Annotated in this window: 106 protein-coding genes, 1 tRNA gene and 2 pseudogenes (1 of these 109 only partly in view); 61 read left to right on the top strand and 48 right to left on the bottom strand. The window is 48.9% G+C overall.

Features of this window, described 5'->3' with window-relative positions; genetic code table 11:
* Positions 1 to 68 precede the first annotated feature (68 nt).
* Together ACJJIE_RS12220 and ACJJIE_RS12215 are read left to right on the top strand one after the other, a co-directional pair.
* Positions 69 to 554 (top strand): hypothetical protein, encoded by a 486-nt coding sequence (locus ACJJIE_RS12220; protein WP_282931503.1) that lies wholly within the window; start codon positions 69 to 71, stop codon positions 552 to 554.
* A 54-nt stretch (positions 555 to 608) separates the two neighbouring features.
* The gene (locus ACJJIE_RS12215; RefSeq protein ID WP_444891867.1) at positions 609 to 1,787 is read left to right on the top strand and encodes a hypothetical protein; all 1,179 of its coding nucleotides are present in this window, start codon (positions 609 to 611) and stop codon (positions 1,785 to 1,787) included.
* 87 nt (positions 1,788 to 1,874) lie between these two features.
* Here ACJJIE_RS12215 and holA read toward each other — a convergent pair whose 3' ends face one another.
* The 3 genes from holA to leuS form a co-directional block, all read right to left on the bottom strand.
* Complete coding sequence (gene holA / locus ACJJIE_RS12210) at positions 1,875 to 2,879, bottom strand: DNA polymerase III subunit delta (protein WP_444891866.1); 1,005 nt, start codon at positions 2,877 to 2,879, stop codon at positions 1,875 to 1,877.
* 13 nt (positions 2,880 to 2,892) lie between these two features.
* The gene (locus tag ACJJIE_RS12205) at positions 2,893 to 3,417 is read right to left on the bottom strand and encodes an LPS-assembly lipoprotein LptE (RefSeq protein ID WP_282931506.1); all 525 of its coding nucleotides are present in this window, start codon (positions 3,415 to 3,417) and stop codon (positions 2,893 to 2,895) included.
* A gap of 85 nt (positions 3,418 to 3,502) precedes the next feature.
* Positions 3,503 to 6,100: a leucine--tRNA ligase gene (gene leuS, locus ACJJIE_RS12200; RefSeq protein ID WP_444891865.1), complete on the bottom strand. Its 2,598-nt coding sequence runs from the start codon at positions 6,098 to 6,100 to the stop codon at positions 3,503 to 3,505.
* A gap of 161 nt (positions 6,101 to 6,261) precedes the next feature.
* Between leuS and ACJJIE_RS12195 the strand changes: the two genes are divergently transcribed.
* From ACJJIE_RS12195 to ACJJIE_RS12185, 3 genes are all read left to right on the top strand, one after another.
* Positions 6,262 to 6,711 (top strand): zinc ribbon-containing protein, encoded by a 450-nt coding sequence (locus ACJJIE_RS12195; protein ID WP_444891864.1) that lies wholly within the window; start codon positions 6,262 to 6,264, stop codon positions 6,709 to 6,711.
* Between the two features lie 197 nt (positions 6,712 to 6,908).
* Positions 6,909 to 7,490, top strand: a complete 582-nt coding sequence (locus ACJJIE_RS12190) for a YdcF family protein (protein WP_444891863.1) — start codon at positions 6,909 to 6,911, stop codon at positions 7,488 to 7,490.
* 172 nt (positions 7,491 to 7,662) lie between these two features.
* Positions 7,663 to 8,076, top strand: a complete 414-nt coding sequence (locus ACJJIE_RS12185; protein WP_413663111.1) for a hypothetical protein — start codon at positions 7,663 to 7,665, stop codon at positions 8,074 to 8,076.
* Between the two features lie 10 nt (positions 8,077 to 8,086).
* Here the strand turns inward: ACJJIE_RS12185 and ACJJIE_RS12180 are convergent, their stop codons facing one another.
* The 6 genes from ACJJIE_RS12180 to miaB all read right to left on the bottom strand — a co-directional run bounded on the left by ACJJIE_RS12180 (position 8,087) and on the right by miaB (position 14,827).
* Positions 8,087 to 9,004 (bottom strand): TIGR01777 family oxidoreductase, encoded by a 918-nt coding sequence (locus tag ACJJIE_RS12180; protein WP_444891862.1) that lies wholly within the window; start codon positions 9,002 to 9,004, stop codon positions 8,087 to 8,089.
* 114 nt (positions 9,005 to 9,118) lie between these two features.
* A complete protein-coding gene (lnt, locus tag ACJJIE_RS12175) occupies positions 9,119 to 10,684 on the bottom strand; it encodes an apolipoprotein N-acyltransferase (protein WP_444891861.1) in 1,566 nt (521 codons plus the stop codon).
* A 70-nt stretch (positions 10,685 to 10,754) separates the two neighbouring features.
* Complete coding sequence (locus ACJJIE_RS12170) at positions 10,755 to 11,639, bottom strand: CorC family transporter (RefSeq protein WP_282934646.1); 885 nt, start codon at positions 11,637 to 11,639, stop codon at positions 10,755 to 10,757.
* A gap of 83 nt (positions 11,640 to 11,722) precedes the next feature.
* The gene (ybeY, locus tag ACJJIE_RS12165; protein ID WP_444891860.1) at positions 11,723 to 12,193 is read right to left on the bottom strand and encodes an rRNA maturation RNase YbeY; all 471 of its coding nucleotides are present in this window, start codon (positions 12,191 to 12,193) and stop codon (positions 11,723 to 11,725) included.
* 16 nt (positions 12,194 to 12,209) lie between these two features.
* Complete coding sequence (locus ACJJIE_RS12160; protein ID WP_413663106.1) at positions 12,210 to 13,265, bottom strand: PhoH family protein; 1,056 nt, start codon at positions 13,263 to 13,265, stop codon at positions 12,210 to 12,212.
* Between the two features lie 194 nt (positions 13,266 to 13,459).
* Complete coding sequence (gene miaB, locus ACJJIE_RS12155; RefSeq protein WP_444891859.1) at positions 13,460 to 14,827, bottom strand: tRNA (N6-isopentenyl adenosine(37)-C2)-methylthiotransferase MiaB; 1,368 nt, start codon at positions 14,825 to 14,827, stop codon at positions 13,460 to 13,462.
* Between the two features lie 180 nt (positions 14,828 to 15,007).
* Here miaB and ACJJIE_RS12150 point away from each other — a divergent pair, with 180 nt between their 5' ends.
* Positions 15,008 to 15,340, top strand: coding sequence for a DUF1820 family protein (locus ACJJIE_RS12150; protein ID WP_444891858.1), 333 nt, complete (start codon positions 15,008 to 15,010; stop codon positions 15,338 to 15,340).
* 29 nt (positions 15,341 to 15,369) lie between these two features.
* On the opposite strand, the gene ACJJIE_RS12145 is transcribed toward ACJJIE_RS12150, so the two are convergent.
* Genes ACJJIE_RS12145 through ACJJIE_RS12135 form a run of 3 tightly spaced genes read right to left on the bottom strand, consistent with a single transcriptional unit; the run spans position 15,370 to position 18,413 of the window.
* Entirely contained in the window at positions 15,370 to 16,725 is a 1,356-nt protein-coding gene (locus ACJJIE_RS12145) for an MmgE/PrpD family protein (protein WP_444891857.1), read from the bottom strand.
* On the bottom strand, positions 16,718 to 17,911 hold the full coding sequence (locus ACJJIE_RS12140; protein ID WP_444891856.1) for a M20 aminoacylase family protein: 1,194 nt from the start codon (positions 17,909 to 17,911) through the stop codon (positions 16,718 to 16,720). Before ACJJIE_RS12140 ends, ACJJIE_RS12145 begins: the two co-directional genes overlap by 8 nt.
* On the bottom strand, positions 17,898 to 18,413 hold the full coding sequence (locus tag ACJJIE_RS12135; protein ID WP_444891855.1) for a recombinase family protein: 516 nt from the start codon (positions 18,411 to 18,413) through the stop codon (positions 17,898 to 17,900). Before ACJJIE_RS12135 ends, ACJJIE_RS12140 begins: the two co-directional genes overlap by 14 nt.
* A gap of 467 nt (positions 18,414 to 18,880) precedes the next feature.
* On the opposite strand from ACJJIE_RS12135, the gene ACJJIE_RS12130 reads away from it, so the two are divergent.
* Positions 18,881 to 19,672, top strand: coding sequence for a UDP-2,3-diacylglucosamine diphosphatase (locus ACJJIE_RS12130; RefSeq protein WP_282931517.1), 792 nt, complete (start codon positions 18,881 to 18,883; stop codon positions 19,670 to 19,672).
* Positions 19,669 to 21,342: a bifunctional ornithine lipid synthase OlsF gene (gene olsF, locus ACJJIE_RS12125; RefSeq protein ID WP_444891854.1), complete on the top strand. Its 1,674-nt coding sequence runs from the start codon at positions 19,669 to 19,671 to the stop codon at positions 21,340 to 21,342. The genes ACJJIE_RS12130 and olsF overlap by 4 nt, the downstream gene beginning before the upstream one ends.
* 83 nt (positions 21,343 to 21,425) lie before the next feature.
* On the opposite strand, the gene ACJJIE_RS12120 is transcribed toward olsF, so the two are convergent.
* A complete protein-coding gene (locus ACJJIE_RS12120; protein ID WP_444891853.1) occupies positions 21,426 to 22,700 on the bottom strand; it encodes an aspartate aminotransferase type Ic in 1,275 nt (424 codons plus the stop codon).
* Between the two features lie 191 nt (positions 22,701 to 22,891).
* Positions 22,892 to 23,758, bottom strand: a complete 867-nt coding sequence (locus tag ACJJIE_RS12115; RefSeq protein WP_444891852.1) for a DUF6279 family lipoprotein — start codon at positions 23,756 to 23,758, stop codon at positions 22,892 to 22,894.
* Between the two features lie 266 nt (positions 23,759 to 24,024).
* Between ACJJIE_RS12115 and nagB-II the strand changes: the two genes are divergently transcribed.
* Together nagB-II and nagA are read left to right on the top strand one after the other, a co-directional pair.
* On the top strand, positions 24,025 to 25,023 hold the full coding sequence (nagB-II, locus tag ACJJIE_RS12110) for a glucosamine-6-phosphate deaminase NagB-II (protein ID WP_444891851.1): 999 nt from the start codon (positions 24,025 to 24,027) through the stop codon (positions 25,021 to 25,023).
* 32 nt (positions 25,024 to 25,055) lie between these two features.
* Positions 25,056 to 26,186 carry an N-acetylglucosamine-6-phosphate deacetylase gene (nagA, locus tag ACJJIE_RS12105; protein ID WP_444891850.1) on the top strand — a complete coding sequence of 377 codons (1,131 nt, stop codon included), beginning with the start codon at positions 25,056 to 25,058 and terminating at the stop codon, positions 26,184 to 26,186.
* A gap of 29 nt (positions 26,187 to 26,215) precedes the next feature.
* Here the strand turns inward: nagA and ACJJIE_RS12100 are convergent, their stop codons facing one another.
* Positions 26,216 to 27,259, bottom strand: a complete 1,044-nt coding sequence (locus ACJJIE_RS12100) for a LacI family DNA-binding transcriptional regulator (RefSeq protein ID WP_444891849.1) — start codon at positions 27,257 to 27,259, stop codon at positions 26,216 to 26,218.
* Positions 27,260 to 28,083: 824 nt separating this feature from the next.
* Here ACJJIE_RS12100 and edd point away from each other — a divergent pair.
* The 9 genes from edd (at position 28,084) to ACJJIE_RS12055 (ending at position 39,053) form a co-directional block, all read left to right on the top strand.
* Positions 28,084 to 29,901: a phosphogluconate dehydratase gene (gene edd, locus ACJJIE_RS12095; RefSeq protein ID WP_444891848.1), complete on the top strand. Its 1,818-nt coding sequence runs from the start codon at positions 28,084 to 28,086 to the stop codon at positions 29,899 to 29,901.
* A gap of 53 nt (positions 29,902 to 29,954) precedes the next feature.
* On the top strand, positions 29,955 to 31,415 hold the full coding sequence (gene zwf / locus ACJJIE_RS12090; RefSeq protein ID WP_444891847.1) for a glucose-6-phosphate dehydrogenase: 1,461 nt from the start codon (positions 29,955 to 29,957) through the stop codon (positions 31,413 to 31,415).
* Between the two features lie 69 nt (positions 31,416 to 31,484).
* Positions 31,485 to 32,195: a 6-phosphogluconolactonase gene (pgl, locus tag ACJJIE_RS12085; protein WP_444891846.1), complete on the top strand. Its 711-nt coding sequence runs from the start codon at positions 31,485 to 31,487 to the stop codon at positions 32,193 to 32,195.
* A 21-nt stretch (positions 32,196 to 32,216) separates the two neighbouring features.
* Positions 32,217 to 32,843, top strand: coding sequence for a bifunctional 4-hydroxy-2-oxoglutarate aldolase/2-dehydro-3-deoxy-phosphogluconate aldolase (gene eda, locus ACJJIE_RS12080; RefSeq protein WP_282931528.1), 627 nt, complete (start codon positions 32,217 to 32,219; stop codon positions 32,841 to 32,843).
* 73 nt (positions 32,844 to 32,916) lie between these two features.
* Positions 32,917 to 33,951 (top strand): type I glyceraldehyde-3-phosphate dehydrogenase, encoded by a 1,035-nt coding sequence (gap, locus tag ACJJIE_RS12075; protein WP_444891845.1) that lies wholly within the window; start codon positions 32,917 to 32,919, stop codon positions 33,949 to 33,951.
* Between the two features lie 117 nt (positions 33,952 to 34,068).
* Positions 34,069 to 35,505 (top strand): pyruvate kinase, encoded by a 1,437-nt coding sequence (pyk, locus tag ACJJIE_RS12070; protein ID WP_282931530.1) that lies wholly within the window; start codon positions 34,069 to 34,071, stop codon positions 35,503 to 35,505.
* Positions 35,506 to 36,382: 877 nt separating this feature from the next.
* Positions 36,383 to 38,500 carry a Hint domain-containing protein gene (locus ACJJIE_RS12065; RefSeq protein WP_444891844.1) on the top strand — a complete coding sequence of 706 codons (2,118 nt, stop codon included), beginning with the start codon at positions 36,383 to 36,385 and terminating at the stop codon, positions 38,498 to 38,500.
* Between the two features lie 9 nt (positions 38,501 to 38,509).
* Entirely contained in the window at positions 38,510 to 38,761 is a 252-nt protein-coding gene (locus tag ACJJIE_RS12060; RefSeq protein ID WP_282931532.1) for a hypothetical protein, read from the top strand.
* Positions 38,751 to 39,053, top strand: coding sequence for a hypothetical protein (locus ACJJIE_RS12055; RefSeq protein WP_444891843.1), 303 nt, complete (start codon positions 38,751 to 38,753; stop codon positions 39,051 to 39,053). The genes ACJJIE_RS12060 and ACJJIE_RS12055 overlap by 11 nt, the downstream gene beginning before the upstream one ends.
* A gap of 414 nt (positions 39,054 to 39,467) precedes the next feature.
* Here ACJJIE_RS12055 and ACJJIE_RS12050 read toward each other — a convergent pair whose 3' ends face one another.
* A complete protein-coding gene (locus ACJJIE_RS12050; RefSeq protein ID WP_282931533.1) occupies positions 39,468 to 39,830 on the bottom strand; it encodes a hypothetical protein in 363 nt (120 codons plus the stop codon).
* 779 nt (positions 39,831 to 40,609) lie between these two features.
* Here ACJJIE_RS12050 and ACJJIE_RS12045 point away from each other — a divergent pair.
* From ACJJIE_RS12045 to ACJJIE_RS12025, 5 genes are all read left to right on the top strand, one after another.
* On the top strand, positions 40,610 to 40,993 hold the full coding sequence (locus ACJJIE_RS12045) for an SMI1/KNR4 family protein (RefSeq protein ID WP_444891842.1): 384 nt from the start codon (positions 40,610 to 40,612) through the stop codon (positions 40,991 to 40,993).
* Positions 40,994 to 41,372: 379 nt separating this feature from the next.
* On the top strand, positions 41,373 to 41,966 hold the full coding sequence (locus tag ACJJIE_RS12040; RefSeq protein ID WP_444891841.1) for a hypothetical protein: 594 nt from the start codon (positions 41,373 to 41,375) through the stop codon (positions 41,964 to 41,966).
* A 250-nt stretch (positions 41,967 to 42,216) separates the two neighbouring features.
* Entirely contained in the window at positions 42,217 to 42,429 is a 213-nt protein-coding gene (locus ACJJIE_RS12035; protein ID WP_282931536.1) for a hypothetical protein, read from the top strand.
* A gap of 973 nt (positions 42,430 to 43,402) precedes the next feature.
* Entirely contained in the window at positions 43,403 to 43,630 is a 228-nt protein-coding gene (locus ACJJIE_RS12030) for a hypothetical protein (RefSeq protein ID WP_282931537.1), read from the top strand.
* 43 nt (positions 43,631 to 43,673) lie between these two features.
* Positions 43,674 to 43,922 (top strand): hypothetical protein, encoded by a 249-nt coding sequence (locus ACJJIE_RS12025; RefSeq protein ID WP_444891840.1) that lies wholly within the window; start codon positions 43,674 to 43,676, stop codon positions 43,920 to 43,922.
* A 729-nt stretch (positions 43,923 to 44,651) separates the two neighbouring features.
* On the opposite strand, the gene ACJJIE_RS12020 is transcribed toward ACJJIE_RS12025, so the two are convergent.
* Together ACJJIE_RS12020 and ACJJIE_RS12015 are read right to left on the bottom strand one after the other, a co-directional pair.
* Positions 44,652 to 45,212, bottom strand: coding sequence for a hypothetical protein (locus ACJJIE_RS12020; RefSeq protein WP_282931539.1), 561 nt, complete (start codon positions 45,210 to 45,212; stop codon positions 44,652 to 44,654).
* A 1,496-nt stretch (positions 45,213 to 46,708) separates the two neighbouring features.
* A complete protein-coding gene (locus tag ACJJIE_RS12015; protein WP_282931540.1) occupies positions 46,709 to 47,035 on the bottom strand; it encodes a hypothetical protein in 327 nt (108 codons plus the stop codon).
* 846 nt (positions 47,036 to 47,881) lie between these two features.
* Here ACJJIE_RS12015 and ACJJIE_RS12010 point away from each other — a divergent pair.
* Positions 47,882 to 48,334, top strand: coding sequence for a hypothetical protein (locus tag ACJJIE_RS12010; RefSeq protein WP_282931541.1), 453 nt, complete (start codon positions 47,882 to 47,884; stop codon positions 48,332 to 48,334).
* A gap of 649 nt (positions 48,335 to 48,983) precedes the next feature.
* Here ACJJIE_RS12010 and ACJJIE_RS12005 read toward each other — a convergent pair.
* The 5 genes from ACJJIE_RS12005 to ACJJIE_RS11985 form a co-directional block, all read right to left on the bottom strand.
* Entirely contained in the window at positions 48,984 to 49,721 is a 738-nt protein-coding gene (locus ACJJIE_RS12005) for a LytR/AlgR family response regulator transcription factor (RefSeq protein ID WP_444891839.1), read from the bottom strand.
* Complete coding sequence (locus tag ACJJIE_RS12000) at positions 49,718 to 50,749, bottom strand: sensor histidine kinase (RefSeq protein WP_444891838.1); 1,032 nt, start codon at positions 50,747 to 50,749, stop codon at positions 49,718 to 49,720. The genes ACJJIE_RS12005 and ACJJIE_RS12000 overlap by 4 nt, the downstream gene beginning before the upstream one ends.
* Positions 50,750 to 50,900: 151 nt before the next feature.
* Positions 50,901 to 52,277, bottom strand: coding sequence for an amidohydrolase family protein (locus tag ACJJIE_RS11995; protein ID WP_444891837.1), 1,377 nt, complete (start codon positions 52,275 to 52,277; stop codon positions 50,901 to 50,903).
* 444 nt (positions 52,278 to 52,721) lie between these two features.
* Positions 52,722 to 53,174 carry a GFA family protein gene (locus ACJJIE_RS11990; protein ID WP_444891836.1) on the bottom strand — a complete coding sequence of 151 codons (453 nt, stop codon included), beginning with the start codon at positions 53,172 to 53,174 and terminating at the stop codon, positions 52,722 to 52,724.
* Positions 53,149 to 53,577, bottom strand: a complete 429-nt coding sequence (locus ACJJIE_RS11985) for a hypothetical protein (protein ID WP_444891835.1) — start codon at positions 53,575 to 53,577, stop codon at positions 53,149 to 53,151. The genes ACJJIE_RS11990 and ACJJIE_RS11985 overlap by 26 nt, the downstream gene beginning before the upstream one ends.
* A 269-nt stretch (positions 53,578 to 53,846) precedes the next feature.
* Between ACJJIE_RS11985 and ACJJIE_RS11980 the strand changes: the two are divergent.
* The 7 genes and pseudogenes from ACJJIE_RS11980 to ACJJIE_RS11950 all read left to right on the top strand — a co-directional run.
* Positions 53,847 to 54,506, top strand: a pseudogene (locus tag ACJJIE_RS11980) (IS5 family transposase); the annotation flags it as partial.
* A 653-nt stretch (positions 54,507 to 55,159) separates the two neighbouring features.
* The gene (locus ACJJIE_RS11975; protein WP_282931548.1) at positions 55,160 to 55,324 is read left to right on the top strand and encodes a hypothetical protein; all 165 of its coding nucleotides are present in this window, start codon (positions 55,160 to 55,162) and stop codon (positions 55,322 to 55,324) included.
* Positions 55,325 to 55,632: 308 nt separating this feature from the next.
* Positions 55,633 to 55,869: a hypothetical protein gene (locus ACJJIE_RS11970; protein WP_282931549.1), complete on the top strand. Its 237-nt coding sequence runs from the start codon at positions 55,633 to 55,635 to the stop codon at positions 55,867 to 55,869.
* The gene (locus ACJJIE_RS11965; RefSeq protein WP_444891834.1) at positions 55,824 to 56,429 is read left to right on the top strand and encodes a hypothetical protein; all 606 of its coding nucleotides are present in this window, start codon (positions 55,824 to 55,826) and stop codon (positions 56,427 to 56,429) included. Before ACJJIE_RS11970 ends, ACJJIE_RS11965 begins: the two co-directional genes overlap by 46 nt.
* On the top strand, positions 56,419 to 56,892 hold the full coding sequence (locus ACJJIE_RS11960; protein WP_444891833.1) for a hypothetical protein: 474 nt from the start codon (positions 56,419 to 56,421) through the stop codon (positions 56,890 to 56,892). Before ACJJIE_RS11965 ends, ACJJIE_RS11960 begins: the two co-directional genes overlap by 11 nt.
* 83 nt (positions 56,893 to 56,975) lie before the next feature.
* Positions 56,976 to 57,656 carry an SPM autocatalytic domain-containing protein gene (locus tag ACJJIE_RS11955; RefSeq protein WP_444891832.1) on the top strand — a complete coding sequence of 227 codons (681 nt, stop codon included), beginning with the start codon at positions 56,976 to 56,978 and terminating at the stop codon, positions 57,654 to 57,656.
* 2,260 nt (positions 57,657 to 59,916) lie between these two features.
* Positions 59,917 to 60,120 carry a hypothetical protein gene (locus tag ACJJIE_RS11950; RefSeq protein WP_444891831.1) on the top strand — a complete coding sequence of 68 codons (204 nt, stop codon included), beginning with the start codon at positions 59,917 to 59,919 and terminating at the stop codon, positions 60,118 to 60,120.
* Positions 60,121 to 60,186: 66 nt separating this feature from the next.
* Here the strand turns inward: ACJJIE_RS11950 and ACJJIE_RS11945 are convergent, their stop codons facing one another.
* From ACJJIE_RS11945 to ACJJIE_RS11890, 12 genes are all read right to left on the bottom strand, one after another.
* Positions 60,187 to 60,831 (bottom strand): hypothetical protein, encoded by a 645-nt coding sequence (locus ACJJIE_RS11945; RefSeq protein ID WP_444891830.1) that lies wholly within the window; start codon positions 60,829 to 60,831, stop codon positions 60,187 to 60,189.
* A 115-nt stretch (positions 60,832 to 60,946) separates the two neighbouring features.
* Positions 60,947 to 61,102 carry a hypothetical protein gene (locus ACJJIE_RS11940; RefSeq protein WP_444891829.1) on the bottom strand — a complete coding sequence of 52 codons (156 nt, stop codon included), beginning with the start codon at positions 61,100 to 61,102 and terminating at the stop codon, positions 60,947 to 60,949.
* A complete protein-coding gene (locus tag ACJJIE_RS11935; RefSeq protein ID WP_444891828.1) occupies positions 61,083 to 61,286 on the bottom strand; it encodes a hypothetical protein in 204 nt (67 codons plus the stop codon). Before ACJJIE_RS11935 ends, ACJJIE_RS11940 begins: the two co-directional genes overlap by 20 nt.
* The gene (locus tag ACJJIE_RS11930) at positions 61,286 to 61,801 is read right to left on the bottom strand and encodes a hypothetical protein (RefSeq protein WP_444891827.1); all 516 of its coding nucleotides are present in this window, start codon (positions 61,799 to 61,801) and stop codon (positions 61,286 to 61,288) included. The genes ACJJIE_RS11935 and ACJJIE_RS11930 overlap by 1 nt, the downstream gene beginning before the upstream one ends.
* Before the next feature lie 162 nt (positions 61,802 to 61,963).
* Positions 61,964 to 62,209, bottom strand: coding sequence for a helix-turn-helix domain-containing protein (locus tag ACJJIE_RS11925; protein ID WP_444891826.1), 246 nt, complete (start codon positions 62,207 to 62,209; stop codon positions 61,964 to 61,966).
* Positions 62,210 to 63,421: 1,212 nt separating this feature from the next.
* On the bottom strand, positions 63,422 to 66,745 hold the full coding sequence (gapS6b, locus tag ACJJIE_RS11920; RefSeq protein ID WP_444891825.1) for a GapS6b family protein: 3,324 nt from the start codon (positions 66,743 to 66,745) through the stop codon (positions 63,422 to 63,424).
* Positions 66,746 to 66,748: 3 nt separating this feature from the next.
* A complete protein-coding gene (gene gapS6a / locus ACJJIE_RS11915) occupies positions 66,749 to 67,066 on the bottom strand; it encodes a GapS6a family protein (RefSeq protein ID WP_444891824.1) in 318 nt (105 codons plus the stop codon).
* 279 nt (positions 67,067 to 67,345) lie between these two features.
* On the bottom strand, positions 67,346 to 68,206 hold the full coding sequence (locus tag ACJJIE_RS11910; protein ID WP_444891823.1) for a S1 family peptidase: 861 nt from the start codon (positions 68,204 to 68,206) through the stop codon (positions 67,346 to 67,348).
* Between the two features lie 157 nt (positions 68,207 to 68,363).
* Positions 68,364 to 68,657: a hypothetical protein gene (locus ACJJIE_RS11905; protein WP_444891822.1), complete on the bottom strand. Its 294-nt coding sequence runs from the start codon at positions 68,655 to 68,657 to the stop codon at positions 68,364 to 68,366.
* A gap of 203 nt (positions 68,658 to 68,860) precedes the next feature.
* A complete protein-coding gene (gene ltrA, locus ACJJIE_RS11900) occupies positions 68,861 to 70,153 on the bottom strand; it encodes a group II intron reverse transcriptase/maturase (RefSeq protein WP_444891821.1) in 1,293 nt (430 codons plus the stop codon).
* Positions 70,154 to 70,738: 585 nt separating this feature from the next.
* A complete protein-coding gene (locus ACJJIE_RS11895; protein WP_444891820.1) occupies positions 70,739 to 71,692 on the bottom strand; it encodes a hypothetical protein in 954 nt (317 codons plus the stop codon).
* Between the two features lie 117 nt (positions 71,693 to 71,809).
* Complete coding sequence (locus ACJJIE_RS11890; protein ID WP_444891819.1) at positions 71,810 to 72,094, bottom strand: hypothetical protein; 285 nt, start codon at positions 72,092 to 72,094, stop codon at positions 71,810 to 71,812.
* Between the two features lie 429 nt (positions 72,095 to 72,523).
* Here ACJJIE_RS11890 and ACJJIE_RS11885 point away from each other — a divergent pair.
* Positions 72,524 to 72,673, top strand: a pseudogene (locus tag ACJJIE_RS11885) (hypothetical protein); the annotation flags it as partial.
* Positions 72,674 to 72,702: 29 nt separating this feature from the next.
* On the top strand, positions 72,703 to 72,984 hold the full coding sequence (locus ACJJIE_RS11880) for a tyrosine-type recombinase/integrase (RefSeq protein WP_444891818.1): 282 nt from the start codon (positions 72,703 to 72,705) through the stop codon (positions 72,982 to 72,984).
* On the opposite strand, the gene ACJJIE_RS11875 is transcribed toward ACJJIE_RS11880, so the two are convergent.
* The 7 genes from ACJJIE_RS11875 to ACJJIE_RS11845 all read right to left on the bottom strand — a co-directional run bounded on the left by ACJJIE_RS11875 (position 72,924) and on the right by ACJJIE_RS11845 (position 80,086).
* A complete protein-coding gene (locus ACJJIE_RS11875) occupies positions 72,924 to 75,752 on the bottom strand; it encodes a DUF927 domain-containing protein (protein WP_444891817.1) in 2,829 nt (942 codons plus the stop codon). The two genes, ACJJIE_RS11880 and ACJJIE_RS11875, sit on opposite strands and share 61 nt — an antisense overlap.
* Before the next feature lie 229 nt (positions 75,753 to 75,981).
* The gene (locus ACJJIE_RS11870) at positions 75,982 to 76,422 is read right to left on the bottom strand and encodes a hypothetical protein (RefSeq protein ID WP_444891816.1); all 441 of its coding nucleotides are present in this window, start codon (positions 76,420 to 76,422) and stop codon (positions 75,982 to 75,984) included.
* On the bottom strand, positions 76,412 to 76,900 hold the full coding sequence (locus ACJJIE_RS11865) for a hypothetical protein (protein ID WP_444891815.1): 489 nt from the start codon (positions 76,898 to 76,900) through the stop codon (positions 76,412 to 76,414). Before ACJJIE_RS11865 ends, ACJJIE_RS11870 begins: the two co-directional genes overlap by 11 nt.
* A complete protein-coding gene (locus ACJJIE_RS11860; protein ID WP_444891814.1) occupies positions 76,900 to 77,148 on the bottom strand; it encodes a helix-turn-helix transcriptional regulator in 249 nt (82 codons plus the stop codon). The genes ACJJIE_RS11865 and ACJJIE_RS11860 overlap by 1 nt, the downstream gene beginning before the upstream one ends.
* Before the next feature lie 152 nt (positions 77,149 to 77,300).
* Positions 77,301 to 78,515, bottom strand: a complete 1,215-nt coding sequence (locus ACJJIE_RS11855) for a hypothetical protein (RefSeq protein ID WP_444891813.1) — start codon at positions 78,513 to 78,515, stop codon at positions 77,301 to 77,303.
* An 82-nt stretch (positions 78,516 to 78,597) separates the two neighbouring features.
* Positions 78,598 to 79,836 (bottom strand): tyrosine-type recombinase/integrase, encoded by a 1,239-nt coding sequence (locus ACJJIE_RS11850; RefSeq protein WP_444891812.1) that lies wholly within the window; start codon positions 79,834 to 79,836, stop codon positions 78,598 to 78,600.
* Positions 79,837 to 79,999: 163 nt separating this feature from the next.
* Positions 80,000 to 80,086, bottom strand: a tRNA-Leu gene (locus tag ACJJIE_RS11845).
* Between the two features lie 444 nt (positions 80,087 to 80,530).
* Here ACJJIE_RS11845 and queA point away from each other — a divergent pair.
* The 4 genes from queA to secF all read left to right on the top strand — a co-directional run bounded on the left by queA (position 80,531) and on the right by secF (position 85,838).
* On the top strand, positions 80,531 to 81,604 hold the full coding sequence (gene queA, locus ACJJIE_RS11840; RefSeq protein ID WP_444891811.1) for a tRNA preQ1(34) S-adenosylmethionine ribosyltransferase-isomerase QueA: 1,074 nt from the start codon (positions 80,531 to 80,533) through the stop codon (positions 81,602 to 81,604).
* Between the two features lie 14 nt (positions 81,605 to 81,618).
* Positions 81,619 to 82,737 carry a tRNA guanosine(34) transglycosylase Tgt gene (tgt, locus tag ACJJIE_RS11835; protein ID WP_444894765.1) on the top strand — a complete coding sequence of 373 codons (1,119 nt, stop codon included), beginning with the start codon at positions 81,619 to 81,621 and terminating at the stop codon, positions 82,735 to 82,737.
* Positions 82,738 to 82,956: 219 nt separating this feature from the next.
* Positions 82,957 to 84,825 carry a protein translocase subunit SecD gene (secD, locus tag ACJJIE_RS11830; RefSeq protein WP_444891810.1) on the top strand — a complete coding sequence of 623 codons (1,869 nt, stop codon included), beginning with the start codon at positions 82,957 to 82,959 and terminating at the stop codon, positions 84,823 to 84,825.
* 11 nt (positions 84,826 to 84,836) lie between these two features.
* Positions 84,837 to 85,838, top strand: a complete 1,002-nt coding sequence (gene secF / locus ACJJIE_RS11825) for a protein translocase subunit SecF (RefSeq protein ID WP_444891809.1) — start codon at positions 84,837 to 84,839, stop codon at positions 85,836 to 85,838.
* A gap of 105 nt (positions 85,839 to 85,943) precedes the next feature.
* On the opposite strand, the gene ACJJIE_RS11820 is transcribed toward secF, so the two are convergent.
* The 3 genes from ACJJIE_RS11820 to pyrC form a co-directional block, all read right to left on the bottom strand.
* The gene (locus tag ACJJIE_RS11820) at positions 85,944 to 86,138 is read right to left on the bottom strand and encodes a PFL_1563 family small protein (protein ID WP_282931563.1); all 195 of its coding nucleotides are present in this window, start codon (positions 86,136 to 86,138) and stop codon (positions 85,944 to 85,946) included.
* A gap of 171 nt (positions 86,139 to 86,309) precedes the next feature.
* On the bottom strand, positions 86,310 to 86,981 hold the full coding sequence (gene rnt / locus ACJJIE_RS11815) for a ribonuclease T (RefSeq protein WP_282931564.1): 672 nt from the start codon (positions 86,979 to 86,981) through the stop codon (positions 86,310 to 86,312).
* 130 nt (positions 86,982 to 87,111) lie between these two features.
* Positions 87,112 to 88,143, bottom strand: coding sequence for a dihydroorotase (pyrC, locus tag ACJJIE_RS11810; protein WP_444891808.1), 1,032 nt, complete (start codon positions 88,141 to 88,143; stop codon positions 87,112 to 87,114).
* 319 nt (positions 88,144 to 88,462) lie between these two features.
* Here pyrC and ACJJIE_RS11805 point away from each other — a divergent pair, with 319 nt between their 5' ends.
* The 10 genes from ACJJIE_RS11805 (at position 88,463) to ACJJIE_RS11760 (ending at position 98,649) form a co-directional block, all read left to right on the top strand.
* A complete protein-coding gene (locus tag ACJJIE_RS11805) occupies positions 88,463 to 89,683 on the top strand; it encodes an argininosuccinate synthase (protein ID WP_444891807.1) in 1,221 nt (406 codons plus the stop codon).
* A gap of 155 nt (positions 89,684 to 89,838) precedes the next feature.
* On the top strand, positions 89,839 to 91,293 hold the full coding sequence (ccoN, locus tag ACJJIE_RS11800; protein WP_413664700.1) for a cytochrome-c oxidase, cbb3-type subunit I: 1,455 nt from the start codon (positions 89,839 to 89,841) through the stop codon (positions 91,291 to 91,293).
* A gap of 11 nt (positions 91,294 to 91,304) precedes the next feature.
* Positions 91,305 to 91,922 carry a cytochrome-c oxidase, cbb3-type subunit II gene (gene ccoO / locus ACJJIE_RS11795; protein WP_282931568.1) on the top strand — a complete coding sequence of 206 codons (618 nt, stop codon included), beginning with the start codon at positions 91,305 to 91,307 and terminating at the stop codon, positions 91,920 to 91,922.
* Positions 91,923 to 91,940: 18 nt separating this feature from the next.
* Positions 91,941 to 92,174: a cbb3-type cytochrome oxidase subunit 3 gene (locus tag ACJJIE_RS11790; protein WP_413664702.1), complete on the top strand. Its 234-nt coding sequence runs from the start codon at positions 91,941 to 91,943 to the stop codon at positions 92,172 to 92,174.
* Positions 92,174 to 93,082, top strand: coding sequence for a cytochrome-c oxidase, cbb3-type subunit III (gene ccoP, locus ACJJIE_RS11785; protein ID WP_444891806.1), 909 nt, complete (start codon positions 92,174 to 92,176; stop codon positions 93,080 to 93,082). Before ACJJIE_RS11790 ends, ccoP begins: the two co-directional genes overlap by 1 nt.
* A 139-nt stretch (positions 93,083 to 93,221) precedes the next feature.
* The gene (gene ccoG / locus ACJJIE_RS11780) at positions 93,222 to 94,640 is read left to right on the top strand and encodes a cytochrome c oxidase accessory protein CcoG (protein WP_444891805.1); all 1,419 of its coding nucleotides are present in this window, start codon (positions 93,222 to 93,224) and stop codon (positions 94,638 to 94,640) included.
* An 85-nt stretch (positions 94,641 to 94,725) separates the two neighbouring features.
* Positions 94,726 to 95,250, top strand: coding sequence for a FixH family protein (locus ACJJIE_RS11775; protein ID WP_444891804.1), 525 nt, complete (start codon positions 94,726 to 94,728; stop codon positions 95,248 to 95,250).
* The gene (locus ACJJIE_RS11770) at positions 95,247 to 97,679 is read left to right on the top strand and encodes a heavy metal translocating P-type ATPase (RefSeq protein WP_444894732.1); all 2,433 of its coding nucleotides are present in this window, start codon (positions 95,247 to 95,249) and stop codon (positions 97,677 to 97,679) included. The genes ACJJIE_RS11775 and ACJJIE_RS11770 overlap by 4 nt, the downstream gene beginning before the upstream one ends.
* Before the next feature lie 34 nt (positions 97,680 to 97,713).
* Positions 97,714 to 97,899 (top strand): cbb3-type cytochrome oxidase assembly protein CcoS, encoded by a 186-nt coding sequence (gene ccoS / locus ACJJIE_RS11765; protein ID WP_444894731.1) that lies wholly within the window; start codon positions 97,714 to 97,716, stop codon positions 97,897 to 97,899.
* Positions 97,900 to 98,649: a sulfite exporter TauE/SafE family protein gene (locus tag ACJJIE_RS11760; protein WP_444894730.1), complete on the top strand. Its 750-nt coding sequence runs from the start codon at positions 97,900 to 97,902 to the stop codon at positions 98,647 to 98,649.
* 27 nt (positions 98,650 to 98,676) lie between these two features.
* On the opposite strand, the gene nadC is transcribed toward ACJJIE_RS11760, so the two are convergent.
* On the bottom strand, positions 98,677 to 99,531 hold the full coding sequence (nadC, locus tag ACJJIE_RS11755; protein ID WP_444894729.1) for a carboxylating nicotinate-nucleotide diphosphorylase: 855 nt from the start codon (positions 99,529 to 99,531) through the stop codon (positions 98,677 to 98,679).
* Positions 99,532 to 99,964: 433 nt separating this feature from the next.
* On the opposite strand from nadC, the gene ACJJIE_RS11750 reads away from it, so the two are divergent.
* The 8 genes from ACJJIE_RS11750 to ACJJIE_RS11715 all read left to right on the top strand — a co-directional run bounded on the left by ACJJIE_RS11750 (position 99,965) and on the right by ACJJIE_RS11715 (position 110,435).
* On the top strand, positions 99,965 to 102,436 hold the full coding sequence (locus ACJJIE_RS11750; RefSeq protein ID WP_444894728.1) for a DUF1631 domain-containing protein: 2,472 nt from the start codon (positions 99,965 to 99,967) through the stop codon (positions 102,434 to 102,436).
* Positions 102,437 to 102,626: 190 nt separating this feature from the next.
* Positions 102,627 to 103,184 carry a 1,6-anhydro-N-acetylmuramyl-L-alanine amidase AmpD gene (ampD, locus tag ACJJIE_RS11745; protein ID WP_282931578.1) on the top strand — a complete coding sequence of 186 codons (558 nt, stop codon included), beginning with the start codon at positions 102,627 to 102,629 and terminating at the stop codon, positions 103,182 to 103,184.
* A 90-nt stretch (positions 103,185 to 103,274) separates the two neighbouring features.
* Positions 103,275 to 104,150, top strand: a complete 876-nt coding sequence (ampE, locus tag ACJJIE_RS11740) for a regulatory signaling modulator protein AmpE (protein ID WP_282931579.1) — start codon at positions 103,275 to 103,277, stop codon at positions 104,148 to 104,150.
* 217 nt (positions 104,151 to 104,367) lie between these two features.
* Positions 104,368 to 105,795, top strand: coding sequence for an aldehyde dehydrogenase family protein (locus ACJJIE_RS11735; protein WP_444894727.1), 1,428 nt, complete (start codon positions 104,368 to 104,370; stop codon positions 105,793 to 105,795).
* Positions 105,796 to 105,859: 64 nt separating this feature from the next.
* Entirely contained in the window at positions 105,860 to 106,894 is a 1,035-nt protein-coding gene (locus ACJJIE_RS11730) for a threonine ammonia-lyase (protein ID WP_444894726.1), read from the top strand.
* Positions 106,895 to 106,909: 15 nt separating this feature from the next.
* A complete protein-coding gene (locus ACJJIE_RS11725) occupies positions 106,910 to 107,482 on the top strand; it encodes a YbhB/YbcL family Raf kinase inhibitor-like protein (RefSeq protein ID WP_444894725.1) in 573 nt (190 codons plus the stop codon).
* Between the two features lie 71 nt (positions 107,483 to 107,553).
* The gene (locus tag ACJJIE_RS11720; protein WP_353057016.1) at positions 107,554 to 108,927 is read left to right on the top strand and encodes an AmpG family muropeptide MFS transporter; all 1,374 of its coding nucleotides are present in this window, start codon (positions 107,554 to 107,556) and stop codon (positions 108,925 to 108,927) included.
* Between the two features lie 236 nt (positions 108,928 to 109,163).
* On the top strand, positions 109,164 to 110,435 hold the full coding sequence (locus ACJJIE_RS11715) for an AmpG family muropeptide MFS transporter (RefSeq protein WP_282931583.1): 1,272 nt from the start codon (positions 109,164 to 109,166) through the stop codon (positions 110,433 to 110,435).
* 17 nt (positions 110,436 to 110,452) lie between these two features.
* On the opposite strand, the gene ACJJIE_RS11710 is transcribed toward ACJJIE_RS11715, so the two are convergent.
* Positions 110,453 to 110,758 carry an MGMT family protein gene (locus ACJJIE_RS11710; RefSeq protein WP_282931584.1) on the bottom strand — a complete coding sequence of 102 codons (306 nt, stop codon included), beginning with the start codon at positions 110,756 to 110,758 and terminating at the stop codon, positions 110,453 to 110,455.
* Positions 110,759 to 110,998: 240 nt separating this feature from the next.
* Here ACJJIE_RS11710 and ACJJIE_RS11705 point away from each other — a divergent pair, with 240 nt between their 5' ends.
* Together ACJJIE_RS11705 and ACJJIE_RS11700 are read left to right on the top strand one after the other, a co-directional pair.
* On the top strand, positions 110,999 to 112,030 hold the full coding sequence (locus ACJJIE_RS11705; RefSeq protein WP_282931585.1) for a DUF481 domain-containing protein: 1,032 nt from the start codon (positions 110,999 to 111,001) through the stop codon (positions 112,028 to 112,030).
* 84 nt (positions 112,031 to 112,114) lie between these two features.
* Entirely contained in the window at positions 112,115 to 112,876 is a 762-nt protein-coding gene (locus tag ACJJIE_RS11700) for an SDR family oxidoreductase (RefSeq protein WP_282931586.1), read from the top strand.
* An 83-nt stretch (positions 112,877 to 112,959) separates the two neighbouring features.
* Here ACJJIE_RS11700 and cfa read toward each other — a convergent pair whose 3' ends face one another.
* Entirely contained in the window at positions 112,960 to 114,108 is a 1,149-nt protein-coding gene (gene cfa / locus ACJJIE_RS11695) for a cyclopropane fatty acyl phospholipid synthase (RefSeq protein ID WP_282931587.1), read from the bottom strand.
* A gap of 144 nt (positions 114,109 to 114,252) precedes the next feature.
* Here cfa and ACJJIE_RS11690 point away from each other — a divergent pair, with 144 nt between their 5' ends.
* The 3 genes from ACJJIE_RS11690 to groL form a co-directional block, all read left to right on the top strand.
* Positions 114,253 to 114,738: an FxsA family protein gene (locus ACJJIE_RS11690; RefSeq protein ID WP_444894724.1), complete on the top strand. Its 486-nt coding sequence runs from the start codon at positions 114,253 to 114,255 to the stop codon at positions 114,736 to 114,738.
* 215 nt (positions 114,739 to 114,953) lie between these two features.
* The gene (locus ACJJIE_RS11685) at positions 114,954 to 115,247 is read left to right on the top strand and encodes a co-chaperone GroES (RefSeq protein WP_020412315.1); all 294 of its coding nucleotides are present in this window, start codon (positions 114,954 to 114,956) and stop codon (positions 115,245 to 115,247) included.
* A 48-nt stretch (positions 115,248 to 115,295) separates the two neighbouring features.
* Positions 115,296 to 115,343 carry the 5' end (the start) of a chaperonin GroEL gene (groL, locus tag ACJJIE_RS11680; RefSeq protein WP_108732154.1) on the top strand. 1,593 nt of this gene lie beyond the right edge of the window, so the window shows 48 of its 1,641 coding nt (coding positions 1–48); the start codon lies at positions 115,296 to 115,298; its stop codon lies beyond the right edge, outside the window.

Here is a 115,343-nt window from a genome sequence, read left to right as displayed (position 1 = left end):
TTGTTTTTACCTATAGTTGTTTCGTTGTTTCTTATAGTTGTTAATCGATCTTTATAGAGAGGTGGTTGGTGATTGCTACAGCTAAACGAGTAACGGCAATTTTATTTCTGTTTCTGGTTTTACCGCTTTCGGTGTGCTGGGCTTCTGATATAGATGACCACAATGAATTGTCGGCGGGGCAGGGAGCTCTGGATCTTCTTCTACTAAGAAAAGATTCAATTACGGGCAACTTAGCCCAGGTTTCACAAGTGGGTGATTACAACGTTGCTGAGGTTACTCAGTCTGGTTTTTATAACCAGGCTGTCCTGATACAGGAGGGTGACTCCAATACAGCGTTGGTGCAACAAACAGGCGATTCTAATTATGCTGCGATATCTCAGTCTGGAGCCTATAACCAAGCTACAGCCATACAGAGTGGCGTAGATAATGTGGCATTGATTAGCCAAGTTGGCTACGGAAATTCTGCAAACATTATTCAAAACGGTGATGGATTGTTTGGTTATGTCGCGCAGTTCGGTGACGACCATGCGGTGCAACTGGTGCAGTACGATTAAAGCATTGCACTATTTTACTTGTATTTATAATTTTATTCTGAGGGAGATAGATAGATGAAAAAGATTACACTTGCTGCTGCTATTGCTTTTATTGCTAGCGCAGGTCAGGCTGTAGCCGATAATAACTACGGTGATCAGGTTCAGCTTGGTGAAGATAACAATGCAGATATTACCCAGGTATCTGCAGCAACCAATAATGCTGCTTACCAGTGGCAGGAAGGTAATAACAACGTAGCTAATGCATATCAGGCCGGTGCTGATAATAACTACATTGACCAAACCCAGCTTGGTGACCGCAACGCGGCCTGGACCAGCCAAACTAATCAAACTGCCAGTGAGGCCCTGACTTTCCAAAACGGAGAAGGCAACTCTGGAACCATCCACCAGTGGAGTGGCTCCTACAATAGCGCCTACGCTACGCAGGTTGGCAGTGAGAATATGGTCCACTTGGATCAGTACTATGAGTCTGATTTCAACTTTGCAGATATGTATCAGGAAGGTAGCGATAACATGGGCGTTCTGCAACAGGACGGCGATGGAAACTACTTTGCTAGTACCCAGGTGGGCGACGGTAACGGTGTTTGGAACAGCACTTGGTACTCCTCTGCAGATGGCTTTGTTGGGGGCCAGGTAGGTGACTTCAACGTTGGTACTGTTTATCAGTCTGGTGCAGAAAATACTGCTAACTTGATGCAAAGCGGCGATGCTAACCTTCTAGATCTGGGGCAGGCTGGAGTGGAGAACACCGCTACTATTTTGCAAGAAGGTGATGCAAACACTGCTTTTGGTTATCAGTCAGGTGCTAATAACTTAGCCAATATTACCCAGAATGAAACCAATAACTTCGGTGCTGTGGGCCAATTTGGTAACGACAACACTGCAAACTTGGTACAGACAGGCGACTACAACACCACTGACTTTGGTCAATACGGTGATGCCAACCTGGTGAATATTGATCAAACCGGTAATAGTAACTACACCTATGGTTACAGCGCTGGTGTTTCCAACATTGTAGACATTGATCAGTCTGGTGATTTGAACCTGGCAGAAATCCACCAAGATGCTGGTGGTGACAACTTGATCACTGTAGCTCAAACCGGTCTTGAACACTCTGCTCATGTTGGGCAGTCTGGCTATGAAAACATTGCAACTGTTAGCCAGAGCAGTGCTCTGAACATGGCTAGCATTGAGCAGGTTGGTGCCAGCAACGTTGCCACCATCACTCAAAACTGATTCTGAAAAGTTTCAGCTATGAGAAAAAACCGCCCTAAGGGGCGGTTTTTTTTGAGATGCATATGGTCTTAGCTGAATATTTATCGGCTAGACTATTCGTTGACCGCAAAAATTGAGAGTCAGCTCCAATAAGCCGGTCCAAGGGGATTGCTGTCCACGGCCTCCTTTAATCGATATATCAATCGACCGCGCAAGAATTAACAGGCCTTCCAGTTGCTTTTTATTGAGCCTGTGTAGGGCTTTCTGTACCAATGGTTGTCGCTTTTGCAGCCTAACTAGTCTTGACAAAGGTTGGCCCTGCTCCAGCTTTTCCATAACCTCGAGAAGGGTACGAATTTCTCGTGCAATTGCCCAAAGAACAATGGGCGCTTCAACACCTTCAACTCGTAATCCCTCGAGTGTTTTGACCGCTTTGGCTGAGTCACCAGAGAGAGTAGTGTCGATTAGATCAAAGACATTGTATCGAGCGGAGCTGGTAACACTATGCTCCATCATTTCCCTGGTAATCTCTTGTCCGGAACAGGAGAGTTTGAGCTTTTCAATTTCCTGGCTTGCAGCGAGTAAGTTGCCCTCTACTCTTTCTGCGAGAATTTGCACTGCTTCGGGTTCGGCGGAGAGGCCTACTGAAGTAAGGCGCTGGTTGATCCAGCGGGGCATTTCCTGGATGGTCACCGGCCATACTTGGACCAGTACTCCTGATTGCTCCAATACTTTTACCCACTTGCTGTTGAGTTGTGACCTATCAAGCTTAGGTAGCACTAGTAAAAGGAGGAGGTCTTCATTTACCAGTGACGCAAATTCCTGTAAAGCTCTGCTGCCCTTATCTCCGGGTTTTCCTCCTGGTATACGCAGCTCAATTAGTTTTTTCTCGGCAAAGAGGGACATGTTGCCAGCTGAAGCAATCAGGGTGCTCCAGTCAAAATTGTGCTCTGCGTGAATAAGCTCCCGCTCTGTGAAACCATGCTTTTTAGCAGCTGAACGAACTAAATCGCAGCACTCTTGTATTATTAAGGGCTCGTCACCAGTAATAATAAAAATTGGCGATAAGCCCTTTTTTAAATTTTGCGATAATTGCTGGGAGTTAACGCGCATTTATAAACGTAACCTAGTAGCTTTTTTCTTCTAATGAAGCACTTACATCGATGCGTCGCAGGCGGTCAATTATGCGCCCAATAAGTTCTCGCTGCATCTCTGCTCGCAAGGTGTTTTCTTCTTCACTTTTACTGACAATTTCATCGACATCCCACTCTAGAGTGCGGTAAACGTCGGCTTGTGCTTTATTTAGAAGAACCTGCCCCGTACCTGTGCGTACACTATAAATGGCACTCGTAATTAGTTCATATTCTGAAGCTCGCCCTTCAGAGTCGACTGCTACAGTTAGCTTTCTTTCAGTTTCCTGGTGAATAATGAGTGAGTAGTCAGATTCCGCAGGAGACTCTGCTATCGGCACACCGGCATTCCTTAGCAGCCGTGTTAATTGGTCTGCAATATCACTTCGAGGATCTACTGCGGATATATAGAGTGTACTACCGGGAGGAAAATTCTTAGGGGCGCCTCTTAGATGCCAGCCGCAACCGGCAATAGTGATAGCGAGAAGAAAAATAAAGGCTCGATTTGCGATTGTTTTCATAAACTACTTGCCATGGTCTTGTCGGCTACAGCGAGCTGACTTAAGTGAGCCGGGAGTGAAACTCCCGGCATCATATTGCGGGTCTCTACTTGGCGACAATATTAACCAGCTTGCCAGGAACGACGATTACTTTGCGCACCGTAGCTTCACCGATAAATTTCTGAACGTTCTCATCGGCGAGGGCGAGTTTTTCCAGGCTCTCTTTGTCTGCATCAGCAGGCGCATCCAGTTTTGCGCGTACCTTGCCATTGACCTGGACGACCAAAGTAATTGAGGTGCGCACCAGTGCTTTTTTATCTGCCACTGGCCAAGGAGAATCGATTAGGGAACTGGTATTCCCCAGAACCTGCCACAGTTGGTGACAGATATGAGGAGTAACCGGAGCCAACAGCAAGACGGCGGTCTTTAGGGCTTCTCTCTCTACAGCCAGTCCTTGATCACTGTTGCGATCTGCCAGCTTGCCGACTTCATTGAGCAATTCCATTACTGCTGCGATAGCGGTATTAAAGGTTTGGCGGCGGCCATAGTCATCCCCCACTTTTTGGATGGTCTCGTGGGTTTTGCGGCGCAGCTGCTGTTGCTTGTCATTGAGGGACTGTTGGTCGATCTGTGCTTCACTGGAGCCCGCTGCAATATGGGCGTGAACGGTCTTCCAGAGTTTGCGCAGGAAGCGGCTGGCACCTTCCACACCGGCATCGTGCCACTCCAGAGTCTGCTCCGGAGGGGCGGCAAACATGGTGAACAGGCGAACGGTATCGGCACCGTACTCCTCAACCGCAGCGTGAGGGTCTATGCCATTGTTCTTGGACTTGGACATCTTTACCACGCCGCCGGCAATAATCTCTTCGCCGGTGGCTCGCTCAATCGCTTTGGTCGGCTTGCCCTTGTCATCGCGCTCGACGTCCACATCGGCGGGGTTGATCCAGGTCTTGTGGCCGTGTTCTTCCTTGTAGAAGGATTCGGCTAACACCATGCCCTGACACAGCAGCTGCTTGAAGGGTTCATCGCTATTGACCAGGCCCTCATCCCGCATCAGCTTGTGGAAGAAGCGCGCGTAGAGAAGGTGCAAGATGGCATGTTCAATACCGCCGACATACTGGTCCACTGGCAGCCAGTAGTTGGCGCGGTCCGGGTCCAGCATGCCCTCTTCAAAATCGGGACAGGTATAACGGGCGTAGTACCAGCTGGACTCCATAAAGGTGTCGAAGGTATCGGTTTCACGCTCTACGGGAGTGCCGTTGAGTTCGTCTTTACGCCATTCGGGATCGGCTTTAATAGGTGATTGAACGCCGTCGAGCTCGACATCTTCCGGCAACAGGATCGGCAGTTTGTCTGCGGGTACTGGTATTTCTCCGCCGTCGGCCAGGTTGAACATGGGGATGGGCGCCCCCCAGTAGCGCTGGCGGGAGACACCCCAGTCGCGCAGGCGGTAGTTGGTCTTAACCCGCCCCTTACCTGCAGCAATCAGCGCTTCGGAGATCGCAGTAAAGGCGCCATCAAAATCCAGGCCGTCAAAACTGCCGGAATTCACCAGTTTGCCTTTCTCTGTATAGGCCTCTTTCTCCAAATCGATAGACTCGCCGTCGGCAGCCTCGATAACCTGGATAACAGGCAGCTGGTATTTTTGTGCAAATTCCCAATCGCGCTGGTCGTGTGCCGGTACTGCCATCACTGCGCCTGAGCCGTAATCCATCAGAACATAGTTGGCCACCCATACGGAGACTTCTTCCCCACTGATGGGGTGAATCGCCTTGAGCCCGGTATCCATGCCTTTCTTGTCCATCGTGGCCATATCGGCTTCGGATAGGGACTGCTTTTTGCACTCGGCGATAAAAGTTTTGAGTTTGGGGTTGGACTCGGCAAGCTCCAGAGCGATGGGGTGCTCGGCGGCGAGGGAAACATAGGTAACGCCCATCAGTGTATCCGGACGGGTGGTGTACACATCGAAGTGGGCCATGCCCGCAATAGGCTTGGGAAGGGCAAAGCTCAGCTCTACTCCCCGGCTCTTGCCGATCCAGTTGCGCTGCATGGTGCGCACCTGCTCGGGCCACTCGGGCAGTTTGTCCAGGTCTTCGAGCAGCTCTTCGGCATAATCGGTGATCTTGATAAACCACTGGGCCAGCTCGCGGCGCTCAACGGTGGTGCCACAGCGCCAGCAGGCGCCATCTTCGACCTGCTCATTGGCCAGTACGGTCTGGTCGTGGGGGCACCAGTTCACTGCAGAGTTTTTCTTGTAGACCAGGCCTTTTTCGTAGAGGCGGGTGAAGAACCACTGCTCCCAGCGATAGTAGGAGGGTTGGCAGGTGGCCAGTTCGCGGGACCAGTCAAAGCCAAAACCCAGGGCCTTGAGCTGGCCTTTCATGTACTCGATATTGGCATAGGTCCATTTGGCTGGAGCGGTCTTGTTCTGGATGGCCGCATTCTCTGCAGGCAGACCGAAAGCATCCCAGCCCATCGGGTGCAACACGTTCTTGCCCTGCATGCGCTGATAGCGAGTAATTACATCGGTAATGGTGTAATTGCGCACATGCCCCATGTGTAGCTTGCCGCTGGGGTAGGGGAACATGGATAGGCAGTAGAACTTTTCCCTGCCGGCGTCTTCCTTTACTTCAAAGCTCTTCTCGGCCTCCCAGAATTCCTGGGCGGAAGCTTCGACTGCGGAGGGGTTGTACTGCTCTTCCATCGATTCGGGACCTATACTCTGTGATCAAAATTTGCGGGAAACTGTTCAGTGTTTATTGGGGGATGTGAACGCTTGTCAATCGGTAAAGATTGATCGCGATCAAGTTTCGTTCCCAGTGCATCTTTTACGATGCGTAAATGCGGGATTATAGGAGGGATACCGTGACGAAGGAACCAAAGTTGCCGCCGAAGGACGATCTGATTAATGAGTTTCGCGAAGACTTTGAAGATTTGGTCGAAGGTGAGCTGGCTGTTGAGAATCTCACCGCCAATAAGATGGCATTTTTACGCGCTTGGCTGAAAGATGACCTGCATCGGGCTGCTGAGTATATCCGGGGACTAGGTGGGGAATTGAAGACCCTGGAGGAGCGCAGCGGTGATTGGCTGCTGGATGCGGCGGACCCCACAGAAACCGCCTGGCCAAACTTAATGCGATGCATCAAAGAGGGCAAGCCCTGGGCTTTGGCCGGTGAGTTTGTAGGGCCGGATGAGGAGTTGCAGTGTTTGGGCTGTGGATACCGAGCTATGCCGCCGGCAAATACCCAGATCACTCCCTGCCACCGATGTGGTTATGGATGCTTTCGCCAGATTGAGGGTGGTCTCGAGTATTGAATGGGCTCTACACGGCGGCGGCCACGCTTCTGATGCCTCCAGCAGCCCCGTTGTTGGGGCTATTGGTTGCATTCCTTTTGCGATTCTCTTCATCCGGGTCCCTGCTTGAGAGATGCTCTCTACCCTTGGCCGTGATTTCTTTTTGTGTGCTTTGGTTGGGGGCGACCCCGGCATTCTCATCCTGGCTTGGGGATCGATTGGGCAAGGTACCTTATCAACCCCATATAAGGCCTGAGGCCGTTGTGATCCTTGGTGCAGGGCGTTATCGCGATAGGTATTCGAATAGGGAGAGACTCTCTGCGGCAAGTCTCGAAAGAGTTGCCGGTGCTGTCGAGCAAGCACCAGAAGAGTTACCGATTCTAGTATCCGGCGGTCGGGTTCACAGCGGAGAGCGGCTGGCAGAGTCTGATTTAATGGCTGCGTTGTTGGAGGAGGAGTTTTCCACTCCGGTTACCTGGCGTGAAGATTGCAGTCGTACTACTGCAGAGAATGCAGTAAATAGTGCTGATATTTTGCACAGTGCGAATGTGAGGTCGGTTTTTTTGGCCACTCACTGGTGGCATATGCCTCGCGCAGCGGAAATTTTTTCCCGCGCTGGCTTAGAAGTACAGCCCCTGCCGGTTGGGAGTGCCGGAGAGTTGATGCCCCGCGCTCAGGCAGGTGTGGGGCGCTGGTTGCCCAATGCCGTCTCCCTGCTGAGGACCCAGGTCTACTGGCGGGAAATACTGGCACGGATCTGGTATCGGTGGAGTTCGCTACCGTCCATCAGGAAATGTTGAGGTTCCATAAGGAACTTTTTGATAAATGTAATCTCAGAGGCCTACAGGATTTGAGGGATCAGGCGTCGAGCCCAAATGTTTGAGAGCTCTTGATTGCTAGTTGTACCGGGCTTAGGATGACTGGCGCCACAGGACATACCCATTGATTACCTTTTTATATGGAGTAGCGGCTGTGGATAAGAAACATAACAATAATCGAGATAACCTTATGATGAAGGGCATCCCACTTTCTTTCTCTCCGATACAGTTACATAACCGGTTAAACCGGGCTGTTTGGATTGGCTTCAAGCGGGTTGAGCAAGATGGCCGCACACTGGTTTTTCTGTGTGCCGGTGGCGATAGCGGCGCCCAACTCAGTAAAAATTTTGAGACTTTTGCCGGGCAGATAGTCCGGGAGTTCGGTTTTGCTCCCGCCGAAGTGGAGTTTATCGAGCTGCGTTCAAAAGCCGAGGAGTCCCATTGGTATCGCTGGCATGCCCAGTGGGTGGGGTCTGCGCCAATGGAGTGCCATGGCGATTTGGTGACCAGCGAATCTAGCCGGCGCTACTTAGCCCAGGCACTCGAAAGCGATATGGCCGCCGCTTAAATTCATTTGTTCAGGCGCTGGCTTTAGTGGTAGCGCCGTCACCCTTGAGCAGGTCTGAGAGGGCTTGCTCCAGAGTTGGGAATTGGAAGGTATAGCCGGTTTCCAGTGCTGTACAGGGCTCGACCCTATCACTGGCTAGCAGTAATTCATCAGCCATCTCTCCAAAAGCTATCTTTAAAGCCCAGGCCGGTAAGCGTAAAAACGCCGGGCGATGCAACTCTTTGGCCAGGATTCGGGCAAAGCTGTTGTTGGTTACAGGTTCCGGTGCACTTCCGTTAAATGGATGGCAAAGTTGATTGTCGATGGCGTGTAATATCAGTCCGACTTCGTCTTCTTCGTGAATCCAGCTCATCCAGTGCTCGCCCGAGCCCATGGGGCCGCCAAGCCCGAGACGAAATGGTGGCAGCATTTGGGGAAGGGCGCCACCGCGCATGGAGAGAACGATAGCTGTGCGGATAATGCCTACCTTAACGCCAGAGTGCTGCAGCGGGAGCGTGGCGGCCTCCCAGTCCCGACACAGCTGTGCGGCAAAGCCCCCTCCTGGAGCGCTGTCTTCTTTCAGTAACTCCCCTCCGCGATTGCCGTAATAGCCGATTGCGGAGCCGGACAAGAAGTAGGATGGCTTGTCTCTTTGGCCCAGGGTCCAGCGAACCAGCTTCTCCGTTGTGTCCAGGCGTGAACTGCGAATTTCAGTGCGATATTTTTCTGTCCAGCGACGGGAGATGGGGGCCCCGGCAAGGTTCACAATAACATCTACGGGCTGGTTTACCTCTGCGGGATCGCGGCAGGCCTTGGCTGATTCGCCACACAAGTTTCGAACCCTGTCCGGATGTCGGCTTAATACCGTAATAGTATTGCCTTGCTCCAGCCAGCGCCGACAAAAGAGCCTGCCTATAAGCCCGGTGCCACCGCTAATCAAGCAATGCATGGGGAATCACCTTGCCTTATATTCGCTAGAAAATTGAATGGAGCATAGCAGTGATATTCAGTGGCGGTAGCTTACCGATGGCCACCCCGGCTGGGAGTGGCCGCGGGGCTTGTTTTAATCGGGTAGCTCGCCACTGAGAGGGGAGTTGGGTTGGGGTTCCACCCTGCGGCGTAAAAACAGGGCCAGGGCCAGCATTGGGAGCGCCAAGGCAAATACCAATGAGATGCCGGCTAGCATAAACGGGGTGGCGCCACTCATCGCTCTGATATCCCCAGTCATATTCGCGCGTTCGAATTGGGGGAGTTTCTTAATAACCTTACCCTTGGGGTCCACAATTGCCGTCACACCAGTATTTGTCCCTCTCACCAGGTAGCGACCAGTTTCCAAAGCGCGCATCTGCGCCATTTGCATATGTTGTAGGGGGCCAATAGAGGTCCCGAACCATGCATCATTGCTAATGGTCAGCAAAACCTGGGAAGACAGTGCTGAGTTGGCAACCAGCCTGGGATAGACAATTTCATAGCAGATAAGCGGCGCCCAGCTTGCACCAGCAGCATTGAGCGGCGATTGTTCGTCCGGGCCTGAGCGGATAAAGGAAGTGGGGAGATTAAAAAACTCGATAGTGCCCCGAATAAAATCCTCCAGCGGTACATACTCACCAAAGGGGACCAGGTGGCGCTTGTGATACACGCTGGGGCTCTGGCCAAAAACTGCGGCGGAGTTGTGAATACTCCGCCCCTCCTGTGCCGAACCCCGGGTGTCATAGAGAATACCGGTGATCAAATCGATGTTGGTAGTCTCAGCATTGCGTTGCAGCGCCTGCATAAGGTTGGGGGCCTGCCGGTAAAGCATGGGCAGGGCGGCTTCGGGCCAGATAATTACGTCTACATCCTGATCGCTAAGGGCGCGAGTACCCTCTTGGTAGCGACTGATAGTTTCCCCTCGAAATTCTGGCAACCACTTCTTTTCCTGAGGAATATTAGCCTGCACCAGCCCAACGCTGATAAGAGGACCTTTTGCGGAGGTCCACTCCACTTGGGAGAGGGCAGCGCCTGTTGGCCAGGGTGCCAATGCTGCAGATAGCAGTATGATATGGCTGCGTCGCTTGAGGGGGGACAGGCGGCCGCTGACAAACAAGGCTAATACTGCGCTGGTAAAAGCCAGCACCAGGCCTATGCCATAAACACTTAGCACTGGAGCCCAGCCGGCTAGCCAGGTCCCTGTGTGGCCATAGCCGGCGAAGAGCCAGGGAAAGCCGGTAAACAACCAGCTGCGAAGCCATTCGCCGATAAACCACAGGGCGGCAAAAGCCAGAGCAAAGCTGAATTTGTTGTCAGTGAAACGACCGAGTAAATAAAAAGGTGTGGCTAGCGTCACTGCCAGTATGGTGACGAAAGCACTAGTGAGGACCAGCCCTAGCGGCACTGATGAGTTGCCGAAATTTGTGATCGAAACGTAGACCCAGGAAGCCCCGCTGGCGAAGAGGCCCAATCCATAGCAGAGGGCGAGCCAGAAGCTTTTGCGGCCCGGTAGCACCTGCCCTTTGGCTGCGGAGAGCAGAATCCAGGCGAATAGTGTCAGGGACAGCAGGCCGCATACCCAATAGTTAAATGGGGCAAATGAAAGTGTCATCAACCCGCCAGCTACAACGCTGGCGAGAGGAGAAAATAATCTGCGCATAAAGTTGTTGTCAGGATACCCCGTTCGCTCAGGGTATCAGTGTGTTAAGGCTTGCAGTAATGAGCGGTACTCAGCTGTCTTCTTCTGGCGGTTTGCGCATATGGGCAACCCGCAAAAGGTGTATCTGGCGGCTGTCTGCATAGAGTACCCGGAACATAAAGTCACCCAGTCGGGTGACTTCGTCACGGCCCGGCAAATGGCCGAATGATTGCATAATAAGACCGCCGACAGTGTCGAATTCTTCATCACTAAAGGCGCTCTCGAAAAATTCATTGAACTCTTCAATGGGAGTCAGAGCTTTAACGATAAAATCGTTTTCCCCAACTTTACGGATATAACTATCCGCTTCTTCTTCATCGGTCTCGTCTTCGATTTCACCGACAATTTCCTCGAGGATATCTTCGATAGTCACAACACCGGATACACCGCCGTACTCGTCTATCACGACCGCCATATGGTAACGGTTCTCACGGAACTCGCGCAGCAGGATATTGAGGCGCTTGCTCTCGGGAATAATATTGGCTGGGCGGATCAGGTCTTCGAGCTGAAATCCGTCGAAACCTTTCAACAGGAGAGGGAGCAGGTCTTTGGCGAGCAATATCCCGCGTATATCATCGACACTTTCGCCGACGACAGGGAATCGGGAGTGGCCCGAATCAATAATTTTGGGGAGGAACTCTTCCGGCTTATCGTGAAGGCCTACCACAACCATTTGCGAGCGTGGAATCATAATCTCGCGGACTTGCTGGCTGGAAACGTCCAGTGCGCCTTCGATAATAGAGAGCGCTTCAGCATCTACCAGCTGATTTTCAGCGGCGTCCTTAATGATGTCCAATAATTCGTCGCGAGACTTGGGTTCAGCTGAAAAGGCGCTGAAGAGCTTTTCCAGCCAACTTTTTTCACTCGCGCGGGATTTGCTCGCTGAGTGACTACTTGGGGGCTCGTCTGTGGTCATGGAAGTGGCCATGCTCCGGGGTTCTCTCGTTGGTAGATAAAATTCAGTAGCAGTTTGCCATTACTTCGGTGGTACAGCGGCTATCATCCCACTTCATCCAGTGGGGCGTAGGGGTCTGCAATGCCGAGGTTGGCGAGCAACTTCGTTTCCAGGCTTTCCATAACCTGAGCGTCTGCATCTTCGATATGGTCATAACCTAGAAGGTGCAGTGTGCCATGGACCACCATATGTGCCCAGTGCGCCGATAGTGATTTGCTCTGTTGCTCCGCTTCCAGTTCAACTACTGGGGCACAGATCACAAGATCTCCAAGCATCGGGAGATCCAGCTCCGCAGGGAAATCGGTAGGGAAGGATAAAACATTAGTGGGTTTATCCTTGCCTCGGTACTGGTGATTAAGTTCCTGGCTCTCACTTTCGTCCACGATTCGCACCGACAGTTCCGCTTCGTTGCGGTGGCCGGTCAAAGCCTTGGATACCCAGTTGCTGATAGCCTCATCGGAAGGGATGTCGTGGCAGCGGCTGACCCGCTGCACATCGAGTGTTAAATCAGTCATAACTCAGGTGCGGACTCTAAGCGGCATTCTCATCGGCTTTATTGGAGATTCGATCTGCCGAGGCCATTTCCAGCTCGGCTTCATGAATATCGTAGGCCTCCACAATGCGCTGCACGAGGGGGTGGCGAACCACATCCTTGGCTCCAAAGTGGGTAAAGCTGATTCCATTAACTCTCCCCAGTACTCCAACAGCATGACGCAAACCGGAAGCTTGGCCACGGGGCAGGTCGACCTGGCTGGGGTCACCGGTAATTACGGCGGTGGAGCCAAAGCCAATCCGCGTGAGGAACATTTTCATCTGCTCGCGGGTGGTATTTTGGCTCTCATCGAGAATAACAAAGGCGTTATTTAGGGTGCGCCCGCGCATATAGGCAAGGGGAGCTACTTCGATAACGTTGCGCTCGATCAGCTTGCCAACAGTCTCAAAACCGAGCATTTCGTAGAGGGCGTCGTAGAGCGGGCGGAGGTAAGGGTCTACCTTTTGGCTCAAGTCACCGGGCAGGAAGCCCAATTTCTCGCCGGCTTCAACGGCGGGGCGGACCAGGAGGATTCGCTCAACTTCATCCTTGAGCAGAGACTCCACAGCACAGGCTACTGCCAGGTAGGTTTTACCTGTACCGGCGGGTCCGATACCGAAATTGATATCATTGGTCTGCACAGCGCGAACGTATTTACGCTGATTGAGCCCTCTGGGGCGTACCGAGCACTTCTTAGTGCGAATCAGTACTACTTGGTCAGCTTCGCTGGAGTCACCGCTACCATCTTGGCCGGTGAGTTCTTCAACTCCCGCTTGCTGCAGAGCCAGGTGAATCTCATCTGGAGTGAGATAGTCCTTGGTACCGGTTTCCTTGTAGAGCCTACTGAGTAGTTCGCCAGCGGCACGCGCCGATTTGGCATCGCCAAAAAATGAAAACTGGTTGCCGCGATTTCGAATTTCGATATCCAGGCGCTGTTCTATTTGGCGTAGGTGTTGGTCGAACTGACCGCAGAGATTGGCGAGACGGCGTGCGTCGTTGGGCTCGAGAGTGATGCTGTGAGCGAGGGTTTGTGTTTCCAAATTGGTTTCCGGCACCTTTAATCCAGGGGTTATATTGCTAGGGTATACCCATTTTCCCTAAAGGGGAAAGAGGTGATTCCTACAAATAGGTTCTAACTTTACCTAATTTTAATTACGGGGCGTAATTTGGGGGGCAAGTTGAGCCTAATTTGGCGGCAGGATGTGCTTTCGAAGTACATCTTGCCGCTATTTGAGGTAATCACAAAGTCTTAGAACAGGTCTTCTTCCAGCTCAGATGTGACTAAAGTACCGCGCAGGGAGTTTGGCAGGGCCTCTTCAATCACAACATCGGCAAATTTGCCGATCAGGGCGAGATCGTCCGCACGGAAGTTGACTACCCGGTTGTTCTCGGTGCGGCCTTGTAACTGTCCGGGGTCCTTTTTGGAAACACCGGTTACCAGTACACGCTCGGTGTTGCCAACCATGCGGCGTGCAATAGCTGCCGCCTGCTGGTTAATCCGCGCCTGCAGCAGCTGTAGGCGCTGCTTTTTCACTTCTTCCGGCGTGTCATCGGCCAAGTCGGCAGCCGGAGTGCCCGGGCGAGGGGAATATATAAAGCTGAAGGAGATATCGAAGCCCACGTCCTGGATCAGGTTCATGGTCGCTTCAAAGTCCCTGTCAGTTTCGCCGGGGAAGCCGATAATAAAGTCTGAAGACAGGCAGATATCCGGGCGAATTTTCTTCAGGCGGCGGATCTTGGATTTGTACTCCAGGGCGGTGTGGCCGCGTTTCATTGCCATCAGAATGCGGTCGGAGCCACTCTGTACGGGCAGATGAAGGTGACTAACTAGTTCCGGTACCTGTCCGTAGACATCGATCAGCGCATCGGAGAACTCTACCGGGTGAGAGGTGGTATAGCGGATACGGTCGATGCCATCGATCGCTGCCACATAAGTGATCAGCTCGGCGAAATCCACTTCGTGGCCATCTTCTCCCGTAGCGCGGTAGGCGTTTACGTTTTGCCCAAGCAGGTTCACCTCGCGGACACCCTGGTCTGCCAGGTGGGCGATCTCTTCGAGTACATCGGTCACAGGGCGGCTGACTTCTTCGCCACGGGTGTAGGGAACCACGCAGAAAGTACAGTACTTGGAGCAGCCTTCCATAATAGAGACAAATGCGGTGGCGCCGTCGGCCTCTGGCTGGGGCAGGCGATCAAACTTCTCGATCTCCGGGAAGCTCACATCGACGATAACTGCGCCGCTTTTTTGCTCTTTGGTCTCCATCATCTCCGGCAGGCGATGCAGGGTCTGGGGACCAAAGATCAAGTCTACGTGGGGCGCGCGTTTGGCAATCGCCTCGCCTTCCTGACTGGCTACACAGCCGCCAACACCAATCACCAGGTCGGGATTTTTTTCCTTCAGGTGCTTCCAACGGCCCAGCTGGTGGAACAGCTTTTCCTGGGCTTTCTCGCGGATAGAACAGGTGTTGACCAATAGTACATCCGCCTCGTCGGGATCGTCGGTAGGTATCATGTCGTGGGACTCGCCGAGTAGATCGCGCATCCTCGCGGAATCGTACTCATTCATTTGGCAGCCGTGGGTCTTAATATATAGCTTTTTCACCGATGTTTCGGACATATCGCGCCTGGTTAAAAACTGGTCAACAATTAGGGTGGGGCATTATAGCGATACGACCCGGCACTGCATAGATGGCTATATTAGCTGTTGCGAACCTGTGCTATTCTTGCGCGCCTTTTCGGGCTTTGCCCGTTCTTTGATCAATTTGAGCTTCGGGGTCATCCCCATCCTGAGAGACTTATGGCCAACCCGATTTATAAAGTTATTTTCCATAATCAAAACCAAGTGTATGAACTCTACGCTCGGGCTATCTATCAGAGTGATATGTACGGGTTTATTGAGGTGGAGGAATTTGTGTTTGGGGAAAAAGCCCAGCTTGTGGTAGATCCTAGTGAAGAAAAGCTGAAAGCAGAATTTGCTTCAGTAACTCGCTCTTACCTCCCAATGCATAGTATCGTGCGCATTGACGAAGTGGAAAAAGAAGGTACCGGCAAGATTGTGGAAGTAAAGGGTGACAAAGTTGCCAAATTTCCCTTCCCCCCTCCGGTTCGTCACCCTCAGGACACAGAATAAAGCTCCTCCCGCACACTCTACAGCGGGATTCAGTATCTTGCGAACAAATCAGCAAACCGCCCAACGCGTACTAGGTTCCTGAACTGGTCAACCCATTCCTTCTTGTCTCCCATCCCAGCCCAACTCAGGCAGTCGCGGGCCTTTGTGTGCAACTGGCCCGGACTTAGAGGTTTAGCGGGTGACCCCACCAGCGAACTGACTGTCACTTCGACGGTCCGGCCATCGGTAAACTCGGCCTCGACGACGACGGGCGCTGTAACCGGTGCCGGGCTGGTCTGGGAACGTTTTATTTTATGCAGGCTTGCCTGTACCAGCGGTTCTGCAACGGCCTCATCCGTGAAATCGCGAAGCGATACTTTTCCGTTCTGAAGCAACCGCAACGCTGGATAAGACATGCTGAAGCGGGCTTCACTGGCCTTTGTGGGGGCGTCAAAACGCAGATTTTGAAACTGCGGATTTGGCAGGTATGCGGTTAGCGATTTGAGGTTCCTCAGGCGCAGGCCATGATCCCGACGAAGCATTTCAACACCATCAAGGGAAAAATGTGCCGAAGCGCAGCACGGAAATCGCTTGGTGAACAGGCCATCTTCTACAATGGCCCAACGCTCGCCAATGTCATCAAGCATCCGATGTTCCGCGCCGGGAACGGGATTTCCCTGATACAGGTCGCGAAACCCCCATTGCCCGGTTACAAATGCACTTTGGCCGTCAAGTCCAGACTGAGCCATGAATGCTGCCAGCACCGCATTATGAGCGCCGAAACCGGCATGGGTTGGCTTGGCCTTTGTTCCAAATTGCAGCCGCGTTCCCGAAGCAAGGCTAAAGCCAAGGCTCATCGCGTTGTTGATTTGCCGGGCATCAAGCCCCATCAACATCGCACAGGCACCGGCTGTTCCAATTGTACCAACGGTCGAAGTCGCGTGCCAGCCACTGGCATAGTGGTTCGGGTTAACAGCCGCCCCAATGCGTGCATGTAGTTCCAGACCCACAATGTAGGCATTTAGAATATCCTGGCCCGAAACCGGCATAATCTGGCCCAGCGCAAACAGGGCAGGTGCGAGGATTGCCGAAGCGTGTGTCATGCCAGGAAGGAAATTGTCGTCAAATTCAAGCGCATGGGCCGCTGTGCCATTGACCAATGCGGCGCTGGCCGGGGGCAGTTTCATGTCAGTGCCAATGACCTTGCAGCTGCCTGTTCCGTGTGTCTTTTGCGCGCCTTCAAAAACAATACGCACAGTCTCATCGGCGCTACCTGCGATCATGCAGATCAGACCGTCGAACAAGGCGTCGTTTGCCCGGTCCACTGCGACGTCCGATGGGGCAACAGGCCGCGATGCAGCCCATTGGGACAGTTTGAACTCTGCACTGCCCTGCCCGTTAGTCATGGCCAAGTTCTTCCAGCGCAACATTTACCCAATACGCGACACCGTGAGGGATTGCCCGGTCATCAAAATCGTAAAGCGGGGTGTGGAGGAAATGATGGTCGTCGCTGTCGCCATTGCCCATGCAAATGTACGCGCCAGGCACCATTTCAAGAAAGAAAGCAAAATCTTCGGACCCGCTCAGCGGTGTCATCTCGGTGTCCACTGTGGCATCAGAAGACGTTTGTCGCGCAGCTTTTACTGCGACATCCACTTCGCGTTTGTGATTTACCATTGGAGGATAGCGGCGCGTATAAATCAATTCTGCTTCGCAGCGATGTGCCTGTGCGCAAGAGTGTGCCAGTTCACCGATCCGGTTTTCCAACATGTCGCGTGCTTCGGGCGTGTAGCTACGTGCCGTACCGCGGATGACAACCTTGGAAGGAATGATATTTGGCGCGCCCCAGTCGCCTGCTGAAACATGACCGATACTGACAACTGCGGAATCTGTAGGTGCCAGATTGCGGGCCACGATTGTTGATACGGAAGACAGGAATCCGGCCAAAGCCATGGTAGGGTCGGTGCCCTTCTGAGGCATAGCGCCATGGCCACCGGTACCGGACAGAATGACTTCCCAGGTGTCGGCTGCTGCCATCATCGGCCCTTCGCAGATCTCGAAATTGCCGATTTTGATCCCCGGCATGTTGTGCATTCCATAAACCGCATCACAAGGAAAGCGGTCGAACAACCCGTCCTCGATCATCACCTTTGCACCGCCGTGCCCTTCTTCGGCAGGTTGAAAAATGAACTGAACGGTGCCAGAGAAATCGGGGTTTTGAGATAGGTATTCTGCCGCTCCAAGAAGCATTGCCGTATGCCCGTCATGACCGCAAGCGTGCATTTTACCCGGCACGGTCGCTTGATATGGCAACCCGGTTTTTTCTTCGATGAACAACGCATCCATGTCGGCGCGGAGACCGACAGTCCGATTGCCATTTCGCTTGCCTTTCAGAGTGCCGACCACACCCGTTTTGCCAAGCCCGCGATTAACTTCGATCCCCAGTTCGGCAAGCCTGGTCGCTACAACCTCAGAGGTGCGCACTTCTTCGAACGCAATTTCCGGGTGCCGGTGGAGGTCCTGGCGAATGCGGATGGCGGTTTCAACTAGGTTGCCGTAGTTCAGGATGTCAGCGTGATCAACGGTCGCCATTGTTGTTTTCCTCTTGGAGAGATTGCGCACTGGCCTGCGACAGGATCGTCAAGCCCCGCGCGATGCCGTGCAGAAAGACGGCCAAGACAAAGATTGGCACGGAATAGTCACCGGTGGCGCGCATGCGAATGAGATCGGACTCGAATTCAGCAAATGTAGCGAGGATGTTGAAGAACATTTTGCCCATGGGATCGGCGGGATCATATACCGAAATGCCGAGTGCCAGCGGCACGCCTTTGGCTTCGAGTTGATCGGCGATAGCACGAGCATCTAGAACTGATCTGGCCAGACGGTCGAGCTTTGGTACAACAAATGTGTCCCCCTCTCGCATTGCTGCTATCGCTTGATCGAGGCCCGGGCGTACCCGGTTCGTGCCGGTCAGGCCGTGGTCAGCATAAATGCAATCCTCGGTCACACCGAGGTCAACAAGTGTCTGACGCTGCGCTGTCAGGTCCTGTTCGTCGGTGGAGCAGCGGGCATATCCGATGAGCGTGTTTTTCATGGACGCACTGTACGTAAACGGCCCCTTCATAGCAATTATCATCGTACCATCTATATGAGACATTCTTTGTGCCGGTTTTGCAGGGGATACGAACTGGCGGAATTTTGTCCGCTGACCGATCCCCTTACGGACACTCATTCTTTGACATTCCAGAAAGGTTGCTATGCCCCGACTTATGTGGCCGGGTTACAACCCGGTTTTTTGACACCTAACTCATCTTTACACCTTTTTTTCCTCTGCAATATAAGCTTCAATAAAAATCCTCCTGACTGTCATCAAATCGCTGCAAAGTGGTTGCGCTGACGATCAACGCCGTTCTGTATTTAGTTGATCTCAATTTGCTAGCAAGAGAGCAAATACGGATTTATCGATTTTTCTCAAGTTAGCTCAAGCGACGACCTATATTTTTGCCGCGTATCTGCCCTGATTTTTATGGGCTGATAACTGGTACAGACTGGAACTTTGCTATGAGCAATCGCTATCGCGCACTGTGGATTTCCGATGTCCATTTGGGCAGCAGAGACAGTGAGCCCCATCGACTTGCAGATTTTCTGGCTCAGAATCGCGCCGATACGGTCTATCTGGTTGGGGATATTTTTGATATGCAGGCACTCGCTCAAGGACGAGGTACATGGTGTCAGGCCTCTTCTCTGCTACTGGAAATGCTTTCCGAATTAAGTAGCCTGACGCCTGAAGTCATTTATATTCCTGGAAATCACGACGCGCCAATGCGCAGCTGGGCCGGAAAGCGGCTCGGCAATATCCGAATTGAAAAAGACTATATCCACACTGCCTCCAATGGGCGCCGCTTTTGGGTAACTCACGGCGACCAGTTTGAACACCGAATTAAAATAAATCCAATCAGTTACCACATCGGCGATCGCAGTTATTACCTGATGCTGCGCTTTAATCGCTGGATCAATTATTGGCGCAATCGATTTAACAAGCCCTGGTGGTCGCTGGCCAGCCAGATAAAAAATCGTGTGGGTGCCGCTCGACAAATGATGAGTGATTTTGAGGATGTCGCTACTCGTGAAGCGATATCGCGGGGATTTGATGGCGTTATTTGTGGTCATATCCATAGGCCTGCCCTTAGAAATAAAACAGTGTGTGGGGATGCTGTGACCTATGCGAATTGTGGTGATTGGGTCGACTCTATGAGTGCGGTTGTAGAACAACAAGACGGCAGTTTGGACCTTTTACGTTGGTATCGGGCTCCAAAAATTGCCAGCATAATGACAGAGGTGGTTGCGGCATGATTCATCTTGAGAGCCTTTTGCAGAAAAATGCCTGGTATAGTGCAGGTCCGCAAAAACCCACGCGAAAACTGGTTTCAGCCACAGTTAAAAAAATCTGCTGTGAAGAGCAGCTGCAGGAATTTACCAGTAGCTATCCCCACCTTGGGGGGGTGGATTTTATTCGCCAAATTTTTGATGACCTTAATTTTCGCTACGAATTAAATCCGTCGGAATTAGCTCGAGTCCCTACGAACGGGCCGCTGGTAATTGTTTCCAATCACCCATTGGGGAGCTTGGATGGGTTAGCACTTATCGACATGGTGGCGCGAGTACGTCGGGACGTACGCGCTGTGGCGAGCCAATTATTATGGAATATAAAACCTCTGCGTTCCTGCTTGTTACCTGTAGATAATTTTAATGGGCATACCCGCCGAGCGGATATTGAAGGTATATATAACCACTTAGGTGAAGGGGGGGCGATTATTATTTTTCCGGCGGGCGAGGTGTCCAGGCTAACCCCTCAGGGCGTTCGCGATGGTCGTTGGAACCCGGGTTTTGTTCGCTTTGCGGAAAAAACTAACGCGCCGATATTGCCAGTACAGGTGCAGGGTAGAAATTCCTGGTGGTTCTATGGCCTCTCCATGTTGAATAAACCTCTCTCAACTTTATGGTTGATCAGGGAGATGTTTAAACAAGCTAGCCGTAGTATCGATATTCGTATAGGACGGCCACTGGAAACTGAACATTTTCACAGTTGGCCTCTTACTCCTCGTGCTAAAGCCGCCCTGTGGCGTAAACATGTTTATCAATTGCATCGTTCCCCTGCCCCTTTGGGGCCAGAATTAATTGTCGAGGCAGAGCCAGAAGAGGAAGTGGCGCGGGTGGTGGAGTCCTGCGTGTCACTGTCTGAATCGGATAATTTTTCTGTGCGTTTATATCGGCAGAAAGCGGATTGCCCTGTTATGCGAGAATTGGCCAGAGTAAGAGAAATTGCATTTCGCGCAGTGGGAGAGGGGACTGGGCAGAGCCGGGATTGGGATGCATTCGATGCTCATTACGACCACCTGTTGTTGTGGGATACTGAAAATCGTCAGATTGCTGGGGCCTACCGCATAGCGGCAACTGAGACGCTCTCAGCGGATGAAGTTTACAGCAGTACATTATTTAATTATCCGCAGCCCCCTCGTCAGTGCTTGCCAGAGTCCGCTGAGCTGGGGCGTAGTTTTCTGTTGCCGGATTATTGGAGGGGAAGGGGGTTAGATCTACTTTGGAGTGCTATTGGGCAGTGGGTTTTGCGTAATAAAGTACGTTACCTGTTTGGCCCGGTATCAATGCCAGGTACGTTCTCAGTGAGAGCTAAGTCCGCCATTGTGCGCTATTTTTCCCATTATTTTGCTCCTGAAAACTCCTTGGGGGATGCTCGACTGCCATTCCCGGAAGCACAGTCTGAGTTACCTGAACTACTTGGAGATTCGGTGTCAGATATGCGTCAGTTGAAGCAGGTTTTGCGCGAGGAGGGCGTCATGCTGCCTCCCTTATTTAAAAAGTATGCTTCTGTTACCAAACCGGGCGGAACCAGTTTCCACGCATTTAATATTGACCCGGATTTTTGCGATGCTGTGGATGGACTGGTCGTTGTTGATTTATCCAAAGTAGATGAGAAGTTTGCTAGGCGTTATTTAGGTGCCTGATTGTGAAGATATCACTAATTAAAAAGGCAGCTTTAAGCTGCCTTTTTAATGATTCAGGAAATTTTCCTGGGCATTTGGATTTGTTAAATCTTGCCAAGCTTTTTACGCAAGCTCACCAGTTTGACACAGAGAACAAAAATAGACATTGCCGTATCCAGCTCTTCCAGTGGTGGGAAGCTGGGCGCAATTCGAATATTGCTGTCCTTAGGGTCCTTACCATAAGGGAAGGTTGCGCCGGCAGGTGTTAATTTTACCCCAGCATCCGCTGCCATTTCTACCACTGCTTTTGCACAACCTGGAAGAGTATTAAAGGAAACAAAATAGCCCCCCGCGGGCTTTTCCCAGCTGCCCATATTTGCATCGGCTAGGGCATTGTGTAAGTGCTCCAGAACACACTCAAACTTCGGGCGAAGAATATCTGCATGCTTACGCATATGTTCTGTCAAACTGGTATGTTCAGTGAAAAATCGCGAATGTCGCAGTTGATTGACTTTGTCGGGCCCGATAGTCATTGCCTGCATTTGTGCCTTGAGGGAGTCCAGGTTTGCCTGGCTGGCACTAACGAATGCAACCCCTGCACCAGCGTGAGAGACCTTTGAAGTTGAGGCAAACTGTAATACGGAGTCTGCGGTATCATTTTCCAGGGTCGCAGTACGAATATTCGGCAGGTTCACGTAGCTGCCAAAGTCATGCACTGAGTAGGCATTGTCCCAGAATATTCGGAAGCCGGAGCCGGCAATTTGCCCCAGCTGCGCCAACCTTTCTACAGTCTCCTTGCTGTAAGTGACTCCTGTCGGATTTGAAAACTTGGGGACGCACCAGATACCAACAATTTCTTCATCTTGGCGCACGAGCTTTTCAATAAGCTCTATGTCGGGGCCATGCTCTCCCATGGGCACATTTATCATTTCGATGCCCAGTTGCTCACAAATAGTAAAGTGGCGGTCATAGCCGGGAACAGGGCAGAGGAATTTGGGAGCTTTCAGTTTGCGCCAAGGAGTGTTGCCTGCAAAGCCAAAAAGGTAACCAGTGACAACGGCGTGATACATCAGCGTGAGAGAGCTGTTCCCCCCAGCGATAACCTCATTGACGGGTACCTGAAGCATTTCAGCTCCAAGCTCTCTTGCGCAAGTCAGGCCGATTAAGCCACCGTAGTTGCGAGTGTCTGTACCATCGGCCGCCCGATAATCACCGGAAAGAATGCCATCAAGTTTATCAGAAAGTTTTAATTGCTCCGCCGAGGGTTTTCCACGTGTGATATCCAGGCTTAACTCATGTTGGCAGATTTTGTCGTAGTGGCCGCTTAATTCCTGTTCCCACTCAATCAGCTGTTCCTGTGTGGCGGACTCAATATGCACTTGGATTCCCCTGGCTGGTAACTTGAGTTGGCGAGCTTATCAGTCTAGAGGCGGTTTCGTCAGCAGGAAATCGCAAATGGAAATTAGTTTCTATTGAATCTAAGTGTCAGCAACTATGATAGGTCTCTGATTGGTTAGATCAACTACTCCACTAGTTGTCCCTGCGATAATATTTTGAAATAAGGGGATCTTTACTCACTGGATAGGGTGCGAAAGTCCTGGGCGTAGTCCCGTAGAGTTTTACTTAGGTGGCGACGTTGTGTAGGGCTGGTGCTGGATAAAATCTCCTCTCCTAATTCCCGGGCCTGGATTTTGCGTTGCTCTTGGGCCTTGCGGTATTCATCTGTCCACAGCTGTTCGGGGTTTTCCAGCAAACTTCGCAATTTCTCAAGATATCTATCAGGCTTCTGCCGTAGCAGCTCGATGGCATGACTTTGCCAGATCTGCTGTTGCTCATTGCGTAGAACCGGGTTGTACTCTACTTGCTTGACCCAAGCTGCAATCAACTGCTTCTGCTGATCGGTCAAGCTTCCCAGCCAGCGCCTGCTCTCCTTGCGAATTTGTCGGTCGCGACGACGTTGGACTTTCCAGGGTGAGCGCTGCCATTTTTCTAGTGTTTTCTTTTGCTTTTTTATCAGGTTGTGTTGTAGCCGGTCAATTTGCTGTGGTGTTAGTTGTGCCGCTATAGGAAGTATCAGGTTAAACGCATTATTACTGGCGCTGCTAATAAAGTGGCGGACCTCATCTTCAGCAGGACCTAGCTGAGGATCTTCCAGCTGCCCCTGATCTACTTTGTCTGCCAGTTGAGTGAGAAAGTTGGCATATTTGGGAAGTTGTGTCTGCCGATGCCAGTGAAAAAAACTATTGAGGGCTCCTTGAAATTCCAGTTCCTGCTGAGAATTCAAGTCCACATAATCGTGAAGCTTCCAGCGTATCCAATAGTCGATGTTGTTATAGGCAAATTGGATGCTGGAGCAGCTGCTAAGTAAGCTTGCCACTACCAAAAGAATGATTAGGTGCCACTTTTGTGCGGTGAAACTGCCCGGGGTTTGGGGCATTGATCCTTCCTATAGCTCTGATCGGCAGCGACTGACAGGGGTGCCTTAAGCATAGATTAAAAAGATATAGCGAATACCCATTCTCCTGCGACAGATATAGGGTTTTTTGTTGGCTGGAGAGTTCTTGGTTATTTGTAGTCAAGCAAGGAAGACTATTGACGCCAATTAACCAGGAGAGAGTACGGCTAGGCATAGACTGATTGATGGGGCCCGGTATCAGTGAGGAGCCTGGGACCGTATTTTGAGTGAGTTAGACGGGTCGTATTATGGTTACCACGGTTATGGAGGCTGAAGCTCGTGAGGCGCCGGATAGGATTGCTCAACAGCTGCATTCCAATGCCTCAATAATGTCTTGCTTGGGGGAGCGCTTGCGTCAGACGCCTCCTCGCTTCGTGATGATTGTGGGGAGAGGATCTTCTGATCATGCAGGAGTGTTTGCCAAGTACCTGATAGAGATTGAAACTGGTACCCCAACTTTTGCTGCGGCGCCATCGGTCTCCAGTGTCTATGGACGTACGTTAAAGCTTAATGATGCGCTGGTTATCGTTATTTCCCAGTCCGGGAGAAGTCCAGATATCCTGGCGCAAGCGCGCATGGCAAGAGAGCAAGGCGCTTATACAGTGGCTTTACTTAACGATGAAGACGCGCCAATCAAAGATGTGGTCGACTTGGTTATCCCATTAAAAGCCGGCCCGGAAAAAGCGGTGGCAGCTACGAAGAGTTATCTGGCAACCTTGTCCGCCATATTGCAGATGGTTGCTAACTGGACACAGGATACTGCCCTTTGTACTGCATTGGAAAAGTTGCCAGAAACGCTCAAGGCCGCAGTGCGGGCAGAAATTCAATTGCGACCAGAGAATCTGGCCTCAGTACAAAACCTAGTGGTATTGGGGCGAGGGCCGGGTTATGGGATTACCCGGGAGCTGGCACTTAAGTTAAAAGAAGTGTGCAATATTCATGCGGAATCATATTCCAGTGCAGAATTCTTGCATGGCCCTGTCACCTTGGTTGAGGGAAAGTTGACAGTGGTGAACGTTCCTATTGAAGATGAATCATTCCCCACTCACAGTCAGCAGATTGATGAAATCCGGCGGCGAGGGGCGGCACTGATTAACTTGCATGTGCCGAGTAAGGGGGTTCATCCTAGAGTGGCCCCATTGGCACTTTTGCAACGCTTTTATATTGATGTAGCCCACGTGGCGGTAAGTCGGGGGATTAATCCCGATGAGCCGGTGGGTTTAAAGAAGGTCACTCAGACCGTCTGAATAAAACAGAGAATAGTATTTGGGAGGGGAAAGTGGGGGTTACCCTGATTGCTGAAAGGCTCTTTGATGGCGAGCGTATTCTCTCGGAGATTGCCGTCACTGTTGGTGACAGTGGAATAATTTCTTCGGTGGGTGGAGGTGTGAGTTCCAGCGCGGAACGTTTACCGGGTCTATTGGTTCCAGGTTTTATTGATATTCAGGTCAATGGCGGAGGAGGTGTGCTGTTCAATCAGGACCCCACTGTTTCTGCTCTTCAAAAAATAAGTGAAGCTCATCGCCAGTTCGGTACCAGTGCATTCCTGCCTACCTTGATCACAGATAGTTTGCCCGTGATGCAGCGGGCTGCCGATGCAGTAAGTGAAGCGATCTCCAGCGATGTTCCTGGGGTAACCGGTATACATTTTGAAGGGCCGCATTTAAGTGAGGCCAAAAAAGGTACCCATGAGCAGGGCTTTATTCGTCATTTGAGTGATGACGAGTTGTCCCTCTACGCCAGGGAGGACCTGGGAATACGGTTGGTTACCCTGGCGCCAGAATGTGTTGCAGTATCCGACATCCGGAAGTTAGTTTCTCTGGGGGTTCATGTTTGCTTGGGGCATTCGAATGCGTGTGCTGACACGGTTGAGGCCGCATTGGATGCCGGCGCAACGGGATTTACCCATCTATATAACGCAATGTCCCCACTTCATTCCCGTGAGCCGGGTATGGTGGGAACGGCACTGATTCGCGATGACGCTTGGTGTGGGTTGATTGCCGATGGGCACCACGTGAGTCCTGGCGCAATGGCGTTGGCTTTAAAGGCAAAGCCTCGCGGCAAGTTATTATTGGTAACCGATGCGATGTCATTGGTGGGTAGTGATGAAATCAGCTTCCCCCTGTTTGATCGAGTGGTCACGCGAGAGGGGGATAAGCTGACCTCCAGTACTGGAGAGTTGGCAGGCTCGCATTTGGATATGATCGGCGCGGTGAGAAATATTTGCGACTGGTGCGGGGTTGAATTGCAAGAAGCATTGCGTATGGCAAGTTTGTACCCGGCACAATTTATTGGCTTGGGGTCAGGAATAATTACTGAGGGCGCCCGTGCCGACATGGTTCTGTTGGATGAAGGGTTGCAGGTGAGTAGAACTTGGAGTCAAGGCCGCGAGGTATTTCGGAGGCATTAACTTTCAGCACCTAGAGTAAGTTTACGCAATTATTCCGGCGAGGGTCCGGTGGATTGCCGAATAATTAACTCGGGGGTGAAGCTGCGTTGAATTTCACCCTCTGCTGCAGAGCCATTTGCTTTTGCGCTTTTACTTTGAATTCTCTTGAGCAATAACTCTGCAGCGGAGTGTGCAATTTTCTTATTTGGTTGGCACGCAGTAGTGAGTTTGGGCCAGGTTTGCCGGGAGAATGGGCTGTCCTCAAATCCGGCGATAGAAACCTGTCCAGGGACATCAATCTCTAACATACGGGCAGCGAATAAAGCCCCCGCTGCAATTTCGTCGTTTGCGGCAAATATTGCCGAGGGTACACTATCACCGCGCAGGATCTTCTTTGCGTTGCTTTCACCAGATTCAAATGAATATTCACCGTCAATAATGAGTTGTCGGTCTACGGTTATTCCCGCCCCTTCAAGTGCCTGACAGTAACCTTGTTGGCGCTCTAAAGTGGAGAGGTGCTCCTCGCCTCCACTCAAATAAGCGATGCGTTTGTGTCCGAGGGAGAGTAGGTGCTGGGTAATATTAAAAGCAGCTTGCCGGTCATCGATTTGTATGGAGTTTTCTTCTATCTCATGGCTGATGCGAGAGGAAGCTATTCGCACAAACTCCACATTCATGGATTTGAGTGTTTCGAGAAAAGCGGGTGACTCCGAGAAAGGTGGGGTCAGGACTAGGCCGGCTACCTTGCCGTGCTCAACTAGTTTATTTAAATCGCTGAGGATAACTGGGGAATTTGAATCGCATGGGTGGATAAGCAGTTCATATCCTTTGGATCTGCAAGCCTCCAATATGCCGTTTTGCATGTCGATAACGTAATAGGCATTAGGATTGTCATAAATAAATGCGATGGAATAGGTATGGGTTCCCGCCAGGTTCCGTGCAGCGAGATTGGGTGTGTAGTTCAGGGTTTTTACCGCATCGAGCACTTTTTGCCGTGTGGCAGCACGTACAGAGGGTTCATTATTGATCACCCGGGACACGGTTTTGATAGATACGCCCGCGCATTCTGCAACATCATTAATCGTGACTTTCATACATCAACTGGTTCTATCTGAGCCATGACTTGGAACTGAGGGTATCGACAAGTAAGTATTGTTAGGAGATGGGATTTTAACAGTTATAAGCCCGCTGTAAGTTTTATGACTGACACGTCTTTCTTTTCTAAAAAAGCTTTGTAGTTTTTTATCCTGTCTTTCGAGCCGACTCTACATCCCGTAACCTATCTGTAAAAATTCTACATTAAATGAGAGATTGCACCCCAATATAATGACCATTATGCGCCTTTCAGTTCCAGCTTTTCGACTAAATAATGATTTTTACGCCGGAAAAGTGTGATCCCCTCCTTCGCCATACTGACCACCCTCAATGACTTTGTGGTGGCTCTTGAAAAATCTTGTAGTTTAACTACATAATGTACGTCAATAAGATTGAGTGGCTACAAGCTGAGTGAATTGCTCAGGTCGGCGTAAGAAACTTCTACCACTGCCCTGGGGAGGAGGTTCCGGCATTGTTGGATCACTAACATTCAGTTCTACGGCGGGTAAAGGGCTCGGAAGAGAGATTTTTGCCTGACAACAGAGTTTCCCTAACAAGTTCCAGAGGCAGTCTTGCAAAGGGCTTAATCGTGGGATGAGTGATTTGCCTCTGGCCCTGTGAAGCAAATTTGTTCCTCAGGTTTCAGATTTCCCATTGGGCAATGGGACTTCAATGGCACTACAACCAAAGGGTTGAAGTGGGAGCCATTCGGCCGAAAGGCCCTTCACGGAAAGACAATCACAAGTGGCAAATGCCACTGAAATGTGACCCTGGTGGTTTTTGCCTGCGGAGACCGCCTCAACAGAGTTAATACGGAATAGTCATGGTTCACAGCAAGGTTCAGGCCGTTACCGAACGTATCATTAAGCGCAGCGAAGAAACTCGTGCAGAGTATTTGGCGCAGGTTGAGAAAGCGCATATTGAAGGTCGGGCTGCGGCTCATGTGTCCTGCGGGAACCTGGCCCATGCAATAGCCGCATCCCCGGAAAGTGATAAAGAGTTAATCGCCTCCGGGCGTGGCCCGAATCTGGGTATCGTTAATGCCTATAACGATATGCTGTCTGCACACCAGCCCTATGGTGCTTATCCCGCTCAATTGAAAGAGGCTGCTGCTCGCAATGGCGCTACGGCTCAGGTTGCCGGCGGCGTGCCCGCAATGTGCGATGGGGTGACCCAAGGGCGTGCCGGTATGGAGCTCAGCCTGTTTTCACGGGATGTGATTGCTATGTCCACTGCGATCGCCCTCTCCCACGATGTTTTTGAAGGGGCCATATTCCTGGGCATCTGCGACAAAATTGTCCCTGGCCTGGTTATCGGTGCGCTGTCTTTTGGTCACCTGCCTTCAATTTTTGTACCTGCGGGCCCAATGCCCACCGGCTTGTCGAATGCGGAGAAAGTCCGGATTCGCCAGCTGTATGCTGAAGGAAAAGTAGGGCGTTCTGAACTATTGGAAGCCGAAAGTGCTTCCTATCACAGTGCCGGCACCTGCACCTTTTACGGCACTGCCAACAGTAACCAGATGTTGGTAGAAATTATGGGACTGCAATTGCCCGGAAGTTCCTTCGTGAACCCCGGTACCGATTTGCGCTCAGCATTAAACGAAGCTGCTGTGGCGCAATTGGTAAAAATTACTGAACCGAGCGAGCACACTTCGGTAGCTAAAATTCTTACCGAAAAAGCATTCGTCAACGGAGTGGTGGGATTGCTCGCTACCGGTGGATCCACAAACCACACATTGCACCTTATTGCGATGGCGCGTGCAGCAGGTATTCAGTTGACTTGGCAGGACATGGCTGATCTCTCCGAAGTGGTGCCACTGCTGTGTCATGTGTACCCGAATGGCACAGCTGATATCAATCATTTTGCTGCAGCTGGCGGTATGCAATTCCTGATCCGCGAACTTCGCTCAGCGGGTCTTTTACACGATGATGTTCATACCGTACTCGGTAATTCCGGACTCGAACCCTACTGCGAGGACCCCTTCCTGAATAGCGATGCAACCGGGGTAGTGTGGAAGCCAACTCCAGAGGAGAGCGGCGATACGACGGTAATTCGTCCGGCCTCTGATCCTTTCTCCCAACATGGTGGTTTGCAGCTTCTCGAAGGAAACCTTGGTCGCAGTGTAATCAAAGTGTCTGCGGTTAAATCCGAGCACCTCAAAGTGAAGGCGCCCGCCATTGTTCTGGATAACCAGGACGACCTGCTTAAACGTTTCAAAGCTGGTGAGTTAGAGCGCGACTTTGTAGCTGTAGTGAGATTCCAGGGACCTCGAGCCAACGGTATGCCGGAACTGCACAAGCTAACTCCCACGTTGGGGGTGCTACAGGATCGTGGCTTTAAAGTGGCGCTAGTCACAGACGGGCGTATGTCCGGTGCATCAGGGAAAGTGCCGGCTGCCATTCATATGTCACCGGAAGCCGTAGAAGGCGGTGCGATTGCCAAGGTGCAAGAGGGTGACATGATTGAACTTGATTCAGAGGCTGGCGTTCTGCGCGTACTGGTAGACGAAGCTGAATTTAATGCTCGCGAACCGGCTCAGTGTGATCTTTCAGCAAGTGCCCGTGGTACCGGCCGTGAACTATTCGCTAATATGCGCGGGCTTGCCAGCGGTGCAGAGACCGGTGCAAGCATTCTTTATTGATTATTGCGGAGCCAGTAAGGCTCCGAGACAAGAACGATCTCAGAGCAAAATTTATGATTAACCCTTTTGATATGGTGTTATTTGGTGGAGGCGGAGACCTTGCACTACGCAAGTTGCTACCGGCACTTTACCGAGCATTTAGAGAGGGCAGCTTGATTGAAGGCTGTCGCATCCTTCCGGTGTGCCGCCGTCAATCAGATATTGATCAATATATCGAAACAGCCCACCAGGCTCTGCAAAAGTATCTTCGTGAGGGCGAGTACTGTGCTTCGAGCTGGGACCAATTTAGCCAATTGCTTTGCCCCGTCACATTGGATATCGCCGTACCGGACGCCCAGTGGGATCACTTGGCAGAAATTCTCGGTACTGACCCTGAACGGGTTCGCATCTTCTACCTGGCAATTCCGCCGGCAGTATTTGGCCCCTGCTGTGAAAACCTCTCCTTAAAAGGACTGATTACTGAAAATTCCAGAGTTGTTGTGGAAAAACCGCTGGGTTATAACGCCCAAACCTCTGATGAAATTAACAGTAAAATTGCCAGTTACTTCCCGGAAGATAGTATCTTCCGTATCGATCACTATCTCGGTAAGGAAACTGTCCAAAACCTTCTTGCACTGCGTTTTAGCAATGTACTGTTTGAGCATCTTTGGGATGCAAAAACTATTGATCATATCCAGATCAGTATTTCAGAAACCGTAGGTCTTGAAGGGCGTGCGGGTTTTTATGATGAAACTGGTGCTATGCGGGATATGGTGCAAAACCACCTGCTGCAACTGCTATGCCTTATCGCTATGGAATCTCCCAACAGTATGTCGGCGAAGAATATCCGTGCAGAAAAAATTAAGGTACTGGAAGCATTGCGTCCGCTCACCGGCAATTTGGTCGATGAGAATGTGGTGCGCGGCCAATATGTCGCCGGTGAAATCAATGGCAGTGAGGTACCTGGTTACCTCGATGAACTTGACGGTGGAACCAGCTTAACCGAAACCTTTGTTGCAATTCGTGCACATATCGATAGCTGGCGTTGGGCCGGGGTACCCTTTTACCTGCGCACCGGCAAGCGTATGGAAAAGCGTTGTGCTGAAATTGTGGTTCAGTACAAAAACGTATCTCACCATGTATACGAAGAATCTGCCGGAAAAATTGTCCCCAATCGTTTGGTCATCCGACTACAGCCTGAAGAGAGTATCAAGCTGGTTTTGATGGCGAAAAAAATGGACAGCCTCACCACCGAGCTGCAACCAGCTGAATTAAATTTAACCCTCTCAGATACTTATGACAGCTTCCGTAGCGATGCTTATAAGCGCCTGATGCTGGATGCAGCAGCAAATAACCCCGCGCTGTTTATCCACCGTGACGAGGTTGCCGCTGCCTGGGCTTGGGTTGATCCAATTATTGACCACTGGCGCGAAACTGAAAATCAGCCTCAGCCCTATCCCGCAGGTAGCTGGGGGCCGGAAGAGGCAGACAAATTGTTGTCACGCAGTGACCGTCACTGGTTTAACGCGCAGTAATAACCTGAGAAACGGGCGTAAGTCTCTACGACATTACGACCGTTTCCATGAAGACAAATGGAATGATCCATGGCTGAAGAAAAGTTTTTCCAAGATCGCGAGCGTCTTGTCCAGGCCCTAGCCCACGACTGCGCCAGCGAATTGCAAAAAGGTATTAAAGAAAACGGTCACGCAAACTTCCTGGTATCGGGTGGCAGTACGCCGGAGCCGGTTTATCGTGAGTTATCCAGACGTCCACTTCCGTGGTCACAAATTACAGCAGCTCTCGTTGATGAGCGCTGGGTGGAAAAAAGCCACAGCGGTAGTAATGCAGCATTTATTGAGAAATCACTCTTGCAGAACTATGGCGCTAAAGCCAATTTTCTAGGAATGAAAAACTCACATACAACGGCCGCAGAAGGTGAAGAAGCTTGTGAGCGCGCTTACAGCGAGCTGCAAAAGCCGTTTGATGTTTGTCTGCTGGGTATGGGTAGTGACGGCCACACCGCATCACTTTTTCCCCATGCGCAGGGCTTACAGGATGCACTAAATCCTGAATCAGAAAAGTTGTGCAGTGCAATTATTGCCAATCAAAGTGAAGTTACCGGCTCCAATACAGAGCGTATGACTTTAACCCTGAGCGCAATTGTGCAATCGCGCAATATCAAGTTGTTGATCACTGGTGAAGAAAAACTAAAAGTTTATCGCGAGGCATTGCTCGGCAGTGATGAGTCAGAAATGCCGGTGCGCAGTATCCTCAAGCAGGGGCTAAAACCAGTCACTGTCTACTGGGCACCTTAACGAAAGATTTGGAATTAACTGATGCAGAAAAATATCGCCGAGATTTTGCAGGTGGCTGGCGTTGTCCCAGTACTGGTTGTAGATAAAGTTGAAGACGCCCTCCCTCTTGCCGGTGCTTTGATTGAAGGTGGCCTGAAGGTACTTGAAGTTACCCTGCGCACTGAGGCAGCCCTGGAAGTTGTTGAACAAATTGCAAAACACTTGCCGGAAGCCCATGTTGGAACCGGCACCGTGCTCAATGGTGATGATCTGCGTCGTTCTATCGATGCCGGTGCCAGCTTTATGGTGAGCCCTGGCGCAACCGATCGTTTGCTGGAAGCGGCAGAAGGCAGTGAAGTACCTCTGCTGCCCGGTGCTGCTAGCGTTTCAGAAGTTATGCGCTTATTTGAGCGAGGCTATCGATACCAGAAATTTTTCCCCGCGCAGGCAGCAGGTGGAGTACCAATGCTGAAATCTATTGGTGGCCCGCTGCAGGACGTTCGCTTTTGCCCCACCGGAGGCATAGGCCCGCAAAATGCCCCTGATTTCCTGGCATTGGACAATGTGGTTTGTGTCGGCGGTTCCTGGATGGCGAGTAATGCTCTGGTCCGTGAACAAAACTGGGCTGAAATTACTCGCCTGGCAAAACAAGCTTCTGAATTGAAATAAAACACTCGGTATGGAGCACCCTTGAGTGGGTGCTGCTTGGAATACCAATAGCATATAAAGAGGGTAAAGCGAGATGAAAATTAAAATTGCCATCAATGGTTACGGTCGTATCGGTAGAAATGTCACCCGAGCCATTTATGAGTCAGGCTACAGCGATCGTGTTCAACTGGTTGCAATTAATGATCTCGCCCCGGTAGCTTCTAATGCTCACCTGACACGGTTCGATACTATTCATGGTCGATTTGGTACAGACGTCAAAGTCGACGGTGATGCACTGGTTATCGGTGGTGATCGAGTTCAGGTTTGCCAGGAGCGGGACCCATCCAAATTGCCTTGGAAGCAACTGGGAGTAGATTTGGTGCTGGAGTGTACTGGCCGCTTTACCGACCGCGCTTCCGCTTCAGCTCACATTGAAGCCGGCGCTGCTGCAGTACTGATTTCAGCTCCATCAAAAGATGCGGACCTCACCGTTGTTTATGGTGTGAATGACAGCAACCTCACTAGCGATCACCGTGTAGTTTCCAACGCGTCCTGCACTACCAACTGCTTGGCGCCAGTGGCTCAAGCGCTGCATCGTGAATTGGGTATTGAGCGTGGCTTTATGACCACGGTACACGCCTACACCAACGACCAGAATACCCAGGATGCTGTACACGCAGATATTTACCGGGCACGTGCCGCAGCGGACAATATGATCCCAACCAAAACTGGTGCAGCTGCAGCAGTGGGTCTGGTATTACCTGAACTGAAAGGGCGCCTCGATGGTATGGCTGTCCGTGTACCGGTAAGCAATGTATCTCTGGTGGACTGCCAGTTTATTGCCGGCCGCGACACTACCGCTGAAGAAGTGAATCAGATCATGCAAGAAGCTGCTCAGGCGAGCGGAGGTGTTCTGACCTACTGCGATCAGCCCCTGGTTTCTGTGGACTTCAACCACACCAGTGCATCCAGTCACTTTGATGCCAACCACACACGCGTGAATGGAAACCTGGTTAAAGTAATGGCCTGGTATGATAACGAGTGGGGCTTCTCCCACCGCATGCTGGATACCAGTCTGGCCATGGCTGAGACTCTCCAACTGAATCAGCCGGTTGCAGAGTCTGCTTAACTCCCCTCATTCACCATATTTTGGTAATTCAATTACTGAGGGCCATTAAATGGACATAGAATTCCTGTTTGATAGCCCTCTGAACCTTCTTTTCAATTTATTAGATGACGGGATCTTATGATTCGCCATACAAAAATCGTAGCAACCCTGGGCCCAGGTACAGATAAACCGCGCGTAATCGACGAAATGATTCGTGCTGGGGTGAATGTAGTGCGCCTGAACTTTTCCCACGGATCGGCAGAAGATCACCGTCGCCGTGTCACTGAAGTGCGCAACGCCGCCGAAGCACAGGGGAAAATTGTTGCGGTATTGGGGGATTTACAGGGGCCTAAAATCCGTATTGCCCGCTTTGCCAAAGGCAGCGTGCAGCTGGAAAACAATGATGAATTTACCCTCGACCTGGATTGCCCGGTTGAAGGAGGAGATGAACATCGTGTAGGTGTGGACTATCCCAGCCTGATTAGCGATTGCCAGTCCGGCAATATCCTGTTGTTAGATGATGGCAAGATTCGCCTGGAAGTAACCGGAACGACTCCCAGCAAACTTTACTGTCGAGTTTTACAAGGCGGTAAGCTGTCGAACAATAAGGGCATTAACTTGTTGGGCGGCGGCCTGTCTGCACCCGCACTGACAGAAAAGGACTACCGGGATATCAAGCTGGCGGCAGATCTCGAAGTGGACTTTCTTGCGGTCAGTTTCCCTCGCTGCGCAGAAGACCTGGATACTGCCCGTAAGGCCATGGCAGAGGCTGGCAGCCAAGCGGCGATCGTCGCCAAAGTTGAAAGGGCGGAAGCCGTTGCCGACGATGAGCAAATGGACAGCCTGATTCTGGCTTCCGATGCGATCATGGTAGCTCGCGGTGACTTGGGTGTAGAGATCGGTGATCCCGCTTTGGTCGGGGTGCAGAAAAAACTGATCAACCGCGCAAATGCTCTCAATCGTGGCGTAATCACGGCGACACAAATGATGGAGTCGATGATTACCAGCCCGACTCCTACACGCGCAGAAGTAATGGATGTTGCCAATGCGGTGCTGGATGGTACTGACGCAGTTATGCTGTCTGCGGAAACTGCAGCGGGTGATTATCCGGTTGCCGCTGTGGAATCCATGAGCGATGTAATTATTGGTGCTGAACAGTATTTGGGCAGTGTTCCATACACTGAAAATGACCAGGGTTCCTCGCCGTTGATCGACACAGTAATTGCCCAGGCGGCGATTGACGTAGCAACGCGAGTGGAAAACCTCTGTGCCGTGGCCGCACTGACTGAGTCGGGCCGTACGCCGCGAATGATGTCTCGTGCAAATACCCGCCTGCCGATTTATGCATTGACCCGGCACCCTCGAATTGCTCGTCAGCTAGTGCTGCTCAGAGGTGTAGAGACGGTGAGCTTTGATCCAGCTTCTGTTCCCCTAGGGCATTTAACCGAAGCGGTTATCGAGGTCTTAAACTCTCGAATCGACTTGCAAAAGGGACAGCGAGTGCTGATCACCCAGGGGGAACGCCTGAATATGGGTGGGCATACCAACTCTATGCGGATTAAAGAGATCGAATAAGGTTTCTGATATGCGGCCCAGGTTTCTTACAGATAGGACCCTGGGCCAGTTAAGCCCCTTTCCTTTCTATAGTTACCACCTTTCTCACCTCTGATCCTATTCGCGGCAAAGTGTTTTAGCCCTAAGGTCGATTTTATGGTAGGCGTACTCTTGTGATTTATGTCACAAGTTTGAAGGCCCTGTGTCGTTACTCGCCCAACTTTATTTAACAGCTGATAGCTATTAGTAATTGTACGCTGATATTCAACGATAAAAATTGGCCATCACTAATGGAATTAAGTGGATTGTTTTTATACGAAGCTACGGTGAACAGGAATACGATTCCAATACGATCGTGCCATTTCTCCCATCTATTAAAAATAAATCGGCAAACACTTTCGGTAGATATTAGGAAGCTTTACTTTTGAGTTAGCCCCTGGGCTGTTAGCCATATTCTCGCCAAATGCTAGCTACCGTATTGATCTAAATTGCGGTAATCTCGCGAAGTAGATCTCAGCCTTGTAATTTTTTCGACGCTACAAGGGCTTATTATTTCTCCAAGCTAGAAATTAAGAGAAGAGCCTAATCGGTAATACTCTTCTAATAAGGCGATCATAAAACTCCCTTATTTTGATAGAGGGTGCTCTTCCTGGCAGTTTCTTTATGTAATGGCGTGTTATTGGCAGATCTTGCAACTTCGATTTTAATCGGCGCCGGCTTTTTCCAGAGTGGCCACTAATAAGTGACCCTCTGGTCTTAGTCAAAGAGCATTTTGCTCAATAAATTCGACCAAAAATTTTCTGGAGTTTTCTGGACTTTCTCTAGTGCTCTCGAGTGAAGATTCACTGAATTTGGTCCCCACTAGATCCAGGTAGGCGTAAGTGTTTAAAGGATTATCATGCAGCTAACTGTTGAAAATAAGCAAGGCATCCAGTACGAAGTTAGGATTGGTTGGGCATACCAGATGGGCATACCTATGCAAGTCGATGCTAACCACTTGCTTTCGATGTTCGACGATGCCGTCATTGAGAAAATTCATGGGCACTTTTTTGGCTTGGGTGGTAATTGTTGTAACTTGCTGAGCACGAATATTCAAGCTGGCACCTCAGGCACTATTTTTTTAGGGCCTTTATCTGAGCCTCCGGGCCACCTATCTCACTCTGAAAAAGAAATTTACAGCGCCCTGGTACAGAACCGCCTGATAATTGAGGAATCGCACACGGCAGCGTCGGCCATTGCAGTTAAGCAGTCTGAATTGATGCTTAAGATCCGTCTGGGATTGCAGCAAATTATCGCTCAGGAGCGTGCAGAATCAGCACGAATCCAGGAACAACATGAAAAGCGTTCCACCATTGGGAAAGTGGGAGCTTATATTGGGAGTGCTGCTAGCGGTTTTGGTGATGCCGCCTGGGGACTGGCGGTATGGACAAAAGATATCCTTGAAGTAGCGGAAATGCTAAGCCCTTTGCGCCAATCTCATAGGCTGGGTGTTGCCACAGTAAACTACTTCATACATGGAAAAAGCTTCGAAGAATCTGGCCAGCAATACCTTAGCGATTTAGAGCGTGAAGCAGTGGATGTGCTCGGTTTTGACCCTTCTAAAATTACTAAACAGCAGCTGGAGCTGGCTGTTGATGTTGCCCAGATTATTTATGATGATCTCTCCCTGCGCGAAATTATTATCCGCTTTGCCGAGGATTATGTAAAAGCCCAACACAGCCTTGAAGTTACTAAGTTAGTTGGTGGCGGAGCCTTTGAAATAGTCCTTACTATCGTCCTCGCAGCGATAACTGGGGGCGTCGGTGCAGCTGTGGCTGTAGTCAAAAATGCACGCTTATTAAGGGCCTTCAAGAAGCTCGGTGAGCTGATGATGGAGTTCGCTAAACTGAAGAAGCTGCAGCAGCGGGTACTTAAGAAAAGGGGCGGCAAAGCAAAAGGCAGCAGTGCAAGTTTCTCTGATTTGAGCTCTTCGGAGGTTACGGTGCCGCAAAAATCCAGCGGCCCGTCTTCGAGCAATTCTAGCTCTGCTACTTCTAGTAGCTCCAGCCAAAGTAGTAGCAGTTCTGGAGGTAGCCCCAATAGTAATTCCAATGCTGCAGACACTAATACATTGTTACCTCCAGGTGCTCAGTCTGTTCAAGAAAGAATAGCTCAGGGTAAAACTGTACCTCGGCATGCACGCGTGAATCCTGAAGGCTATTATTATGATTCCAGTGTAGGAAAATATAAAACCATACCTGAACCTAAGCCAGATCTTTCTAAGGGATCAGGTAATAGGGAGATTCCTTGTTTTGGAGCTGGTACATTAGTAGCAACGCCGGATTCATTTGCAAAAATTGAAGATATTAAAATAGGAACTCTTGTTAGTTCTTGGGATGAAAATCTTAAAAAAGTAGTGGAAAATAGAGTTACGGCCTTGCATCGAAATAAGGCAGTTGATTGGGTTGAGATTGTGGTATCTGGAAGCGTTATTACTGCCACGTGTAACCACCGTTTCTGGATGCCCAAAAATGAAGAGTGGATTGAAGCGAGATTTTTGGATGTTGGAATGGAGGTATTGCTAGAGAATGGCCAGCGTTCTAACATTGACAAAATAAGTTTAGTGACCTCGGGTGAAAAAGATACTTTCAATATAACTGTAGAAAATGCTCATACCTACTACGTGGGTAGTTCGAAAGTTCTTGTCCACAATGATGGAAGCGATGTAAATGGCAAAGTTTACATTGGCTATAATAAGAGTGATTCTCCTATTTATGTTGGACAAACATTGCAAACAATAAAAGCACGACAAGCTCAACACACAGCAGAAGGTATTGCTGATCCTGTCAATAAAGGCTGGAAAACTGAAATGACTATTAAGCAATACCCTGGACTAGATGGATTGACGCCGGATCAAATGAATTATCATGAAAGAAGAATTTACGATCAGCTTATTGAGAAAGGGATTGACCTAAAAAATAGTCAAATACCACTTACAGATCCAAAAGTAAATAAGTTGATTAAAAAGTACTGCTAGGAGGATGTTATGGCGTGGGATGATAGTTATTTTTGTGGGTATCAGATTATATCAGGGGATAAGCCTGTTGACGAGCTGAGTATGGCTTTGAGAAAAATTACGGTTGAATATACCGAAAGGTTTAGTCGAAAGCCATCAGTTGCAGAATTACTATATGCCTTTAAAATTGTTATCCAATCGTTGGGGGAGGATCTATTATCTGACCCTGAGAATTTAAATAGCATGGTTATAGAACTAATAGGTAGAAATGATGATAGCTGATATTGATAGCTTTGAAGGCACATTTTGTGATCTTACCCCCCCTGGTTACTACTCAATTGAAAAAGATGGGCAAGAGCTTATAAAAATCTCAAGTCTTGAGGTGGAAGGTAGAATCTTAAACTGTCAATTTGAAGTGCTTAAATCAAACTATTCCCGCGAAGAAATTGAAGAGCTGGTATATGTAGTGATGTTAAAAAGATTTTGTGATGACTTTTATTTAGATCAGGCAGATTTTGTTAAGTTTCATAATCTGAAAACAAATGAGGAGTGGAAAATAATATATTTAGGGTGATATTTGTCTTGGACACTCACAGTTTGAAAAATGGTTCTGACTTTGTTATCAGCACTATAACTAATGCAATTTATAACCAATTTAGAGCTTAAGGGTGATGAAATACCGAAAGTTTTATACTTGAGGCTCATCCCCTGTGGTTTTGGGTAAAAGTCAGAAGAGGTAGTATCGAGAGATTATATTGAAATTAGCAGGGTATAGTGGAAGGTAATTGCCGACAGTTACTGATGCGTATACCGCGCATTTATTGAGCAGGGTGCAGGCTTCCTGTACTGCCTCGACTGATCCTATTAGGCCTTTAAAGCGACTTTCAAAGTTTCGATCGAGGTAGAGCCAGTGTTTTGGTGAGATACCAAGCTGCTTGAGGGGGGGAGTGTTCTCGGCAATACAGCCCCGTTTTCTTGGATCAAAATTTCAGCCACTCCAGTCCACCAGCTCCAGATAATGCCAACTGGAAGGGCAGCCCTTTTGGCCTGTCAGGCGCTCGCTCCCTATGAACGGCAGAAGCACTTTAGGTTGCCGACCTGAGATTGCTGTGCGAATACGCTGTTGAACCGAAGTGTGGTCAGGCGCTTCTGGAGTTTTCGCCATATTGGCACGGATAGGGTTGAGATCGACATAGGCCATACAGGAAGCAAGGGCATCCAGTAAAGCCTGGGACTTAAATCGACCTTCCCAGAAGCAGCCTGTACAGCTATCTTCGGCATTAGCTTGGCTGGTCATAGGTTCGTTTAAACAGCGCCTAAACCAGCTAAGATCTACCAAATGATTTCGCATAGAGTAACGACACCCTTTAGCTTTATTATCTCGTAGTGATCGAGCGTCGTGCCTGGTAGATAGCGCTGAGCTAAATTAGAAGCCTTAAAGAACTTTTGCCAGCGTAAAATAACCTCATTATCTGACCGTTTAATGCTATTTCTTTGTTGATATAAATTACAATATGGTAGTGATTGCTCATTACCGCATTTGCAGCGATATCAAGATAAAAGATTAAAGCGAGGTTGTGCATCCGAGATTCAATCCACTCGCGACGGCGCTCATAGTCGTTGCTAGGTTTTATATCCTTGCCACACAGAAATACTCTTCGCGCTCAGTGGGAGATGCAGTGATAATAGGCGTTGCCTATAGCGATATTTGAGCGCTGCATGGAAGAAATATTGGTTATCCGTCCTATTTGATTGGTTATTTAAATAGTATCTAATCCAGTATTTTATGCGGTGTCAATATGGCTGGTGCGTGAAGTTGCCGCTTTCGAGGGTGTCGAGAATTGATGCTCATGAATTTTTGAATGCGAATACAGTTAAAATCAAATAAATGGGAAGTGACTTGGATGACCTTAGAGTAGAGGGTGAGTTGACCTGAATCAATAAATCTGTTAGGCATGAAAATCGTTTAACATGCATCATTATCAAGACTTAGGGGTGTGTTAACTTCTACCTAGCTCAATTCATGGGCCTCTTACCCATACAGGAGGAGTGAGTCTTCTTGATAAATTTGTCAGATTGGGTCATTTGCTTGGGCCAGCATATGGCCGCTAGATAGAAACGAGAATTTCAGTGAAAATTTTTTCAATGCCTGAAAAGGCTTCCGAAGACTTGGTGTCTAAATTTGAGGGTGAGCTGGGGTATCAATTTCCCGGAGAGTATAGAGATTTTTTAATTGAGAATAATGTTTGTTCTGTAGATCCTTATGGCTTTTTTTATAAACATACCTCAGAGATTAGTAGTGAAGATAGGCCAAAGGGAGAGGTTGGAATATTCTATGGATTCACTGAAAAAGAAGAGCGATGCATAGATTGGATGAAAAAAGTCTATGTAGATAATTCCCGGATACCAAAAGGGTACTTTCCTATAGCAGTGGCTGGAGGGGGGAATAATCTATGTATTTGTGTTGATAAAGCTAATTTTGGAAAAGTTTACTTTTGGAACCATGAAGCGTAAGAAGCAAGGAATCTGAGGTGCCTTGCGGATAACTTTAATGATTTTTTAGGCCCTTAAAAAAGATTGTCTAGTTGTTTAACTTGAACAGATAGTAATTTATTTTTCAGCGATGAATATCAAGTATCTATCCAGCCAATTTTCTTTAAATTACAATCAATAAAATTTGCATGTAAATTCTAATTGCAATGGTTACCCTGGCCCTCCCTTTGCCTATATTAAGATGAGGGGGATTGCCCAAGTTCACCTGCTCTTGATGACGTAGAGCCATAGGGGGATCTATAAATCTTATTATTAAAATTACCTGAATCAAAAATACACGAATTTTCTTACAAAATAACACCTGGCGAGCAGTATAGGGTGGTTATATTTTAGGTGGGATATGAACTTCAAAAATCAAACTTTAGATGGTCAAGAGCTTGTTTTAAAGGATGCTGAAGTTAACGTACTGGGGCCTGGATTGACTTTAAATAGGTGTACTATTGTTTCCGAGGCCTCAGCGAAAGCTCTGTCTTTTTCAGGAGTTTCAGTTGTTGATAGTACCTTCATTTCAAAGGTAACTTTAGCAGACTTTCAATGGTGTAAAGTAAACTTGAAAGGCGTAAATTTTTTAGGGCGGTACTCCGGTTGCGACTTTGGTCAATGGGAAGAATTCCACGGTAAAACTGGTGGTATTGTCGATTGCGATTTCAGAGGCGCAGAGCTGGATAACTGTCGATTTATGAATTGTGATGTAAACTCTCTAGCTTTTCCGAAATGGCCTTACTTCACGATCACGTCACCAAGAGACCAAGCTTCCAGTATTAAGGCTAGTTCTTGGCCTGGTAAATTGGAGTTGATAATGAGTATATTTGCGGATAGTCCAGAAGATTGTGTAGCTGTAACAGGCGATGCGAACGGGTTACTCAAACGATTAGGTGGAAGTGAAGAAGAATTTAAAGCTGCCTTATTACAATTAGATGGAATTATTTGTTAACGCCAGCAGTTTTTTCAGGTAATTCTGGACGCTCAGCCAACAAAGGAAAATCGTTGAAAGGTGGGAGGGAGGCGATAGCCCTCTACCGAATAAGGCCTAGGAAGCCGCTGGACATCGATTCATGGACGTTGTCCGGCAGTAGCCAGGGTTGAATTTTTACAAGGGGGAGCTCCATCAGGATCGAATCTTGATAATATGACTTGAGATCATCGGTCCTGCCGGGTGATCCTCAAAATCGAGAATAGTTTACGTGCCACCCGCAGGCTACCACTACGATGCACTGGACCGCCTCTCCCGGGCTGATAGCCCCAATCCAGAGTATTTTGTGCATGGTTCTGCGCACAGTAATTTTTCCGATGCGAACTCGAAAGATGAAGCCAAACAGCGGGCCTGCACCACTCAAGTCAAAGACAACTGTTTAACTTTCTTTGGCAATACCGACTATCGTTACGACATTCACTAAAATCGTATCGCAGAGCTGTGTGGTAAAAGGCAAAACTGCAAACCTACTACAAAAGTCGCCAACAGTTGGTGCTGGTTGAAAACTCAAGGTAGAGAAAGGTGTTGAGCAGCTTTAACAAGAAATTCACTACCAGTACGATTCGCTTGGCCATCGTATTGGTAAGGTTACTCACAATAAATATACGAGCTTCCTCTGGGGTGGCGATGTTTTACTTCTTGACAATAGAGGTAGCTGGATATCCACAATTTAAAAAAAGATTATAACTTTTCTGTCAGCACTAAACTCGATTCAATTTCTAACTGATTTAGTGCTTAAGGGCGATAAAATACCGAAAAATTTATACTTGAGGTGAAAATCCTGTTTTTTTGGAAAAAACCTGAAAGGCGGGGTATCAAGATATTCTACTGAAATTAGTAGGATGCATTGGAAGGGAAGCGCAGACAGTTGCCGATGTCGTGTATTCAGTGTTTATTCAGTCGGGAACAAGCTTGCTGTACTACGCTTACTGATCCTGCCAAGCCTTTAAAGCGACTTACAAAGTTCTGGTTATATCAAAGACAGCGTTTTGGTGAGATACTCTATCGCCTGAGCGTGAACGGAGTGTTTTTGACAATATAATCCAGTTTCTTTTGATCAAGTTTTCCCCACTTCATTGCATCGGCTCCCAATAGAGACCAGCACTGGCGGGCCACCCTCTCCAGGCGCCCGCCACTCAAAAATAGTTAAAGTACTTTAGCCCAACTACCTTAGTGTAAAGGTGTTGATGGGCAACTCCTAACGATAGATTGGCCCTACCAGAAATAGCCAATAATTCTCTGCCCCTTCCAAAGTATCTGATAAATCTAAAGATTTCAGCGAGTATAGGGTGGTACCGGCAAGGTAAGCTCTGGATTGGCACTGATTGTGGCTTGACAGTCGCTAAGCTAGCTATCGTATACTGTATGTACATACAGTCTTGTGCCTGGAGGTGGATATGCGGGGTAGAAATATTACTATTGATGGAGAGCCGGTTCGGATTTGCCGCTATCGTTCGGGTTTTAATGACCAGCCAATGTACGCCATCTGCATTCTTAACTATACAAAGTACGTGCGTAGCTTTTCAGTGTTTGTGGATGTAAATCTGCGTAGCGAGTTGGAACTCACTCTGGCACAGATGCGAGAGGTTGAGCGCAGTATGAACTGGATGGAAGTCACAGCGTGAGAATATAAGGCTCAGGCTGTTTATACTAGAAAGGAGAACTATTATGGGCAGAAAAGTTAATCGATTTGCAATTTTTGCTGAGCGTGTTCATTTAATGAATGGCGGTGCAAAGAGCTTTAGAGATACTGCACCCACAGAAGAGGCTGCAAGAGATCTGGCAGAAGAAATTGCTAAGTCCGAAAAAGCGGAGTTTTATTCTTGGTTGCAAATTCTCGATATCATGACTGGGAGTTATACTGAATACTCAATCAAAAGGGGTGGGGTTTTAGAGAAGAGGGAGTGTCCTAAATAGTAGAAAATTATTAATAATTGGTTTGGTGCGTAACTATGATCAAGAAGGTAGACATTATATAAATTTTTTAAAGAGCTAGTTGTTCTCCAAAAAGTCACAAATGAATGTTCTGTAATTGTTGATTGGATTTAATCTGCCACAGCTTAAGAAGAATATAAAATATTCTGATGTAGTAATTTTTACTTGTTTTGGTTTTAAGTCTGAGGCTGGGGTATATAAATCCTGGTCTTTATATTTTCTTTCTTTATTATAATTTAGATGGGGAAACATTATAACGTAAGTCTGAAGTGGGTTTGCTTGACTAGTAGTAGGATGGCGATGCCGTTGGTAGAAAACAAGCCCTGCCGACCTAATTGTCTATTTCAAGATTGCGGGCTAATCGAACTACTTTTACTTATCTTAACAAATCTCTTAAGGGGATTTTGAAGTTTTAGTGAGATGGTGCTAGGTTTGAGAAAGCTACTAGCTTTGTGTGTTCATAGATCAGGTTGGATATTTTACAGTGGTATAGCTTCACTTGCAGAAAGCCCACTTTGGGTACTGCTTTAGTATACAAGCCGGCACCTGCCGGCTTGTATATAATTACATTATTGTTTTTCTTTATATCTATGTTTGTGGTCAAATTTAAGGTTTGCTAAATCCAGCTTGGGTGCTGGCTATAGTTGGTCAAAATTAAATTAACTGACTAAACAATAACTATTTGGTGACGGCCTTAAGCCTGGCAACAAATCACACAACTGCTTGGTTGTACATTGTATTTATTTGCTCCATGATTACCTTTAGGTGAAATGTTTTTTCACGAGTAAAGAAGTCATCTGGATGGGGTACCTTTGCTGAGTAAACTTCAGCGAGCATATGCAAGACGATATAGGTGTATCGATTGTTGCATTCTTGCAATAGCTGCCCCTGAATTAATTTGGCTCCCAACCTTGTAAGCATTACCACTTTTTGATCCAAAAGCTGAGCGCCTCTTAGGCTGTTTATTGCTTCTGAGATATGACCATATGCAATAAATCGGGCTCGCTTTTCAGGTATTCCCATAAACCCACATCCACCAAAGCTAGTCGTTTTGTTTTCCATTCGTATGCGAGAACGATTTGCATAAAATTCGGCCCATTGGGTAATTTTTGTAGAGCGACCTTTAGGTGAAGGATCTTCACGTGCAATCTTGGCTGCAGTCTTCCTCGCATCCTTAACAATTTCATTCATGATTATCTTCTTTTCTTGTTCACCTACGTCAATTCCCATTCCCTGCGTGGTTTCCAGCGCCAAGCCATTTAATTCTGACATGAAATTCTCCCTAATAGTGTTTGTTCAGGCATCAAGCAAGACCATTGAATACTATTAGGGATGGCGGATCTACTAAAAAATAAATTAATCAATCGGATATGTTGAGTTGCAGCTAATAAAGTCGATTACCGATATGCAAATTCAATATTTTTTCTTTTGTACTAAAAATAAATTGAATTTTTCTCGAAAAATCAAAATTACTTTGTTAGTTGGATTGAGTATTCTTTTGCAGTCTATGGTTCTTGGTTGAATAGGATTGCCATTTGCTAGAGGGGCGAGAATATAATTTCGTTGGACGTATATTTTGGGTGTTTTGAGTTGGGCTTAGTCGCTGGCGAAGGCTGGTAAACCCAGCTCAAAATACTAATAAATATCTATTTACCTTAAGCACTTTAGATTCTAAATAAAATCCAATAGGATCATTTTGATGTCTATCTTTTAGGCTACGGTCTAGGGTTCAAAATATGACACTTGCTGTCTGAAAAGGGGGGTGAAATAATCGTTCCAGATGTGATATATTTTTGACATTGACCCGGCCGGCAATAGGCTAACTCATATAGGGCAGAAGCCAGTTTAGGTTAAATCAAATTATTTTGCTTAGATCACTGATTTCTTATTATTTTTTATCTCGCTGTGATCAAGAGTATCTGCTTGGGGATATTGCAGGACCAAAATGAAAGTTTTGATTCTTTTTCAGTGGAGATGAAGTCGACATTGTGCTATTTCAGTGCCTTTTCATTGTTTATATAAATTATGTTATGGTAGTGATCACCCATATCAATCGAGAAGATTAAAGTCAGATTATGCTCCCTGGATTCAATCACCTTGCGACTATTTCTATAGTTTCTAACTGACCTTATATCTTTGCTTAACAGAAATTCCCTTAGGGCATAGGGGGAGGTGTAGTGTTAATAAAGGATGCCTATAAACAGATTTTAGTACTGGGTAGAAGAGGTGCTAGTTACCTAAACTGCATAAAGTTTTATCTAAACCAACTTATTGATTTGGTGCATAACTTGTAACTTTTAGAGTGCCCCATTTATTAATTGTAACGGATAAGTCTTCTATAAAATAAGCACATTGTGTATCACTGTATGTGATAAGGTATCCTATAAAGATTTATCTAAGGGGGAGATGATAGTTATTGGGCAATTTTAATCTGAGATTGCATTAAAAGAAAGAGGGTAAGATTTGCACATACGTTGTTTTACTTTTCGGGTGAGTCCACTTTCTTTTGGTGTTTTAGCTATAGTGGCACGAATAGAGTTTAGATAGAAATAGGCTATACGGGGAGCAAGGGCTTGTCATTGAGTAAGGCCTGGAGCTGAAATCAGCTATTCCTAGTAGCGGCATGTACAATTTTCTTCGGCATTGGTTCGGAGGGCAATAGGCTCATTTAAGTAGCGAAAATACCAGCTAAAATCCAATAAGCGATTTCTCTATAAATTGATGACTTCTTTGAAATATCTTATCTCGCCATGATTGAGAGTATCTTCTTAGACAGGATGTAGGGTCAGGCTATAGGCTTTGAATATATTTTGCCTGTAGAGGATGGCCTCCATATCGGACCAGTTCAGAGGCTTCTCTTTGTTGATATAAAGTACGGTATGGTAGTGGTAATTTATTATAATATAGGCAGCAATATCAATAGTTAAGGTTGAAGCCAGATTAAGGACCATAGGTTCAATCTGCTCACAGCGATCTTCATGAGTTTTGCCAGATTTTATATCTCTACCGTACAGAGCCGCTTTTCGTAAACAGTTGGAGACACGGTGGTAGTAGGGGGCCTCTAGTGCGGCTTGAGCACTGCGCGTAAGAGGCATTACTTACTACTTGTCTATCTATACAAATTTCATTCGATATTTTATGTGGTATTAATTTGGGTGACGCTTGAAGCTACTACATTTACGGATGTCCAGAATTGTTCCTAATTATTGTCGTCCTAAATATTTTCCCTTTTATTCTTGCTGCCTAGAGTTTTCTAGATCTTTCTCCGATTCTAGGGGGGCTCTAGGGGCAAAATTTACATTTTGTCTGATTTTTGCTTCGGTCATATTCTTGGCTCTTTCATAATTAGTTCCATTCTTTTCTTTCGAATATTTTTTAATAGTCGTGGTTACACCCTTCTCATAGATCTATGTTTATTGGTTCACTTTCCTCGGTACGACGTACTGATATTCGTCTAATGATACGCCCCTCAATTCGCTCAACGAATATTAAAATAAGACTCTTGGTCATACCGTACCACTAGTCAGATAATACTAATTTTGTGGGTGTCTTTGTCTTGTTTTGACTCTGGTAGCTTGAGTAGCCTTTATGATGACTAATTGTTGCCAGCGCACTGCCAAACCAATGATGCATTAAATGCAGCTTTATGTGGCATGCATAGTTACGTCAGTAAAAATTTTGGCGTTGTTATTATCGCAACTATTGTCCATCTGCTATTTAAGGGTTGATATCAATTTTTATGACCCCAATACTCTGCCAGTGCACCAAGGGGTGCACAATTATTGGGGGAGTTTAGGGCCAAGCCCAGAGCATAAATCTCGTAATTTTTGATTTGCTATTGTTTTACTTCCCCTCTTTTCATACTTTAGTTTTTAGAAATAGGCAGTACCCGCTTACAGTCATTAATTTTTTAATGATATTTCTGAAGAAAAGGATTAATCATGTCAAATATTGGTCATGTTGAAGGTTGGGATACAGATAAGCCATTCATTTCTGATAGTCTTGAGGCAACCAGTTTTCACTGGGCTGCATGGACTGGTATAGAGGATTCTACAGAGGGAAGTTATATCCAGGGGATTGTAGAACTCAAAAATACTGGAAAATTTCCCATCCTTGACGCCAAAGTTTTTTTGGATCTCGATGATAATGGTATGACTTGGGATGCATATCTATGTAATTCATCAGGTACTCCAATAGAAGATGGTTTTGTAAGCTACGGCCATTCCATCGCTCCAGGCGAAACTGTTAGAGTAAAGTACTGGTGGGGACTGAAGCATGTTGCCGGCCCTACTAAGTGTGATTTTTCTGTTACCGTAAACATGTTCCCAGAATATAGAGTTCAGGTTCCCAGATCGAGCGCGCATCAAAGCAAAACCTCAATTCAAGCTTCTTGAGTTTTATATAGCTAGATAATGCGATTTTAGCTTAATAGGAGGGGCGACTTCCCCCTCCTATTAATATACTTATTAAAAAGATGTTCACATACCAATGGATAAAATCGTTGAGTGATGTAATTCAGCTACTTCGGTTTATTCCTTATTGGCTGCCACACCTTCTCTAAAACTCCCTTCCTGGTATGGCTTACCCAATAGTCACTTGGCATAAATTCATTGGGCTGGCGATCTGTGGTTGCTACATGAAAGGCTTTCGCTAAAATGATAGTGTCTTGCATTGGCATTACACCTATTGCACTAAGCCGTATCTGTAAAAGGATCAATGGCTAGAGGTGTTTTCGAGATGCCATCTTATAACTCCATCCTATGGTGAGGAATATATATCCTTGCTTCCTGGCGGGATATTCAGGGCCGTTATAGATCAAGTTATCCTCTACTTGGTTAGCTATTTATACAGTATTTGATCCGGTGTAAGCATGATGGCGCTTGAAGCTACTGCCTTTACGGGTGTTGCCAGTTATTACTGCCGCTCTTGTAGGTTTGGGTCATTATTTCTCTAAGTGTTGGCTTAATTAGTGTATTTTGATAAAGTTTATGAAAGTCTTCAGTAATAATCCCAAGCCCTGGTAGTTTAATACATTTTATTTCCTTAACTTCCCTGCTCGAATATCATTTTCAATCTATCGGCTCCGGATCGGCTAGATATTAAAGTGGTTTTCTGTTCATCATCAATAATAACTGCCAGTTTTCCGTTCAAATAACGCTGAATTTCCGAGACTCTGTCCAGGTTAATTAGATAGCTCCGGTGTAGGCGCAGAAATTGATCTGGATTAAGCTTTTGCTCTAGTTGATCTAAGCCCATTTGTAAGGGCTTGATGCCTTTCTCCGTATGAGCAATAATTGAACCTTGCTCCGACTTAATAAAATAAATATCGTTCAGATCAATAAAGGTCATACGATCATCGCACTTACTTACGAGGCGCTTTAGTGCTATCGAATCACCCCCTACCCGAGTACTGTTATGAATAAGTTTGATTCGCTTCTCCGCTTTTTCGATGGCAGCTTTTAAGCGTTGCAATGGGAAGGGTTTAAGCAAGTAATCGATTGTATCGTGGTTAAAAGCATCAATAGCAAACTTAGAATACGCTGTTGTGAAAATAATATAGGGTTGGTAAGTTAGGGCATCTAGTACATCCAATCCACTAAGATGAGGCATTTCAATGTCCATCAGTAATAATTGTGGCTGATGCTCCTCGATCAATGTTAATGCTTCCAGTCCAGATTTTGCTTCGGCAACCAATTCAATAGACTTAATAGTTGCCAGTTGAGCTTTTAATTTATTCCTTGCCGGTGCTTCATCTTCGGCAATAATGACCCTTAAATTCATACAGACATCTCAACTTTAACGTGGGCACCGTTTTGATTGCTTAGAGTAAGTTTTCCATTTGGTCGTAGCTCAATGCGCTGGCGCAAATTATGAATTCCAGTTCCCTGTGAGTGGATAAAACTAAGAACGCTTTCCTGAAATCCATATCCGTTATCTGCGACTTCAATAATTACCTTGTCATTCTTTAAGTAGATACGACATTGAATCTGTAAGCTTTCTATTGTACGGCAATGTTTGAAGCAATTCTCAAAAATTGGCTGTAATAATAGGGGAGGGATAGAGACATCACTGGCTCTTGGGTCTACCGTAATCTCTACCTTCAAATTATCACCAAAACGTACTTTTTCTATCTCTAAATACTTATTAATCAGTTCAATTTCTTCTTTGATTGTAGTTTCTTCTAGCTCGCCAGTGTCGAGAGAATACCTCAAAATATCTGCCAGTTTATGTAAAACCTCATCAGCAAGGTGTGGATCGCTATGAATATAGGAGGAGATTGTATTAAGACTGTTAAACATAAAGTGTGGATTTAGCTGATAACGTAATGTTTGTAATTTTGCTTTCTGCATGGCGAGCTTTTGCTCAGAGGCTTTATGGCGGTATTCCAGCATGGCGTAAGAACAGTATAAACAGGTAGCCCACATTAGCCCATTAAAGATAATGCCCAGTCCCATATTCAAACCGCCTTCGACATTAAAGGCGTACTCTATAAACCAGCTAACGCACTGATTGCCAATAGTCATATGGACTACCAGGATCATCCACTCGATTAACAATGAATGATACCCTCTGCGTCTAAGGCGCAATACAATGAGAGCTGTGGACCAGGTGGGTAGCCAATAAAAGAAAACAAACCATAGCGGAGCACCAGTGAGAGCACTACTAACCGAGCTTATATCTCCTGATTCAAAAAAAACAAATACGCAAGCTATATCTAGTAATAGAACGACGACAAATGATTTCGCAAAGAAAGGATGCTTAAGATCTTTTAGTATTGACATAAAATATTGATGAGCAATAGCTATCATAGCTTATTCTGGATTGGTCAATTATATTGGGATTAAATAAGATAAGATAGTTTTAATTCAACCCAGCTTGATGTGTTTTCTTGTTATCTAAAGGTGAGTATCAGCACCCATAAATTACAACTTAAATGGGTGCGGATACTATGAGGTTCTTTTATATTCTATGGTCTTTCTTCTCCGAAGAAGATTCACAACTGGAACCGATAGGGGGAGTGGCGTAACTCTTCTCGATGAGCTGTTTTCTCTCTACCGGCACACCTGCAAGATAGATTTTTTCTGGGTTTGTAATTGCTTGTATGTTCTCAATAGGATTTTTATTTAGCAGAATAAAGTCAGCACGTTTTCCCTGGGATATTGACCCTATATTCTCACTTGCATTCAAAGTTTTTGCTGCAACCTGTGTCGTGGCGAGTAAAATTTGCTGGTTGGATAGACCCGCCTTGTGCAACGCTAATATCTCGCTTATTAAACCCAGTCCGTGTGGTGAATAGGGATTGCCGGAGTCAGAGCCAGCGCCAATTTTAATACCGGCTTTAGCAAGCCTTATCACATTATTATATGCTACGGATTTTTTCTGCCACGCTATCTCTCTAATGGTTGTTGGCGCTTGGACTTCGTTAAATAGGCAGGCCTGCATTTTAGGGTGTATAGGTGCCAAGTCTAATTGACTGATAGATTGATGCTCATGTTCATCCCCCTGATTATGATATACCGACAGAGTGGGTATATAGGTAACCTTGTTTTGTTGCATGAGTTCTATAAACTCATTGTCCACGGGCTCAAAATTAATACCGTGGGCTAAAGCTGTGGCACCGGCCCTGATTGCTCGTTTTCCATCTTCCAGGGTGGAGACATGAACAAAAAACGGCAAGTTGGAGCTTTGGGAGCGTTTACCGATCTCTTCGAGTACATCATCTGAAAGCGGGATGGTAGTACCATCAAATGTCTCTATGATGGCTTTGGTTAACTTTGGTTGATAACTTAAATGTACATCCCAGCTCGCGCTGATTTGCTCAACACTATCAATCTCATGAACTTTCACCCCGAATTGGGTACCGTGACCTTTAGGGTTGGTGAAGGCGGGACCGGATGCAAACACTAGTGGGGCCGAATCGTCCAGCTGGATAATAAGCTGCATCATCTCGCTGGACATCAGAAGGTCCGTAACACTGGTAACACCATAATAGAGATGATTGTTTAAGTTGGTTTCTAGCGGCAGATGCTGATAATTCTTATAAGTTGACCCTGATGCACTCAAGTGCACATGTAAATCGATTAAGCCCGGTATCGCATATTTACCTTGTGCGTCGTGGGTACTCTCAGCAGGTAGGGCTGTCCTGGTCATTGGAGTGATTCTGGCTATGCGGTCATCTTGAATGTAGATACGGCTTTTCTCGCTAAAACCCTCCGCATTACTGGTTAATATTTGTACATTATCGATTCTTAAATCGTAGTCATTCTTTTTCGTTTCCAGGGCGAAACTATTACTTGAGGCTAATAGTAAACTAAAGGCAGTGGCTGTAACTTTCATAAGAGTTTCTTTTCCTATTGAGTTTTCGCCTAGCCTATAGCGACAGTAATCTCGGTGTTGAAAAAATGGACGAATCGACATATTCGTAGATGAACGAACAGTTTAAGCCTGTGAGTGGTGTGGCATTGAGGTGAGTTGTGGGGGCTGCTCCTGGCTTGTTAAGGTTAGCCTTGGCTATGAAGGGCAGTTCAAAGCAGTTTCTTGATCGATATAAAGGATGGCAGGCTTGAAATCGCTTGTTGCAGCATATGTTGCGACATCCTGGGAAATCTGTCAGCTGGCTTTTGCCTACTCAATTGAGACGATCTCCATAGGCTTTGCCCGGCCCTATATCTTTACTATCTTTAAATGCTCAAGCAATCGCAGTGGCCATTCATGAGATTTGCGCGCTACGTGGAATAGGCATTGGTTGCTCCCTATCTCTCTGTTTCAAAAAATAATGAATTACTTGTAGTCGTTGACTAGCTGCCCATTTGATGATTCTTTGAATTGAGGGTGCTCGTCATCAATTTCGTAAAAATCAGATTTTTCGCCAGTGAAAATATGCCCCATAGTTTTCAACCCGGTTGGGCCATCTAGTGATCCTGCAATAATTCCAGTGGCATCGAGATTAAATGGTTCCCAGAATAGGCTAGAGCCACATTGCTGGCAGAAGCCTCTGCGAGCTACGTCTGATGTTTTATACCACGCCAGCCCGTCATCTTTTGTTATCTTAAGATTGACTTTGCGGGCCTTTGTATGAGGGCCGAAATTTCCATGTAGTTTTTGGCACATACTACAATGACAGTTAACTACGTTGCGTAGTGGCCCTTTTACCTCGTACCGCACAGCTCCACATAAGCAACCACCGGAAGTAATTGAATTATTACTGTTAATATAATGAGCCTGTAGGTGCAAAAACTTGCTTAAATAGGGATTGTTTTGGCGACAAGGGCTTTTTCATGAGTAGGGCCTGGGACTTAAAACGGCCCTCCCAGAAGCGGCCGGTACAGTTATCTTGGGCATTGGCTTGGCGGGCAATAGATTCGTTTAAGCAGCGTATAAACCAGCTGAGTTCCATTAGGCGGTTTCGCCATAGGTCAATGATTTCTTTGAATTTGTTGTGATCGAGAGTATCCCCCTGAAGATGGCGTAGGGCCAAGCTGGAGGCTTTGAATATTTTTTGCCAGCGGAGTACGACCTCGGTATCAGGCCAGTTCAGCGCTTTTTCTTTGTCTATATAAAGTACAGCATGGTAGTGGTTGTTCATTACTGCATAGGCCGCGATATCAATAGTGGAGACTGAAGCCAGATCGTGCATCCTAGATTCAGTCCACTCGCGACAATACTCATAGTTTTTACCAGACTCTGTATCTCTGCTACACAGAAATGCTCTTCTTACTCAGCGGGAGACACAGTGATAATAGGACGTGGCATTGAGAGCTGCGTGGAAGATGCATTGGTTACGCCCTATTTGAAGGGCTATTTAAATAGTATTTGATCCGGTATTTTATGTGGTGTCAATATGGGTGGCGCTTGGAGTCACTACCTTTTGTGGGGGTCCAGAATTGCCCAACTTTGAGTAGCCCAATTCCCGATGAAACAACGATTCTTAACTTTCGCCACTTACTGGAGCTCAATCAGCTAGGTGCAGCTCTTTTTGATGAAATCAACAAACATCTTACTAAGAATGGCATGGTACTGCGTGAAGGCACGATTGTAGATGCCACTATTATCTCTGCGCCAACTTCAACTAAGAATGAAAAGAAAGAACGTGATCCGGAAATGCATCAAACAAAGAAAGGCAATCAGTGGCATTTTGGAATGAAAATGCATATCGGGGTTGATGATGTGCTCGGAGTAATACATAGCATAGATACAACAGCAGCGAATTCGCATGATGTCACAACCACAGAGCGAGTTCTCCACGGGGAGGAGAAAAGAATCTGGGGAGACTCTGGGTACATTGGTGCGGAGAAACGTGAAGAGTTGAAAGAGCGGGAGGCGGATTGGTACATAGCAATGAAGCCGAGCAAGCTAAAAACTCTTCCAGGGCGTGATGCACTCCGTAAAGCGGAAAAGATCAAGGCGCAGATAAGAGCGAAGGTCGAGCACCCCTTCCGCTACATCAAACGGGTATTTGGTTATGACAAGGTCCGCTATCGGGGACTGGTAAAAAATACTGAGAGGCTGTGCTTACTGGCAGGCTTCACCAACTTATTAATAGGGAGAAAATACTTGGCTGCCTAGGGGGGGGGGCGCCTGAAACCCACCTATTGAGGGTTTCAGATGAAAAATTAGGGGACTATTACGCGAAAATTACGCGTTTGTGCGTAATAAAGTGAATTTTTCAAGCAGCTCAGCTTAATTCTGGAAAAATGCTTCGTTGATCAGAGGGTCCCTAAGTATGAAGTTAATTTTCATAGAAAGACTGCTTCTCCTCCAAAAAATATTGCCGATATAGTGCTTTATGAAGACATAGGCGCTTTGGGTTCTTGGCTGCAGACCCTTTGTGTTGCATGTGATGAAATTACTAATAACGCGAAGATGACAGAAGATTCTGTGCAAGCCTTTGTTAAGCATTATGGGTCATACGATATGGCATGTCGGGCCATTTTTCATTTAAGTTGGTTTAACATGCTGGCTAGATACTCTGATTCTACTGGTGTTCCCTTTGAAAGTGACCAAGTTCTAGATGGGGTCGCCTCTCCTACTAGAATGCACAAGCATTAGTTAATAATCTTATTGTTCGGCTCGGGATTGAGGAATTCACTATTTTTAAACTTTACCCATATTTGCTTAGTCAAGATGTTGCATTCAATACCCCAGCAATGTGGATAATTTAGAATTGCAGATTAAGCTGACAATGGCCTAGGTTTTTATTGCATTAAGGGCAGATGATTATGGGAAAAAATATACACCGATACGCCATTTTTGCTGAGCGGGTTCAAGTGATGGACGGCGGAGCAGAGAGCTTTAGAGGCTCTGCGCCGACTCAGGAGGCGGCAAAGGAGCTGGCAGAGAAAATTGCTAAATCCCAAAAAGCGCAGTTTTATTTCTGGCTGTAAATTTTGCACACTAGGTATTGATTCTTTTTTTTGGGGGGGAGTAAGGTAGGGATGGATATGTCTGTAGGTGAAGTCTTATTAGGCAGAATTTTATGCCAATGCAAATATCTACTAATGCTGAAGTTTGCTGATCTATTGTAGAGTTAATTTATCAATGTAATTGGTACAGGTGTGTAATCTTGATGTTTGGCGGCAAAAAAAGATTATTCAAGCGCCTTTTTATAACTTTATTTTTATAATTTATGTACAGATGAAAAATAATCTCTATCTTTTTTTGGGGGGTAAAATCATAAAATAAAAGGTGTCAAATGACTGTCATTGTGTTACTTCTAAGTTTAATATCGGTACCGATGCAGAAATCAGGCCAGAATTTAACTCCGGCCATGAATGAAGAGTATGTCCTTGGTGTTTTCAAAGAGACATTTAATTCTGATGTGGATATTGATCATGAGTGGATGATGAATGTAGATCATCACGTTGCTGGAAAAAAAGATTCAGGATGGTGTTTGATCAAGTTGATGCAGGTGAAGAGGTGGATTATTTAGAAGGCTATGGAGTGAAAAAAAATAGTAATGGAAGTTATACAATATCACTTAAGGATCACGTAGGTTGGGTGACGATCTCCGAGCTGTTCATGCCTTTAAAATCTGAGCATTTAAGTGAAAATGATAGAGAGAGCTTGATTGCGCGTGGTTTAAATGAAAAGGATCTACAGATCATTGAGGTTTATCTTAAGAAAAACAACATTCTAAAACTTCGGCAATGGGCACTGTATGATTATCTTCAAGATTCCTCGGAGAGACTGGTAAGTATATACAATTCAAAAAACGGGCAAGGAAGGGCTCTTGAAACATATAAAAACGAAATTAAAGCTATAGAATTTGAGGTAGAGGATAAATGGGCTCGTAAACTGTACTCTGAACTTGATGCCAGGGCTCAGAGGGTTCTTTTGTCATACTTGACTGAATCTTTAGGTAGTTTGTCTTTTGCAAGAACAAAAAATTTTGATGCTTCAGTGGATAATTTTTTTAAGAGTCTAGAGAGAAAAGAGTATTTAGATGGCTTTAAAAATGAAATTAATAAGGAGGAAAAAGATGAAGGCTAAAATTTTCATGTTTGCATTTCTGCTTGTTTCTGATGGGGCGTTGGCGATTGCAACTATCCAGATAAAATCGTTTTCGGCATCACAAAGGATTGATTCTCAGCCGGAACATGTTGAAATAATCTCAAAAGCCGAAGTGAGTTCAACGGTGCCACATATAACGGCTACATTTGGGTATGATTTTAGCTGTCCTGGGATTATATCAGGGGAGCTACGGGAAGAGGTCTCAGTTAGTCAGAGCTTTGTTAGGTTTCTACCTATTGAATATTCAAATGTTGGGCAGGATATTTCTGGATACCCTACATGGTCTGGTGGCTCTAATAATACTAGTTGCCTTTTGAATGCTAAATGGACTGCAAAAAACGCTTATGGTGTGGGCGTTACATTTGCAGGTGTTGGTGTCGATTTCCAAGTTAATCTTCCAGATGATGTAAAAAGTGCCAATCAAAGTTCAGCGTCATTTTGATCACGCCTGCCCCCCGATTCCAGATGATAACTGTGGGCCAGGCACCAACACTATGTGTCCTTAGGTAAAAAAATGAGGCTAACATGAAAGTTGAAGCTATAACAAAGCGTATTTTTTTGGTTTTAAGGGGTACTTTAATTGTATTACTTGCATTTGGTATGACTGGAAGAGGTTACTCCCACCCTTGTACATATACAGATCCAATTATTATTGATCTTGGTAGAGATGGAATTAACCTTGCTGAACGAGGTAATGGTGTTTATTTTGATATATCTGCAACAGGTACTCCAATACACATACAGTGGGTTTCCAAAAATGGAAACGAAGCTTTTCTTTTTTTGGACTCAAATAATAATGGAATTGTAGATGATGGTTCAGAGTTGTTTGGTAATACTACAAGACTTTTAGATGGAAGCGGTTTGTTGGCCGCAAATGGATTTTTGGCATTGGCACAATATGATTCTCCCTTGTTAGGTGGAAATGACGATGGGAAAATCAGTTCTAAGGATGTGATTTGGGGGGATCTAAAGTTGTGGCTTGATAGTAATGCTGATGGTGTTTCAGATTCTAGCGAAATATCCCAAATAAATGAATCATCAGTTTTAAGCCTGCCGATAATTCCGAAGGAAAATTTGAATAGAGTAGATAAAAGTGGAAATTTAATGCCATTTTGGGAGTATGCAAAAATTTCTATAGTGGATGAAAGCGGAAAAATGAAACAAAGGAAAACCTTAGTTGTTGATGTGTTTTTTCAGTTAATTTGATTTTTAATGTTTGCATTTTTTATAGGCTTGAATTTTTTGAAGGTGGTGCTTGTGTTTATTATCGTCAAGAATGGCCTTTTAAAAGGGTGCAGAACGACCCTGGTACACTTGCTAAGTTATTTAAGATAATCGTAATTATAGGCAGGTTTTATTTTGAGTTTTGATTAATAGAGGGGCTGCTCGCCCCACTTTTTTATTGTAGATGAATTTCCTCCCCTATAGCGGGTTTACAAATCACCTCTAAATACTGTAATACGGGCTCTTGATATGTAGGACTGGGATTTGGGAGTGTTTTGGTGTAACATTGATTGGTGACTGGGCGTGCTGTTCTGCTCACAATATTTTTATCCCATCTTGAGAAACCTTCAAAAAAATCAATGGGTTGCCGGCTTTTATAAGTGGGTGGACGGGAGTGCTTTTGAATTTTTATTGGTGAGAGTAAGCAAGAAGTGAATAGAGTGCTTGGATAGTCTGTAGCGCTGGATAACTTTTTCATCTCTGTTCATTACTTATTTAACATAGTGCGAATATGCCAGTTAAGTAAGTCACTCCTCCCCAGGCCTGCCGATTTTGGCGTTCTTTTAGTTGGTGAAATGACACAAGGGGCCAGGGCTTGAGCTGGTGCGGGAAGTTGATCCACCATGGATTTCACACTTTGAAGAGTTGCGAAGAGAAGTGAAAGGATATTGCACAGCCGGAAGGCTTACGGGGTAGCAGAGTGTCAACGTGATTTCGCGTTGACACTTTGTTGACACTTTGGCGCTAAAACCAACAAAAGAGTCTTTTACAAAGTTGCCTACGCAGAAATGAAAAACCCGCGAAAGCTAGAGCTGACGCGGGTTTGAGAGATGGTACAGAGGCCGGACTCGAAAAACGACTGGAAAGCTAGTGATTCCAGGGCCTCTGGGTTTAATCTTGAAAAAAGTAGCACCAAATGTAGCACCACTTTGAATTCCTGCTCCTCAATTAAAGGCATTCAGCAATAGGACATACCACTAAAAAGAGCGTCTATACACATCCTGCCATATCAGCTGATTTGACCTTAGTCTTGGCCAGTTTTCATATATCTCAAACCGCGAATCTGGCGGTTTGGCCTGCGATCGACAGGGGGCGGGCTTGAGCATGAGCGGCTGGTAGAGCACTTGAGATGGAGTAGCGAAGCGCGACAACACCTCAATACCCAGGTGGCCTATGTTCACCTCCTCCAAAACCGCAGGATTGGCGGTTTTGAGAGGTAAACCAAAACCGGCAAATCACCGGTTTTCACTGCCAGACCAAAACCGACACTTTGTCGGTTTGAAACGCCCAGAACAACTACCTAATTATTACTCCCCCCTACCTGAATTAAGCCATTGTGAAATCTAAGCTAGGACGATAGTACCGGATACAAGGCTGCCAGATATCCAACCTACCCCCCGTGGGTTCAGCTGGTCAGAACACCAGACCCCGAATTAGGGGTTTGCCCCTAACTGGCTCTAAGGAGGGTATAACCCCCCTAGGAAAAATCAGATATCTGTTAACTGAGCAGGGTCCGAATTACCCGTGTGTTAGCCTCTCAGGAGGACCCGTCGAACCCTAAGCTTGGCTTAGAGTTCAGCCATAGCCATCCAGCCAACTAGTGGGCGGTTAATCTACACGCTGTCCCAGAAGTAGAGATATCGGATGCCCTGGCCAGCCAAAGACTCAGCCATAAACGGGAGCTACGCCGTTACGCCAGGTAGATATTCACAGCCTGAGCCACCATGCATGGAAGTGAATTAAAATCACACCTTTACCGTTTAGGATACGCACAATATGCGTTCTCTAGAGGAGAAGTAAGTACATTCGAATAGATTCCCGACTCCGTCATGAATAGAGGCCCAGGAGCAATTCAGTAATGCCCTCTCAATATCTGCCGAGGTATATACCTACACATCTAACACTTTGATGATATCCCCCTAGTCCGCAGCCTTAGCCCAGCCAAAGGGGTGAGGGGACGGCGAATCTGTCCCCCTCTCAAATAAAGGTGTTACAGGTGTACAGGTGTTACAGAATCGCTGTAGGCCGCATGGTTACTAGCTTTTCGCTGTCACACCCTTCTGTTACCCCTAATGTGTTTCGGATGAAGGGTGTAACAATTTAACAGGGTATTTTGGTGGCCCCATTCCAGAAACATCCTTTTGATTAAAAAGTAAACTATAAATTGACCTAATAACCTCAATAGGTAGAATCAGGGCAGGGAATTTGGCTCAGTGGAGCAACGCCAACCAGGGAGGCTCATATGGAGCAATTTATTTTGATATTGACACTTTCTTTTGCCCCTAATAGTGCGGACTCTGGTGCAAGCATTGCGATGGTCGAATTTGACAGTAAGCAGGCCTGTGAAGCGGCTGCCGCCGAATGGAAACGCCAAGTCGTTGCACGTTTCCCCATCAAAATGAGAACAGAGCAGGCTCTTGTTGCCCTTTGTATGCCCAAGAAATAGATAGCCAAAGTTTTTGAGCGAGTACTAACACCTTATGCCATCAGAAAATCGAATAGGCGTAAACACTTATTCATATTCTTCAAGAATAAGACTTTTATAAAAGTCCCTAGTTGATTCTACAAATTTTAGGTAAGTCTTTCCGGCAGAACCCGTTACCACTCTTTCATGCATAATTATTGTATCCATTAAATCCGCATGGGCCTTCTCAAATGCAAGCGACTTTTCTACTGCTTGACAGCTTGGAGCCAGCAGGTAAAGCCTAGGTATAAGCCTCAACCTTATCTCATCAAGACTCCACTCAACATCTGGATGCCGAATCAAGCCAACCACTTGATTAGTGAGATGATTACTGTTGCCATTTTTTTCAACCGCTAACTCTGTCTCCTCAACCCATTGATTGAAATTGGCAATTGTGTCAAATCTCCCAAGCATTTTGTGGCTATAGTCTATATCAGCACTCATTATTGATTCATCAGCGATATTCTTTATCTGCTTTCTCAGCATTGGAAATATTAATTTTTTAGCCTTTTCCCACCGTCTTTGCTCTAAGAGTTCTTGAATTGGATCGATTGCAATAAGGCCAACAAGTACAGATGCCGACACACCAAAAATACCAGCTAAAACAGCTTGAACCCCTTGGTTTGATAAGATTACTAAAACAGCTAAAACAGCTGTAATAACAGAAAAGACTAAGATAAAAGACTTTCTCATTTAGTATATAAACTCTGCTTGAGCACAAGAAAAACGGTCAGGCATTTAATATTTCAGTGGGTAGGAAAGGGGGCTCTTCTGTGCATTCACCACAACTGTTGTGCATAAATCTCATTCATTTCAATTTTGCCCCCTTACTTTTCATCTGGGCCTTAATCTGAGCTGCATAGATAGTGGCCTTAGTACGGGCATCTTCCGGTGACACTTCCCCCTTTTGCGGTGCGAACTGCTTTTCCGTATTGGACTGTGGCTTATTCGTCTTTGTCGTCATCCTTGCATATCTCTTCGATAGATTTTTGGGTTCCAGAGGCGAGGTGATCAGGCTCCTCAATATCCTCGGAAATTTTCTTTAGTTCACGGCTGCGGCGCTTGGCAAATTCTTCGATTTCGTTTTGCGTCCAGCCTTTCTTTTGTCTGGCCTCAGCCAGGCGTTTCACTTTGTCTTTATCAGTCATCACAATATATCTCTTGTCAGGTAGTCGCCCTTGGCGATGTACTGATATCCGTATCTCTCATAGAAGGCTCTCACCGTTTCATTAACCGGATTCATAATCCTAATATGATTGGCATTGATCATCCGCGCATAGATTTCATACGCTAGGATAATCGTATCGAATACATTGGAGCGTTCACCCAGGTCTCGCGGCATGGCTTCCACTACATCCAAGCGCAACCCTGTAGCATGATAAGTCGGACGGCCTAAAGAGATAGCCGTAAGTATGTTGTTCTCCCATACGGCGACTTCAAAACGCTTGGGGTAGCTTTTCTTGTAGTAGCTATAGTTTTGCGGCCAGTCCCAGTTGTACTGGCGAAGCCTTGAGGATTCCCAGATTTGGGTGGCCTCTAGGGCCTGAGGGATTATCTGAGTTAGTTTCAAATTACCCGTTAGTGAATTCTGTGTAACTTCCAAAGCGAGTGCGCGCAGCTTTTCGTAGCGCTGCTCTGCCTCGATCCTTGAGGGTAGTGACATTGTGTTACCTCACTCCTTGAAGCTGTTAGTCCTTTTTCAACCATACCACAAGCTTGCCGTACGACTCAGTGGGCCTTTACACTGGGTAGTCAATCATCCTGTGATTTCATGCATTCGGCAAGCCAGTGTTGGGAGGAAAAGTACTACGACTCCCAATAGATGTCAGCCCTCAAAAGGCTGAACAAACACACCAGTTTCCCCTTCAAAGCGAACACGGCCAGTAGCAAGTAGAGCCTGCTCAATAGCTACAAGATTCTGAATACGCACAGAAGGGATTCCATCCTCTCGATCTATCTTGTTAACTGTCGAAAGGCCCACTCCACTTTTTTCTGCCAGATCTTGGGCACTCCATTTCAGGCCACTTCTAGCCATCCGTACTTGTATTCCCGTAATCACTTGTTTATTCACCCTGTCTCATGATTCCAAGATAGTAACAATAAAAGTTAGCAAGTTAACAAATTTTGTTGACATCACAACAAATACAACCAATACTGTTAGAAAGTTAACAAAAACTATTACTTTTGATGAATTCAGGGGGAGTTATGGGAAGTCTTCTAGCGAATTACTCAACAGTGCCTACGCAAGTTTTTCTATCACAATTGGAAAAGTTGGAGGCACTATGTCTTGCTCGAGAGTTAATCATGGAGTGGTCCCAATCTGGGCCTCGGGAAGCAGCCCTTAAAGCTATTACTGATGAGGAAAAGGCCACTCTCCCAGGGCTACTCTTTCCACTTAAACGTGCTCTACTGGAGGATGAATCACCCTAACTCAACGCTAAGTAGGAGATGTAAACATGACGGCTAACGGGGGAGAAACAATGGGAAACAAGCGAACAAGCCAATTATCAGAATTGAATCACCGGCAGACACCGCCTAGTTGTTAAGTTTTCTGGTGCCACAAATTTTCACAGATGGGTTCAACTACTGATAGAACCTCAATACACTCATTCTCAGTATAAATACAATAATGAACAATAGAATTTTCTCGATAAATATTGCAGCTAAACATGTGAAATCGCTCAATTAAATCTGATGCTCTTGTTCGCTGAAATGTAGTGTTTGGATTGCCTATCGTACTTTCAGGCGATAATAAAAAGCTTTCATCTGTTCTGTGGTAGTACATTGGGCCAGCCAGTGGAAACCTTATACGTAATGCTTGCTTATTAGATAACTTGTCACAGTTAGCCTCTAAAAGTATTCGAAAACCCTCTGAGTCGTCATGGATCGCATTAAAAGAGAAGTTTCGATACTCAGGAAATGGGTTCCAGCTTAAATCCATAGTATTTCTGTAAACTTAACGTTCGCCTTCACAGGCACTTGACGGCAAGGACTGGAGCGGCTGCGAAAGGACGCAGTAGTCAAAGTGTCCGTGCGCAAGGCCTTGTTCGAGCGCGGCTGATGTAGAAGTTAGATGTCACCGTCTAGACGTTACCTATCCCTGTTTCGCTTCAAAAGCAGACATCCATTTCGTGGGGGAGATCTGCTGCAACCGGTCATAAGCGGACATTAAGTTATAAGGGGAAAAGAATAACTTATCCCATTTTATATTATTTACTTACCATTATTATCATGTTTGCTATGCAAAACCTGTAGCGTCGATAGTCTTACTAAATGCGTTAAGCTATGCTTCTTCAGTGCTAGAGGCAAAAGATTTCATATGAGCGTTAATGGCATCAAAATCCAGAAAGTGACCACGAGCAAACTTGGTAGCCAGTGTTAAAATTAACCTCCTCATTGCTGCCGAGCAGCCAAAAGTATCAATCAACCCATTTATAAGAAAAGTAAATTTATATTCTGCTTTCTGTTCGCTCTCTGACGCAAGCACTACACGACAAACTGTATAAAAGAGTTTTTCTAAGTAGCCATTACTTAAAGGGTTATTTTCATGCAGCCCACCCCAAATAGGATGACTGGAGTTCAGCGTTTTTAATAGAGCATTGGACAATAGAAATCCCACAAACATTGTTGTATCTAGACTATTCCCATATGAAGATGGATACATCTCGAGTAGTTTAGCCAAAAAATATGGTGCATACTCATCATCAGATTTACTAAGATCCACAAGCTCATCAAAACCAACCCACCTTGGCATTCCATTAGCAACATGAAGATATATACCTTCTATTTTATCCTCAAAGTTAGCATTTTTTGCTATTGCCAGAAGCAAGTTGTTAGCGTTGATAACTTTATTGTTAGCTGCATACCATAAGCTAGCAAACATCGGATCAATACATAGCCAGGGTATGTCATTTGCGTGAGACAACGTCATACTTGAAAATACTGATATATCAACAGAGTCATGAATTGACATCAGTTCAGGCGGCATATCTACCAAGTCCGGAGAAAGAACTTCAGCATTCTCCATGACGACATTGATACCAGCTCTTATGGTCTTCGTTTTTTGTTGGATGTCCTCTGAAAACTCCACCCAAATCTTCCCGTCGGAGCCAACATTAAAACGCCCATGATCGTCATTATCAACTTGCTCTAGCCAATGTTCAATTAATTTTCTGGTTTCATCAGTTATATAGAGGTTGATACTGCTCTGTGATATTACTGATGAAAGCCCATAGAAGCTTAAAAGCAGCACCCCATAAATATCGAGAATGGCACTCTCTGGCTTATCAGCGCCAAAACTCGGCAATGGTTCTTTGTGAGAAACTTTTGAAGTTAAATGGCCATAAGCCCTCTGGACTGGGCACCCATTACCGATCAAGTGCCCCTTCATATAAAGTGGTATTTTGGGGTCGGAAACCTGTTCTTCTCGATTGTCCTGAGATTGAAGCACTTTAATTAGCTGATCAACATTCTCTTCTACCGTCGTATTGGGCCCACCGAGCTGCATAAATGGGTCGAACCCATGATTATTTGCCTGCCTTATTTCGGCTGCAATTGTAAATGCAGCTATTAATGGTGATACCTGTTTGATATTCTCTATACTGTTTGTACCAAGCATTTGATCCTCGCCGGCAATCAATATTTCAGCTAATGGGGTATCTCCTTTCAACAATGAGTTATGTTCAGTCTCTAGATGGGGTTCAACAATAAGCTGAGTGACGTGCTGTTTGTTTCTAGTATATTGATATGCACCAATACAACCGCCTGAAGAAAGAGAAAGCGTAGGACGATCTATCTTATTAAATAATAATCCGCCATAAAAATCTGTAATTGAAACTGCGGATCTAATTGGATTGGCAATAAACCAACTCAGAATTATTCTTTCGGCCAAAGTAAAATCATGATGCTTGGCTATAGCCAAAAGCATCTTTAATGCCTGAGAAGATTCTTCTTCGAGAATATTTTCTGGGATACTCGAAAGAAAATCTTTTAATTCGTCTTCGGAATACTCATGATGAAAATAAAGATATAAAAGGTAATAATATATATTGAGCGAGTCAGGGAAAGTTTCAAGCGAATTCTTTAAAGCATCTATAGCACCAGGAATATCGCCTTGATACTCAAGCTTTCTGGCGATAACCTGCCACACAAAGCTATCTCTTTCGTGAAAGGAAATTTGTTCAATTACGTCGTCAAGCGTCTTGTATTGACCGCTACCCAGCAGCGAGTTTAAGTAGCATCGAACAAGTTCAGACGGCCAGATATCTGCCTCAGGGATATGCGGTTTTAAAAGCTGTGAAGCTAAATGTGTTTGATTTGCATCAATAAGCTTATTGGCAAGCTCAATTAACCGAATCGGATTTATTTCTTTAAGCTTTTCTTGGTGCTTTGAGAGAAAGGCTTTTCCCTGTTTTAAAATCCTTGCGTCAACTTCCGGTGATTTTTCATAAGAAAAACAAACCAATTCAAGCATTGAGTAGTCTTTCTCAAAATCATCATCTGAAGCGACATTTCCACCTTCATCTATCCAACTCTGTATAGACTCAGTATCACCATACCGACTCAAAATAATAACATCTTCTGCTGATAGCTCTTTAGATTTTTTTAGATTATCTATTACTTCTTTTCGGTAAGCCTTATCACTTTGCGCTTTAGCCATCTCGCTAATTAAGCCATCACCATAGCTGGGGTTGGCCTCGAAAACACTACGAATAGACTTTGCAGCGTTTGGCGCATGTTTATCAAATACAGAAATATACTTCCAGCAAGACTCCAGCAACCCCTGATGTTCACCATAGCAAAAATGACATACATGACCAGCGAGTTCGACTATTCGACTATCAAGCCCTTCACTTTCATCGAGTAATTCAGAAAGCTTATCAGCCCACTCAAACAGTTGCTTTTTCTGAGTTGCTGAAATAATCCAAAAGTGGATATATCGCCCTTGAAGCAGGTTATTAACTTTTGAAAGAGCTTCCAAGAAACGACTATTAACTGATGGGTATCGCTTCACCAAAAGATCTGATATATCTGCTGCCAAAGCAAAATTGTTCGCTCTTAAGAAACCCCTAACAATCGCACAAAGTTCTACTTCAACTAGGCTATGAGAATAATTTTCATAAATTGAGCTTAATTCAGCATGGTCAGGTAAATATTCGTAGAAAGCGCTCCTCGAATATAGCCCTGGAGATTGAATTGATTCAAATAATGCTTTTGCACTAGACTGATCTTCTTTTTTACAAAAAAGGATTATTTTAGCTGCTTGAGTAATGTCCAACAGATCAGGAGCTGGATTAGAGTGCACAATAGAATCTAGCTGTCTTGAAGCATCATCAGCTATTTTCCCATCAACAAAATCTACAAGTAGTTTAATTACTGTAAGAAAGTTTGTTGATTGAGGATCAAGATTTCCTGACTTCTCAAGAATCTCTACTTTTTCTATTACTGCTCTGTGCTTACGATGTAGTACATCCAAAAGTATGTCGTTGAGACTATTACTCAGTGTTGAAGGCGTAATTGCGCCATGACTTTCAACTACTAAAATGTTATCGCCTGTCCCCTTATGAACTTGGGATACAGCTGTTTTATGCTGATTAATGTCAGTCATAATTTAAGCATTTTTTATAGTTGCTATATTGTCACCTATGCCGCTATGTGTCTGATTGATTGTAGAGGTAGTTGATCGCTTGATTTGACCCATTATTGCTAACAATGTGTCAGATGAGTTCATAGTTGCAGTAATAGCCTTCTCACTCATATCGTCGTTTAGGTTAAGTTTAGCCAGTTCGACTTCCAATTTTTCCGCAATAGTATCTTCAACCAACCAATCTGCTAGCCGAGATTTTATGTTAGATGCTGTGAGTAAAACTGAATGCTTGAGCATGTCATAGACAATGCCTGATAAAGCAATCGTTGTTATTGGTTCCATCGTCCTGTCTCCTTGGTGAAATTGTTATCCAGTACAATCAATGTGGGCATGTAATAATAATTCAAGGCTGTATAAGTATGATTAACAGCACCTGTCCTTATATTAATTATTAAAGTCCGCGTTGGGTCGAAAGCGGAGATTGCTGATCGTGTGATGAGCGTCTGTTTTTCTGCTCACCCTCATTAGATCTCGGCACGATCTCGCTCAGCGTGCGAACGCCTCAATAACCGGCGCAGCTTATCTACGTCCGGCGCCGTAGGCGCGAAGTTAATTGACTTGTTATGCATTTGCACTCGCTAGCTTTGAACCTACGATTTTTTGTAAAATCGATTCGAAATCATTGAGCTTGCTTGCATGTATTACTAAACCGAGATTATTAGGAATGCTTGAGATTGAAATAGGCTTTGTATCAGTTGGAACTTCAACAACCTTAACTTCACCTGTTGCAGTGTGCTGAGGGCCAGCGTAGAGAGTTCCAAGCAAAGCTATTCTAGTACCCGCACATAAATTACCTTTGTCATCAACAAAGCTGCCAATATTGGCGAGAAACACTGGAGAACCACTTGAACCGGGGAAACACGCTGCATCAATCATAAACTCGGGCTTACCATTGTATGGAAGCTTTGGATGTGTAGCTGATATTCCCTTCCTGATAATTGGTAAATTATGCTTTTCATCCCAGATTCCGTTTGGATAGCCGATCATTATGATTTCTTCCATAGTTGGCAGGCTATCCAGCAACTTGTCATTGGCTAAGCTATTTTTATCTAGAAGCATATAATGCAACTTTATGCCTCGTTGCTCAGTTTGATGAAAAATTGGCCCCAATGGAAATATGGCTAAGTCAACATTTGGATCAGGGTGACCAATCCACATTGATTCGAAATTATCAAAAGCAATAGGGAAATGTTTACCAAGATCGGGCTTACCATTTTCTGCTTGCTTTGAAAGAAAGAACTGTCCTTTTATGGCGTTTTTAACTACATGCTTGTTTGTAACTATACATGGAACATTTCCCTCGCCATTAGCAAGAAAACCAAAATAATATCCAGACCCTGAACTAATACCACTTGGAGTTTGGCATTCAATACGAATAGTACTGTGTACTAGCAACTCCACAGGATTAACATATTCACTCATTGCGTTTCCTTATGCATAAGGCCCGCAGCTGCGGACGACTTGTAGCGACGAAGGAGCGGAAAGGCGTTCCGTCAGCCCGCGCTTACTAGGTTTTGGGTTAATCAAGTGGATTATCCTCTAAATATGCGTATAGCTCTTGTTGTGTAAGACGAAGACATCACATTTCTAGCCATTTTTCAAATGCTTCTAGTCTAGTGCTGTAAACCATATTTCTATCTATTATTTGAGATTTTTCGTGGCCATAGTTAACAATAAAGCGAACATGATCAACGGCAAGCCAAGTCGTATAAAGTTCATCCATGTTTCTTTCTCGATCACCGTTCTTGCCGGGAAGGTTTTCAAGCAAATCCTCCCAGTTGTAGACCGAATCCCCCTCCATTAAATCGAAAAGATCTTGCTCTCTACCTTCATTCAGCAATCTTCGGATTATGTTCGTATCTGGTTTTAGCATCTCCAGGAAACCTAACGTGGGTGTAGAAAAACTCCACGCCACTTTTCCTATTGTTATTCTATGTGAAAATTAGAGTGTTCAGCTAAGAGAACTAACTCAGAATGCACGTAGAGATGTCTTTTTTGCCCATAATTCGATCAATTTTGATAGGTCAGACAAACAAATTAGTTTTTCTACATCCTGAATCGGGATAGGGAGGCACCTCACGATGCCCCTCCTCCCACACCACCAGGCATACGGGTCACGTACCATGGCGGTTCAATTCTATTCCCCTTCCTATCTGCCAATTCCGGCAGCCCCAAGTTCCTAAAGTATCTATTTGGCAATGCTCTGTAAAGGGCAGGACTTTTGCTTAGCCTCCATGGTCCATGCGCTGATTTGGCCGTGTTCCACGCTAAAAAACGATCAACGCCCAGCCTTCTTAATCTGCGGTAACCACTACGTCCCCATTGCTTCCATAAATAACATCGCAACTTCCGCCTTATCCACTTGTCCAGATCTTTCAGAGGGCTCAGTACTTCACTGATGTCAAAGTACGCTTTCCAACCAAGCAGGGTCTTCTTTAACTCATCTATGATCTGAGTAAACTTGCGGCCTCGTGTTCGGCGGGTGATTATTCTGATCTTTGCCTTCAATTTATTAGTCGATGATTCTGATACCTTTATCCGGGCATCCTTCTTCAGCAATCTAAATCCTAGAAAGCTCCGCTTCCAGAAGTGATCCTCTGCACTCTTCTCAGTATTTACTGTGAGCTTCAGCTTACATTTGATGAAGTGCGTAAGGCTTACTTTTATCCGCTCTGCAGACCGACGACTTCCCACCAGTATTTGAAAATCATCGGCATATCGTACAAAACTGAGTTGCCGCTTGTGCAGCTCCCAGTCCAGTTCATTAAGCACAATATTCGCTAGAAGCGGAGATAACGGCCCACCTTGCGGTACGCCTTTTGTTGTAGCTATTACCTTGCCATCGACTACCGTTGGCGCTTTTAGGTATCGGTTTATCAACCCCAGCACATCAGCCGGTATTCCGCTTTGCTTCAGTGTTAGCATGAGCTTGTCATGATTCACTTCATCAAAGAAGGATTTCAAGTCCATATCGATCGTCCAGCGCTTTCCTTGCCGGACAAAGTTTTGGACCTGTCTAATCGCCTGGTGTGCCGATCGATTTGGTCTAAAACCAAAACTAAGAGCATGAAACTTCGGCTCCCATTGCTCACTGAGTATCTGTGCGATAGCTTGTTGGATCAACCTATCTTGCACAGTGGGTATACCCAATGGACGCAGGCCTCCATTGCCTTTTGGTATAAAGACGCGTTTCACCGGTTGAGGACGATAGCTACTACTTAGCACCTTTTGTCGGGTAGCAATCCAAGTCTGCTTAAGATGTTCCGGCAACTGTTTTACCGTCATACCATCGAGGCCTGGTGCACCCTGGTTACGAGAAACTTGTTGTAATGCTCGAAACAGATTATTCCTATCTAGAATTCGCTGCATTAAAAGAGATGAGAAATTGGACAATGTATGATTAAGTTTCCAGTTTGATGTTCACCCAGAAAAAAAATTTTTTTTCTCTGGCAACTAAGTTACTTGTCAGATGCAGTCATCAAGCTCTGCATTAATAGTACTGTCCAGAATTGTTCAGGCCTTCAGTAGCACGAAATCTACCTACTATGCCCTCTGCTGACTTCTATGGGTCGGTCAAAACCAATCTCTCAGTTTTCAGTCATTCCATTAACAACCCATAGACCTCCCAGGGTAAGACATTTAACTTTCTTCACGTAGATGCTGGATTTATAAAACGCAGGCCAGTTGTGGATGGAGAGCTTTATGGTCACGTGCCCACTGGCTCCACCTGCGTCACACCTCATATCCAGTTCTTGTTCATCACCCCGTGAATTTGCGTTGGGCTTCCTCCAGCCAATACCTCGCGATATTGACCTTGCCCTTTCGCTAACCTTCGGCTCCACGAATACCTGGTAAGAGGACTTCCACCTCTCTAGTTAAATGCCATGCCTGGCACACACGCCTCAAGAAGGGGCGCCGGTTACGGCGTCCCGCTTGCTTGACTTGTTATATTTTTTACTGCTCGTCATCGCTAACAGGTTCAATTTCGTCTTTTCTAAATATTGCATATTTGTCCTCCGTACCATCTTTCTCAGTTGGTAGCTGAGGAAGGTTGTATACCGTATTTTTTTCAACCTGGCCCTCCTCGTGAAGATTGAATAATATAGCTTCGATTGTTTTATGTGCTTTGGAATAAATTGTGGGATCTAAGGTCTTTAAATCTGCGGTAAATCCAAAAATCACAAAAAGGGTAGAGAATATAAGCCCCCAATGTGGTCGTCGTTTCCCCAATTCTTTCTCAACCTCATCAAGCTTTTCTAGAAGCAATCTTACATCGTCATTTTGATCCACTTCTGAAAGTTGAGATTTTAGTAGGTTAACTAGTGCTACCACTTTGATCTTGTTGATCATTTCAGGATTGTAGCGATTGGAATAGCTTTCAAATCCATCATCAGAATAAAAATCGTTTTCTACTTTAGAAGATGCAAACTTAGTAACTTGACACAATCTTGTTAGGGCGACTTTCGCTTCAACAAGGTGCGACCCAGACACCAACTGGGATTCTTCTAGGTCTGAGTGTGATCGACGACTAAATAATGATGTGAATATTCCAACAGAGCTATTTAGTCTTCGGCGTCTATTTATCGACCATATCTCTTTGTCGGATAAGCTAGATAATATAGCAAATAGCTCACATAGCTTTGCAGTTTTAAATATTTCTTCGACTTGATCTTTCAAGTGTGAAGGCACGTAAGCCAATTGTTCTTGGAGCCATAAATAAATGGCCTCGAAGTTTACTAATAGATCCTTGTCGCAATCTATAAGAATGTCATCTGACGCAATGCTCTCAGACATATACCTATAATACTGAGATACAGAAAGCATATACTCTTTATTCGAATGGTAATCTTTACCATCCAGCATATATCCGATCTTTTCTTTTAACTTATTAAGTTCTTCTTCGGACATGTATCAGGTACTCTCCATGTGTTTTAAATATAACGCCGCAAGCAACGGCCGTAATGTAGCAGCGAAGCTGCGGAATGAAGGCCCAGCCCACGCAGTGGGAGATGTTGCCTTGCTTTGTTATGCATCGTCACCTCCGTACTCCGATAAAAATATGGTGATTCTCCGGCTTAGGCAGATTTCCATAATTTCCTGAGTGATAACTGGGCCACCACCACTAGCACTATCTCGGGGACAAAAGCCAATGTCGGCTATCCACTCATGATTTGGGTCCAAATCTTCGGCATCAGTCTTCAGCCAAGATTCAAATGCTTCAAACTGAGAAATTAGATTCCAGTCATCTTTTGCAAGCTTTAAGTAGTTCTTTGACTTCTGACCGACAACTTTTCTAATCCATATTGCCAACGCTCGGACTCTCTTTTAGTGCATAACAGTTTATTAAAGAGCCAGTGGCTCACTATCGATTTGGCCACTATTTTTGAAATAGACCCTTCAAGCTATGTAAAAAAGCCTTTATTTACAGTAGGTTATAAATTTCCAATCAAATAATAACCAGAGATAGTAAGCCATCGGCTCAAGCCGTCCAGTTCAGCTTCCCGCTCTTGAATACATTTTACCCACAATTAAATCAATAAGTTAGGGGAAACTTTCTGCGGATGTTGCCCATAGCTCTATAATTCTGGGCTTGACACCTGTAATGATATTCGCAACAGGCTACCCAAAGATTCAACCAAGTTCATCTCCAGCGTTCGACACCCTCAGGAGGTCGGTATTGCCGATGTCTAGGCGTTCTTAAACCGCCTTTCGGTCAATCGTCATTGTTCGGTTAACACCCAGCGGGTCGCGTTAAATATGCTGGTGTATCTTTATAAACGGTTTTTGGGAGTCGATACTTCCAGCATTGCTTTACGCCTGCAAAGCACCATCATCGCCTTCCAATTGTTTACAGTCGGGAAGAGGTTAGAGCCATCATCTCAAAGCTGAAAGGTGTCTATTGCCTTCAAGTTGAACTAATGTATGGCACAGGGCTCAGATGTGCCGAACTCTTATCATTGAGAGTCAATGGCATCGATTTTGGCAGTAACAACGTGTTCGTATGGGGAGGTAAGGGTAATAAGGAGCGGACCACAATACTTCCACAAGGCCTGATTCCTGACCTGCGCACTATAGCCAGCTACTTATTTGAAAAAAGTAAACGGCTGCACACCGTTTACAACACCTGTAAACGGCATGGCTACGCAGCCTTTTTCTTAAGTAGTGCCTTTTCTCCATCATCTTCAACAGGTATCAAATGAGGTCGAATGATTAGCACCCGCTCAGGGTTGCGCCCACTGTTCGGTAAACGTGTTGGTATTGAGAATTTCCCGTTGCCATCACGCTCCAAAGCACCACAGGCGGCCAGTAGTTGCTTTGCCTTTCGATCACTAAGCCCTTTGCAAACCTCTGCTTTGAAAGTGGCCGGGTAAACGTAGTAAATGGTCTCAGAACATGCCTGTCCCTCAAGGGCATTACTGTCCTGTAGCGTTTTCCGGTATCCGCAACGCTTCAGGGTGCGAACAGTGTGATCATCAGCGGTGAAGTCTTCTCGATCCCAGCGTGTAAAGTGGGACTCTCCGTAGAGGTCAAAGAATAGTCTCAACGCTGACAAGGTCTGCCGGTCCTCCAGGTTTCCAACACCGCCACGGGCTGATACCCAAGCGCTAAAGCAGGATTTGGCCGCTTCCATAGCCATGCCTTTAGGCCAGCCGGTAATTCCCGCAGTGGAGGCCAGCTCTCCGGCAAAGCCAACGAGGGCAAACTTCTCTGCTGCCCTTCGTACCTGGCCACTCACATCATCAGGCAGCTCTGCGGCAAAGTTCACAAGCTCCCGGCGAATCTGGCTTGCCAGCTTTTCCAAGTTGCTAGCGCAAAGCTCTCTGATAAACGTATAGAGGGCCACGCCATGGAATAAGGATGCTTTCTCAACCATAAAGCGGGATAACGCAGCCCCCCCGGCAAACCCATGCAGTTCATCAAAGATACCGGCACCGCTCCCTGTATCTGAGGGAATAGCCAATAGCCGCACCGCTTGCCCAGCTTTTGCTTTCTTGCCCACTTCAGCCATCTGCTGATCAAGCGTGCGCTCTCCTGTAGATAGGAAGACAAGCCTCCATTCAAACGCATTCCCGCGCACGCCTCCACGATCATTAGCCCTTGCCTTGCCAGTGCCATTTCCCAGCATATAGGCAATATCTCCCACAATACGGGGATCACATTGGCTGATCTCATCAAGAATTAAAAGGCCGTCTGAGTGGGAGGCAGCAATACTTTCCAGCGCGTTATCAGTACTGCGCCAGGTACGAACAAAATCAGGACCGCCATAAACAGAGGCAGCCACTTTAAGTAAGGTCGTTTTTCCTTGGGAGCTATCACCAAAGAAATGAAAGCCAGTCGTTTCCATACCAATGAGATTTAATAGAGGTCCTGCAAATGCCGCAGAAACCGCAAATAACAATCGGGTATTGTTCTTACAATAGCTCGCCACATGCTCACGCCATTGCTGAAGCTCACCACTAAACTTTATCTTATTGAGATCTGGACTTGTGGAGTAAAAATACAGTGGCTCTACAGGAGTTCCCAGAGTTTCATTCGGGAGTAAGTAAGCATTGCCATGCCAGCCGAGTTTATTCACCAAGACATAGCGATTAGGGCTTTTTGCCGTTTGTAGGTATTGAACGATTCTGCGCCTTGGTTGCTGCCCCGCCTCAGCGCGAAGGCCCATGCTGTACAGCTGCTTGAGTACTTCCGCACCGCCCTCAGTCGCTAAGTACTCACTAGGTATATTCCATTCTTTAACAATGCCATCGGGGTCAAGGAAGCGAACCAATGTGCCCCAGTTTCTTCCCTGGGGGTCACGGGTTAAAGCAAGCACATCCAGGCGATCACAGATTCTCATTAGTGAAGGCTCATCTTCTGCCCCCTGAACCGGGAAGAAAACCCCTCGATCATTTACTACAAATTGCCCAGACTCGGCTCCTTTATTACTTCCTCCCTTATTTTGGGCTTGATGTTCCGTTGCCACAGGTTGATAGGACGTTAAAAACTTTCCCTCTGTAATTAACGCTGTAAGCTGCTCTTTTGTAATACCGGCAGCTTCCACATCAGCCGCATCGCCTTTAGCTGGCCACTTAGGTCCTAAGGAGTCTAAACACACCATAGAAACCTTACACTCCATAGTGTGCAGCATCGCAGCTAGCTTGAGCATACAGTCTTTACCTGCTGCATCATTGTCGGGCCATAGAAGTACTTCCCTTCCATGTAGGGGCTTAAAATCTGCTTTGCCCAGCGCTTTACTGCCACCGGGCCAGGTCATGGATACATAATCCGGTAACAGGCTAGCAGCTGCATCCGCAGCCTTTTCACCCTCGGTTAGCAATACCGGAGCTTTAGAGCGCTTTGCCAATAGATCCAGCTTATAGAGTGGCCGCTTTTTTACCGGCTGCTTCCATCTCCAAGAATTGCGACCACTCGAATTCCGGCAATAGGTTAAGGGGCGATAGTCTTTTGATCTTGCATCGCCTTTCTGAATGTCAAAACGCATCACCTTCATTAACAGTGAGCCGCATTCCCCCCGGTATTCCCAAACTTTAGAGGGTTTACCGTTATGGGGATGGGTTGTTGGGCAAGACTGCTCTGCTTCTAAAGGTACCGGCAATACCGCTTCCCAGGAGCTACCGGCAGGCTTTTTGGGTTTCGACTTATAGGTTGAGCTAGGCGGTATAGACTCCCCTTCAGAGAGCCCCAGAAACGCAGCAAGCCTTTGCGCTGCCTCTCCATTGTTTACCCCCTCAAGATAGGCAATCAGCGATACGAGGTCCCCACCTTTTTCATCCGCTGCAAAATCTGCCCATGCACCGGTATTGCGATTTACAGAGAAGGATCCTTTGCTGCTATCAGATCGAGTTGGGTTAAGAGCAATATATTCAGCTCCCTGATATGAGCCATCTGGAGCCCAGTGCGCCAATACTTCATCAGCCCGATCAAGGGCGAAGTCTGCTACTCGTTTAATATCAAAGCGTGCCATTAGCTTTCCTTATATTTAGCTTTAACCCCCGCCCCATAAGGCTTCCAACAGAACTGCGGGCCTCACTCCTGTTACACCTTTTTGCTGTAACACTTTTGGGGTAACAGAAAAGTGTGACAGCGGAAAGCCAGTAAATACGGGGCTTTCAGCCATGCTGTAACACCTGCACACCTGTAACACCTTTTTTAAGAGGGGGTAAGATCGCCCCGAATAGAGGCAATAGTCTTATTTACCGTGGTGATAAATTTGGCGGCAGGGAAACCGCTAAGCCCTTAGGTTCCGTAAACCGTTTTGCATCACGTAAGTTGGCCAGACGGATACGTTTTGCTTTGTCCTGTTCGTGATATTCATCATCGCTGTAATGATGTAATCGCGCCAAAATCGCTAATTTAGCCTGATAGAAAAGCCATGCTTCCGAGTTAGCGGTAGGGATACAACCATCGTTATAAAGAATAATTCGCCTCGGATCAGGATCTCCTCTCAAGGAGATTGCTGCGGCTCTTTTGGGTGTAATTCTGACATTGAAAAGTACAGGGTGCTCTTCATAGTAGACAAATGATCTGCTGCTAAAACCAACTGGCTTGTAGTTTCGATTGAGTAGTGCGTAGCGACCGCATGGCTGCAAATCTAGGCAATATGGCATGGCGAGGGCACGTATATTAGCTGACATTTTTAAGCCCTCCATTGCGAAGCTCTAGGGCATCAGCTTCCTCTGATGGGTGGTATTCGAGTTGGATACCATCCCAAACTAACCAACCTCCCAGAGAGAGACCCGCTCTAAGGCGGTAAAGGTTCACTACTTCTGTGTCTGGAAGGCCTAGTACTGTTGTATTAGGGGAGGAGAGGTACCAATGAGCACGGCCATGTTGCTGATCAACAATAGGGTTAAATGAGTCAGAACCTACCGCTAGAAACGCTGCCTCACCGGTTGGCCATAAAAACAAAAGCAACTCATAACCAGGGGTAGGGCAGCCCATATCAAATGTCTCCATGATTGAGCTGAGGAAGAGTTTCCGATCTTCAGGGCTTAGGTTTGAATTCGAAAGAAGTATTTTCTGCTCAAACTCAGCGCTTTCTGTTTTCCGATAGCTTCGAGCAGATTCAGCTACTTGCTGGTGTGTGTAGGGAGAGAAGGCACGAAGAGTCATTACTTGCCTCCCGCACGAGAAATAGCAACTCGATTTTGCACCCATTGGCAAACCTCTGAAGAGAGCCAACCACTGGCGCGCTCTCCAAGTTTGATAGGGGTGGGGAATTTGCCCTTTTTTACCAGGGCATAGATATAAGTCTTCTTGAGCCCAGTCTGACGCTCTACTTCTGGTAGGCGCAAAATAGGGTCGCTTGGCGGGTTAGGTAAAACATCCGACACTTGGGGATTAGTATTTGAGAGGGTCATTTTCGGTCTCCTTAACAAACCACAGTGAACGTCTGTGGCGGTGAGGAGATTGAATCAATGAAAGGAAGGCTGGGATATCCGCTTACCGGTTAAAGATTCTTTCTACCGGTTCAAAGAATCTTTTTACCGGTAGAAAGATAAATTAGAAAGCATTACCAATCGCAGTACGGTTTCTTGTTGTTTCGGATTCTCCCGATTTCCTGCTCAAGGAACTTCTTAGCGGTGTCATCATCCTTCCACAGAGAGCCATCAACCGATGTTCGTCTCTCTTTAGCTTCTTGAAGGTATTTATATGCAAGTTTACTCGCACTCCCATAGCTATGATTAAGCTTTGCACGAATACCAAATAGCCACTCTCGAATACTTAATGTCCATCGATCGCGCTTTTCTCTTCGGCTCCGCTGATCATTGCTGAGTACTTGTCCGGCTTTATGCTCACCTTGAAATTCTACGGCTTGGCGAATAAAACCTTCAGCCTCGGCTAAACAATGGTCTATCCATTTCCTGTCTTCTCGCATTATTGGCTGAGCCTCACATTCAAGAGCATCAAGCAAATCAAGGCCCTTATGTGCCCATATGATCGCATAGAGGGAATATATCTCAGCATCTGTAACCCGCTTATCCAGCATTGGGAAAGGCCGGCAAATCTTTCGAGCAAAAGGTAAAACAAATTTCGGATCTATCTGGCTCTCCAAGAGATTCATAGGACTTTCGTCAGTAGCAAAAGCAGCGGGTTTCCACTCATTTCCAAGGCGTTCTGCCTGTTGAAATACAGCATCTCTACAATGTTTTAATTGACGGGCCTGTACCTTTTTCCACTCTTCGATGCTATCCGTCTGCCCCCAGATTTTTCTTCCTTGCTGAATTATTGAAGCGAGCCGGCCTGCTTTTGAGGATGGGGACATATCTTCTAATCTGGGCCATGGGCCGGCTAAAGGATCGAAATCAGTCCGCCCTAACTTTGGATTTGAGTGAGTAGGAGCCCTATGAGTAAGACTCGCCCCGAGTTCCATTGCATAGAGTATCGCTTCCTCGTAGTCACGATTCTCAAACGCCGCTTCAAAACACGCCCCTGTAGCAAGTATATGTAGCACCCGAAGAGGCGAGTCTATTTCGTTCGCTGCATTATCCTTCTTGACTTGATTAACAAGCTCGAAAAATGAATTTGGGGCGAAAGTGTTAGCATTCTCCCCATTGGCAATTAAGCCCTCACTTTGAAGAGAGGAGGAAATCTGACTCCTAAGCTGGGCAAGGAAATCTTTCAAGTTTTCTTCCGGTGCCCGAGTATTTCCTTCAAACCGCTTCAGGGCTGCATCAATACTCATTACAAGCTTATCGGTCTCAATAATTCGTAGTGAATCATCCATAACTGTATCCCTACTGAACCCACAATGAGCGAGCTACGTTAAAAATTGCCTCAACCTAATATTCAGCCTTCGAAGGAAAGTTCTAACTTTTCTGTGCAAATATCGGAACTACTTTTCCACTTCCCCGCATCTCATCAAGGTAATTTGCCCACCACTGCATCATCTCTTTTCGCTCATCCATATAACGAGCATGGTGAGTATATGCAGCCCTTACCCCATTCCTCTCCATGTGGGAAAGCTGCCTTTCAATGGCATCAGGATTAAAGCCGGTCTCATTCAGGATTGAGGAAGCTGTAGCGCGGAAACCATGGGGATTTGCTTTACTTTTTCCCTCTTGGGAGCCATCCCAGCCCATTTTAAAAATTGCCTTACGCATAGTGTTATCGGACATGGGGCGGGCCCTTTCGCGTTCAGAGGGGAAAAGCAGAGGATATTGACCACTGATGGGCTTTAATTCCTCCAAGACAGCGCAGGCTTGGGTAGATAGCGGTACTATATGATCCGTTCCCATCTTCATACGCTCGCCAGGGATACGCCATAGAGCAGATTCGAAGTCGAATTCTTCCCAGCGTGCGCAACGCAATTCACCAGGTCGAACAAAGGTAAGGATTAATAGCTGTATAGCTAGTTTGGTTAGTGCCCGCCCGCGTTCCTGATAAAAGTCCAGTTCTTTTAAGAAACTGGGTAATTCTTCGCGGGGAAGGGAGGCCCTATGACTACTTTTACGGCCGCGTAGAATGCCAGTTAATTCACTGGCGGGGTTGTGAGTGAGTTTGCCCATTTGCACTGCATAACGACAAACCCGGCGAATATCTTGTAGAACCCGCTGAGCAACATCCATTGCATCCCGATCTTCAACATCGCGAACAATGGCAATTACATCTTGGGGATGAATATCGGCAATAGGTTTTTGCCCAATTCGGGGGAAGGCGTTATCGCGTAACCTAGACCATACACGCTGGGCGTGATTTTCAGTCCAGGTTCCTTTCTGATGTTTCCACCAGTCTTCAGCCACAGTAGCAAAGCTGCGGTCTATGTTTTCTCGAAGCTGATGTTTTTCAATTTTTCTTTGTACTGAAGGGTCTTGCCCGTTCTCTAGTAATTGCTTTGCTTCAATTACTTTATTTCGTGCCTGTTTGAGACTAACAGAAGGGTAAACTCCCAAGGCTAGCGTTTTCTGCCGTCCTTGGAACCTGTACTTAAGCCGCCAATACTTGGAGCCGGTGGGTTTGATTAGCAGGCGTAATCCCTGCCCATCTGTAAGCCACTGATCCTTGTCGCTTGGTTTGGCCTGTTTGATTTGGGTATCTGTAAGGGCCATTGGTGCTACCAGTTTCTAAATTGAACTAGGTAGCACCAAATGTAGCACCAGATAGCACCGGATGACAATGAACGAGAGCGGAGGGCTTTGTACATTCCAGATAGCAAAAAGCCCCGATTTACGGGGCTTTCTGAACGATTCCGAACTTCTTCGGATCTTGATTTGGTACCAGAGGCCGGACTCGAACCGGCACGCTTTTAAGGGCGGGGGATTTTGAATCCCCTGTGTCTACCAATTTCACCACTCTGGCACTTTCGCTGCTCGACCTTGGGGTCGGTGCGAAGAGGGCGTGATTATAGCAATGCTTTCGCTTGGGTCAACTAGTGATTTCAATAACTTAGCGCATTTTCTGTAGTCCTAGTTGAGGAGCCTCTGAGAAACTCCGTAATGCCTCTGTGGGTCTTGAGGGCTGCAGATGTTAGGCGCAGCTCGCCGCGAATGGCACAGTCCTTTGCAAGAGCTGCAACGTGGCAGCTGTAGCCCTCAAGGCCCACCCTTTGGGGCTTGCAGAGCAATTCACACTCGGCGTTGCGGCTTCTTGCAAGGTCTAGACATTCCTGCAAAGCCGCGCCTTGATTGTGAACTGCTCTGCATGCCAGAGGTATCACGGAGTTTTTCAGAGGCTCCTTAACAGCTCCTAAAATTTCCTATAACCTTCGCGACCTCTCCATAGTTTCTAGATTTCCAGGATTCCATGCAGCGTCAGGACTTTGACTTTCATCTGCCCGATGAGCTGATCGCCCGCGCGCCCACCGAGGAGCGCCGTGGCAGCCGTCTTTTGTGTCTGGATGGGCCCAGTGGGGCCATTGCACATCGGCAGTTCCCAGATATTCTCGATCAGGTCCAAGCTGGTGACCTGATAGTCTTTAACGATACCCGGGTGATCCCGGCGCGTTTGTTCGCGCAGAAGGAGACCGGCGGTAAGTTGGAAATCCTGGTGGAGCGGGTGCTCAATGAGACGGATATCTGGGCCCATGTGCGCTCCAGTAAGTCGCCTAAGCCCGGTTCCACCATCGTCCTTGAAGACGGCACCCGTATAGAAGTGACCGGCCGCAAGGATGCATTGTTTGAATTGTCCTTCCCTAAAGAAGAGGGTGTGCTGGCGATTCTGGATCGCCTCGGCCATATGCCGCTGCCTCCTTATATTGATCGTGAAGACGATGCCAGCGATCGCGAGCGCTACCAAACCGTATACGGCCGCAATGCCGGTGCTGTGGCGGCTCCGACGGCGGGGCTGCACTTTGATGATGAGATGATTGGCGCATTGCGGGATAAAGGTGTCGAGGTTGTCTTCGTTACCCTGCATGTGGGTGCCGGTACTTTCCAACCGGTGCGCGTGGACAATATTTATGAGCACCAGATGCACAGCGAAGTGCTGGATGTCTCCCAGGATGTGGTGGATGCGGTAACTGCTTGTCGCGCTCGCAATGGCAGCGTGATTGCCGTGGGTACCACCAGCGTACGCGCGCTGGAAAGTGCGGCGCGCAGTGGCCAGTTACAGGCCACGGTGGGGGAGACAGATATCTTTATTTATCCCGGTTATGAATTCCAGGTTGTGGATAAGTTGATCACCAACTTCCACCTGCCGGAGTCCACCTTATTGATGCTGGTGAGTGCCTTCGCGGGGTACCAGCATACGATGACCGCTTATAAGGCCGCAGTTGAGGAGCGCTATCGCTTCTTTAGTTACGGCGATGCCATGTTTATTACCCGCGATCCCAATGCCAAAAAAGAAGAAGTAGCACCAGCGAAAGGAGATACCCAGTGAGCCGCGAATGTTTTATGCAGTTTGAAGTGGATACCACTGATGGCAAGGCCCGTCGCGGTCGCTTGCGCTTCCCTCGCGGTGTGGTGGAAACCCCGGCGTTTATGCCAGTGGGCACTTACGGCACTGTGAAAGGCATGTTGCCTAGGGATATCGAAGGGATCGGTGCACAGATTATTCTGGGCAACACCTTCCACCTGATGCTGCGCCCGGGTACCGAAGTGGTTAAAGCCCACGGCGATCTGCATGACTTTACTCAATGGTCCGGCCCGATCCTTACCGACTCCGGCGGTTTCCAGGTGTTTAGCCTGGGTGAGCTGCGCAAGATTACGGAAGAGGGGGTTTCCTTCCGCTCGCCTATCGATGGCAGCCCGGTATTCCTGGACCCGGAAGAATCCATGCGCGTTCAGCGGGACCTGGGTTCCGATATCGTCATGATCTTCGATGAGTGCACCCCTTATCCGGCCACCACCGATGAAGCGCGCAAATCTATGGAGTTGTCCCTGCGTTGGGCGGAGCGCTCCAAGAAGGCTCACGGCGATAGCCCGTCGGCGCTGTTCGGTATTGTGCAGGGCGGTATGTATCCGGAGTTGCGCGATGTGTCCCTGCGCGGCCTGACCGAAATTGGTTTCGATGGCTATGCCATTGGTGGCCTGTCTGTGGGTGAGCCGAAAGATGAGATGATCAAGGTCTTGGATCACCTGGCTCACAAGATGCCGGAAGATAAGCCGCGCTACCTGATGGGCGTGGGCAAGCCGGAGGATATTGTCGAGGCAGTGCGCCGCGGTGTGGATATGTTCGACTGCGTCATGCCCACTCGCAATGCGCGCAACGGCCACCTGTTTACCTTCGAGGGTGTGGTGAAAATCCGCAACGCCAGGCACCGTCACGATACCGGTCCCTTGGAGGAAGAGTGCGATTGCTATACCTGTGAGAATTTCTCCCGCGCTTACCTGCATCACCTGGATCGCTGTGGTGAAATTCTCGGTGCGCAGCTGAATACGATTCACAATTTGCGCCACTACCAGCGCTTAATGCAAAAGCTACGCGATGCCATTGCCGCCAATGAGTTGGAGGCTTATGTCGCCGAGTTCTACCGTGGTCTGGGCCGCGAGGTTCCAGCGCTGGAGGCCTGATCAGGCGTCGCTTTTATCCTGCCTGGGGTGCTGCCCGTCTCATTGCGGCACCCCTGTAATTTGTCCGTTCCCACGATCCCCGTATAATCAGCCCCCACTTTTATTGGGGGCGGTGTACCTTGCATTCTGCGTATACTGCCCGCATATCCAGGCAAATTGCTTAGGCAGATTGCCAAGATTTACCGGCCCTCGGGGTCACACTAGAACAATGAGAACAGCATGAATCGCTACCCGATCTGGAAGTACTTTCTGATTCTCGCGGTTGTGGCCTTTGGCCTGATGTACGCCGCGCCCAATCTCTATAAGCCGGACCCTGCCGTGCAGATTTCCGGGCAATCCAGTGCACTCACCATCGGCCCCGATGTCCTTGCGAATGCACAAAAAGCCCTGGATGAAGCGGGTATTGCTCACTTCGGCGGTGAAGTTGGAGACAAGTCAGTACTGATCCGCTTGAACTCCATGGAGGAGCAGTTGCCGGCTAAAGAGGCGATTCAAAAAGCGCTTGGTACCACCAACTATGTTGTCGCCCTGAACCTGGCTTCCACCACACCCCAGTGGATGAAAGATATCGGCGCTAGCCCGATGAAGCTCGGTCTGGACCTGGCGGGTGGTGTGCACTTCCTGATGGAAGTCGACACCAACACCATCGTCAAAAACAACATGGAAAGCTACGAGCAGGAAGTGAAGAGCAAACTGCGCGAAGCCAAGGCCCGTTACCGCAATGTGGAGCTGGTGGATGATCGCGAGATTATTGCCCGCTTCCGCAACGATGAGCTGCGCAGCTTGGCGATGTCCACTATGCGCAAGGAATTTCCGCAGCTTCAACTGCGCGAGTCCGGCAGCGGCGAAAACCTGGAGATCCGCGCAACCCTGACCGATCAGGAAATCAAGCAGCTGGAAGATTACGCAGTAACCCAGAACCTCACCACCCTGCGCAACCGGGTGAACGAGCTGGGTGTTGCAGAGCCGATCGTACAGCGCCAGGGTCGCAACCGTATCGTTGTGGAGCTGCCCGGTGTACAGGACACCGCAGAGGCCAAGCGTATTATCGGTAAGACCGCCAACCTCGAATACCGTATGGAAGCCCGCCCGGATGAGTTGGTTTCCAACAAGGAATACTTTGAGCGTCGTGACCCCGAGGAGCAACAGCTGTACGGTGGTGCCTGGTTGGAGCGCCAGATCATTATCAAAGGTGACAGCGTTACCAATGCCCGAGTCGGTTACGACGAGAGCGGCTTCCCTCAGGTAAATATCACTCTCGATGCCCGAGGTGGCGAGATGATGCATCGCGCTACCTGGAAGAATGTCGGCCGCCGTATGGGCACCCTGTTTATCGAGACTCGATTTGAGCCGGTAACCGAAATCGACGAAAACGGTAACGAAGTTACCGTGCAGAAGCGCACCGAAGAAAGAAAGATTATTAATCTGGCCACAGTACAGAGTGCGCTGGGCAAGCAGTTCCGCACCACCGGTCTGGATAGTCCGGCCGAAGCCCAGGAACTGGCCCTGTTGCTGCGTGCCGGTGCCCTGGCTGCGCCCATGTACTTTGTGGAAGAGCGTGTGATCGGCCCATCCCTGGGTGCCGATAACATCAAGGTGGGTGTGCAATCCGTACAGATCGGTCTGTTGGCTGTGATTATCTGTATGCTGATTTCCTACCGCGTATTTGGCTTGGCCGCGAACCTGGCCCTGGCGGTGAATATGATCCTGCTGGTGGCGGTCATGTCGCTGTTGGGTGCAACCCTCACGCTGCCCGGTATCGCCGGTATCGTATTAACCGTGGGTATGGCGGTGGATGCCAACGTGCTTATCTTCTCGCGAATACGGGAGGAACTCAGGAATGGGATGCCTCCCCAGACAGCGATCAGTGCCGGTTTTGACAATGCTTACAGCACCATTGTGGATGCGAACATCACCACCCTGATTGTGGCGGTGATCCTGTATGCCATCGGTTCCGGTCCGGTACAGGGCTTCGCGGTAACCCTGTCTATCGGTATTCTCACCTCCATGTTCAGTGCCATTATGGGTACGCGAGCAATTGTTAACTTGTTCTACGGCGGTCGCCGTGTACAGAAGCTCTGGATTTAAGGGAGTCAGTCATGAGTGAGACCAAAGTGGATAACGGCAAAATTACCGAGTACATGGGCAAGCGCGTCTACGACTTTATGCGCTGGCGCAAGATCGCCGGGATTGTTTCGGTGGTGCTGGTACTTGCCTCCATCGCCGCACTGGCAATGAACGGCCTGAAGTTCGGCCTGGACTTTACCGGTGGTACCCAGGTTGAAGTGGGCTATGAGGTAACGCCTTTCATTAGCGACGTGCGCGATCAGCTGGAAGCAGCGGGTTACGACGGTGCCACGGTAGTGAATTTTGGTTCTGAGAAGGACCTGCTGATCAAGTTGCCCCCTGCGGTAACCGAGGAAGAAATCCAGATCAGCGCTACCGATCAGGAAACAACGACACCGATCGGTGACAAGGTTGTGGCTCTCCTGAGAGAGGGCAGTGAGGGTGATGTTGAGCTGCGTCGTGTCGAGATGGTGGGCCCACAGGTAGGTGCCGAGCTGCGCGACGACGGCGGCCTGGGCATGATGCTGGCCCTGTTTATGGTGATGATCTACGTTGCCCTGCGCTTCCAGTACAAGTTCTCTTTCGGCGCTGTAGCGGCTCTGGGCCACGATGTGATTATCGTACTGGGATTCTTTGCGGTGATGGGATTGGACTTCGATTTAACCGTGCTGGCGGCCGTGTTGGCGGTGATCGGTTACTCCCTGAACGATACCATCGTGGTATCAGACCGTATCCGCGAGAACTTCCGCAAGGTGCGCAAGGCTGAGTCTGAGGAGATTATCAATATCTCTATCAGCCAGACCCTGGGCCGTACCTTTATGACGTCCTTCACCACCTTACTGGTGCTGTGGGCGCTGCAGTTCTTCGGTGGGGAATTGATCCACAACTTCTCCCTGGCCTTAATTGTGGGTGTGGTAGTGGGTACTTACTCCTCTGTTTACGTAGCTGCCAACGTGCTGATGGCTTTGAATATCAACAAAGAAGACCTGATGCCGCCGGTGAAAGAGGGTGCGGAACTGGAAGAAATGCCCTGATGTGAATGAGAAGTGGCTGCGTTGACGCAGCCATATTCGAGCGGCCCCGGCCGCGCTTTGCTGTTGATCAGCGGAGCGCCGTCGGGGTTTTTTATTGCGCGGAGGTTAGTCTCTGGGCTTTTTGCCGAGGGTGATGTGCTTGGGGCCGGAAGTGTTGGTCTGGCCGCTCACCCCTTTGGGCACCTGCTCGATCTCACCGCCACCGGCGAGGAACGCCTTTACCTGCTCCTCGATACTTTCGCTGGTCTCGAGGGGAGCGGCTTGTTTGCGATTGGAGGAAGAGGAAGGTTTCTTGGCCACGGCGCTATCCGGTTTTTATGTGTAAGCGGGCCATATTAGCACGGTTTGAACAAAAAATCACCCAAGTGGCCAGAGTCTGCGCATAGCGGATATTTTGTCGACAGTTTTCGAGTAATTCTGTCGTTTTTGGATAAATCGGGCCGCTTCGAGGCAGCCCGGAAGAATAGTGCGTTATTCAGCTTCTTCTGTGGTCTCTTCGGTTTCCAGCGGCCAGCCACCCATCTCTTTCCACTTGTTCACGATGCCGCAAAACAGGGTTGCGGTTTTTTCTGCATCGTATTCGGCGGAGTGGGCGCAGTTGTTATCAAACTCGATTCCGGCAACCTGGCAAGCTTTGGCCAATACAGTCTGGCCGTAGGCGAGGCCGGCGAGACTGGCAGTATCGAAGCAGGAGAACGGGTGGAATGGGTTGCGCTTGATGCCGGTCCGCTCGACTGCTGCATTGACGAAGCCCAGGTCGAAGTGGGCATTGTGGGCAACCACGATGGCGCGGGTGCAGCTGTGCTTTTTCACGGCGCTGCGAATCTTGCGGAACAGCTCGGGGATGGCGATTTCTTCCGGCCAGGCGTCGCGATCCGGGGATTCCAGGTCGATGCCAATAAAGTCGAGAGCGGATTGCTCAACGTTGGCGCCCTCAAAAGGCTCCAGGTGGAAACTGTGGGTCTCCAGCGGGAAGAGGTTGCCGGAGTCATCCATGTCGAGGATAACTGCAGAAATTTCCAGCAGTGCATCGGTGCGGGCGTTAAATCCGCCGGTTTCAAGGTCGATGACCACGGGCAGAAAGCCTCGGAATCGCTGGGCGAGAGAGCTTTTTGGTCCTGTGGGTTCTTCGGCGGGTGTCACGGTGGTTCCTTGTAAATCTTGTCTTCAGGCCAGCAGCATTTTGCGCTGGTGGGGCAGGGTATTGTATTCGAATTGCGGCGCCCGCTGGGAGTGCTCTCCCCGCAGGCGCTGTAATCAGGGCATTCGCCGATTACGCAAGTTGCCAGTTTAAGGTTTCACCGGCTGCGAGGGGAATCAGATTTTCACCACCCATATCCAGTTTTTCTGGCAGGGTCCAGGGGCTCTTGACCAGGGTGATGGTGCCCTCGTTGCGCGGCAGTTCGTAGAAGTCGGGGCCGAACTCACTGGCAAAGCCTTCCAGCTTGTCCAGTTTGCCCGCGCGCTCGAATACTTCGGCGTATAGCTCAATAGCGGAGTAGGCGGTATAGCAACCGGCGCAACCACAGGAGTGTTCTTTCTTGTGGTGGGCGTGGGGGGCTGAGTCGGTGCCGAGGAAAAACTTCGGGTTACCGCTGGTGGCCGCTTCGATCAGTGCATTTTGATGGTAGCCGCGCTTGAGGATCGGCAGGCAGTAAAAATGCGGCTGGATACCGCCAACCAGCATATGGTTGCGGTTGTACAGCAAGTGGTGCGCGGTAATGGTTGCGGCAACGCCTTCGCGGGCGCCCTGTACAAACTCTACTGCTTGGGCAGTGGTGATATGTTCAAACACCACTTTCAGCGTGGGGAAATCATCTACCAGGCGGGACAGGGTTTTCTCGATAAAAGCCTGCTCGCGGTCGAAGATATCGATATCGCTGGTGGTCACTTCACCGTGTACCAACAGCTTCATCCCGCAGGCCTGCATCTCTTCCAGGGCTGGGTAGATGTTGGCGATATCGGTAACGCCGGAATCGGAGTTGGTGGTCGCGCCCGCTGGGTACAGTTTGGCGGCGATAACACCGGCTTCATGAGCCTTGCGAATGACGGCGGCGTCGGTCTTGTCGGTGAGGTAGATCACCATCAAGGGTTCGAAAGGGGTGTCGGCGGGAACATTGGCGTCAATACGTTCCTTATATGCCACTGCACTTTCGGCATCGGTCACAGGGGGTACCAGGTTGGGCATTACAATCACGCGGCGGAATTGTTTTGCGGCATCGGGCACGGTGCGCCCGAGAGCGGCGCCGTCGCGCAGGTGAATGTGCCAGTCGTCGGGGGCGCGAAGGGTAATTTGCTCCGTCATGGTACTCCGTAAAGCTTCTTAGCGTAGTGAGTCGTTGTGCGGCGCGAATGCTACCCGAAGCTGTACAAAATTGCGATGCACGAAAAGGTTAAAAATCAATCAATTGTGCTTACTCGCGCCTTGGCGCTAGTCGATCGCGAGCTTAGGCGCTACAATCGCGCCCCGACAAAGAGTGTGGGTATTGTTGTGCCCGCAATTTACCGATCCTGGGCATATCTCCAAGAATAACTCCCCCAGACCGACACTAGTTTCGCGTAGTGGCATTCCCCGTCTCCGCGTTTTAGTCGTGGCGACGTATTTCCGGCAGCAGAGGACAGCAATGAGCAAAATCGAAAAGGTGGTACTGGCATACTCCGGTGGATTGGATACGTCGGTAATTGTGCGATGGTTGCAGGAGACTTACGGTTGTGAGGTGGTGACGTTTACCGCTGATATCGGCCAGGGTGAAGAGGTAGAGCCGGCCCGTGCCAAGGCCGAGGCCCTCGGGGTCAAAGAGATTTATATCGACGATCTGCGCGAAGAATATGTGCGCGATTTCGTTTTCCCGATGTTCCGCGCCAATGCGATTTATGAAGGGGAGTACCTGCTGGGTACTTCTATTGCGCGCCCGCTGATCGCCAAGCGCCTGATTGAGATTGCCAACGAGACTGGCGCCGATGCCATTTCCCATGGTGCTACCGGTAAAGGTAATGACCAGGTGCGCTTCGAACTGGGCGCCTACGCGCTGAAGCCGGGTATCCAGGTAATCGCCCCCTGGCGCGAGTGGGACCTGAACTCCCGCGAAAAGCTGATGCAGTACTGCGAACAACACAATATTCCAGTGGACTTCTCTTCCAGCAAGAAGAAGTCTCCCTACTCGATGGACGCCAACCTGCTGCACATCTCTTACGAGGGTGGCAACCTTGAAGATCCCTGGGCGGAAGCCGAAGAGGATATGTGGCGCTGGAGCGTGAGCCCTGAGGCGGCTCCGGAAGAACCCACCTACATTACTTTGGGTTTTGAGAAAGGCGACCCCGTTTCTATCGACGGCGAGCGCTTAAGCCCTGCTACTTTGCTTGAGAAGCTGAATAAGTTGGGTGGAGACAACGGTATCGGTCGTCTGGATATTGTGGAAAACCGCTATGTGGGAATGAAGTCCCGTGGCTGTTACGAAACACCTGGCGGCACTATTTTGATGAAGGCGCACCGCGCCATTGAGTCTATTACCCTGGATCGCGAAGTTGCGCACATGAAGGATTCCCTGATGCCGCGCTACGCCGAGCTGATTTATAACGGCTACTGGTGGTCCCCGGAGCGCCGCATGCTGCAGGCTGCGATCGATGAGTCCCAGGATGTGGTTAACGGCGAAGTTCGCCTGAAACTGTACAAAGGCAGCGTGAGTGCTGTGGGCCGTCGCTCTGCGGGCAGCCTCTTCGATGAGCGTATCGCTACCTTCGAAGACGATGCTGGCGCTTACGACCAGAAGGATGCGGAGGGCTTTATCAAGCTCAACGCCCTGCGTCTGCGCATTGCCGCAGGTAAAGGAAGAAAATTGATTTAGTTGATTTAGATCAGCAATCACCGGGCAAAGATGCGCTTAAATCCTTATCCGGCCAATAGTAACCACAGTGCCTCACACATTGTGGTTACACACCTTCTGTGGTGGGCCAGTCCCGCACAGTGGAACCGAATCTTAAAAGCAACGGAAGTAAAAACATGACGACAACGGTGGCAAAGACCGGCCCTGTGCCGGACTATGACTACAATATCGTGCGCCAGTTCACCATCATGTCCGTGGTCTGGGGCATTTTTGGTATGGGCATGGGCGTATTGATCGCAGCCCAGCTAGCCTGGCCTGAACTCAACGACTTTTGGCAGCCCTTCTCGCACTTCGGGCGCTTGAGGCCCCTGCACACCAATGCGGTAATCTTCGCTTTTGGTGGTAGTGTTCTCTTTGCCACTTCTTACTATGTGGTACAGCGTACCTGTCAGGTCCGCCTTTGGGGTGGCTGGCTGATCCCCTTCACCTTCTGGGGATGGCAGGCCGTTATCGTCGCCGCGGCAATTACCTTGCCGATGGGCTTCACTTCCACCAAGGAATACGCTGAGCTCGAGTGGCCTATCGATATCCTGATTGCCCTGGTTTGGGTTGCTTACGCGCTGGTGTTCTTCGGCACCATCATGAAGCGTAAGACTTCTCACATCTACGTGGCGAACTGGTTCTTCGGTGCTTACATCGTAACTATTGCTGTTCTCCATATCGTTAATAACCTGGAGATTCCTGTTGGCCCGTTCAAGTCCTACTCTATCTATTCGGGCACTAAGGACGCAATGATCCAGTGGTGGTATGGCCACAACGCAGTAGGGTTCTTCCTGACTGCTGCCTTCCTCGGCATCATGTACTACTTCGTACCTAAGCAAGCTGGTCGTCCGGTTTATTCCTACCAGCTGTCTATCGTTCACTTCTGGGCACTGATCTCCCTGTACGTATGGGCTGGTGGTCACCACCTGCACTACTCAGCGCTGCCCGACTGGGCTCAGAGCCTGGCGATGGTTATGTCCCTGATTCTGCTGGCACCTTCCTGGGGCGGCATGATCAACGGCATCATGACCCTGTCCGGCGCATGGCATAAGCTGCGCACCGACCCGACCCTGCGCTTCCTGGTGGTATCCCTGTCCTTCTACGGTATGTCTACCTTCGAAGGTCCGATGATGTCCATCAAGACTGTAAACGCACTGTCTCACAACACTGACTGGACCGTTGGCCACGTACACTCCGGCGCTTTGGGCTGGGTTGCCATGATCTCTATCGGTGCTCTGTATCACCTGGTTCCGGTTCTGTGGAAACGCCGCGAAATGTACAGCTCCAAGCTGATCAACGCGCACTTCTGGCTGGCCACTGTAGGTACTGTTCTGTACATCGCCGCTATGTGGGTTAACGGTATTACCCAGGGCCTGATGTGGCGTGCATTTAACGCCGACGGCACCCTGACTTACAGCTTCGTAGAGAGTGTTGTAGCCAGCCATCCGGGCTATGTAGTTCGCTGGTTGGGCGGCGCCATGTTCCTGGTGGGTATGCTGCTGATGGCTTACAACGTTTACCGCACGATTACCGAGAAGGTAAACGATGCCGAAGCCGATAACACCGTTCGAGCAGTGCCTGCGGCATAGGAGTTTAGATCGTGAAGAATCATGACCTCGTAGAAAAAAACATCGGCTGGATGATCTTTTTCACCATTATCGCCATCAGTTTCGGCGCCCTGGTTGAGATCGTTCCGCAGTTCTTTACCAAGGATAACTACACGCCGCTGCCGGGGCAGAAGCCGCTGACAGCAATGGAGCTGGAAGGTCGCGATATCTACATTCGCGAAGGCTGCCACGTTTGCCACACCCAGATGATTCGTCCTCTGCGTGCGGAAGTTGAGCGTTACGGCCACTACTCCATGGCTCAGGAATCCATTTACGAGCACCCCTTCCTGTGGGGCTCCAAGCGTACCGGTCCAGACCTGGCGCGCGTAGGTGGACGCTACTCTGATGAATGGCAGCGCGCGCACTTGTACAACCCGCGCAGCGTTGTGCCTGAGTCAATCATGCCTGCTTACCCCTGGTTGTTCGACAATGTGGTAACTGGCGAATACACCGCACGTAAGATGGAAGCGCTGCGCTTCGTCGGTGTGCCCTACACCGATGAGGACATCGCCAACGCCGCTGAGCCTTTCAAAGGTGGCAAGGTCAAGGAAATTGACGCGCTGGTCGCTTACTTGCAACAGCTGGGTACCCTGGTTACCCAAAAACGCTAATAGCGAGGAAGGAAACTCGTGACTATTGAAACTTTGCGGGAAATCGGTCTGGTTCTGGGCTCTGTGGCTTTTCTGGCGATCTGCTGGTGGGCCTTCTCTCCGAAGCGCAAGAAGCGCTTCGAAGAAGATGCCAATTTGCCATTTGCCGATGAAGAGCGACAAGCCGACAAGGACAAGTCGGCCGCTCAGCAGGACGAATCCAATTCCGGGGATAAACCCGGAGCCAATCGAAAACAGGGGCAGGATAAGTAATGAGTACATTCTGGAGTGTGTGGGTAATTGTGCTCACCCTCGCCAATCTGGCGTTGATTACCTGGGTGCTGTTCGCCAACCGAAAGGTGGCAGTGGATGACCAGGCTGAACCGGAAAACAAAACCACAGGCCACGTTTACGACGGCATCGAGGAATACGACAACCCGCTGCCCAAGTGGTGGTTCATGTTGTTCGTCGCCACTCTGGTGTTCTCTGCGGGATATCTGGTGGTTTACCCGGGTCTGGGTAACTTCAAAGGTGTCGGCGACTGGACTTCTGTCGGTGCATTGGAAGCTTCCCAGGCTAAGGCTCAGGAGAGATTCCACGAGACCTTCGGTAAGTACGAAAATATGCCGATCGAGCAAATTGCGCAGAGCCCCGAAGCCATCAAGATGGGTTCCCGGATCTTCGCTAACAACTGTGCGGTATGTCACGGTGCAGATGCCGGCGGTAACTTCGGCTTCCCGAACCTGACTGATAACGCTTGGCTGTACGGCGGCACTCCGGAGAAAATCCTGGAAACCCTGTACAACGGTCGTCAGGGCATGATGCCCCCTCAGGGTCCGGTGATCGGTGAAGAAGGTGTTAGAAATGCGACAGAGTATGTTCTCTCCCTGAACGGCCTGGAGCATGACACTGCCATGGCCGCCGAAGGTCAGAAGGTATTCAACACCGTGTGTATGGCTTGTCACGGTATGGATGCCAAAGGCAACCAAATGCTGGGTGCGCCGAACCTGACCGACGACATCTGGCTGTACGGTAGCAATCGCGAACAGATCCAACACACTATTCGCGGTGGTCGTACAAATATGATGCCCGCGCAAAAAGATAAACTGCGTGAAGACAAAATCCGCCTCGTAGCGGCCTATGTCTACAGCCTGTCGCAGCAGGAAGAAGAAAAGCAGTAATTAACTATTGAGGCCCGGCATTTGCTGGGCCTTGTTTTATCAAGGGACTCCGGGCGCTGCAGGGACGGAGAAAAAAGCCTCAACATAAGGGGCTACCTGGCCCACGTACAAGATGTGCCCGTGCGAGAGTGAGGTTTGTGTGAGTGATTTAATTCCAACCCGTGAGGAACAGGAAGGTGATGGCGAAGTTCGCTATCGCATGCTGTATGAGTCGGAAGACAAAGTCTACATCCGACATATCAAGGGTGTTTTCACCCGTGTTCGCAAATATACCGGCCTGCCTTTGCTGCTGGCTTTCTTCTTCCTTCCCTGGATCAATATCGACGGGCGCCAGTCGGTCTTCTTTGATCTCCCCACCCGCCAATTCCATATTTTCTGGACTACTTTCGGCCCCCAGGACGGCTTCCTTCTAGGTTGGCTGCTGATCATTGCCGCCTTCGCGCTGTTTGCGGTCACCACTTTGCTGGGCAGGGTGTGGTGTGGCTTCACCTGTCCGCAGACCGTCTGGACCATGATGTTTATCTGGGCAGAAAGGGTTTGTGAAGGCGATCGCAACAAGCGAATGAAGCTCGATAAGGCCCCCTGGAACCTGGAAAAGGTTCTGCGCAAGGGTGGCACACACACCATCTGGCTGTTGATCTCGCTGGCAACTGCACTGGCATTTGTGGGTTATTTCTACGGTGTGCGCGAGTTGGTCGTGGATCTGGCGACGTTTAACGCGCACCCGCAGGGTGTTTTCTGGGTCGCATTCTTCACTTTTGCCACCTATATGAACGCCGGCTTCCTGCGTGAGCAGGTGTGTAAATACATGTGCCCCTATGCCCGTTTCCAGTCGGTGATGTACGACGAGGATACGCTGGCGGTTTACTACGATGCCAAGCGGGGTGAGACCCGTGGTCCGCGCAAGAAGAACGTGGATTACAAGGCGGAAGGTATGGGCGACTGTATCGACTGCTACTGGTGTGTTCAGGTGTGTCCGGTGGATATCGATATCCGCGACGGCATGCAGTACGAATGTATCAACTGTGGCCTCTGTGTCGATGCGTGTAACAGCGTGATGGACAAGATGGGCTATGAGCAGGGCTTGATTCGCTTCACCTCTGAGGACGAATTGCAGGGTGGAAAGACCCGCTTCCTGCGCCCGCGCCTATTTGGCTACGCGTTGATATTGGTTGCGATGACCGGCCTGTTTGCACAGCAAGTGATGACTCGAAGCCCAATCGAGGCAGAAATCACTCGCGACCGCGGCACCCGTATGTTCCGTGAATCTCAGGGGCAGGTGCAAAACGTCTACACGGTAAAAATCAACAATATGGACCAGGCTCCCCACGAATTCACCATCAAGGTGGAAGGTAAGCCTGAATACGATTACTCCATTCGCAAGCCGAAGACGATTTACCTGGTGCCGGGCGAGATGTTCTCCGTTCCCATCCGGGTAAGCGTTCCCAGAGACCAGCTGAAGGATACCAAGCACGATATCGAGATTGTTGTCCAAGCAGTCGACAATCCTGAGCTGGTTGATAAGCACCGAACGGTGTTTATTGGTCCAAAGCAGTAGACGGGACGCCAATCCCGTTGCAAAGTACGGGCCCGCCCAGGCGGGCTCGACTTTTGTGCACAAACGGTAACTTTTTGGTAACGCGATGAATGAACCAACCCCAAAACCCTGGTACCGGGAACCTTGGGCGTGGATGGTACTGGCCCCACTGATTACAGTGGTGGTTGTCTCCACAATTACAGTCTCGATAGCGGTGCGCTTCGCTGACGATAAAGTCAGTGATACCTACTACAAAGACAGCCGCATGTATCACTTTAGCGCCGAGCAGGACTTGCGCGCGAAAGAGCTGGGTCTGGCTGCTTTGGTCCAGTTTCAGCCGTCTGAAAAATCGGTTGTCGTGGAGCTGAATGGCGACCTCGACTACCCTAAAGCCCTACTGCTCACATTGAGCCACCCGGTGGAGTCTGACCTCGACAAGCATATCGAGCTCTCCCAGCTCTCCGTGGGCCGCTACCAGGGCACCTTGCCTGAAGGCGTTGGGAATCGTTGGTATCTGCGCTTGATGCCGGAGCTCGATCCCGATGCGCATCAGGACGCCAACTGGCGCCTGAAAGGTGAAATCAACTTCGATCTCGGCAATGCCGCGCCACTGAACGCAGTAACTCAATGACTTCGTCTTCCTCCTCCTGTTATCACTGCGGACTCCCAGTCCCTCCCGGCAGCAACCACTCGGTGGTTATCGACGGGGCCGCCCGGGATATGTGTTGTCCAGGCTGTGAGGCGGTAGCCAGCGCTATCGTTTCCGGTGGTCTGGATGGCTTTTATCGCTTCCGGGAGAAGGAGAGCGACAGGCCGGAGGAAGCTCAACCCCAAGACCGCTGGGCGGCATACGATTTGCCGGAAGTGCAGCAGCAGTTCGTCCACGATTGGGATAACGGCAACAAGATTGCCTCGTTGTTGATTAGCGGTATTACCTGTGCGGCCTGTGTGTGGCTGATAGAAAAGCACCTGGGGCAGTTGGACGGGATTGAGAAGGTCTCTGTCAACGCCAGTACCCAGCGTACCCAGATCGGTTTTAATCCCGACAAGATCAAACCCAGTGAGCTGTTTGGCGAACTGGAACGGATTGGCTACCGGCCGGCCCCGGCCACTGCGGCCAACCAGGAAAGTGTGATCCAGAGCGAACACCGCGCCGCTCTGCGCCGCCTGGGTGTCGCCGGACTCGGCACCATGCAGGTGATGATGTTTGCCATCGCCCTGTATTTTGGTGCTGCAGCGGAAGAGGGCGTCGGTGAGTTTGAGCGCTACTTCCGCTGGGTTTCCCTGTTGGTAGCAACGCCAGTGGTTTTCTACGCGGCGCGCCCATTTTTCAGTGCCGCTTTGCGCAGTCTGCGCGCCCGACACCTGAGTATGGATGTGCCGGTGTCCCTGGCGATTGGTATGGCCTATGTCGCCAGCTTTTACGCCACCGTATTCGGCACCGGTGAGGTGTACTTCGAATCTATCTCCATGTTCACCTTCTTCCTGTTGTTGGGACGAACGGTGGAGATGCGCGCTCGCCACCGGGCGGGCTTAGCCAGCGGTGGTTTGGCCCAGTTGCTGCCGATGACGGCGGCCAAATACCAAGGGGACGATATTGTCCATGTACCGGTGGCCGCATTGGCCGCTGGGGATAAAGTCTTGTTGCGCCCGGGAGACACTATCCCTGCCGATGGGGAGGTGCTGGAGGGCGTGAGCGGTGTGGATGAATCCCTGCTCAGCGGTGAATCGGCACTGCAACAGAAGTCTGCAGGCAGCCCGGTTTATGCCGGTAGTGTCAACGGCGATTCCACTCTGACTATCCGAATTACGGCAGCGGGGCAGTCGACCCGCCTGTCCGCCATCGAACGCCTGGTAGAGCGGGCGCAGTTAGATAAACCCAACCAAGTGGCCCTGGCAGATCGGGTCGCGGGTATTTTTGTCGGTGTCGTTCTATTCGCGGCACTGGCGGCGTTTGTTGTCTGGTGGCAAATCGACCCCAGTCGCGCTTTTTGGGTATCCCTGTCTGTGCTGGTGGTGACTTGCCCCTGCGCACTGTCGCTGGCAACCCCTGCTGCCCTGGCTTCCGCTACCCTGCGTTTACAGCAGCTGGGGCTTCTTGTGGCTGGAGGCAGCCTACTGGAAACGCTGCCGCGTATCGGCCGGGTGCTGTTCGACAAGACCGGTACCCTGACGCGCGGTGAGCCGAGAATCCTGCATATTGATTTGCTGCGGGCCAACTGGAGCGAGCAGCGGGTTAAGGATGTTGCGGCTGCCCTGGAATCCCAGACCAATCACCCCCTGGCCAGGGCCTTCCGCGCCTGGCGTGGCAATCTCATCGCCACTGATCTGAAAGTTCATACCGGGGCTGGCCTGGAAGGGCAGATCGAGGGGGACAGTTACCGGCTGGGTAAGGCGAGCTTTGTCTCCAGTGAGGAAGTTTCCACGCCTGAAGGGGAAGGGCAGTGGCTGCTGCTCGGCGACTCCCTGGGCCCTATTGCCTGGATCGCGTTGGGGGATAAGTTACGGGATTCGGCAACCACCGCTGTTGAGGGTTTGACTGAGCAAGGTCTTTCAGTGGAACTGCTCAGTGGTGACCAGTCTGCGGAAGTTGAGCGACTGGCGGGGCGAGCGGGTATCAGCAACTACCGCGCCGGAGCCTCGCCAGAGGACAAGCTCAGCCATATGAAGCAGCTGCAAAGCGATGGTGAGAAGGTGTTAATGGTGGGGGATGGCATCAATGATGTGCCAGTCCTCTCTGGTGCCGATGCCTCTGTGGCGATGATGTCTGCGGCAGATCTGGCCCAGTCCCGCGCCGATGCCATTTTGCTGAACGGAGATCTCGAAGTGCTGCCCAAAGCTATAGAGCTGGCGTACAAATGCCGCCGAATTGTGCGGCAGAATCTGGCATGGGCTCTGGGCTACAACGTGATTGCCCTGCCGCTGGCATTTTGCGGTCTGGTGCCGCCCTGGGCTGCGGCAATCGGTATGTCCCTGAGTTCTCTGATCGTAGTGCTAAATGCGTTGCGTCTGTCCCGTGGACAGGAAGTCGACGAAAACCCTGTGGGCGCCGCGGCTTAATCCGGTGCTCACAGAAAGAGAGGAGGTGTAACTGATGGAAAGTCTGTATTTCCTGATTCCCATTGCGGTGATTTTGGTTGGCTTTGCGGTGAAGCTCTTTTTCTGGGCCGTGAATAACGGACAGTACGATGACCTGGAAACGGAAGGTCGTCGCATTTTGTTTGATGACGATGATGTTCGGCAGGATAAATCTGACGCGGAAAGGAAGCAGGAGAAGTAAGTGGGGGACTGGGGTTTTTTAGCGGCGGCTCTGGCTATCGGTTTTTTGGGTAGCAGTCACTGCATCGGTATGTGTGGGGGAATCTCCGGAGCGCTGGGTATGGCGGTACCGGGGAAAAAGACTGCTTGGGTGCAGCTGGGCTCTTACCAATTGGGTCGCCTGGGTAGCTATGCGCTGATGGGAGCGCTCGCCGGAGCCCTCGGTGCGGCGATACTGCCCGCACTAACCCCGCTGCGCTTTGCCGCCGGAATTATGTTGATCCTGATGGCGCTGTATATCGGCGGTATCTGGCAGGGGTTGGCTTGGATTGAAAAAGGGGGCCGTTACCTTTGGCGCTATGTGCAGCCACTATCGGCCAAATTGTTGCCGGTTCGCTCTGCGGGGCAGGCATTGGCACTGGGATCCCTGTGGGGCTGGTTGCCCTGTGGTTTGGTTTACAGTGCGCTGACTTTTGCCCTGGCACAGGGCAGTGCTGAGCGGTCTGCCCTGGCTATGTTTGCTTTTGGTTTGGGCACCGTGCCGGCCATGCTGGCTACTGGCGCTGCGGCGGCGCAGGTGCGTGGCATAGTGCAAAAGCCGGGGGTTCGCTATGGTTTCGCGGCAGCGATTTTGCTGTTTGGTATCTGGACCATTTGGGGGGCTATGGGCCACGGTGGACACGGAGACCACGCCAACCACGGGCAGATGAGCGGGATGGAAGCCCCCGCCGAAGACAAAGAAGAGCAGGGGCACCATCATCACCATCACTAAGTACAGTGATGATGGGTCTTGTGGGCGCTAGAGATCGATCCGCAGGGATAGGTCGATAGCGCGCAGGTGCTTGGTCAGGCTACCGGAAGAGATATAGTCCACTTCCAGTTCAGCTAACTGAGCGATGCGATCCCGGTCGACACTGCCGGAAAGCTCAATTTTGGCTTTGCCTTTGGCCAGCTTCAGGGCCGTTCTAGTGTCTTCATCATTGAATTCGTCGAGCATAATCACGTCCACACCGACGGCGAGCGCCTGCTCCAGCTCTTCAATATTTTCCACTTCGACTTCAATCAGGGCTTCCGGCTTGATCACTCGCGCTTGGGCGACGGCGTGTTCAATGCCACCGGCGGCGAAGATATGGTTCTCTTTGATCAGGAAGGCGTCGTAAAGACCGATGCGGTGATTGTGGCAGCCACCGCAAAGTACGGCGTACTTCTGTGCGCTGCGCAGACCGGGAATGGTCTTGCGCGTGTCGAGAATCTTCACCTCAGTGCCTTCAGCTCGCGCGGCGAACTCCGCCGCGGTTGTGGCAGTACCGGATAAGGTTTGCAGGAAATTCAGTGCGGCGCGCTCGCCGGTCAGGATAGCGCGGGCATTGCCTTCCAGTTCAAAAATAACGGCGTTGGCGCTGATGCGGTCGCCGTCCTCGAAGTGCCAGGTGAGGACGAGTTCCGGGTCCAGGGTGTGGAATACAGCCTCTACCCAGGCGCGACCACTCAGAGTGCAATCTTCGCGGGTGATTACCCGGGCCCGCGCATTGCGGTCCTCTGGGATCAGCTGGGCGGTGATATCGCCACTACCAATATCTTCTTCCAGGGCCACCTGAACTGAGCGTTGCAGGTCGGCAGTGATATTGGGAATAGCCGTGTCTTGTGGTCGCATTGGGAAACCTCGAAATTAACGCCGGCGCAGTTTACCAAAACACTCGGGGTTTTGACTGCTCAACTCAGTCATTGGCAAGTAGCAGTTGGCTCTGCGAATAGCTGTGACAAGTGTCTCAAATATGTCGCAGAACTGTGTAAAACAGTCCTATAACGCGAGTAGAATGACTGAAGAGTTAGGCTTGATCGCAGCCTGAATTGTTTCAGAGCAGGGCCGGTAAACGCTGTTCTCTCGCGGTCAAAACTTGAGTGAAATCAAGAACTTCGGCAGATTTTTCGCGCATGATCGCGGCGGGATTTCAACAGTTTGGGAATGTGGTTATCGGGGAATTGAAAGTATCCGTTTCCGCTTGGGAGACCACTTTTCCAATTACTAATTTTTGCTTTTGGCCTCAGCGCTACAAGTCGGACAGCATTCGAAGGACTTCTTGGAAATGAGTGAATCCAGAAAGGTAGTTTCCCTCTCAGAGAAAAGTGGAGCGCGCAATATTTCTGCATCAGGTAAGCCCGCTGTTCTGCCCGCCGCAGTGACAATGCTGAAAGAAAAAGCGACGGCACAATTGCTGGAGCGGATAAAAACGCTTTTCGGAAAAGTAGATGATTCCCTGTTTGCCATGGCTGAGCGAGCCCATGGCCAGGAAGAGCAGGATGGCCTTTTCCAGGCTTTGCGCTTACTTCGTGTGGAGCGCCGCAATATAGCCGAACAATTTATTAAGAATGTCTCTCGCGCTTTTCAGATACGCGAAGAAGAGAAATCAGAAAGTAGTTTCGCTTCGGATAACCTGTCGCTGGTTCACAATGATGACCTGGAGCAACTAGTAGCTGCCGACACCATGGTGGCTACAGCCAAGCGCGATTTTGCAGAGCCCCTCACCGAGTTGTGTATGAGGCTCGATACGCTCTACGCCGTTAAGGTGTATGACAAGAATAATCCTCTGGGTCCAGACGTAATCTGCGATGCTTTCGTAGAGGCAAACCAGGACCTGGATCTTCACATCCGCGCCCGCCTCACCCTGCTTAAAAAATTCGAGCAGGTAGTTATGTTGCAACTGCGCGACTTCTATGAATTCTGCAATCAGCTACTCGTAGAGCAGGGCGTATTGCCGTCGCTGCGTGAACAGCAGCGCGTAGCCAGGCAGCGCTCTGCCTACAACGGCGCTCCCGCTCCCATTGCCAATGCACCGACTGGTGGGCCCAGCGGTGTTACGGCTGGTGGCCAACCTGGGCAAGGTGGCGTTGCCGCTACCGGACACTTTCCTCCAGGGCTGGTACCCGCTGCGGCAGGCGTTACACCGATGCCCGCTGGGGATCTTCTTTCCCACTTGGGAGCACTGCAAAGTGGAAGCCACTATCAGGGTGGTAGTGCGGTACAGCTGCTAAATGTGGGCGAGTTGCTACAGCAGCGGCTGGTGGACTCTAACCAGGCGGCCTCACTGGCAAAAGTCGATAGTGATGTGATCAAGCTGGTGGAGATGCTGTTCTCCTTTATCCTGGAAGATCGTAGCCTCGCTACCCAGATTAAATCCCTTTTAGGTCGATTGCAGTTGCCACTATTGAAAGTGGCCATTGCGGATAAATCATTTTTCAGTAAAGGCGGTCATCCGGCACGTAAACTGCTCAACGAGTTGGCCGATGCGGCTACCGGGTGGCAGGCAGGGGATAACTACGAATCCGATCCCCTGTACAAAGAGATATCCCAAATTGTTGAGCGCGTGCTTAACGAGTTTGATCGGGACATCAACATCTTTGCCGTTTTGCTGGAATCACTGCGGGAATTTATCGTCCGCGAACGCAAGCGCGCTGAGATGCTGGAGCGTCGCGTTGTAGATGAAGCGGATGGCCGTGCCAAGACCCAAGCTGCCCGAGCGCGGGTAGCTGCGGTGATGGATGCCTTGGTTGCAGAGAGAGACCTGCCGCAGGTTGTACAGGATTGGCTGAATAAAGTCTGGAACAATGTGCTGTTCCTGACTTGTGTCAAAGAGGGCACAGAGAGTGATGCCTGGAACCGCGATGTGCGCACTGCCAGAGACCTTGTGTGGAGTGTCCAGGCGCCAATGCCCGATTCCCGCAAGCAGTTATTAAGCTTACTGCCTGTTTTGCAGGAGAGATTGCGCGAGGGAATTGAGGCGCTTTCCTATAATGCTTTCGAAGCGCGCACTCTTTTCTCCGGCCTTAAAGAAGTTTATCGCGAGCGCTTTGCCCTGGCCCAGCAATTGGCGGAGCAGCGTGAGCGTGAAGTGGCAGAGCAGGTTGCCCGCGAAGTGCGCGCAGCGACATCTGCTGAGCCGACGTCTGTTGTTGCTGATAATGTTGCTGACAAGCCAGTTGCCCCTGTCGTGGAACAGGAAACTGCTGCTGATGGCGGACCCGCTGGTGTTACTGAAGCTACGGTTGCCGTGACTGAAGCGGTAATTGCTGAAGCTGTGGTTACCCAGGAAGTGATTACAGACACTGCCGAAGTCCAACTTCCAGGCGAGCCAGCTGAAGTTACTGTTGAAGCTGTCCAAGCCGAACCCCAAGAAGTGGCGGTGCCGCAGATGGAAGAGCTTGAGCAGGCAGTTGCTGAAGCAGAGGTGGCTGCACCGGAGCAGGATGGACTGGCCCCCCTTGACGAAAATGATCCCCACTGGCAGATGACCTTCCGCCTGGCACAGGGCAGTTGGTTCGAGCTGAAGCGCTCTGAGGACGAGCAGTTCCGTTGTCGTCTGGCGGCGGTAATTCGCGATATCGACCAATTTATCTTCGTTAATCGCAACGGCGCTAAGGTTGCCGAGTTTGCTCGTCTGGAGCTGGCCCACGCCCTGCGTTCGGCACAGCTTATGCCACTGGATGATGGTATGTTGTTTGAGCGGGCGCTGCAGTCCGTGATTGGTAATGTGCGCAAGAAGCGCAGTGAGCAGCGCTAATTTTCGGGAAACTAACGAGCGGACGTTGAGTATTTTGCAAGGATATTCAGTGGCCAGTGGTTTTCCGCAAGTTATGTCGCGATACTGCTCCGATCAGATTGGCATATCGATCAACGCTTCCATAGAATGGTAACTGCTGAAGCCTCGGGCGATACCGGGGCTATCAATAGGTTGCAGCGGAGATCGCAGATTGAAATATCAAGTGGAGTCTGGCTGGTTGGCGGGCGCGCGCCGGGTTCCGAGTCCTCATTGCAATAGCCGCCCGGAAGACTGTGCGGTGGATCTATTGGTGATTCACAGTATCAGCTTGCCGCCCGGACAATATGGCGGCCCCTACATTGATGCCTTTTTCCTGGGGCAGTTGGATATCGATGCGCACCCCTATTTTGCCGATATTGCTGCATTACAGGTGTCTGCGCATATTTTGATCGACCGCGATGGCCTGGTAACGCAATACGTTCCCCTGGATCGGCGTGCCTGGCATGCGGGCAAGTCTGAGTTTAAAGGCCGTACCAACTGCAATGATTTTTCGATTGGCATTGAGCTGGAGGGGTTGGATACCGATATATATACCGATGCTCAATATCATGCTCTCGCCGAGGTGAGTGCAGCGATTATGCAGGCATACCCCTCCATTGATATCGATAGAATCGCCAGTCACTCTGATATTGCCCCCGGCCGAAAATTGGACCCGGGTCCGGGTTTTGACTGGGAGCGCTACCTCAATAAGCTAAAAGAAATCGTTTGATCCCCAGTAGCGAACCTCAAAAGTGGGACGGCCTCTAGTAAACAAGAGTCGCAGCACGATTTTGATAACTGAAACAGTCTCGGATTATTTATGACTCTGTTAATTGTTCTGATCACCGTTGCCCTGGTGCAAATCTGGGGTTCAGGGGCCCCGTTACATCGCGATGGTTGGTTCAGTCGCTGGGGCCAGTATTTACAGGCGTTGCCCAGTATTAATGGCAATAGTGGTCTGCTGCTTGGTGTCACTATCCTGGTTCCAGTATTGATCTCTGCGATTGTGATGGCGCTGGCAGAGGGCGCAGCGGGCGGCCTGGGCTACTTGCTGTTGGGGGTGCCATTGCTGCTCTATTGTCTCGGTCGCGGCAACTTCAACGAAATTGTCGCGAATTACCTGCGTAATTGGTACAGCGGAGACTTTGAAGGTGCTAACAAGGCGGCAGCTCCGATTTTGCGCGAGTTACACGAAGCGCCCTCCGATGATACTTGCTTGCATGAGCAGGTATTTCGCGGCGCAGCCTATTGTGCCTTTGAGAGACTCTTTGCCGTATTGTTTTGGTTTATTCTGCTGGGTATCCCCGGGGCAGTACTCTTCCGCTTGAGTGCTCTATATGCTGAAAATACCCGGGGCTCCTCCGAGGAAGCGACTGCGGCGCGCTGGTTGTGGTTACTGGAATGGTTGCCGGTCCGTGTGATGGGACTGAGCTTTGCCATTGTGGGCAATTTTGCCGGTTGTTACCGCGCTTGGCGCCGGGTGTTGATGTGTCGTGAAAGCCAAACCGATCAAGTTCTTGAGGCTTACCTGGAAGGGGCTCTTGGCGGTATTGATGCCAGCGAGTGCAGTGGCGGTTCCGACCTGTCGCAAATGCAGCGCCAAAGCGGTGCCGAGATTGAGGGGCTGCAGGCACTGCTTTCCAGAACCTTGCTTCTGTGGATAACTGGTTTAGCCCTTCTGGTTTTGTTTATCTGATAGCCAAAACAATCGCCTCTGAGCTACTTAGTGTGCTCCGGGGCGGCTGCTGAGCTTGTCGTCATTTTCAAAATTTTATTTCCTCTCTATATTGACTTATCCCCGCCTTCCTACGAAATTGCGCGCCCCAGCTGCCGGACTTCGGCGCTTTGCCATACCAATAAAGCGGAGCTAGCCATTGCCTGTGACGGCTTATACTCATTGAAGGAAGTAGGGTTTGGAAGTTTCGGTACTGGAACCGCAGATGTTGTCAGATCTGGCTACAGCAAACGATTGGAATGCAGCCACATTAGTGGCGGGGTTGCGAACCTATTTTCGCAGTGGTAGCACTGCCGAAATAAGTTGGCGGCGCAGGCAACTGTGTCAACTGCGCAAGATGATCTCCGAGAACGAGGCACATTTTGTCCAAGCCCTTCACGATGATTTGCGCAAAGCTCCCCAGGAAAGCTACCTCACTGAAATTTCATTTCTCTACAACGATATCGATCACACCCTGAAGTCCCTGAAGAAATGGGTGCGCCCGCGCAAGGTCCAATCGCCGATGATGACCCAGCCGGCCAAGAGCTATGTGCAACCGGAGCCGCTGGGTGTTGTGCTGATTATCGGTGCCTGGAATTATCCGCTGCAATTATTGTTATCGCCGCTGGTACCGGCGATTGCCGCCGGCAATTGTGCGGTGGTAAAGCCCTCTGAGTTATCCCCCGCAACCTCCCGGTTAATCGCAGAATTATTACCGCGTTATCTCGACAACGATGCCTTTGCGTGTGTCGAAGGTGGTGTGGCAGAAACCACGGCGCTGCTGGAGCAGCGTTGGGACCATATTATGTACACCGGCGGTGGCCGGGTCGGCAAAATCATAATGAGTGCGGCGGCTAAATACCTGACTCCGGTAACCCTGGAACTCGGCGGAAAGAGCCCTTGTATTGTTGCCGATGATGCCAACTTGGAAGTGGCTGCACGGCGAATTGCCTGGGGTAAATTTACCAATGCGGGGCAGACTTGTATCGCCCCGGATTATGTTCTTTGTAGTCGGCGGACAGCCGATCGGCTCACCCCCATGTTGCAGCGGGTGCTCTGGGAAATGTATGGGGAGCATCCGCGGGAATCTGCCGACTATGGGCGCATTATTAACAGCCAGCACACCCTTCGCCTGTCGGATTACCTGGGGGATGGAGAGGTGGTATTTGGCGGTGAAGTCGATGTGGATGACTGCTATATGGCGCCCACCATAATGCGCAACGTCAATCTCTCTGCGGGAGTTATGCAGGAGGAGATCTTTGGCCCGATACTCCCCATTATTGAACTGGATGATTTCTCCAAAGCGGAGGAGTTTGTCAATGAGCGAGAGAAGCCCCTGGCCCTGTATGTATTTACCCAGGATGAAGCATTGGCGGATCGGATTCTATCCCGTTGCAGCTCCGGCAACGCCTGCGTGAATGACTGCATGATGTTTATGCTGGCCCAGGACCTGCCTTTTGGAGGCGTTGGTGCCAGCGGTATGGGGTCCTACCATGGAGAGCATGGCTTCCGCACTTTCAGTCATTACAAGGCCGTAATGCGGCGCAGAAATATCCTCGATATCGATATACGATATGCACCCTTCAACGACAGGAAAATGAAATTCCTGCGTATGCTCAGCAAATAATTCCTTATCGACAGGCATGGTTTTCCACTGTGCCTGCTCCGTAGAACACTGGATGTTATCGGCGGTGGATAAGCTGGATTATTCCCATGTAGTCGAAAAGGATAACAGTGTTATGCCCCTGGATCGCAACGAGATACCTGCCAGTGAGGATGTATTTAGTGCCGCTCAAAATATTGCAGGCATGGTACACGAGACCCCTCTGCTCAGCTCTCGGCAGCTGAACGAGCTGACGGGCGCCAATTTGTGGTTTAAGTGTGAGCACTTGCAGAAAGTGGGTGCCTTTAAAGCGCGGGGCGCGGCTAATGCGCTTTCGCTGCTCCCGGACGGGGTCGAGGAAGTTGCCACCCATTCGTCCGGTAATCACGGTGCGGCGCTCGCCTGGGCAGCAGCCCAGCGGGGATTGGCCTGTACGGTGGTGATGCCCGAAACGGCTCCCAAGACAAAACGCATGGCGGTTGAGGGGTATGGCGCGAAGGTAGTGACTTCGGGCCCCAGCCTGGCTGATCGCGAATCCACTTTGGCAAAGGTACTTGAGGAAACCGGTGCGCACGAAGTCCCGCCCTATGACGATAAGCGCATTATTGCTGGGCAGGGCACTGTAGCCATGGAAGTGCTCAAGCAGAGCCGCGAACAGGGCTTTGCTCCAGACGTTATTGTGGCGCCAGTGGGAGGCGGTGGACTTTTGTCCGGCGTGGGATTGGCTATGGCTGCACTTGCCCCCGATATCCTGGTAATTGGTGCGGAACCCGCCGGAGCGGATGATGCCCAGCGTTCACTGCGCGGTGGCGTTCATATCACCACACAACAGCCTGATACGATCGCCGATGGTCTGCGCACAACATTGGGCGGCAAAAATTACGCCGTTATTGAGCGCACGGTGCGGGATATTGTGACGGTCAGTGAAGCTGGTATCGTCAATGCGATGCGGCTATTGTGGACGCGAACCAAACAGCTGGTAGAACCGTCGGCTGCGGTGGGTCTCGCTGCGATCATTGAGCACAGCGCGCGCTTTCGCAATAAGAATGTCGTGGTTGTTCTGACCGGCGGAAATATGGATCTGGACAAAGTGGGCCCACTGCTGTCCAGTGAAGAAAACTAAAAGGGGAGCTGGGATATGAGTCATTTATTGAAAAAGGACGGCCGGGGTTTGGCCGGGCTGCTTTGTGTTGCTGCGCTGTCGCTGACTGGAACCAACGCGATTGCTGAGAAGCTGACACTGTCATCCAGCTCCCTGCAAGCTGGAAAGAAAATGCCCATGGCTCATGTTTATGGCAGCTGCGGCGGTGAGAACCTGTCTCCCCAATTGAGCTGGAGTGGGGCACCGGAGGGCACAAAGAGTTTTGCTATTACCGCTTACGATCCCGACGCACCCACCGGTAGTGGTTGGTGGCACTGGGTGGTATTTAATATCCCAGTTGATACGACCAATCTGCCGGAAGGGGCCGGTGACCTGAAGAACGGCCTGATTCCAGAAGCAGTGCAGGGGCGCAATGATTATGGTAATTCCGGTTACGGTGGTGCCTGCCCGCCCAAGGGGCACGGGGATCATCGCTATCGTTTTCGTGTCTATGCCTTGAAAGTGGAATCCCTGCCGCTGGATGAAAACACTTCTCCTGCTAAAGTTGGCTTCAATATCAATGCCAATAAGTTGGCCGAAGCGGAGCTGGAAGTTTTGTGGGGCCACTGAGTAAATAAATTAATCTAATCCCGCTGCACGGTGATCGCTGTTGCGGCGGCTCAGGCTCTGGAGGCCCGCGCTTGACCAACTCACAAAAGCAAATGACATGGGGGCAAGCGCTGGCCGCTTATTTGAAGCCCCGTGTACTCACCATGTTTTTCCTCGGCTTTTCCGCCGGCCTCCCATTACTGCTGGTTTTCTCTACCTTGACTGCCTGGCTGCGGGACTACGGTGTCAGCCGTACCGCCATCGGGTTTTTTGCCTGGGTGGGGATCACCTTTTCGATCAAGGTTCTCTGGGCCCCTATTGTCGATCAGCTGCGTCTGCCTTTTTTCACGGACAAATTGGGCAAGCGTCGGGGCTGGATGCTGGTATCCCAAATCGGGATAGCGATTGGCCTGATAGGTATGGCCAGTGTAAATCCCCAGCTCTCCCTGATGCACGTAGCCCTACTGGCCCTGTGGGTCGCTTTCTGTTCGGCCTCTCAAGATGTGGCGATTGATGCCTATCGAATTGAGGCCATGGATGACGACTATCAGGGCGCTATGGCTGCCAATTATGTATTTGGCTATCGGGTGGCAATGCTGATAGCTGGAGCGGGCGCCCTGTTTATTGCGGATATCTTTAGCTGGTCCGGTGCTTATCTTGCGATGGCTGGATTGATGGGCGTGGGCCTGATTACCACCTTGATTATTGCCGAGCCCGATCACAGCAAGGTAAACAAAGAAGCCGATGAGCTGCAAAGCGAGTGGGCCCAGCGCCTGTTGGGCAAGGGGGAACATGGTCGCATGAAGCAGTGGTTTATTCGCGCCGTGGCCTGCCCCTTTATCGAGTTTTTCCAGCGCAATGGCCGCTTCGCAATCATTCTGTTGGTGTTTATCGGTATTTTCCGTTTAAGTGATATTGCGATGGGGGTGATGGCCAATCCCTTCTATTTGGATCTGGGCTTTACCAAAACGGAAATTGCTGAAATCAGTAAGCTGTTTGGCTTCTTCTGTACCATTATCGGTTCCTTTCTAGGTGGGCTGTTAGTGGTGCGATACGGTGTTGTGCGTCCGCTGATACTGGGTTCGGTTATGGTCGCCTGTACCAACCTGTTATTTGCCCAGCTCGCTGTGATCGGTCCCGATAAAGCCTGGTTGGCGCTGGTAATTAGTGCGGACAACATCAGTGGAGGAATTGCCAATGCGATACTGATCGCGTTTCTCTCCAGTCTTGCCAATAAAGCTTATACCGCCACTCAATATGCTTTGTTTAGCTCCCTGATGACCTTGCCGGGGAAATTTATCAGTGGTTTTTCCGGCATAGTGGTGGATGCTCAGGGTTATGCCTACTTCTTTATTTATGCGGCGCTTATGGGAATTCCAGCCATTGCGCTGTCCATTTATTTTTGGCGCCGCGAGCAGCGCGACTGGCCGGGAGAAGAAGTTCAGCCGGGAGCGGGCACTACCTAAGGTTTACAGGGATGCTATTTCCTCTCTAAGAGTACACCCCGAATTCAGCTCTTTTCTAAATCCCTATGTCATATCAAAACTCTTCGCCGGGCATTCTGCCCGGCTTGTGTCTATGGTGGTTGTAAAGGTGAAACCCACCCCTCCATAGACTCGCCCTTATGTTTGATTGTGTGTCTGTTGCCTGTCGGGTCGGGTATCACTGGTAGACGATGCTCAGCGAATAAAAGCGACAAACTATGGCCCACGAAACCATCCGGGAGGCGGTGTTTAATCGGCGTATGCTGATTTGTATTGGCACCGGTTTCTCTTCGGGGATGCCTCTTTTTGTATTGATACAGTTGGTGCCCGCTTGGCTGCGTACCGAGGGTGTAGACCTGGCCACTATCGGTATTTTTGCATTGCTGGGGTTGCCTTATACGTGGAAATTTATCTGGTCTCCGCTGATGGAGCGCTATGCATTCCCGATGCTCGGCCGCCGGCGGGGCTGGATGTTGGTAATGCAGCTGTTGCTGATAGTTTCCATTGGCGTCCTGGGGATGTTCAGTCCCCAGTTTGATATCTGGTCAATTGCCGCAATTTGCTTTGCTGTGGCATTTTTCAGTGCCAGCCAGGATATAGTCCTGGATGCTTTCCGAAGGGAGATTTTGCCGGACCAGGAGTTGGGACTGGGCAATTCCTTCCACGCCAACGCCTATCGTATTTCCGGCTTGATCCCTGGCTCCCTCAGCTTGATTCTGTCGGATCACCTGGCCTGGGACCAGGTGTTTATGATTACTGCGGCCTTTATGTTGATTGCCGTCTTTATGACATTGATGGTCGCTGAGCCGGAACATCCAGCAGCTCGCCCTAATTCTCTGCGGGAAGCCATTGTTTTACCCTTCGTCGAATTCTTTAATCGCAATGGTGTAAAACAGGCGGTGCTCGTACTGGCCTTTATGTTTTTGTACAAGCTCGGCGATAGCATGGCCACAGCACTGGCGACGCCCTACTACCTGGATATGGGATATTCCAATACGGATATTGGCATAGTGGCGAAGAATGCCGGTTTGTGGCCTGCGGTAATTGGCGGTTTCTTTGGCGGCTTATTAATTGTAAAGATCGGGATTAATAAGTGCTTGTGGATTTTTGGTGTGGTACAGCTGGTTTCAATATTCGGATTTATGATTTTGTCTGAAGTGAATGGCGAGCTGGTGGGCACTCCAGATTTCAATCCTAGCCTCTGGCTATTGGCGATAGTAATTGCCTTTGAGTATCTCGGGGTGGGGTTGGGGACAGCGGTGTTTATTGCATTTATCGCCCGAACTACCAGCAAGTTGCACACCGCGACTCAATTTGCCTTGTTTACTGCCTTGACCTCGCTCCCGCGCACCTTCGCCAATGCTTCCACCGGCTATTTGGTGGAGGGAATGGGGTGGACACATTTCTTTCTCCTGTGTGCCGCCCTGGCGGTTCCCGGGATGATCCTGCTGTTTTGGGTTGCGCCCTGGGGGGCAGATGAGGTTGCGTAGTTTGTCTTCAGCGGCGGCTAAGGTTTCCAGCGGTATTTACTCATATCCACCCGTCCTTTCAACAATGTAACGCCCTCGCTTTCAAGTCTCTTACGCTGGTGGCTGGCGCCGGGCTCTGGCAGGGAGATGCGCCCCTGGGCGTTGATAACTCGGTGCCAGGGGAGCTTGGTGCCCCTGGGCAACTTACGCAGGGTCTGACCGGCAAGTCTAGCGGCACGTGGGTAGCCTGCCATCTCAGCCAAGTCTCCATAAGTCACAACCCGGCCCTTGGGGATGGCTGCCAAAGCTTGGCATATTCTTTCCAGGGAGTTCTGTTTTTCCATAAAAAGCTCAAACTGTCGGCGAAATACGCCAATTAGGCGCACTTTTTTACTTTGTAATCTTGTGAATCTGAGATTTTTATTCGCCATTTATGGATACTTTACCAGCTTGTAAGGTCACAGTCAGACCTGCGTAAAAGCGGCTACTTTGATGGCGTGCCACATGATTCTAGTTATGGCATTATGGTGCGATTACTACGGCTGTTTGCGCCTTTCACACACCTAAAAATCCAAGGTTTCTTAGTGGTTTTATCGACACGACTCCCCAGGTTCTTTGTACGAACTCTCCTGTTTATTGCGCCCTTCCAGGCCTATGCCGGTGTGCTGACTCTGGAAAATGGCGATCGCATTCAAGGTGATTTGGTGCTTGTGGAGAAGGATCAGGTTACTTGGAAATCAGAGACCTTTGGTGAAGTTAAAGTCGACAAATCCAAGGTAGTGTCAATGGATGTCGATACCGATATCAAAATTGCCGGCAGGGATGAACCTTGTACCTTGGCTGGCCACCGCGAAGAGCGTTGGGAAGTGTACTGTGCTGAGGGGCGCGGTTGGCTGATCGACTTCCCCGGTATTGAGCGGGCAGAACCCTACAGCACATTTACCACCAGTCCGGTGTTGTTCAGCGGTGATGTAACTGCTGGAGGCGTATTCGAAAGCGGTAACCGCGAGCGCGAAGACCTCGACGTCAACATCAACTTAGATATCCGTCATAACGATTTTCAGCACCTGATGGGGGCGGTGTACCAAAACCAGGAGAGTGAAGAAGACGGCGATCTGGAAAAGTACCAGCTCAACTATGATCTTCGCTGGATCTTTTCTGAAAATTGGTTTGCTGCAGCCAACAGTGAGTTGGAAAGAGAAGAAGCACAGAACCTGGATCTGGGAACCACTCTCGGTCTCGGTATGGGTTATCTGTTTTACGACACAAGCAAAACCACCTTCTCCCTCGAAGGAGGTGTGAGTAGCCTGCAAGAGAGTTTTATTGACGAGGAGTTGAGTGAAGGCCAGGACGAGCGTTATGTCGCCGGTCGAATCGCACTTAACTACCGCTACAAGTTTTCCCTTGGGCCGGAAATTTATTTCGACCAGGAAACCTTACAATCCTTTGATCACAGTAACGATTACGAAGCTAATGCCAAATTGGGGGTGCGAACTCCTTTGGTTGAAGGCGTGCTGATGGAAATCGGTTACGAGTGGCAGTACGACAATACGCCCTCCCTGGAAAGTGAAAAAGAAGATACCAAAGTGACCGTTGGCGTAGGTTACGAATGGTAATTCCCCCTTTAGCCTGCATAGGGCAGGTTTGAAGGCAGTCATAAACGATAAATCTAAAAAACGAGCGACGACGAGGAGTTTAATATGCAGATCGCTGACAGTATTGTTGCGATTACCGGTGCGGGCCAGGGTTTGGGCCGAGCGATGGCCGAGTATTTGGCCGCACGGGGCGCGCGCCTGGCCCTGATCGATGTTAATGAAGAAGGCCTGAAAGAGAGTGTCGCTGCTTGTGAAAAACTCGGTGCTGAGGCTCGCAGCTACTTGATCAATGTTGCTGATGAAGAAGCGGTAGATTCCGGGTTTGCAAAAATTGCAGCGGACTTTGGTGGGCTTCAGGTGCTGATTAATAATGCCGGCATTATGCGCGATGGCATGTTGCTCAAGTGCAAAGATGGCAAAGTGACTGATCGTATGTCCCTGGCTCAGTGGCAGTCGGTGATCGATGTGAACCTCACCGGTGTATTCCTTTGCGGCCGCGCTGCTGCGGGCATTATGGCGGAAAGCGGCAAGGGTGGGGTGATGATCAATATCTCCAGTCTGTCCCGTGCGGGCAATATGGGGCAGACCAACTACTCTGCCAGTAAAGCAGGTGTTGCCGCGATGACAGTATCCTGGGCACGCGAACTCGCACGCTACGGTGTGCGTGTTGCCGGAATTGCCCCAGGCTTTATAGGCACCGATATGGTTGCACAGATGCGCCCGGAAATTCTCGAGAGCTTGGTAAAACAAGTACCTCTGCGCAGGTTGGGTGAGCAGGATGAGATCGCTTCGACAGTAGCGTTTATCCTGGAGAATGACTATGTTACCGGTCGCGTGATGGATATAGATGGCGGAGCGCGCCTGTAAGTTTCTCTGTATCCGAACATAAAAAGGGTGAACAAAGTTCACCCTTTTTTGTTTCTGCAATTAGTGCAGGGGCTAAACCAACCTCAGCTTAACCGGGTGACACCGTCGGTGCGGAACCTCGAGAACATAAACTGCCACAGTTGTAGAGTTCGCACCCGAAAGCCACCTGCGCAGGCAAGCAGGTAGTAGCGCCACATTCTGTAGAAGCGCTGGCCATAGCGATCGGCAAAGTGCGGCCAATTTTTCTCGAAGTTTTCATGCCAGGCCATTAGTGTTTTATCGTAGTAATAGCCGAAGTTGTGTACGTCTTCACATACTAAGAGGCGATCGGCAGCATCCCCTATTTGCCCCAATGAAGGCACTTCACCACCGGGAAAAATATATTTTTCTGTCCATAAGTCAGTGGAGGAACTACGAATATTGTTACCGATAGTGTGCAGCAGCATTAGTCCATCTTTATCCAGGCAGCGTTGAGCTACCTGCATGAAGGTGCGATAGTTCTTATGCCCTACATGTTCAAACATCCCCACACTGGCAATTCGATCGAAAGGTTCATTTAAGTCACGGTAATCCATCAGCTTCACGGTAATGGGCAGGTCGTTATAGCGCTCTGCTACATAGGCACGCTGTTCCCGGGAGATGGTGATACCGACACACTCCACCTGGTATTTCTGCGCTGCATAGCTGACCAGGCTGCCCCACCCGCAACCGATGTCCAGCAGGCGCATACCAGGCTTCAGCTCCAGTTTTCGGCAGATCAGATCAAGTTTTGCCTCTTGGGCTTCATCCAGGGTTGTTGCGTCTTTCCAATAACCACAACTGTAGGTGAGACGGGAATCGAGCATGGCGCTGTAGAACTCGTTGCCCAAATCGTAGTGCTGTACGCCTACATTGAATGAGCGGCTTTTACTTTGTAAGTTCAGCAAGTTGCTGCGTATAGTTCGCCATAAGTAGCGCCAGTTTTTTAAATTGAGGTGTAGCTCTGCAGACAGTAGCCGTTGCATGAACTGGTCCAAAGCCTGCACGTCCCAGTCGCCGCGCATATACGTCTCGCCCAGCCCCAGGCTGTGCCGAGCGATGATCTCATCCAGGGCTGCTTCCCGGTTGAGTTGTAGATCCCAGGGCCTCTCCCCATTAATTTGAATGTCCGCTTTTGCTAAAATATCGTCCACTAAATGGCGGCTACGCCCGATAGCTGGCACTTCTATCGCATCCTGCTGCTCGCTTGCCATTCAATCCTCCCTATCTCCAGTTTTCGTGGGGTTGAATAAGGCGCCCTTGAATAATTTGCCTCCCCACTCCATTTACTACAGCATATTGAAAAAACCGTGATCGCCCCGGCTCTCTGCGAAGCTGGTTAACTAGGAATTCCCGCAATGCGCCCATTACTACTTCTATTTATAGCTCTACCTGTACTCGAAATGTGGGTGTTGATTGCCGTAGGCAGTGAAATTGGCGCCCTGCCAACGATCGGTCTGGTTATTTTGACCGCAGTGGTAGGAGTGACACTGCTTCGCCGCCAGGGAATCTCTACCCTTATGCGGGCCCAGGAGAAGATGGAAGCCGGAAATATTCCCGCCAAAGAGATGGTTGAAGGGATATTCCTCGCTGTAGGCGGTGTGTTGTTACTCACTCCGGGCTTTATTACCGACTTCTTCGGCTTTATCTGCCTGATACCGGGGCTCAGGAACCTGTTGCTCGGTTTTATCCTTCGCCATGTAAAAGTGGTTCCCCCGCAGCACTTCAATCAGTCGCCAAATCACAAGCGTGGCGATGACATTATTGAGGGGGAGTATTCGAAAGATGAGAAGCGCCCCGGAGAGAGTCAACACTCCGTTGAAGATAAGCGTCCCAAGTCCTGATTGGGTTAAAAAACATACAAAATGTCAGTGATGAGAATTTGCTTTGCAGTTTTTTCACCTGATGGTGTTGAAATCCTTATTCCCGCCCATAGATAGGGTTCAACTGAGAATTAAGCCCCGCCTCTGGGGATCAGAGAGGGGTGAGGTTACCGGCCCAAAGGGCCAGTGCCGCCCATGTTGGAAACCTTTAAAACGACTCAATGGAGAACTTATCCATGAAAATTCGTCCTTTACACGACCGCGTCGTAGTACGCCGTAAGGAAGAAGAAGCGATGTCAGCTGGCGGTATCGTGCTGCCAGGCGCTGCCAAAGAAAAGCCGAACCAAGGTGAAGTGGTAGCCGTGGGTGAGGGCAAGCAGCTGGACAATGGCGACGTTCGCGCACTGTCTGTGAAGGTAGGTGACACTGTTGTTTTCGGTCGCTATGCCGACAGCAATACCCTCAAGGTGGAAGGCGAAGAGCTGATCATCATGAGCGAAGGTGATATCTACGGCGTGTTGGAAGGCTAAGGCCAGCCTTTAACTTTACTCGCAAAAAGAATTTGAGGAATAAGAATCATGGCAGCTAAAGACGTAATTTTTGGTGACGACGCTCGTCAGAAAATG

The organism is Microbulbifer maximicatervae (SeqCode), assembly GCF_052467325.1.
This window is presented reverse-complemented; position numbering and strand designations above follow the sequence as displayed.

Excerpts from the sequence above, each read along its gene's own strand:
- ACJJIE_RS12030 (WP_282931537.1), top strand. The coding sequence starts at position 43,403 with ATGCGGGGTAGAAATATTACTATTGATGGAGAGCCGGTTCGGATTTGC.
- ACJJIE_RS12135 (WP_444891855.1), bottom strand. The coding sequence starts at position 18,413 with ATGAAAAACACGCTCATCGGATATGCCCGCTGCTCCACCGACGAACAG.
- ACJJIE_RS11710 (WP_282931584.1), bottom strand. The coding sequence starts at position 110,758 with ATGGAAAAACAGAACTCCCTGGAAAGAATATGCCAAGCTTTGGCAGCC.
- ccoN (WP_413664700.1), top strand. The coding sequence starts at position 89,839 with ATGACGACAACGGTGGCAAAGACCGGCCCTGTGCCGGACTATGACTAC.
- ACJJIE_RS12050 (WP_282931533.1), bottom strand. The coding sequence starts at position 39,830 with ATGCGAAATCATTTGGTAGATCTTAGCTGGTTTAGGCGCTGTTTAAAC.
- ACJJIE_RS11930 (WP_444891827.1), bottom strand. The coding sequence starts at position 61,801 with ATGTCACTACCCTCAAGGATCGAGGCAGAGCAGCGCTACGAAAAGCTG.
- ACJJIE_RS12130 (WP_282931517.1), top strand. The coding sequence starts at position 18,881 with ATGAGCAATCGCTATCGCGCACTGTGGATTTCCGATGTCCATTTGGGC.
- lnt (WP_444891861.1), bottom strand. The coding sequence starts at position 10,684 with ATGCGCAGATTATTTTCTCCTCTCGCCAGCGTTGTAGCTGGCGGGTTG.
- ACJJIE_RS11685 (WP_020412315.1), top strand. The coding sequence starts at position 114,954 with ATGAAAATTCGTCCTTTACACGACCGCGTCGTAGTACGCCGTAAGGAA.
- queA (WP_444891811.1), top strand. The coding sequence starts at position 80,531 with ATGCAGCGTCAGGACTTTGACTTTCATCTGCCCGATGAGCTGATCGCC.
- gapS6a (WP_444891824.1), bottom strand. The coding sequence starts at position 67,066 with ATGGAACCAATAACAACGATTGCTTTATCAGGCATTGTCTATGACATG.
- ACJJIE_RS12025 (WP_444891840.1), top strand. The coding sequence starts at position 43,674 with ATGGGCAGAAAAGTTAATCGATTTGCAATTTTTGCTGAGCGTGTTCAT.
- ACJJIE_RS11865 (WP_444891815.1), bottom strand. The coding sequence starts at position 76,900 with ATGACTCTTCGTGCCTTCTCTCCCTACACACACCAGCAAGTAGCTGAA.
- pyk (WP_282931530.1), top strand. The coding sequence starts at position 34,069 with ATGATTCGCCATACAAAAATCGTAGCAACCCTGGGCCCAGGTACAGAT.
- cfa (WP_282931587.1), bottom strand. The coding sequence starts at position 114,108 with ATGGCAAGCGAGCAGCAGGATGCGATAGAAGTGCCAGCTATCGGGCGT.
- ACJJIE_RS12060 (WP_282931532.1), top strand. The coding sequence starts at position 38,510 with ATGGCGTGGGATGATAGTTATTTTTGTGGGTATCAGATTATATCAGGG.
- ACJJIE_RS11860 (WP_444891814.1), bottom strand. The coding sequence starts at position 77,148 with ATGACCCTCTCAAATACTAATCCCCAAGTGTCGGATGTTTTACCTAAC.
- ACJJIE_RS12180 (WP_444891862.1), bottom strand. The coding sequence starts at position 9,004 with ATGCATTGCTTGATTAGCGGTGGCACCGGGCTTATAGGCAGGCTCTTT.
- ACJJIE_RS12140 (WP_444891856.1), bottom strand. The coding sequence starts at position 17,911 with ATGGCGACCGTTGATCACGCTGACATCCTGAACTACGGCAACCTAGTT.
- ACJJIE_RS11905 (WP_444891822.1), bottom strand. The coding sequence starts at position 68,657 with ATGCTAAAACCAGATACGAACATAATCCGAAGATTGCTGAATGAAGGT.
- ACJJIE_RS11895 (WP_444891820.1), bottom strand. The coding sequence starts at position 71,692 with ATGTCCGAAGAAGAACTTAATAAGTTAAAAGAAAAGATCGGATATATG.
- ybeY (WP_444891860.1), bottom strand. The coding sequence starts at position 12,193 with ATGACTGATTTAACACTCGATGTGCAGCGGGTCAGCCGCTGCCACGAC.
- nadC (WP_444894729.1), bottom strand. The coding sequence starts at position 99,531 with ATGCGACCACAAGACACGGCTATTCCCAATATCACTGCCGACCTGCAA.
- ACJJIE_RS12170 (WP_282934646.1), bottom strand. The coding sequence starts at position 11,639 with ATGACCACAGACGAGCCCCCAAGTAGTCACTCAGCGAGCAAATCCCGC.
- ACJJIE_RS11960 (WP_444891833.1), top strand. The coding sequence starts at position 56,419 with ATGAAGGCTAAAATTTTCATGTTTGCATTTCTGCTTGTTTCTGATGGG.
- ACJJIE_RS11945 (WP_444891830.1), bottom strand. The coding sequence starts at position 60,831 with ATGAGAAAGTCTTTTATCTTAGTCTTTTCTGTTATTACAGCTGTTTTA.
- ACJJIE_RS11875 (WP_444891817.1), bottom strand. The coding sequence starts at position 75,752 with ATGGCACGCTTTGATATTAAACGAGTAGCAGACTTCGCCCTTGATCGG.
- ACJJIE_RS11770 (WP_444894732.1), top strand. The coding sequence starts at position 95,247 with ATGACTTCGTCTTCCTCCTCCTGTTATCACTGCGGACTCCCAGTCCCT.
- ACJJIE_RS12065 (WP_444891844.1), top strand. The coding sequence starts at position 36,383 with ATGCAGCTAACTGTTGAAAATAAGCAAGGCATCCAGTACGAAGTTAGG.
- ACJJIE_RS12205 (WP_282931506.1), bottom strand. The coding sequence starts at position 3,417 with ATGAAAACAATCGCAAATCGAGCCTTTATTTTTCTTCTCGCTATCACT.
- ACJJIE_RS12000 (WP_444891838.1), bottom strand. The coding sequence starts at position 50,749 with ATGATAGCTATTGCTCATCAATATTTTATGTCAATACTAAAAGATCTT.
- ACJJIE_RS11700 (WP_282931586.1), top strand. The coding sequence starts at position 112,115 with ATGCAGATCGCTGACAGTATTGTTGCGATTACCGGTGCGGGCCAGGGT.
- ACJJIE_RS12020 (WP_282931539.1), bottom strand. The coding sequence starts at position 45,212 with ATGTCAGAATTAAATGGCTTGGCGCTGGAAACCACGCAGGGAATGGGA.
- ACJJIE_RS12215 (WP_444891867.1), top strand. The coding sequence starts at position 609 with ATGAAAAAGATTACACTTGCTGCTGCTATTGCTTTTATTGCTAGCGCA.
- ACJJIE_RS11715 (WP_282931583.1), top strand. The coding sequence starts at position 109,164 with ATGGCCCACGAAACCATCCGGGAGGCGGTGTTTAATCGGCGTATGCTG.
- secD (WP_444891810.1), top strand. The coding sequence starts at position 82,957 with ATGAATCGCTACCCGATCTGGAAGTACTTTCTGATTCTCGCGGTTGTG.
- ACJJIE_RS12015 (WP_282931540.1), bottom strand. The coding sequence starts at position 47,035 with ATGCCTCTTACGCGCAGTGCTCAAGCCGCACTAGAGGCCCCCTACTAC.
- ACJJIE_RS11725 (WP_444894725.1), top strand. The coding sequence starts at position 106,910 with ATGAGTCATTTATTGAAAAAGGACGGCCGGGGTTTGGCCGGGCTGCTT.
- ACJJIE_RS11805 (WP_444891807.1), top strand. The coding sequence starts at position 88,463 with ATGAGCAAAATCGAAAAGGTGGTACTGGCATACTCCGGTGGATTGGAT.
- ACJJIE_RS11965 (WP_444891834.1), top strand. The coding sequence starts at position 55,824 with ATGGTGTTTGATCAAGTTGATGCAGGTGAAGAGGTGGATTATTTAGAA.
- ACJJIE_RS12055 (WP_444891843.1), top strand. The coding sequence starts at position 38,751 with ATGATAGCTGATATTGATAGCTTTGAAGGCACATTTTGTGATCTTACC.
- olsF (WP_444891854.1), top strand. The coding sequence starts at position 19,669 with ATGATTCATCTTGAGAGCCTTTTGCAGAAAAATGCCTGGTATAGTGCA.
- ccoS (WP_444894731.1), top strand. The coding sequence starts at position 97,714 with ATGGAAAGTCTGTATTTCCTGATTCCCATTGCGGTGATTTTGGTTGGC.
- ACJJIE_RS11690 (WP_444894724.1), top strand. The coding sequence starts at position 114,253 with ATGCGCCCATTACTACTTCTATTTATAGCTCTACCTGTACTCGAAATG.
- ACJJIE_RS12040 (WP_444891841.1), top strand. The coding sequence starts at position 41,373 with ATGAACTTCAAAAATCAAACTTTAGATGGTCAAGAGCTTGTTTTAAAG.
- ACJJIE_RS11950 (WP_444891831.1), top strand. The coding sequence starts at position 59,917 with ATGGAGCAATTTATTTTGATATTGACACTTTCTTTTGCCCCTAATAGT.
- ACJJIE_RS11975 (WP_282931548.1), top strand. The coding sequence starts at position 55,160 with ATGGGAAAAAATATACACCGATACGCCATTTTTGCTGAGCGGGTTCAA.
- tgt (WP_444894765.1), top strand. The coding sequence starts at position 81,619 with ATGCAGTTTGAAGTGGATACCACTGATGGCAAGGCCCGTCGCGGTCGC.
- holA (WP_444891866.1), bottom strand. The coding sequence starts at position 2,879 with ATGCGCGTTAACTCCCAGCAATTATCGCAAAATTTAAAAAAGGGCTTA.
- ACJJIE_RS12150 (WP_444891858.1), top strand. The coding sequence starts at position 15,008 with ATGGCCAACCCGATTTATAAAGTTATTTTCCATAATCAAAACCAAGTG.
- nagB-II (WP_444891851.1), top strand. The coding sequence starts at position 24,025 with ATGGTTACCACGGTTATGGAGGCTGAAGCTCGTGAGGCGCCGGATAGG.
- pyrC (WP_444891808.1), bottom strand. The coding sequence starts at position 88,143 with ATGACGGAGCAAATTACCCTTCGCGCCCCCGACGACTGGCACATTCAC.
- ACJJIE_RS12010 (WP_282931541.1), top strand. The coding sequence starts at position 47,882 with ATGTCAAATATTGGTCATGTTGAAGGTTGGGATACAGATAAGCCATTC.
- ACJJIE_RS11940 (WP_444891829.1), bottom strand. The coding sequence starts at position 61,102 with ATGACGACAAAGACGAATAAGCCACAGTCCAATACGGAAAAGCAGTTC.
- ACJJIE_RS12145 (WP_444891857.1), bottom strand. The coding sequence starts at position 16,725 with ATGACTAACGGGCAGGGCAGTGCAGAGTTCAAACTGTCCCAATGGGCT.
- ACJJIE_RS12005 (WP_444891839.1), bottom strand. The coding sequence starts at position 49,721 with ATGAATTTAAGGGTCATTATTGCCGAAGATGAAGCACCGGCAAGGAAT.
- ltrA (WP_444891821.1), bottom strand. The coding sequence starts at position 70,153 with ATGCAGCGAATTCTAGATAGGAATAATCTGTTTCGAGCATTACAACAA.
- ACJJIE_RS11935 (WP_444891828.1), bottom strand. The coding sequence starts at position 61,286 with ATGACTGATAAAGACAAAGTGAAACGCCTGGCTGAGGCCAGACAAAAG.
- miaB (WP_444891859.1), bottom strand. The coding sequence starts at position 14,827 with ATGTCCGAAACATCGGTGAAAAAGCTATATATTAAGACCCACGGCTGC.
- gap (WP_444891845.1), top strand. The coding sequence starts at position 32,917 with ATGAAAATTAAAATTGCCATCAATGGTTACGGTCGTATCGGTAGAAAT.
- ACJJIE_RS11850 (WP_444891812.1), bottom strand. The coding sequence starts at position 79,836 with ATGGCCCTTACAGATACCCAAATCAAACAGGCCAAACCAAGCGACAAG.
- ACJJIE_RS12100 (WP_444891849.1), bottom strand. The coding sequence starts at position 27,259 with ATGAAAGTCACGATTAATGATGTTGCAGAATGCGCGGGCGTATCTATC.
- ACJJIE_RS11995 (WP_444891837.1), bottom strand. The coding sequence starts at position 52,277 with ATGAAAGTTACAGCCACTGCCTTTAGTTTACTATTAGCCTCAAGTAAT.
- ACJJIE_RS11955 (WP_444891832.1), top strand. The coding sequence starts at position 56,976 with ATGAAAGTTGAAGCTATAACAAAGCGTATTTTTTTGGTTTTAAGGGGT.
- edd (WP_444891848.1), top strand. The coding sequence starts at position 28,084 with ATGGTTCACAGCAAGGTTCAGGCCGTTACCGAACGTATCATTAAGCGC.
- leuS (WP_444891865.1), bottom strand. The coding sequence starts at position 6,100 with ATGGAAGAGCAGTACAACCCCTCCGCAGTCGAAGCTTCCGCCCAGGAA.
- pgl (WP_444891846.1), top strand. The coding sequence starts at position 31,485 with ATGGCTGAAGAAAAGTTTTTCCAAGATCGCGAGCGTCTTGTCCAGGCC.
- secF (WP_444891809.1), top strand. The coding sequence starts at position 84,837 with ATGAGTGAGACCAAAGTGGATAACGGCAAAATTACCGAGTACATGGGC.
- ACJJIE_RS11970 (WP_282931549.1), top strand. The coding sequence starts at position 55,633 with ATGACTGTCATTGTGTTACTTCTAAGTTTAATATCGGTACCGATGCAG.
- ACJJIE_RS11855 (WP_444891813.1), bottom strand. The coding sequence starts at position 78,515 with ATGGATGATTCACTACGAATTATTGAGACCGATAAGCTTGTAATGAGT.
- ACJJIE_RS12115 (WP_444891852.1), bottom strand. The coding sequence starts at position 23,758 with ATGCCCCAAACCCCGGGCAGTTTCACCGCACAAAAGTGGCACCTAATC.
- ACJJIE_RS11750 (WP_444894728.1), top strand. The coding sequence starts at position 99,965 with ATGAGTGAATCCAGAAAGGTAGTTTCCCTCTCAGAGAAAAGTGGAGCG.
- ACJJIE_RS11880 (WP_444891818.1), top strand. The coding sequence starts at position 72,703 with ATGTATGGCACAGGGCTCAGATGTGCCGAACTCTTATCATTGAGAGTC.
- zwf (WP_444891847.1), top strand. The coding sequence starts at position 29,955 with ATGATTAACCCTTTTGATATGGTGTTATTTGGTGGAGGCGGAGACCTT.
- ACJJIE_RS11870 (WP_444891816.1), bottom strand. The coding sequence starts at position 76,422 with ATGTCAGCTAATATACGTGCCCTCGCCATGCCATATTGCCTAGATTTG.
- ACJJIE_RS11775 (WP_444891804.1), top strand. The coding sequence starts at position 94,726 with ATGAATGAACCAACCCCAAAACCCTGGTACCGGGAACCTTGGGCGTGG.
- ampE (WP_282931579.1), top strand. The coding sequence starts at position 103,275 with ATGACTCTGTTAATTGTTCTGATCACCGTTGCCCTGGTGCAAATCTGG.
- ACJJIE_RS11985 (WP_444891835.1), bottom strand. The coding sequence starts at position 53,577 with ATGCACGATCTGGCTTCAGTCTCCACTATTGATATCGCGGCCTATGCA.
- gapS6b (WP_444891825.1), bottom strand. The coding sequence starts at position 66,745 with ATGACTGACATTAATCAGCATAAAACAGCTGTATCCCAAGTTCATAAG.
- eda (WP_282931528.1), top strand. The coding sequence starts at position 32,217 with ATGCAGAAAAATATCGCCGAGATTTTGCAGGTGGCTGGCGTTGTCCCA.
- ccoP (WP_444891806.1), top strand. The coding sequence starts at position 92,174 with ATGAGTACATTCTGGAGTGTGTGGGTAATTGTGCTCACCCTCGCCAAT.
- ACJJIE_RS11910 (WP_444891823.1), bottom strand. The coding sequence starts at position 68,206 with ATGAGTGAATATGTTAATCCTGTGGAGTTGCTAGTACACAGTACTATT.